The organism is Bremerella alba (assembly GCF_013618625.1).
GTDB classification, from domain to species: Bacteria; Planctomycetota; Planctomycetia; order Pirellulales; family Pirellulaceae; genus Bremerella; species Bremerella alba.
This window is the reverse complement of sequence record NZ_JABRWO010000008.1, coordinates 1-115,343: the sequence shown is the minus strand read 5'-3', so window position 1 is coordinate 115,343 and position 115,343 is coordinate 1. Positions and strand designations below refer to the sequence as shown.

89 protein-coding genes and 1 tRNA gene are annotated in these 115,343 nt (G+C 55.5%); 45 read left to right on the top strand and 45 right to left on the bottom strand.

What is annotated here, in order from left to right; translation table 11 throughout:
- Positions 1-140: 140 nt before the first annotated feature.
- From HOV93_RS14695 to HOV93_RS14685, 3 genes are all read left to right on the top strand, one after another.
- Positions 141-1,346: a hypothetical protein gene (locus HOV93_RS14695; RefSeq protein ID WP_235990397.1), complete on the top strand. Its 1,206-nt coding sequence runs from the start codon at positions 141-143 to the stop codon at positions 1,344-1,346.
- A 184-nt stretch (positions 1,347-1,530) separates the two neighbouring features.
- Positions 1,531-2,412 carry a hypothetical protein gene (locus tag HOV93_RS14690; protein ID WP_207397270.1) on the top strand — a complete coding sequence of 294 codons (882 nt, stop codon included), beginning with the start codon at positions 1,531-1,533 and terminating at the stop codon, positions 2,410-2,412.
- Positions 2,413-2,431: 19 nt separating this feature from the next.
- A complete protein-coding gene (locus tag HOV93_RS14685; RefSeq protein WP_207397269.1) occupies positions 2,432-3,877 on the top strand; it encodes a DUF11 domain-containing protein in 1,446 nt (481 codons plus the stop codon).
- A gap of 223 nt (positions 3,878-4,100) precedes the next feature.
- Here the strand turns inward: HOV93_RS14685 and HOV93_RS14680 are convergent, their stop codons facing one another.
- Positions 4,101-6,377 carry an ABC transporter permease gene (locus tag HOV93_RS14680; RefSeq protein ID WP_207397268.1) on the bottom strand — a complete coding sequence of 759 codons (2,277 nt, stop codon included), beginning with the start codon at positions 6,375-6,377 and terminating at the stop codon, positions 4,101-4,103.
- Positions 6,378-6,419: 42 nt separating this feature from the next.
- Positions 6,420-7,373, bottom strand: coding sequence for an ABC transporter ATP-binding protein (locus HOV93_RS14675; protein WP_207397267.1), 954 nt, complete (start codon positions 7,371-7,373; stop codon positions 6,420-6,422).
- Between the two features lie 153 nt (positions 7,374-7,526).
- Between HOV93_RS14675 and HOV93_RS14670 the strand changes: the two genes are divergently transcribed.
- Positions 7,527-7,877 carry a hypothetical protein gene (locus HOV93_RS14670; protein WP_207397266.1) on the top strand — a complete coding sequence of 117 codons (351 nt, stop codon included), beginning with the start codon at positions 7,527-7,529 and terminating at the stop codon, positions 7,875-7,877.
- 200 nt (positions 7,878-8,077) lie between these two features.
- Here the strand turns inward: HOV93_RS14670 and HOV93_RS14665 are convergent, their stop codons facing one another.
- On the bottom strand, positions 8,078-10,687 hold the full coding sequence (locus HOV93_RS14665; RefSeq protein ID WP_207397265.1) for a patatin-like phospholipase family protein: 2,610 nt from the start codon (positions 10,685-10,687) through the stop codon (positions 8,078-8,080).
- 754 nt (positions 10,688-11,441) lie between these two features.
- On the opposite strand from HOV93_RS14665, the gene HOV93_RS14660 reads away from it, so the two are divergent.
- Positions 11,442-12,404, top strand: coding sequence for a DUF2231 domain-containing protein (locus tag HOV93_RS14660; protein WP_207397264.1), 963 nt, complete (start codon positions 11,442-11,444; stop codon positions 12,402-12,404).
- Between the two features lie 24 nt (positions 12,405-12,428).
- Here the strand turns inward: HOV93_RS14660 and HOV93_RS14655 are convergent, their stop codons facing one another.
- The 7 genes from HOV93_RS14655 to HOV93_RS14625 all read right to left on the bottom strand — a co-directional run bounded on the left by HOV93_RS14655 (position 12,429) and on the right by HOV93_RS14625 (position 19,975).
- Entirely contained in the window at positions 12,429-13,064 is a 636-nt protein-coding gene (locus HOV93_RS14655; RefSeq protein ID WP_207397263.1) for a hypothetical protein, read from the bottom strand.
- A gap of 187 nt (positions 13,065-13,251) precedes the next feature.
- The gene (locus HOV93_RS14650; RefSeq protein WP_207397262.1) at positions 13,252-14,523 is read right to left on the bottom strand and encodes a polysaccharide pyruvyl transferase family protein; all 1,272 of its coding nucleotides are present in this window, start codon (positions 14,521-14,523) and stop codon (positions 13,252-13,254) included.
- A gap of 440 nt (positions 14,524-14,963) precedes the next feature.
- Positions 14,964-15,557: a hypothetical protein gene (locus HOV93_RS14645; protein WP_207397261.1), complete on the bottom strand. Its 594-nt coding sequence runs from the start codon at positions 15,555-15,557 to the stop codon at positions 14,964-14,966.
- 239 nt (positions 15,558-15,796) lie between these two features.
- The gene (locus HOV93_RS14640) at positions 15,797-16,198 is read right to left on the bottom strand and encodes a hypothetical protein (RefSeq protein WP_207397260.1); all 402 of its coding nucleotides are present in this window, start codon (positions 16,196-16,198) and stop codon (positions 15,797-15,799) included.
- Positions 16,199-16,301: 103 nt separating this feature from the next.
- Positions 16,302-17,306 (bottom strand): DUF1559 domain-containing protein, encoded by a 1,005-nt coding sequence (locus HOV93_RS14635; protein WP_207397259.1) that lies wholly within the window; start codon positions 17,304-17,306, stop codon positions 16,302-16,304.
- A 418-nt stretch (positions 17,307-17,724) separates the two neighbouring features.
- Positions 17,725-18,957, bottom strand: coding sequence for a cytochrome-c peroxidase (locus tag HOV93_RS14630; RefSeq protein ID WP_207397258.1), 1,233 nt, complete (start codon positions 18,955-18,957; stop codon positions 17,725-17,727).
- Between the two features lie 424 nt (positions 18,958-19,381).
- Positions 19,382-19,975, bottom strand: coding sequence for a peroxiredoxin (locus HOV93_RS14625; RefSeq protein ID WP_207397257.1), 594 nt, complete (start codon positions 19,973-19,975; stop codon positions 19,382-19,384).
- Between the two features lie 235 nt (positions 19,976-20,210).
- On the opposite strand from HOV93_RS14625, the gene HOV93_RS14620 reads away from it, so the two are divergent.
- A complete protein-coding gene (locus tag HOV93_RS14620) occupies positions 20,211-20,678 on the top strand; it encodes a hypothetical protein (protein WP_207397256.1) in 468 nt (155 codons plus the stop codon).
- A 7-nt stretch (positions 20,679-20,685) separates the two neighbouring features.
- Here the strand turns inward: HOV93_RS14620 and HOV93_RS14615 are convergent, their stop codons facing one another.
- The gene (locus HOV93_RS14615; protein ID WP_207397255.1) at positions 20,686-21,804 is read right to left on the bottom strand and encodes an ADP-ribosylation factor-directed GTPase activating protein isoform b; all 1,119 of its coding nucleotides are present in this window, start codon (positions 21,802-21,804) and stop codon (positions 20,686-20,688) included.
- 287 nt (positions 21,805-22,091) lie between these two features.
- On the opposite strand from HOV93_RS14615, the gene HOV93_RS14610 reads away from it, so the two are divergent.
- From HOV93_RS14610 to HOV93_RS14595, 4 genes are all read left to right on the top strand, one after another.
- Positions 22,092-22,784 (top strand): zinc metallopeptidase, encoded by a 693-nt coding sequence (locus HOV93_RS14610; RefSeq protein ID WP_207397254.1) that lies wholly within the window; start codon positions 22,092-22,094, stop codon positions 22,782-22,784.
- Positions 22,785-23,138: 354 nt separating this feature from the next.
- Positions 23,139-24,257 carry a leucine-rich repeat domain-containing protein gene (locus HOV93_RS14605; RefSeq protein ID WP_207397253.1) on the top strand — a complete coding sequence of 373 codons (1,119 nt, stop codon included), beginning with the start codon at positions 23,139-23,141 and terminating at the stop codon, positions 24,255-24,257.
- 98 nt (positions 24,258-24,355) lie between these two features.
- Positions 24,356-25,471 (top strand): leucine-rich repeat domain-containing protein, encoded by a 1,116-nt coding sequence (locus HOV93_RS14600; RefSeq protein WP_207397252.1) that lies wholly within the window; start codon positions 24,356-24,358, stop codon positions 25,469-25,471.
- Positions 25,472-25,481: 10 nt separating this feature from the next.
- Positions 25,482-25,967 (top strand): MEKHLA domain-containing protein, encoded by a 486-nt coding sequence (locus tag HOV93_RS14595; RefSeq protein WP_235990395.1) that lies wholly within the window; start codon positions 25,482-25,484, stop codon positions 25,965-25,967.
- A gap of 128 nt (positions 25,968-26,095) precedes the next feature.
- Here the strand turns inward: HOV93_RS14595 and HOV93_RS14590 are convergent, their stop codons facing one another.
- Together HOV93_RS14590 and HOV93_RS14585 are read right to left on the bottom strand one after the other, a co-directional pair.
- Positions 26,096-27,412 (bottom strand): hypothetical protein, encoded by a 1,317-nt coding sequence (locus HOV93_RS14590; protein ID WP_207397251.1) that lies wholly within the window; start codon positions 27,410-27,412, stop codon positions 26,096-26,098.
- 123 nt (positions 27,413-27,535) lie between these two features.
- Positions 27,536-29,092 (bottom strand): UxaA family hydrolase, encoded by a 1,557-nt coding sequence (locus tag HOV93_RS14585; RefSeq protein WP_207397250.1) that lies wholly within the window; start codon positions 29,090-29,092, stop codon positions 27,536-27,538.
- 147 nt (positions 29,093-29,239) lie between these two features.
- On the opposite strand from HOV93_RS14585, the gene HOV93_RS14580 reads away from it, so the two are divergent.
- The 10 genes from HOV93_RS14580 (at position 29,240) to larE (ending at position 45,924) form a co-directional block, all read left to right on the top strand.
- Entirely contained in the window at positions 29,240-30,325 is a 1,086-nt protein-coding gene (locus HOV93_RS14580; RefSeq protein WP_207397249.1) for a hypothetical protein, read from the top strand.
- 218 nt (positions 30,326-30,543) lie between these two features.
- A complete protein-coding gene (locus HOV93_RS14575; protein WP_207397248.1) occupies positions 30,544-31,953 on the top strand; it encodes a leucine-rich repeat domain-containing protein in 1,410 nt (469 codons plus the stop codon).
- A 215-nt stretch (positions 31,954-32,168) separates the two neighbouring features.
- Positions 32,169-36,050: a hypothetical protein gene (locus HOV93_RS14570; protein ID WP_207397247.1), complete on the top strand. Its 3,882-nt coding sequence runs from the start codon at positions 32,169-32,171 to the stop codon at positions 36,048-36,050.
- 108 nt (positions 36,051-36,158) lie between these two features.
- Entirely contained in the window at positions 36,159-37,796 is a 1,638-nt protein-coding gene (gene nadB / locus HOV93_RS14565) for an L-aspartate oxidase (RefSeq protein ID WP_235990393.1), read from the top strand.
- Positions 37,797-37,977: 181 nt separating this feature from the next.
- On the top strand, positions 37,978-38,760 hold the full coding sequence (locus HOV93_RS14560) for an ABC transporter ATP-binding protein (RefSeq protein ID WP_235990391.1): 783 nt from the start codon (positions 37,978-37,980) through the stop codon (positions 38,758-38,760).
- A gap of 71 nt (positions 38,761-38,831) precedes the next feature.
- Positions 38,832-41,822: a Gldg family protein gene (locus HOV93_RS14555; RefSeq protein ID WP_207397246.1), complete on the top strand. Its 2,991-nt coding sequence runs from the start codon at positions 38,832-38,834 to the stop codon at positions 41,820-41,822.
- Positions 41,823-41,882: 60 nt separating this feature from the next.
- Entirely contained in the window at positions 41,883-43,679 is a 1,797-nt protein-coding gene (locus tag HOV93_RS14550) for a DUF4340 domain-containing protein (protein WP_207397245.1), read from the top strand.
- Between the two features lie 190 nt (positions 43,680-43,869).
- A tRNA-Arg gene (locus HOV93_RS14545) sits at positions 43,870-43,943 on the top strand.
- Between the two features lie 120 nt (positions 43,944-44,063).
- Positions 44,064-44,996, top strand: coding sequence for an ADP-ribosylglycohydrolase family protein (locus HOV93_RS14540; RefSeq protein ID WP_235990389.1), 933 nt, complete (start codon positions 44,064-44,066; stop codon positions 44,994-44,996).
- A gap of 91 nt (positions 44,997-45,087) precedes the next feature.
- Positions 45,088-45,924, top strand: a complete 837-nt coding sequence (gene larE / locus HOV93_RS14535; protein ID WP_207397244.1) for an ATP-dependent sacrificial sulfur transferase LarE — start codon at positions 45,088-45,090, stop codon at positions 45,922-45,924.
- Positions 45,925-45,978: 54 nt separating this feature from the next.
- Here larE and HOV93_RS14530 read toward each other — a convergent pair whose 3' ends face one another.
- Both HOV93_RS14530 and HOV93_RS14525 read right to left on the bottom strand, forming a co-directional pair.
- Positions 45,979-46,872: a sugar phosphate isomerase/epimerase family protein gene (locus HOV93_RS14530; protein ID WP_207397243.1), complete on the bottom strand. Its 894-nt coding sequence runs from the start codon at positions 46,870-46,872 to the stop codon at positions 45,979-45,981.
- A gap of 148 nt (positions 46,873-47,020) precedes the next feature.
- Positions 47,021-48,235: a DUF4912 domain-containing protein gene (locus tag HOV93_RS14525; RefSeq protein ID WP_207397242.1), complete on the bottom strand. Its 1,215-nt coding sequence runs from the start codon at positions 48,233-48,235 to the stop codon at positions 47,021-47,023.
- Positions 48,236-49,025: 790 nt separating this feature from the next.
- On the opposite strand from HOV93_RS14525, the gene HOV93_RS14520 reads away from it, so the two are divergent.
- From HOV93_RS14520 to HOV93_RS14460, 13 genes are all read left to right on the top strand, one after another.
- Positions 49,026-49,319: an AtpZ/AtpI family protein gene (locus HOV93_RS14520; RefSeq protein WP_207397241.1), complete on the top strand. Its 294-nt coding sequence runs from the start codon at positions 49,026-49,028 to the stop codon at positions 49,317-49,319.
- A 20-nt stretch (positions 49,320-49,339) separates the two neighbouring features.
- Positions 49,340-49,786, top strand: a complete 447-nt coding sequence (locus tag HOV93_RS14515) for a hypothetical protein (RefSeq protein ID WP_207397240.1) — start codon at positions 49,340-49,342, stop codon at positions 49,784-49,786.
- A 3-nt stretch (positions 49,787-49,789) separates the two neighbouring features.
- Entirely contained in the window at positions 49,790-51,025 is a 1,236-nt protein-coding gene (gene atpB, locus HOV93_RS14510; RefSeq protein WP_207397239.1) for a F0F1 ATP synthase subunit A, read from the top strand.
- Positions 51,026-51,206: 181 nt separating this feature from the next.
- Positions 51,207-51,431, top strand: coding sequence for an ATP synthase F0 subunit C (atpE, locus tag HOV93_RS14505; protein ID WP_105355332.1), 225 nt, complete (start codon positions 51,207-51,209; stop codon positions 51,429-51,431).
- A gap of 61 nt (positions 51,432-51,492) precedes the next feature.
- Positions 51,493-52,257, top strand: coding sequence for a F0F1 ATP synthase subunit B family protein (locus HOV93_RS14500; protein ID WP_207397238.1), 765 nt, complete (start codon positions 51,493-51,495; stop codon positions 52,255-52,257).
- Between the two features lie 62 nt (positions 52,258-52,319).
- Positions 52,320-52,952 carry an ATP synthase F1 subunit delta gene (gene atpH / locus HOV93_RS14495; protein WP_207397237.1) on the top strand — a complete coding sequence of 211 codons (633 nt, stop codon included), beginning with the start codon at positions 52,320-52,322 and terminating at the stop codon, positions 52,950-52,952.
- A gap of 20 nt (positions 52,953-52,972) precedes the next feature.
- Positions 52,973-54,499: a F0F1 ATP synthase subunit alpha gene (gene atpA, locus HOV93_RS14490; RefSeq protein WP_207397236.1), complete on the top strand. Its 1,527-nt coding sequence runs from the start codon at positions 52,973-52,975 to the stop codon at positions 54,497-54,499.
- Between the two features lie 35 nt (positions 54,500-54,534).
- A complete protein-coding gene (gene atpG / locus HOV93_RS14485) occupies positions 54,535-55,419 on the top strand; it encodes an ATP synthase F1 subunit gamma (protein ID WP_207397235.1) in 885 nt (294 codons plus the stop codon).
- Between the two features lie 73 nt (positions 55,420-55,492).
- Positions 55,493-56,944 carry a F0F1 ATP synthase subunit beta gene (gene atpD / locus HOV93_RS14480; protein ID WP_207397234.1) on the top strand — a complete coding sequence of 484 codons (1,452 nt, stop codon included), beginning with the start codon at positions 55,493-55,495 and terminating at the stop codon, positions 56,942-56,944.
- 3 nt (positions 56,945-56,947) lie between these two features.
- Positions 56,948-57,349: an ATP synthase F1 subunit epsilon gene (gene atpC, locus HOV93_RS14475; RefSeq protein ID WP_207397233.1), complete on the top strand. Its 402-nt coding sequence runs from the start codon at positions 56,948-56,950 to the stop codon at positions 57,347-57,349.
- Between the two features lie 258 nt (positions 57,350-57,607).
- On the top strand, positions 57,608-58,138 hold the full coding sequence (locus HOV93_RS14470) for an FHA domain-containing protein (protein ID WP_207397232.1): 531 nt from the start codon (positions 57,608-57,610) through the stop codon (positions 58,136-58,138).
- Between the two features lie 36 nt (positions 58,139-58,174).
- The gene (locus HOV93_RS14465; RefSeq protein ID WP_207397231.1) at positions 58,175-58,372 is read left to right on the top strand and encodes a hypothetical protein; all 198 of its coding nucleotides are present in this window, start codon (positions 58,175-58,177) and stop codon (positions 58,370-58,372) included.
- A 53-nt stretch (positions 58,373-58,425) separates the two neighbouring features.
- Positions 58,426-61,065 carry a hypothetical protein gene (locus HOV93_RS14460; RefSeq protein ID WP_207397230.1) on the top strand — a complete coding sequence of 880 codons (2,640 nt, stop codon included), beginning with the start codon at positions 58,426-58,428 and terminating at the stop codon, positions 61,063-61,065.
- Positions 61,066-61,137: 72 nt separating this feature from the next.
- Here HOV93_RS14460 and HOV93_RS14455 read toward each other — a convergent pair whose 3' ends face one another.
- The 16 genes from HOV93_RS14455 to HOV93_RS14380 all read right to left on the bottom strand — a co-directional run bounded on the left by HOV93_RS14455 (position 61,138) and on the right by HOV93_RS14380 (position 82,327).
- On the bottom strand, positions 61,138-62,112 hold the full coding sequence (locus tag HOV93_RS14455) for a serine O-acetyltransferase (RefSeq protein ID WP_207397229.1): 975 nt from the start codon (positions 62,110-62,112) through the stop codon (positions 61,138-61,140).
- A 361-nt stretch (positions 62,113-62,473) separates the two neighbouring features.
- Positions 62,474-64,567 carry an elongation factor G gene (locus HOV93_RS14450; protein ID WP_207397228.1) on the bottom strand — a complete coding sequence of 698 codons (2,094 nt, stop codon included), beginning with the start codon at positions 64,565-64,567 and terminating at the stop codon, positions 62,474-62,476.
- 143 nt (positions 64,568-64,710) lie between these two features.
- Positions 64,711-65,445 carry a hypothetical protein gene (locus HOV93_RS14445; protein ID WP_207397227.1) on the bottom strand — a complete coding sequence of 245 codons (735 nt, stop codon included), beginning with the start codon at positions 65,443-65,445 and terminating at the stop codon, positions 64,711-64,713.
- A gap of 12 nt (positions 65,446-65,457) precedes the next feature.
- A complete protein-coding gene (gene hisA, locus HOV93_RS14440) occupies positions 65,458-66,180 on the bottom strand; it encodes a 1-(5-phosphoribosyl)-5-[(5-phosphoribosylamino)methylideneamino]imidazole-4-carboxamide isomerase (protein WP_207397226.1) in 723 nt (240 codons plus the stop codon).
- A gap of 117 nt (positions 66,181-66,297) precedes the next feature.
- Complete coding sequence (gene hisH / locus HOV93_RS14435; RefSeq protein ID WP_207397225.1) at positions 66,298-66,906, bottom strand: imidazole glycerol phosphate synthase subunit HisH; 609 nt, start codon at positions 66,904-66,906, stop codon at positions 66,298-66,300.
- 535 nt (positions 66,907-67,441) lie between these two features.
- The gene (locus tag HOV93_RS14430) at positions 67,442-68,242 is read right to left on the bottom strand and encodes an OmpA family protein (protein WP_207397224.1); all 801 of its coding nucleotides are present in this window, start codon (positions 68,240-68,242) and stop codon (positions 67,442-67,444) included.
- Between the two features lie 62 nt (positions 68,243-68,304).
- On the bottom strand, positions 68,305-68,898 hold the full coding sequence (locus tag HOV93_RS14425; protein WP_207397223.1) for a hypothetical protein: 594 nt from the start codon (positions 68,896-68,898) through the stop codon (positions 68,305-68,307).
- A 63-nt stretch (positions 68,899-68,961) separates the two neighbouring features.
- Positions 68,962-70,260, bottom strand: coding sequence for a prepilin peptidase (locus HOV93_RS26430; RefSeq protein WP_207397222.1), 1,299 nt, complete (start codon positions 70,258-70,260; stop codon positions 68,962-68,964).
- 1 nt (position 70,261) lies between these two features.
- Complete coding sequence (locus HOV93_RS14415) at positions 70,262-70,798, bottom strand: shikimate kinase (RefSeq protein ID WP_207397221.1); 537 nt, start codon at positions 70,796-70,798, stop codon at positions 70,262-70,264.
- Positions 70,799-70,812: 14 nt separating this feature from the next.
- Entirely contained in the window at positions 70,813-72,303 is a 1,491-nt protein-coding gene (aroE, locus tag HOV93_RS14410) for a shikimate dehydrogenase (RefSeq protein ID WP_207397220.1), read from the bottom strand.
- Between the two features lie 93 nt (positions 72,304-72,396).
- Complete coding sequence (mutL, locus tag HOV93_RS14405; RefSeq protein ID WP_207397219.1) at positions 72,397-74,316, bottom strand: DNA mismatch repair endonuclease MutL; 1,920 nt, start codon at positions 74,314-74,316, stop codon at positions 72,397-72,399.
- A 35-nt stretch (positions 74,317-74,351) separates the two neighbouring features.
- Positions 74,352-75,800, bottom strand: a complete 1,449-nt coding sequence (locus HOV93_RS14400) for a sigma-54-dependent transcriptional regulator (RefSeq protein WP_235990386.1) — start codon at positions 75,798-75,800, stop codon at positions 74,352-74,354.
- A 51-nt stretch (positions 75,801-75,851) separates the two neighbouring features.
- Positions 75,852-76,625: a two-component system sensor histidine kinase NtrB gene (locus HOV93_RS14395; RefSeq protein ID WP_207397217.1), complete on the bottom strand. Its 774-nt coding sequence runs from the start codon at positions 76,623-76,625 to the stop codon at positions 75,852-75,854.
- Between the two features lie 87 nt (positions 76,626-76,712).
- On the bottom strand, positions 76,713-78,983 hold the full coding sequence (locus HOV93_RS14390) for a polyribonucleotide nucleotidyltransferase (protein ID WP_315853417.1): 2,271 nt from the start codon (positions 78,981-78,983) through the stop codon (positions 76,713-76,715).
- Between the two features lie 323 nt (positions 78,984-79,306).
- Entirely contained in the window at positions 79,307-79,576 is a 270-nt protein-coding gene (rpsO, locus tag HOV93_RS14385) for a 30S ribosomal protein S15 (RefSeq protein WP_207397215.1), read from the bottom strand.
- Between the two features lie 261 nt (positions 79,577-79,837).
- Positions 79,838-82,327, bottom strand: coding sequence for a ComEC/Rec2 family competence protein (locus HOV93_RS14380; RefSeq protein ID WP_207397214.1), 2,490 nt, complete (start codon positions 82,325-82,327; stop codon positions 79,838-79,840).
- Positions 82,328-82,491: 164 nt separating this feature from the next.
- Here HOV93_RS14380 and HOV93_RS14375 point away from each other — a divergent pair, with 164 nt between their 5' ends.
- Together HOV93_RS14375 and HOV93_RS14370 are read left to right on the top strand one after the other, a co-directional pair.
- Positions 82,492-83,856, top strand: a complete 1,365-nt coding sequence (locus tag HOV93_RS14375) for a sulfatase family protein (protein ID WP_207397213.1) — start codon at positions 82,492-82,494, stop codon at positions 83,854-83,856.
- 159 nt (positions 83,857-84,015) lie between these two features.
- Complete coding sequence (locus HOV93_RS14370; RefSeq protein ID WP_207397212.1) at positions 84,016-84,504, top strand: hypothetical protein; 489 nt, start codon at positions 84,016-84,018, stop codon at positions 84,502-84,504.
- 209 nt (positions 84,505-84,713) lie between these two features.
- Here the strand turns inward: HOV93_RS14370 and pyk are convergent, their stop codons facing one another.
- A complete protein-coding gene (gene pyk, locus HOV93_RS14365; RefSeq protein WP_207397211.1) occupies positions 84,714-86,174 on the bottom strand; it encodes a pyruvate kinase in 1,461 nt (486 codons plus the stop codon).
- A 477-nt stretch (positions 86,175-86,651) separates the two neighbouring features.
- Here pyk and HOV93_RS14360 point away from each other — a divergent pair, with 477 nt between their 5' ends.
- From HOV93_RS14360 to HOV93_RS14340, 5 genes are all read left to right on the top strand, one after another.
- A complete protein-coding gene (locus HOV93_RS14360) occupies positions 86,652-88,064 on the top strand; it encodes a Gfo/Idh/MocA family protein (protein ID WP_207397210.1) in 1,413 nt (470 codons plus the stop codon).
- Between the two features lie 120 nt (positions 88,065-88,184).
- Entirely contained in the window at positions 88,185-88,994 is an 810-nt protein-coding gene (locus HOV93_RS14355; RefSeq protein ID WP_207397209.1) for an SDR family NAD(P)-dependent oxidoreductase, read from the top strand.
- Between the two features lie 135 nt (positions 88,995-89,129).
- Positions 89,130-90,542 (top strand): sulfatase family protein, encoded by a 1,413-nt coding sequence (locus HOV93_RS14350; protein ID WP_207397208.1) that lies wholly within the window; start codon positions 89,130-89,132, stop codon positions 90,540-90,542.
- A 35-nt stretch (positions 90,543-90,577) separates the two neighbouring features.
- Positions 90,578-91,888, top strand: a complete 1,311-nt coding sequence (xylA, locus tag HOV93_RS14345; protein WP_207397207.1) for a xylose isomerase — start codon at positions 90,578-90,580, stop codon at positions 91,886-91,888.
- Positions 91,889-92,017: 129 nt separating this feature from the next.
- Entirely contained in the window at positions 92,018-93,523 is a 1,506-nt protein-coding gene (locus HOV93_RS14340) for a PAS domain-containing sensor histidine kinase (protein WP_207397206.1), read from the top strand.
- Here HOV93_RS14340 and HOV93_RS14335 read toward each other — a convergent pair.
- From HOV93_RS14335 to HOV93_RS14320, 4 genes are all read right to left on the bottom strand, one after another.
- Positions 93,520-95,709, bottom strand: a complete 2,190-nt coding sequence (locus tag HOV93_RS14335; RefSeq protein WP_207397205.1) for a chemotaxis protein CheA — start codon at positions 95,707-95,709, stop codon at positions 93,520-93,522. The two genes, HOV93_RS14340 and HOV93_RS14335, sit on opposite strands and share 4 nt — an antisense overlap.
- 40 nt (positions 95,710-95,749) lie before the next feature.
- On the bottom strand, positions 95,750-96,220 hold the full coding sequence (locus tag HOV93_RS14330) for a response regulator (RefSeq protein ID WP_207397204.1): 471 nt from the start codon (positions 96,218-96,220) through the stop codon (positions 95,750-95,752).
- Positions 96,221-96,343: 123 nt separating this feature from the next.
- The gene (locus tag HOV93_RS14325; RefSeq protein ID WP_207397203.1) at positions 96,344-96,973 is read right to left on the bottom strand and encodes an HAD family hydrolase; all 630 of its coding nucleotides are present in this window, start codon (positions 96,971-96,973) and stop codon (positions 96,344-96,346) included.
- A 3-nt stretch (positions 96,974-96,976) separates the two neighbouring features.
- On the bottom strand, positions 96,977-97,627 hold the full coding sequence (locus HOV93_RS14320) for a 3-keto-disaccharide hydrolase (protein ID WP_207397202.1): 651 nt from the start codon (positions 97,625-97,627) through the stop codon (positions 96,977-96,979).
- Between the two features lie 235 nt (positions 97,628-97,862).
- On the opposite strand from HOV93_RS14320, the gene ilvD reads away from it, so the two are divergent.
- The 3 genes from ilvD (at position 97,863) to HOV93_RS14305 (ending at position 100,497) form a co-directional block, all read left to right on the top strand.
- Positions 97,863-99,542: a dihydroxy-acid dehydratase gene (gene ilvD, locus HOV93_RS14315; protein WP_315853416.1), complete on the top strand. Its 1,680-nt coding sequence runs from the start codon at positions 97,863-97,865 to the stop codon at positions 99,540-99,542.
- 96 nt (positions 99,543-99,638) lie between these two features.
- Complete coding sequence (locus tag HOV93_RS14310) at positions 99,639-99,890, top strand: hypothetical protein (protein WP_207397200.1); 252 nt, start codon at positions 99,639-99,641, stop codon at positions 99,888-99,890.
- Positions 99,891-99,894: 4 nt separating this feature from the next.
- Positions 99,895-100,497: a hypothetical protein gene (locus HOV93_RS14305; protein WP_207397199.1), complete on the top strand. Its 603-nt coding sequence runs from the start codon at positions 99,895-99,897 to the stop codon at positions 100,495-100,497.
- On the opposite strand, the gene HOV93_RS14300 is transcribed toward HOV93_RS14305, so the two are convergent.
- From HOV93_RS14300 to HOV93_RS14265, 8 genes are all read right to left on the bottom strand, one after another.
- Positions 100,498-102,852 (bottom strand): carboxylesterase family protein, encoded by a 2,355-nt coding sequence (locus HOV93_RS14300; RefSeq protein ID WP_207397198.1) that lies wholly within the window; start codon positions 102,850-102,852, stop codon positions 100,498-100,500. It lies immediately after the preceding gene.
- 259 nt (positions 102,853-103,111) lie between these two features.
- The gene (locus HOV93_RS14295) at positions 103,112-104,020 is read right to left on the bottom strand and encodes a DUF1559 domain-containing protein (protein ID WP_207397197.1); all 909 of its coding nucleotides are present in this window, start codon (positions 104,018-104,020) and stop codon (positions 103,112-103,114) included.
- Positions 104,021-104,101: 81 nt separating this feature from the next.
- Positions 104,102-104,548: a hypothetical protein gene (locus HOV93_RS14290; RefSeq protein WP_207397196.1), complete on the bottom strand. Its 447-nt coding sequence runs from the start codon at positions 104,546-104,548 to the stop codon at positions 104,102-104,104.
- A 405-nt stretch (positions 104,549-104,953) separates the two neighbouring features.
- Positions 104,954-105,595 carry an HAD-IA family hydrolase gene (locus HOV93_RS14285; RefSeq protein WP_207397195.1) on the bottom strand — a complete coding sequence of 214 codons (642 nt, stop codon included), beginning with the start codon at positions 105,593-105,595 and terminating at the stop codon, positions 104,954-104,956.
- Between the two features lie 57 nt (positions 105,596-105,652).
- Positions 105,653-106,246 (bottom strand): hypothetical protein, encoded by a 594-nt coding sequence (locus tag HOV93_RS14280; RefSeq protein WP_207397194.1) that lies wholly within the window; start codon positions 106,244-106,246, stop codon positions 105,653-105,655.
- 373 nt (positions 106,247-106,619) lie between these two features.
- Complete coding sequence (locus HOV93_RS14275) at positions 106,620-106,820, bottom strand: YjfB family protein (RefSeq protein ID WP_207397193.1); 201 nt, start codon at positions 106,818-106,820, stop codon at positions 106,620-106,622.
- Positions 106,821-107,141: 321 nt separating this feature from the next.
- Complete coding sequence (locus HOV93_RS14270) at positions 107,142-108,851, bottom strand: VWA domain-containing protein (protein WP_207397192.1); 1,710 nt, start codon at positions 108,849-108,851, stop codon at positions 107,142-107,144.
- A 108-nt stretch (positions 108,852-108,959) separates the two neighbouring features.
- Positions 108,960-110,399: a magnesium chelatase gene (locus HOV93_RS14265; protein WP_207397191.1), complete on the bottom strand. Its 1,440-nt coding sequence runs from the start codon at positions 110,397-110,399 to the stop codon at positions 108,960-108,962.
- Between the two features lie 284 nt (positions 110,400-110,683).
- Between HOV93_RS14265 and HOV93_RS14260 the strand changes: the two genes are divergently transcribed.
- Positions 110,684-111,391 carry a hypothetical protein gene (locus tag HOV93_RS14260; protein ID WP_207397190.1) on the top strand — a complete coding sequence of 236 codons (708 nt, stop codon included), beginning with the start codon at positions 110,684-110,686 and terminating at the stop codon, positions 111,389-111,391.
- A gap of 41 nt (positions 111,392-111,432) precedes the next feature.
- Here the strand turns inward: HOV93_RS14260 and HOV93_RS14255 are convergent, their stop codons facing one another.
- Positions 111,433-113,361, bottom strand: coding sequence for a hypothetical protein (locus tag HOV93_RS14255; protein WP_207397189.1), 1,929 nt, complete (start codon positions 113,359-113,361; stop codon positions 111,433-111,435).
- Between the two features lie 277 nt (positions 113,362-113,638).
- On the opposite strand from HOV93_RS14255, the gene HOV93_RS14250 reads away from it, so the two are divergent.
- Positions 113,639-115,042 carry an HD domain-containing protein gene (locus HOV93_RS14250; RefSeq protein WP_315853415.1) on the top strand — a complete coding sequence of 468 codons (1,404 nt, stop codon included), beginning with the start codon at positions 113,639-113,641 and terminating at the stop codon, positions 115,040-115,042.
- The last annotated feature ends 301 nt before the right edge of the window (positions 115,043-115,343 follow it).

Below are 115,343 nucleotides of genomic sequence, written 5' to 3'. Positions count from 1 at the left end.
AGGTTCTTTGGAACCGTTGGCGGCGTAGCCCTTAACCGCTCGCAACCATTGGTCACTTACGAATACCTGAGAGGATCTCCGCTCTTGCCATGGAGAATGCCGCGATGGCGCGACAGCAAGGGTTTAGTGAGGGGGAAATCATGAAACAAACTTTATGGATGTGGACCTTGATGCTTCTAACTGCTGTTGCCGGCACCGGCTGTCAGCACGTTGGGCAACAAGCTGCCGGTGGCTATAACTTGCCTCCGGCTCAGCAACTACGTCATCCTGGCCCAGGCGTCGATGGCCCTGGCCCAGGTGTTTTGGCACCTCCGCCGATTCAGCCTGTCTCGGCAATGATGCCGATGGGCGGTCCCGGTGGAATCCCGCCAATGCCGGCTCCAAGCTGGACCAGCCAAGTGCTGTTCGTCTCGCCCGACGGCATGCAGGTTAGCTGGGACATCGGTGCGATCGGCATGTACGATTCCGAACCACGGATCGTGCCGTTCTCTAAGAACTTCCCACAAGGCGGAATCTTCCGTCTGAAGGTCACCAACATCGAAGGCCAACCAGGCGTCGAGTTGTACCCGACCTTGGAAATCGGATTCGCCACACCGCGAACCGAAGCCTTCCTGGCTCACAACGCCATTCCTGTGCAGTTCACCGAAGGCGACTTCGCTCAAGTTCGTAGCGGCACTTATGTGACCAAGGTCATCTACCTGCCCGATCCGAACTACCAAGAGCTGGCCCTGGCCAATGTCGAAACGCTTGTCTCGACTCGCTTGGATCCAGGCGTCGACCCGATTGTTGAAGCGGACCGCCGCGGTTCGATCATGGCAATCGTTCGCCTTGGTAACAAAGACCTCGAAGTTCCCGGCGAAGATTTCGGCGGCATGATGGCTGGCGGAATGCCAATCGGTGTGCCTGCCGGCGGAGCTTACTGTGGTCCTGGTCCTGGCATGGGCCCTGGTATGGGTGCCGCAGCCGGTGCCGGTCCTGGTGCTGGTCCTGGTCCATACGTTGCCGGAATGACGGCTCCGATGTGGGGCATGCCAACCACGGGTACGCCAATCGGCTTGCCTGGCCCGCCACACATTCCGCTGGGTGGACCTGCTGGATTGCAGAAGCATGTGATCAAGAATCACACGCACATGAATATCCCAGGCCCAACGCCCAAGGTTGCTGTTCACGTCAAACAGCGTCCTGGCATCAGCTACCCGCAGCCGCCAAACCGTGCTTGGATTACCGAAGAGAACATTCATCCTTCGCCTAATCTGAAGCAACCGTTTGCCGACATGCATCAGCAAGTCCCGCCCGCAGGCGGTGGCTACTACGACGCCAACGGTCAGTGGTGCCCGGCTAACTAGCCCTGCCCAACGACCAATTCTCCATGGCAATGGAACAGGGTCGCGGACATGATTCCGCGACCCTACTTCCATGCCGGAGAACAAGCTAAATCAGGCCCGGAAGGCACTTCGACAACTTCACTTCCAAGGCCCAAACCTGGTAGTCCCCCCGACCTCACGCAGACCTTCAGGGAAGAAGATCGCCGTGAAACGAATTCAACTGCAAAACATCTTGCTCGTCGCTGCCTTCCTGGTGTTGGCCGCCGCGGACATTGCCAAGGCCCAATCCGGCCTGGTGCCTCTTTACACCGAACGTCTGAACCCTGGCACGATTGGCCAGTTTCAGAACATCAAGGGACGTGGCATCCCCGGATATTCGCAGCCCATTCAAATGGTCTTGCCTGAAGGTGCCAAGGTCGCGGCCGTGATTCACGACGCGTTCACCGACGATCAACCGGCTCCGCAAACTTACGGATGCCTGATCGGGGCCGTGTATCGCTTCCGCGTGACACAGATCCCCTTCCGTCCCGGTGCCGAGCTGTATCCGTCGGTCGAAGTGATCGACCGCACCTATCCGCCGGCCGGCATGGAACTGCAATTCCCGATTCCCATTCACATCACGCAAGAAGAATTGCAATACGCACTCAGCGGCAAGTTCGTCACGCGGGTGATCTATCTGGAAAACCCACGCACGGCCATCCCCAATGCCTACGAGCCTGGCTTCCAGCCGTGGTTTGAAGTTGAACCGGGTACCGACCCTGTCGTGACGGCCGATTCGCTCGGACGACCGGTAGCCATCTTGCGACTTGGTTCGAGACGACCAACCGCTGAAGACATGCCTGGCGAGTTCACTTACCAATCACCGCCGATCCAACTGTTCGGCAATCCCCCCCCTGCCCCGGCAGGCGGCGTCGAAATTCCGATGGGACCAGGTCCGATGCCTGGCGTGCCTATGCAGGCCCTGGCTCCTAAAGCTCGACCTCGCACCGAATTTCATCAGCGGGAAGAAAACGTTCGCCGCAACACGGCACCCTGGCCGACGCATCCTCAGTACATGGCGCAGCCCGGATATCCTACGCAGCGATAGCCCGACGGAATCACGATCGATGAAAAACAACATTGCCCTTCGACAACTCGTCACGCTGACCTTGCTGGTCGCTTGTGGTTCTGCGTTTTCGGCTTGCTCGCTCAATCGACAAGCCAAGCAGAAAGAAGAGGCCCCGGTCAAACCGGACGCTGGCGTCACGTTCGTCAAGCCGCACGTGCCTGAGTACGACTACACCTCGGCCCCCTCCCCTGCCCCAGTTCAGTCCGCTGAAGACACCGGGCTCAACGGCGTGCCGCAGTATCAATCTCGCTATCAAGGCCAACCGTTCCAGGCCCCAGCCAATACGGCGACCGCGCCACAGTACAACAGCCCGCACGCCATCCAGCGTACCTCGGCTGAAGTGCCGATCGAAGGGCAACCGACCGCCGCACAGGTTCCCACACAGCCGATTAACTACGCCTTTCCGCGCGGGCAGATGATGCCTCCGTGTGGGCCTGGCTGCCAGCATCCGAATTCCATCTGCCACCATGGCGCGACGGCTGGCACCTGTCAGACCTGCCGGGCCGCCGGTGTTCCGTTTCAGGCGGCTCCTTGCTATCCCGAAGACGAATACCTGTACGACGGTGGCGACCGCAACCTCCGCGCCGCGATTGACGGCGAGTTCGGCGTGCACGGCCTGGACATTGAAGACACCATCGGCCATTACGATACACTCGACGGCAAACGCATCGTGACTCCCAGTAATCGCGTCTGCGTTTACTCGCCTCGCTTTGCTGCCGTTCGCAAGGTCGCCGGGCTGAACCAGGAAGTCCTCGGCCGGCAGATCGCTGGCATCGATGCCGACCTGCAGCTGATCAACCAACAGCAAAACGGAACGCCGGTTGGCATGGTTCAACCGTTGGCACTTCGTGGAGAGATCGGCGGCAAGAATGCCAATGCTCTGACCGAAGACCTGCCGCCGCTGATCGCCCACAACTGGCAGAAGCCGCATCAATTCATCGAAGAGTTCAAAGCCTACGAGAACCTCAGCCTCGTTCGTTACGGCATCTTAGAACAAGGCGAAAAGCCGCGTCTCTCGCAGAGCCTGCAAAATGCCGTCACCTGGACCGACAACCAGCAAGTTCAGGTCGTTCTGGAAGGACGCAAAGCTTCCGAAGTTGCCGACGGCGACACGCCGCACGAATTCGTGTGGTCGGAAGTCCCCGGCGAACCACGTCTGCGAGTGATCAAGCTCGCCGACAAAGGTGCTGCTGAGATCGGCGACATCGTCGAGTTCACTCTGCGATTCGATAACGTCGGCACCCAGGTCATGGGCAACGTGACGATCATCGACAACCTGACCCCGCGTCTGGAATACGTCGAAGGTTCGGCTCAGTGCAACCTCGACGCCAAGTTCCTGAAGCAAGCCAACGAAGCCGGCAGCGAAGTTCTCCGCTGGGAAATCCAAGATCCGCTGGCCGTTCAGGCGGGGGGAATCATCCGGTTTAAGTGTCGGGTGAGGTGATAAAGCAGTTTGAAGTTTTCAGTGTTCAGTTTTCAGTAAGAGTGTTTGCTGGGAGCTGATGATGTGTTTGCCACAGAGGGCACTAAGAGCACTGAGGAAGAGATGAAGAGTGCCTGCGAATTTCGTGGATAAGACGTGGGCTGCCGATCGTTTTCTCAATCTGTGGGTGGTTCGGACTCGTCACACCGTGCACTTCTTCTCTGTGGCTACTAATCCTCTTCTGCTACAAATCCAATCGACTCACATAGAAGCAGGTAATTCCCAGCATCACGCAGATGAAGATCAGATTGTGCACCACCGGCATGACGATATTGTCGGCCATGCGTACTTCGCGGAGGTCGCCGGTTGACTGTGGGCCTTGGAACGAGCTGGTCGATTCGTCGGTCACAAGGTACTTCAGCAGGTTGTTCAACTCACCTGGTTTGGGGAAGACGTAGTAGATCGGCTGAATCGCCCAGTCATACGTGAAACGCCACCAGTCCGATACCGGCCAATAGGTCTCCAGCGTTTCTCCACTGGCCAGCGATTGGACGCGGACACGTGTTTTGTTGTCGGCGAAGATGAGATTATCTTCGTCGAAAGCCATCGCCGAGGCATCGCTATCGATGCGACTCCCCTGCCCTGCCCCGACGTCGTACAGCCATAAAGCTCCGTCATGAAATAAGACCGCGATGTACTTTCCGTCGCGGCTTGTTTCGAGCGCACTGGGGGGCGAATCGCCTGCAGGCCGAAACGTCTCTTGAACCTCCAGCGTCTGGGCATCACGAAGTTCGATATGGCCGTTCTTGTCGGCCACCACGGCCAGCTTATCGGTCAGGCCCACGACGGCTTCCCCTTCGCTATCTCGCTTGGCCTCGGTGGTGACCACGTAACCTTTTTGTTTTTCACGCTCGAGCAAATAAAGTGATCCCTGATTTTCAATCAGTAGCCGATCAGACGACGGATCAATCGCGGCAGCAAAGGGTGGAAAATATGGCACACCTTCCTTAGGGCCAAGTCGCTTGAACGCGTTGTTGCCGCCCAAAGGAATATCGAAGCCGAGGAATTTGGCCTTCTTTTGGGTTCCGTCCCCTTCATACAGAAAGACACCGGCGGAACTGACAACGAAGACGTTGTCTTCCGCGTCCTGCAAGATCCACGAAGCGCCTGTTGGCGGCGTGGGACCTTCCTCGGCGATCCAGTTGCCAGACCACTTGGCCGTCATCAGCGAAGCGCCATTCATGCCCATGCGGCGACGCGATCCGCCCCCGGTAGGCTGCTGCAGGTACAGCATCGACTCGGATGGCGCGTGGTAGATCGGTCCGATCAAGATCGATTGCATGGCGAAGTTCTCAGGCCCGCGACGTTCGCTTTGCAGCACAACCTCCCATGCTTTCAGTCCTTCGTTCCACTGCACGAACTGCCCTACCTGAGTCACGCCGACCAGGCCTTCTTCGGTATCGACCAATCGCACCAGGCGTGACGGATTGATAATGAACGGTTCGAAGACCGACGTCTTCAAGAAACCAATCCCGAAGCAGGCATAAAAGAAGAGCACCGTCACCACAATTGAGACGATCGAGTTTCTCCACATCACTCCGGATAAAACCGACACGCAGTAATAGATGGCAAACTGAAACAAGAACACCGGAATGCACAGCAGCAGCGAATTGCTCCACACGTCGAATCGCCACCCCACAATCAGCCACAGTCCGATCAGGAAGTAAGTCACACTTAAAAGCACAAAGGCGCAGCCCCCCAAGTACTTGGCCAAGACCAACAGCGAACGAGAGATCGGCTTACTCAGCAAAAGATCGATCGCCCCTGGCTCGAATGTCCGCGGCATGATCGGCGCGGTCACTAAAATCGCCACGAAGATAGCGAACATCCCGACGAACACATCGATGAACGCGGTGAGCATGTACTTAACCGTGGCGGCAAACATGTCTTGCGTAATCGGCAGCGGCAACGGCTCCCATAGCGCTGGATAGGTTAAGTAAAGCTGTTCGGCCGGCACATTGCCCAGATGAACCGGGAACGCATCGCGCATGAGCAAACGATTGAAGTACGAGAGATCATCTCCGGTCAACTTCTCCGGCGTCTGCTTGAGCAGCACCTTGGTCTCTTGCCCGAGCCTGATATCCTTCCAGGCCGCTTCGCTGTAGAAGTCCTGCTTGGCGAGAACGTCGTTCAAGCCATCGACCACATCGCTGACCTGACTGCCGGTGAATTTTTTGTCTTCCTTCGCGTTGACTAACTCTTTGAGCGGCCCACCTGCCAAGGCGACGATTCGCTTGCCGGGGTTCTCGCCTTCAGCGTTATTTTGCTGGCGCAGTTCAACGACGAAGGAAGGTACGTCGCGCACGCTCATGCGGTGCAGCGTCACCATGCGTTTGGTTTCGTAGCCCAGCGGAGCGATCGCCAGCAGTACGAGCGTCAGCGCGAGTAGCAGAATGTAGAGCACGCGCGAGACAAACGCTTCGTGAAAGGAATCGTAGATAACCGTCAGATAGGGTCGCATCAGGGATGTCAGCTCAACGTTTGAGTTTAGTGCGAAGCGTGATTACTCGACCGTTTCGGCAGAGACAATATTCAGGAAGGCATCTTCCAGCGACGTGCGTAGTCGTCGCATCTCGAGAATGTCGATGCTCTTGGCTCGCAGGGCATCGACGCAGCGATTAAGCTCGGATTGATCTTCGGCCGAAATGATCACGCGGGCCAGATGCTCGCCATCGGTTTGCCAAGGCTCGGTCTCGGCAAAGCTCAACGCGTACTGCATTTCATCGAGCGAGCCTTGCAGGACGAATTCAATTCTAGCGTTGGGGTGCTTGGTGATCTCATCAATCGTACCCAGCTTCTGCACGCGACCGGCGGCGAGAATGGCGGCTTGATCGCAGACCAATTCGATCTCTTGCAGTTGGTGACTGTTGAGAAAGATGGTCGTTCCCTCTTGCTGCAAATCTTTGAGCAGCCTTCGCACTTCAGCACGGCCCACCGGATCGACGCCGTCGGTCGGTTCGTCCAGGATTAGCAGTTCCGGTTTATGCAGAAGTGCCTGAGCAATCCCCAACCGCTGCTGCATCCCTTTCGAATACTTATGAACCGGAGTCTGTCCCCACTTTGCCAAGCCCACACGTTCGAGCAGCGCAGGCCTCTTTTGCAGCACCTCGCGGCGGCTTAAACCACTGAGCCCGCCGTAATACACCATCGCCGTGTTGCCGGTCAGATGACGCGGAAAGCGGTGATGCTCGGGCAGGTAACCGACCTTCATTCGGCCCACGCGATCACCCAGAGGACGGCCCAACAGGCTGCCCCCACCGGAGGATCGATTCACGAGCCCTAGCAGCACTTTGATCAGGGTTGTCTTGCCGGCCCCGTTGGGACCCAGCAACCCGAAGATGCAACCGCGCGGCACTTCGAGCGTCACGCCACGCAGCGCGTTGACCTGATTGCGGACGAAAAGCCCCTCACGATACGTCTTGTGAAGATCGTGGACTTCGATGATGGAGTCTGGCATGGAGTGAAACGCCGGCCGGAAGACGACCTAAGAGAGGGGAACGAAAGACATCGATGGTAACCGTTATGTAAGGGTATACCAATTCGATTTCACATTAGCTTCACGCGAACCGCATGAATTGCGATAGTTTCTCAGAAATAACGCTTCGCTGAAATGGCACGCCAATTGCAACTGCCTGATTCGGCAAATTGTGGTAAGGCTTCCCGGGCAGTGGATCGCAGAATTCCACTCGATCCACTGCCCCGCGAAGTTGGAACAGCATTCGAGGTAATCACCATGGCTCTTTGGATCATACTTTTGATTGTCATCATGTTCGTTGCCCTCAGCGGTGCGAGCTACGGATACGCATCGCGGCCGGCTCAGGGTTCCTATCCAATTTACACGGCACCTTTAGGAGGCCTGGCGAGTCTCATCCTGTTGGGATTGGTTGCCTTATTGGTGCTGGGCATGATGAATGGTTTTGAAGGATTCCCGATCGAACTGTCTAAGTTTACGGTCGACTAAGAACAAGAGAAATCAACCGTCCACCCTTCCCGGTGTGCGATCGCGATAGTGAACGAATCGAGCGAGAAGCTCAAATTCTTTTCACAAAAAAAGGCCTGCACGAGTTACCCCTTGTGCAGGCCTTTTTTGTTATCCATCGACAGGGTTCGATTGGTCGAAGATCGATCAACCGAATTGGCATCGATCCAAGACCGTTGCCCCTATCTCGTTTGCGACGAGTCCCGACGCCCGGCCAGGGTCCAGTGGGTGGCCTTCTCGCCTGGCGAGCCCAACCACTGTTCGATTTCTTTCAGCGGCGGCACGTTACCTAGCTCGTCCCAATCCTGGTCATTGCTCACGGTCCACTCTCGCGCTTCGTGATCGAGTTGCTGCCAGGCTTCGCTATAAGTTCGCATCTGGTCGCTGCTCAGCTTCCATGAAAGGGGCGGATCGCTTTTGCCCCGGAAGGGAATCGAAACGACCTTGAACTGAATTGGGTAAAGGCCTGGACCGTTGCTGCGTTGATGGTTGAACGAATCGCGATGGGTAGAAACCACTTCGGTCGCAGATTCAGAGTCCTCGTCACCGTCTGGCATATTGACCGGCGATTCGCTGAACCGCGACATCCGGTGCCAGGCGTTGCGTTGGGCTCTCATGCTGATTTGCGAATTATTGACAAACTCAGGTTGGTCCTCATCACGGGATCCACCCATCTCTCCTTTTCGCTTCAGCTGACGGATAACCCACATCACTTCCTGCTCGGTCAGTGTACGATCTTGAAGCAAGCCGACTTCCAAACGACCACGCTCGGCCTGCGAGGCACCGCGTACGTTGCTCAACCCCAACAAAGGTCCGATCGTGGCGTAGCTCAACGCTTCGATTTGCCCGCCAGACTCCTTAAATTCAGGATGACCGACACTCGTTCCGTAGTTGTCGATGTTGATCAATAAGATCCGATCAAAAGGGCGTTCACTCGGCGGACGCTTACTGAAGTGATCAATCAATTGGCTGACCGATTCAAGCGCCGTCATGATGCCGTCGTTGTCGGCATAGGCTCCATCTCCTAAGCGTACCGACGGCATAATTTCTTCGCCGTCTTCACCGCGCACAGGCCGACTGATCGGGGTGACATACGGAAACGAAGCCGACAGGCGAACCGCCGTGGCGACGTTCATGTCTAAATCGTTCTGCCGCAGATCGAACGCGCACGTATGGTCGTTCGTGATCGAACCATGTGAATGCGTTTCGTGCGAATCGTCTCGAATCGCAGTCGAGGCCAACAGCACACGCCGGCCCGATTTGACGTCGGTCGCGTTGAACACCATAACCGGCATTTTGCCGCTGCGAGCCTGGACTCCCCAGTCGCTCAGCTTAGGCGATTTCCGCTCGTGCATTCGCAATGTGAAGTCCCAGAAGTGTTCGGCGGCCGTTCCCCGATCGTACTGCGTCAGCGGTAGTAGATCGTGAAAGGTGGCCGCGAAGAAGATCGGTTCTAAGCACGAAAGCTTGGCCCGCTCGCGTACTTCATCCATCGAGACTTTGCCCTCGGGCACGCTAATCGCATCCATGTAATACATCGATCCGACGCTTCCGCCAGAGACCGAGCTGATCATCCCCAGCGATTGCCGAAACGTTTCTGGCCAGCGTTCGTCTAACCGCGTAAGGACTTCCGCCGACCAGGCCGCCGCATGAATACCACCCCCAGGCGCCGTGACGACAATCAGCGTACGCTGGTCGCGCTGACCTGGTTCGCGCGAACGACTGGCAGGAATCGTTTTCGACTCCATCGCTTCGACCAGCGTCGGGCTTTTCCAGGGGGACGTTTCCACTCGAAATTCGTAGTCGCGCGAGAGGAACAGCACCAACGCAAACGCGGACGCTGCCATCAAGGTCGAAACACGAAAACGATCGAGCCAGAAAGCCATCCCTGAAGCAAACGTCGAAAGTATCGCCACCACCAATGCGAAGTGCCCCAACGTCGGTATCACCTTGGCCAGGTTGCTGCCAGGGAACACCACGTGCTCGAAAATCCCCAGCACGAAGGTCATCGCCAACAATAGGCACAGCAACAAAGCGAGTTCCAAGTGACCGGCCAACGGACGCTCGACGCCTTTGGGATCTTGAATCGAATAACCAGGGCCACGAACCATCCCGATACGGGCGAGGAACACGGCAATCCCCTTGGGCAGGTCGGCGACTTCGTTGGGGTCGTTTAATGAGTCGTCGTGCAGGTGATGCAGACATTCAAACGGAAAGATCCCCTTCAGCGGCACCACGCCGGGCAAAATATACTTCCGCAGAAAGCTCAACAGCAGCAGCACAACCGTGGCCATCAGCCCACCGACGATAAACCCGCCGTACAACTCTTCGGCGGTAATCAGGGCTGTATTCACGCGTAAGTTTAAATCGGCAACCATCGTTAGCGCCGGCATGGGCAGCAAGACCCACAACAGCCACAGCCAGCCGGGCCAGCCAGCCCCACGACGGCTTGAAGCCTTCATTAAATCGATCAACTCGCGTTGCTCGCGATCGGAAGGTTCGCCAGAGATTTCATTCCACCACGTGAAGCGTTCAGGCCCATGAGCCAAAGCGATACGGATCTGCAAGATCAGCATCGCCGAAGTAACGTACCACGCAAACGAGCCGATGATTGCCTGCGAGAAGCTATCGATCAGCAGGCCATTTTCCATCAACAGCGGCAGCGCAAATCGCGATACCGGAACGATGGTCAACAACAAGATCAATGCCGCAATGGAAAAACGGCAACCGCTCGATATATTGAAAAAGTCTGCAATTTGCTGCCGCAAAGAATCGTTCCGCTCTTCGGACATTCTGACTACTCCTCTTCCTTGAATATCCAACAAGGCCCCTGCCCTGCTGCTAGCTCGCCAATGCTGACGAGAAATAGATTGTGATGCTTTCCTTATCGGCAATCTGGTGAAAGATTGACGATTTTGCGTGTGCGTCAGGTCAGAGATTTTGGAGAATTTATGCCGCTGACGCCCCATTGTCACCGCTAGCTATGCCAGTGGTGGCCGAAACAACCTGCGGACAACCAATGTAGCGCAAGCATTGGGACGGCTTGGAACAACGCTTCACGGCATGGCTTCCCTGAATTTTCACCCTCTCACCAAAACCTTTCGCCGTGGGCAGGTGTTTTAAGATAGGGCCTCAGAGGGGGCACAAAAGTGTGATTTCGCGGGTTGAATGCGAAGGTTAGCAAATTGATTGAGTCGTTTTGGCTGACGAGGTCAACTTTCGACGTTCCTAGCCAAATCGCGCTTGCCATGAGCCGCTTTCGATGAAAAAATAGAGCTATGGCAATCTGGCCACGCCTGATTTGCCATCCCCCGCCTTTTCGCCTACCCGCCTAAAACTTAAGTCTTCGTTTCTCTCGCTCGCGATCCGCAGCGGAGAGAGCAAGCGATGAAAAGCGATTTGGACGCATGATTACGGCAGTAGTCTCCCAACGTGATGCCTACTTGGTAAGTTATTTCCCTTGCGTAAAATCGCTTGACGTCCGCACTGTTGCCAGCCCGCCCGCCTTTCCAAGCATGGCAGCAAACCCTCCATCAGGAAGCATCGATGTACGTTCGCATAATACTAGGAATTACGCTTAGCCTGACGGTCCTCAGCATCGTCAAGGCCGACAAACTCGTCGACTTTCGCCGCGACGTCCAGCCGGTACTTCTGGCCCGGTGCATCGAGTGCCATGGTCCTGAGAAGGCCAAAAACGATTTCCGAGTCGACGATGCCGAAACGATGAGCTACTACGTCGAGCCGGGCGATCTGGAATCGAGTTCTCTGTGGAACGACTATCTCATCACCGACGATCCTTCGCTGAAAATGCCGCCGGCCGATTCGCCCCATTCCGCAGGCATGACCGCCGCCGAGTTGGCCACGATCAAGCTTTGGATTGAAGAAGGAGCCGACTTCGACTGGTCGACTCCTACCACTGAAACCGAGAAGGAAGAAGTTGTCACCGTCACGCCCGTTTCGGAGCTAAGCGTGCCGTACAAGGTGTGGCTCTTTCAGGGGCTATTCCACCCAGCGATGACGCACTTGCCGGTCGGCTTGCTTTCCATCTCGTTCGTCTTTCTCATTCTCTCCAAGTTCGGTGGCACCTCGTTCCAATCTGCTGCGTTTCATTGCCTATGGGTCGGAGCGTTGGGAGCGTGCATCGCCTGTGTGTCAGGCTGGTCGTATGCCATCCATGAAGGCTATGGCCTAAGCTTTTCGCTAAACAACGACATCGACCGCCATCGCTGGCTGGGTGTCATTCTGGCGATAGGTTCACTGGCCCTGGTCCCGGTCGCCTACAAAGCGGTCAATAGCGAAGAAGGCAACCGGAAGATGAAGTTGGGCTGGTTCCTGGGGGCCTGCGTGGTTGCGATTTGCGTTTCGATTGTCGGCTTTCAAGGGGGCGAACTCGTCTACGGCGAGGGTCACTACGAAGAGGAATTCGACCACCTCTTTCTTTCCGACGACGCCGAAGAGGTGACGGAAACCGAAGTAACAGAAACGCCCGAGACCGAAGCATCGGAGTAAGTGCGATCAGCAAGAGCTTGCTGGTTAAATGGCTCCTGCATCTAGTTCCGTTTCGAATAGTCCCAGCAATCGGCCTAGCGTCAGATACAACACGATTTTGAAACGCGTGCTCCAACCGACTTCACTCGGTTCGAGGCCCAGTTCGGCCACGATCTCGTCATAATCGGTTACGAACTGCTGCGTTTCCTCTTCGTCTAAACGCAATACCGTTTCGGCAAAAAGTGCGACCATCGATTCCGATTCAGTGGTTGTATCCGACTCAATCACTCTGGCGTTGGCTTGTTCATCCTCGACGGGTACCGATTGCAAAAATTGCGGTTCGTCCTCTGAGATGCTCTCGGCTTCTAAGGTCGTGCTGCTTAGTGGACTGGTTGGCAATAAATCGTCGTCCAAGTCACCCAGGTCGCCCACATCTGGCAAGTCATCCGGAATGGTGGGGACCGTGACGTCGGTATCAGGGACCGTATCGGCCTGGGGAAGATACTCTGGCGGTGTGGTCGTGTACTCAGACGGGGTCGTCGTGTACTGGGCTGGCGTGGTGGTATACTCCGACGGCGTGGTCGTGTAGCGCGGATCTTGCGTCGTAAAGTCTTGGGCCGCTGCCGATAAGGCAACCGACGACAGCGCAAGAAATACGAAACCGGGGGCAAGGCGAATCATCGCTAAGATCTCCTCGTGGGCTCAGGATACAATCGGAGAAGCAAGCATTAACATAACTGGCCAGCACCGCTCCGGCGAATCCTTAGTGCAAATCGCGTGCGGAAAGGGGCTTAATTCCTTGCGGGAGCTTCTTGCCCTTTATCCCGTCTCACCTTCCGCGAGACGCTGCAAAGTTGCCCGCTAGGCTTCACCCAAGCACGCCCCGCAGCGTTTTCATGGTTTCTAATTGCCGCTTCTCGACAAATGCTTTGGCCTTGGCGGCTTTAAGCTGGGCAGCAGCAGGATTCTGGGCAATATCGAGCACCGTGGAAGCGATCCGCTGTTGGTCTTCCTGGGAGTCATGATCGAATAGCCACTCGCCCAGACCGATGTCTTCCCACATGAACCCTTTGGTCGTTTGCTCTTCAAAACGGCAGACCACCGCCGGCACGCCATGGCCGATACACATGATGGGCGAGTGCATCTCGTTGCCGAATAGCCCGGCACTGCGAACATAAACACTGACCGCCTCGCCGGTGAGCCAATAGTTGGGCCGCCAGACGACACGTTTCAGGACATCGGCCGGCAGCTTGTCGATGATCATCTCTTTACCAACGGCCATCTGCGTGCGATCTTCCGGGCAGACCAGCACCTTCAAGTCGGTGTTCTTCACCACCTCGACGATCGCCTCGCGCAGCGGAGCGTGGTCGTGCTCTTTCATCGCTTCGTTACGAGCATGTTTTTTCTCGTCGAACGCGCGGCCTTTTTTGATCGTCCAATAGGGCGTGTAACGCAGCCGCGGAATGCAGCACAGGAACCTCCCTTCTTCAAGATCGTTTTCGGCCAGAAACGCCTTGGCGAGATCTGCATCACGCAGATCACAGGCAAACGCCCCGTCCGGCCCGAACTCCATCACCGGCGACTTGGCACCCAAGCTCTTGGCCAACTGCAGCGACTTGCTATCGCGAAAGTAAACGAAGCTGGCGTTATTCAAAACTTCGACTGCCCGCTGCATGGCCGCATCGCTTTGGGCAGAGGTCGAAGCCGACTTCTTTCGCGGGAAGGTGATCCCATAGATTCCGTACGGTTTGCCGGTCTTTTTATGCCAGGCAATCAGGTCGTTCTGAGCGACAATCGAGGCCCCGGAACCATGCAGCAAAAAGTCGCACTCTTCGAAGGCTTGATCGAGTTCAGGGCTTCCCTTTTTAGCAATCTTGAGACCAGGGAATTCACGCACCAGTAGCTCGTCAACACCGTTGTCGACACTCGATGGCCATAGCGTGACCTCCGCTTCAGGCAGATGCTGCTTCAAGATTCGCAGCACGCCCGGCGTGTGGGCGATGTCTCCAATGTTAACCGTCTGCCACGACGAGCGCAGCAAGATTCGCGGAGGCCGTTTTCCTTCGGCACCCAGGGCCGAGCGAAGCGCAACACCAAGAGCCGAAATACCAGAAGCCTGAAGAAAGGTGCGTCGTTGCATGAGAGTTAGATGCCTATGGGTGGGGCGTTGTTGATAGGGGGCTGGCGGTCTGTGGCCGTTCGTTTGATTATAACTGCTTGCTCAGGGGGCTGCACGTTTGTGAGTTGGGCGCATGCGCAAGCGTCGACCCCACCCTAATCGCCGTCGGGTGCCGCACCGCGCAGCCAGTTGCACCATGAACAACATTTTCGCGTTGCCATGGGATGGAGACCGTATTCGGTGCGATACGTTCCGCCTTGCGTTACTGCTCGCACCCTACGCAGAAATTGAAAGCTGAGAGTGAATAAATCGCGCCCTTTTCGGGTGGGTTTGAAGAGCGATAGCGCATCGCACCACCAACCCAAGGAACGCTTGGCCAGATGTTAAACACCCCCTTGGGTACGATGTATTCCGTTTTGCGTCGCTGTTGGCACCCTACTCGGGCAATGCTTGTCAGGACATCACGGTGGCCCGCGTTCTTTGGCTGGGGATGCGTGTTGTGGGGAAGCATTTTCAAGGGGCATGCTCACGACTTCGTGGGCGTAGATTCGCCTTGCATGTTTCACACGAGCGACCCGCTTTGGCACGGGGCGTTTCTTCGCCTTGGATTGAGGACTGGGGCTTGGCACCTGCTGGGGCGAGCGCTGCTTGAGCAACTTCCGCAGCCGTGTGAATTCGGTGCCTTGCCGGTCGAGCAGCTTCAGGTGAAACGAAACCCACGCCAGCGCGCGTTCCATTTCGCCGGCCGCCGGCACAATAAGCCCATCGATTCGTCTACGGCCTCTAGAGACCTGCGAAGGTTGTGGCGGACGTTTAGGACGCGGCGGTCTGGCCGTGATCGGTTTCAGCGGCGGCGCAGGTTCTTCGTTCACAACCTCTTTTGGTGAGGATTGATCGTGAACAACCATCATCCGCCCTACGGCCTTGGCCGGTACTTCCACCATCACCCCGCAGGCCGAGCACACGAAGGTCTTCCCCGCGCGCACGATAAGCTGCGGAGGGCTCTCGTTTGAGAACGCTCCGCTTTGATCTGGCTGCTGAGGGGTTGATGACATGGCGATGCTCGTTACCGAGGTACTCGGTTCCGGGGATGCGCAGGGGGCGCGTAGATAAATGGATAGCAAGTCCACAAAGACGTGCTTTGGGCCCGCTCAGATCAAACATGACCTGAGAGGCTTTCTAGTATTATAGTGAACATGCGTTCACTTGTCTAGTGCGCGCCGAGATTTTTTTTCTAGCCGAGGGCCCGGGACACAAGCAAGACGCCCTGCCCCGAGCCGCATGCTCGACTTGCCTACTTCGATGTGAGCTCGAAGTTGAACTGGTTATCTTGGTCGGAATTGATGGTTGCCGTCAGATCGCTGTCTTTGTTGTATCGTTTCGGGATATACATCTCGCCCATCGGCTCTGGCGTTCCGTTACTCATATCGAACTTGCCAGGGATAATCCGCGAGGCACGGATCTCGACACGCGTATTGCCTTGAAGCGATTGGAGCTGATACGTGCCGTTGACGATATCAGTGGCAAACGCGCGTTGGTCTCCATCGACTTGTCGAAACAAAATCTTGCCTTCTTCGATTGGGGCGCCATCCAAGGTGACGACGCCGTCGACGTCAATCATGCCGGGGGCGTTTGAGCTGCCACAGCCCAGCGAAGTCATACCGGCGCACACGAGAAACAACGTAAGAAATTTCATCTAAGATACCCAGGTAGAAAGAATGCTTTTTGAGAAACGACCTCCAGCACGCGTCCTCGGTGAGGGATCGTACTGGAAGTCTTCTGAGGTAAGGACCCTGCGACTAAAATTCGCCGATCACCAGGCTGTCGGACTTGAGTCCTAACTTCATCCACAATTGACGGTCGACGGTATCTGGCACAAACCGCACCGAGCCGTCGAGCAGCACGGTATTCACGCCGCCGGTATGGTAGCTGCGAGCGTAGTTCCAGCGTTCGTCGTAACCGCCGGACTGGCCATTTTCGCACGGTGCCCCATTGGGTGCCCCTGGCTGTTCTAACACTTTGCAGCTGTAAGGACGGTCGGCGATGGAGGTGTTGGGGGGTTCTGAGACCGAGAACGCATACCCGCCGTGCTGCCCTGCTCCCCAGTAAGCGCCAATGCTGCCCCAGGTGCCAGAAGAGACGTTCGTGCGAACAATTCCTTCGGAAGCAAGCAGCGTGTTCGATGTGCCGTCGGTACAGTCGCGAAAACGCGAACGCGATTTGTAAAAGAACATCCCGCCTGAGTCGCCCACGACGACCGACCCGCGATCGACCATGCTGTTGTCGATGATCGAAATTCGCGGAGGGTTGACCGACGTGTCGGTGGTCCAGTTGCCCACGCCGCAAGAGACGGCATAGTTCCCTTGAAAGTTGGTCGAGCTACCACCACCGCCGAAGCCTGGCGAGTTCGGGTCGGAAGGACAGGTCAGCGATTCTACCACGACACCCCGAATCTCGATCGGCATTTGATGGACGTAGGTCTCGGTGGTCTCGGCCTGATAGGCCTCGTACAGGGCCGACTGTTCCAGAAACGGCAGCGTCCCGAAGAACCAGCAATCGCGTTTGTGCGTGGAAGAGTCGTTGTCGGAAAGATAGCCGTGCGGAAAGACGGTGTAGGTGCTTTCGTAGTTATGAAGAGCCAGCCCCAACTGCTTTTGATGGTTCACGCACTGAGCACGTCGAGCCGCTTCCCGTGCTTGTTGCACGGCCGGCAGCAGCAAGGCAATCAACACACCAATAATGGCAATCACCACCAGAAGTTCCACAAGCGTAAAACCCATTCGAACGCGAGTCACTCGATCCATAGCAAACGGTATCCTTCGATAAAGGGAATGAATGCGGGGCAGGCGGGCAAAATGTGGGGAGGAGGCCCCAAGGAGGGAAGGAAACAGCCTCAATAAAGATGAGAAAGCAACCGCCATACCATTCCCACGATCAGCAGCCACGGCATGTCGCAAGAAAGGGTAAAGGAAAAACAGTTTCCCAAAAAGAAGATTTACGCTGGGTTAAAGCCACGTAATATCACTTAATTTCTGCAAACTACTAATTACCCCCAATCCGAATGAGTTTAAAAGGCTCAGGCGTTGGAGAGCGTGCGAGATTAGTCAGCAGCGATGCATATAGAATGGCGAAGGTTGAGGCGATGCCGCACAGGTTCATAAAAAAAGCCTCGAACGCAAACGCGTTCGAGGCTTTCTATTTCTCTACTTGAAATCAATAACCTTACTCAGGCAACCGCCCTGGCTCGATCTTGGGGAAGTCCCCGGTGCAGGCCTTCATGAAGTTGACCAGGTCCTTCTTGTCTTGCTGGGTTAGGTTCAGCTTCTTCATTTTGTCGCTGAGGTGCGGATTGGGGTGGCCTCCTTTGGCGTACCATTCGACCACTTCTTCCAGCGTTGCCTGGCTGCCGTCGTGCATGTACGGGGCCGTTTGGGTGATGTTGCGGATGGTGGGCGTTTTGAAGGCGCCTCGGTCTTTGTCCTGCTTCGTCACGGCATGGCGGCCTAGGTCGGGTTCTTCTGCGTCCATGCCGACGCCCAGGTTGTGGTAAAGCTCGTCGGTGAAGTTGGCTCCGGCGTGACAGGCGGTGCAGTTGCCTTTTTCGCTGAAGAAGATCTCGCGACCGCGACGGGCACTTTCCGACATGCCGGCAGCGTTCTTTTGGGCTTCAGCGTATTTGGCGAACAGCTCGGGATCGTCTTCTTCGAGGTACTCGAGTTCATCGGCGGGGAACTGCTTCTCGAAGCTGCGAACCACTTCGTAGTAGTCGTACGGGGCCGGACCGGTGACGATGGCTCGCTCGAAGGTGGCCAGGGCCTGACCGACGTTGTCGATGTTCACACCGTCGTCGAAGATCTTGTCAAACTGAACTTTGTAGCCGGGGATCTTCTTCAAGCGGTCGACGGCCAGCTCGTGCGTGTTGGCCATTTCGATCGGGTTGGCAATCGGGCCGACGGCTTGCTCTTCTAAAGTGGCAGCACGGCCATCCCAGAACTGCGGGCCGCTGAGAATGCGATTGAACGAAACGGGCGAGTTGCGGTTGCCCTCTTGCCCATCGACACCAATCCCGAACTGCGACTCAAACGCCCAGCCGAAATCGGGGTGATGACAGCTGGCACAGCTGATCGAGTCGTCGGACGACAGACGTGGGTCGAAGTAAAGCTGACGACCGAGTTCGATCTTGGCCCGGGTCATGGGGTTAACATCGAGGCCGGTGATCTGGCCGGCGGCGGCATTCAAGCCGAAGGGAAGTTCGACCCCCAGCGGCTGGTGGTTCTTCGGCTCGGCCAGCCACTGATTGATCTCTTCCAGCTTAAGCGGGCCCTCGCCGGGGATGCCGGCCGTCAGGGCCGAATCGCCCAAGATGACGGTTTCCGATTTTTCGGCGGCGAACAAACTACTGGCCAAGGTGAGCGAAGCGGCGGCGATCGCCACGACAAAACGCGTCGATTTCATGATGTTTTTAACTCCGTTGATACTTCGGCCACGCCAAGAGACTTGGTGACTTTGCTGGGTATTTCCTGGCGAGACGGAATTGACCCCGCTGAGATTCCTGGCGGGGTTTTTAGTAGGTGGGTAGGTTGTTGTGGGTTACTGATGCGTGGGAGGCGCGAACGCCTATCTCTATTATGGCAGACTGAGCCCCGGTCGTGAAATCGGTTCTCGGAATTCCAGATATTTTGGTGCGGGCAGCCACAAGCGTGGACTTTGCATTCTTAGCCCGCAGGGGCCGTTACACATCAGCAAAACTAGCCGCACCACAGAGGGGACAGGGAACGCGGGCGAGTACCAATTTCACACAAACCTCACATAGCGCGCATAAAAAAAGGCCCCAAGCGGTTGCCTGGGGCCTTCGGCGAGTGAATCGCAGTCCAACGTGTTAGTTGGAGTATTCTGCTTCGAAGAATTCCTTCGAGGCATCTGGCGAGGCTTTGATACTGCGGGAGCCTTCTTTCCAGTTGGCTGGGCAGACTTCGCCGTTGACTTCAAAGAACTGCAGGGCCTGAACCATGCGGAGGGCTTCCTCAACGCTACGGCCCAGTGGCAGATCGTTGACGACCTGGTGACGGACGGTGCCTTCCTTGTCGATCAAAAACAGCCCACGCAGAGCGATCCCGCCAGGCAGCAGGACGTCGTAGTTTTTGGCCACGTTCTTATCCAGGTCAGCGACCAGCGGATACTTGATTTCACCGATACCGCCTTCGCTTCGAGGCAGGTTGCGCCAGGCCAGGTGCGAGAAGTGGCTATCGATCGAGCAGCCGAGAACCTGGACGTTCAGTTGCTTGAAGCTTTCAATGGCTTCCGAGAACGCGATGATTTCGGTTGGGCAAACGAAGGTGAAGTCGAGCGGGTAAAAGAACAGCAGGACGTACTGGCCGCGGTAGTCCGACAGGTTGATCTTCTTGAACGAGCCATCTTCCATCACTGCTTCGGCGGAAAAATCCGGAGCTGGCTGTTGAACTAAAACACTCATCAAACTCTCCCTGGTGTTGGGGTATTGCAGAAATTATGGTGTAGCTGGAGAACCGGATTTAATCGGGACCATGGTCCATGGTGCCAATTTCCTTACTGCCTCGCAAGGGGCGGTAAGCGATCCGATCTCGTAGGTCACGGTGTGGGAGATAAAGCCAACTGCCGCAGAACTTTCCGCAGCGGCTTTGGGTGACGTGGAAATTATTATTCATACTTTCAAGCAATAGGCAATAGCCATGACTAAATTATTTTCCATAGGCATCTTGATTGCCTGTATCGCCCCTTTAACGGGCTGTTTCTCGGCAGACAGTCCGCTCCAAGGCACTTGGCAGGGAACGATTCAGGTTTCTGGTCCTGTGAATCATGCTTCGGTAGCGCCCCAGGTCATAAACGACAGCGATACCTCGCAGGAACTTCCGCATACGGATGTCGCCCAGCTGACGATGCAGTTTGTGGGCGAGAACCAGCTGCAAATTCAGACCGAACCGATCGATGCCCAAAGCATTCTGCCGCCAGAGAATAAGCAGCTCACGTATGAAATTACCGAAGCGTTACCAGATCAGATTCGGTTGAAGGTGCAAGATACAGAGGGCGAGCGCAGCTTGCAGCTGAGATTCTCGGACTCGGTCACAATGACCATCAGCGAAACAGGCGCCGACGTGCGGCTGCTGCCAGTTAAGATGACCCGAGTAGATGAACTTTAACGGCTGACTATTCGGCGACGTACTCGCGCGGTCCGTAAACCCGATCGCGATAAAGGGCCAGCCCATGAGCGGCGTGGTACAGCGCACCGCACTCCAGCGAAACCTGCTCGGTCCGTTCAAACACTTCGCATAGGTACGAAGCCGCACGACGGACCCACGCTTCTTTCAACTGCTCTTCGTCAAGAGAAAGGGAGAGGAATTCGAGCGTGTGCCCCGTAGTACCGAGGTTCTCGGCCAGGTCTGGGGAGCTGCCCGGGCGCTGAAAATAGTTGACGCTGAGTGCTCCGTTAGGGTTTTGATACTTTCGAGCGTCGGCAATGCTCTCTTGAATCAGCTGATCGGCCGCGGCCCAGGTTCCTTCAATCGGCAGGCCGGCTTTCTTACGGCGATTGAGGGCCATTGTCAGGCCAATCAAGCGATGCGTTCCACCACAGGCACCATCGTCGAGGCCCTGATCGATTTCAATTTGAGCGAGATCGGCGATGCTCCACTGTTTGCCGGTGGCATCGGTCCACGTGTGATCGGTCGGGAAGTACTTGGTTAGGCCGATCAAGGTCCAGCTGAATTCACGGAGGTGATTGCGGGACGTATCGAGCTGAACCTGCTGCACGAAGTTGGTCATCGTGTAGGTATCGGGGCCCACAACAAAGGTCGCATCCGGAGGGACATCGCACTGCGAGAGAACGGCCAACCATTGATCGTAGTGCCCCTGCCCTGCCCTGGTGCCTGGCTCGGTGACGGCGCGCATGCCGAAGTTGTCTTTTCCATCTTCTTTTGACGCGAGCTTGTTGCCCCGCTCGATCGTCCACCCATTCATCTGGCCCCCTTCGGCCAGGTAGTCGACGACCGGAATTGGTTCCCCTTCATGGATGACAGGAAACGCACGACCAAAGGCCAGGCTGCCGTGCAGGATCTGCCAGGCGGCATGATCCTTGGTGTTCAGATGGCGATGTTGCAGCGTGAAGTCGAGAACCTGATCGATCCTCTGAAGCAGCTTTTCCGGCTCAATCTTCTCGTCCGCGGAAATCGGCAGGGCCCCTTGCGAGATCTCCGGCGGCATCGGCCGACAGCTGGCAAGCGAGAGAATGCAAAGAAGTCCCAAAAAACGCTGACAAACGGGTGGCATAGATTCGACTTAGGAAATACTAGGCGGGATATATCGAATAACGATCAAATACGGGAAAGTCTCTCTATTTTAACTCAGAACAGGCCCCGACGGATGGGTATTCACGTCATTTGAGCAACTTCTGACTTAGGATTTCAAAAGAAATAGCCCCCGACAGGCGAAGCTCTATAATTAGAAGTTGGTCCGATGTTTGCTTAATAAGGTTCTTGTCGTATACGACTGCCAAAATTGCAGGCATTTCGCCCCTAAAAGCTTGAGAAACAGTCCATTTTTTGGAGTGATACACCGTGTTCTTCTTCGACTTCCGTTATTTGCTGTTCATTGCCCCGGCGATCATCTTAGGCCTGATTGCTCAGGTTTGGTTGAAGTCCGCCTATGCCAAGGCGATGAAACAGGCCGCGCCCCTGTCTGGCGCTGCAGCGGCACGTCATATTTTAGACGCCGCCGGCCTACAGAACGTCGCCATCGAGCGCGTCAGTGGACACTTGTCCGACCATTACGACCCCAGCGCCAAGGTCTTGCGTTTGAGCCCTGAGGTCTACAGCGAACGAACCGCGGCGTCGGTAGGGATTGCCGCTCACGAAGCCGGCCACGCCATTCAGGATGCCCGGAACTACTTCCCGCTAATCATCCGGAATATGGCGGTGCCAGCGGCTCAATTCGGCGGAAATTTCAGCTTTATTCTTCTGTTTATTGGTATGATCATCGCGAGTTCGATCCCGGTGCTCGGTCAAGGGATGATCTGGGCTGGGATTGCATTGTTCAGCTGCGTGGTCTTTTTCCAGCTGATTAACTTGCCGGTGGAATTCGATGCGAGTAGCCGTGCTCGGGGGATTCTGATCGACATGAACATCGTTCCCCGCGACGAAATGCCCGCCGTACGAGGCGTGTTGAACGCAGCCGCATTGACCTACGTTGCCGGCACGCTGCAATCGGTCATGACCTTGATGTACTATTTAATGTTGGCTCGCCGCGACTAAGGCATTAAGAATGATGCTGGGAAGGGGGCACCGAAGCCGAATCCCCTTCCCTTCCCCAAATCGCGTCTTGAGCGAACCTGCTGATTGGTCCACACTGGGGGGCATGCCGGACGCGAACTACAACTCGGGAGACCCTCCACCCCTATGGATGTATGTGGGGGGATTTATCTTGTTTATTGGGTTGATCTTCGCACTTCGCGGCTGCTAGTTCCGCGAATCAGGTAAAGCGAGTCCACCGCTGGCTCGTGATCTTCGCAGTTCTGCTTTTTGAAAATATCGCATCTTCCGGCGAAATTGCGTACGATAAAAACAGCCGCTTACTGCCCGATTCCTAGCTGCCTGCAAGGCCTCGCGATGAAACAGCCAATCTCCGTGCTTCGCCGCTGGACGTTCCGCCTAAGTCTGCTGGTCTTGATGCTCTCTTCGCAACTAGCTCAGGCGGACGATCGACGCTATGAATCGCCTGAGATCCGGGAGGCGATCTTACATCTGCAAGACAGCGGCGCACGTGTCCACTTCAACATCCCCCGCAATGGCGTCCGTGGCACGACTCCAGATACCGCGCGGCCGATACCGTACACGGTGAATCTGTTCGCCATGAAAGCGACCGAAGAGAACCTGGCCGCTTTGTTGGTATTACCTCAGGTCGAACGCTTGTATCTGGCCAGTGAATTCGAACGAAGCGAGAAGTCGTGGAAGACCATCTCGCAGTTCGGTGAGCTCGAGCACTTGTACATTATGGACAACCTCAAAAACGAGGACATGCAGTACATTGCCGAGTTCTCGAATCTCGAGTCGCTGGAGGTTCGCCTAGGCGATGTCGATACCGATTACTTGTGGTACTTAGAGGCACTAGTCAATCTCAATCGACTGTCGATCCACATCGATGGAGACGACGAGACATCGTTCAAGGCATTGCCTAACATGCCCCATCTCTCGCAACTGGTGCTCAACCTGCGAGGTGAAAAGGAAGTCAAACTCGACGGCATCGAGAATCTGACCGAATTAAAGACGCTGAACATCAATGCCCGGGCGATTAAGGGCAAAGAGCTGCAAGGGATTGCCAATCTTCCGAACTTAGAGATGCTGACCATCTCGAACGTCACATTCGACGCTGGCGAACTCGAAATGTTTCGGCAGATGAAGAGCCTGAAGTCGCTCAACCTGACCAATAGCAAGTTGGCCACCGACGATCTCTCGCCCCTTGCCGACTTGAAAGGGCTTCAGCGGCTGCAGATTTACAACACCGAAATTACCGACGATTCGTTGGCCCCGTTGGCCGATCTGCCAGAGCTTAGCTATCTCTACATACGCGGAGCCGAGATCACCGACGAAGGCCTGAAGCATCTGGCCAAGATTCCCAAGCTTCAACGGGTCTATCTTTATACCACCGATATCACGGCCGACGGGGTAAGCTGGCTCACGACCGAACGTCCGGATATGCGGATCTCGGCGCCGATCAAAAAGAACTAAATCCTCGTAGAATTCTCGCTCTCGCTCGCCGAATCACGTACGATAAGTGCTACTCTTCTGCTCTCGGACTGAGCGTTAATTCGCACGAGGATCCGGCGATGAAATCTAATGATCGAATATCGACTCTGCTACTTGGCCTGGTAAGCATTACGTTCGTCGTGCTTTCCCCCCCTCGCGTGCAAGCGGTCGACAAGAAATATGAGTCACGCGAGATTGGCGAGGCGATCGAATATCTTCAGCAACACGGGGCGTCGGTCCGGTTCTATTCGTCGCAGTTCTTTCAACTGGCCAACCCCCATGCCAAGCGTGGACCGATTTCCTACAACATCAACATTCACACGCTGAAGCCCACGCCAGAAAACCTGGCTCCCCTGTTGGTGATTCCCCGGGTTGATCGGCTGACTCTCAGCCCTAGTTTTCAGCGCGACCAGTTGGCCTGGAATACGTTGATTCAAATGAGCGAGCTAGAGCAACTGACGATTTCGGGAAGCCTCCAAAAGTACGACCTGCAAAATCTGGCTCAGTTCACGAATCTCCGAAACCTGACACTCCAGGCCAAGAATCTAAAACCAGAAGACCTTTGGTACCTGGAAGAACTTACCGAGCTGAAACACCTCACGCTCATGATTTCCGGGAACTGCCAACCCTATTTCGACTATCTCACGCGACTTCCCAAGCTCGACAACTTGACGATACGCGTCGATACGGAAGCCCCTTTTTCGCTTGATGGAATCGAACAGCTGGCCGGGCTCACCACGCTCAGCGTCGATTGCCAAGAGATTCAAGGAAGCAACTTGCAAGCGATCGGCAGGCTAACCGAGCTTCAATCGCTGAGCATCCTACGAACCACCTTCCGTAAGGAAGAGATGGAGCTGTTTCGCGAACTCGATCAGGTGACTTACTTACATCTATACCGATGCCACTTTAAGAAACTACCCGTCGATGCGATCTCGGCCATGACTTCGCTGCAGCGTGTGCAGTTATCGAGCAACGAGATGGACGACGACATTTTGCAGCCACTGGGCAAGTTGCCGAGACTCAATTACTTGTACGTCCGTAGTTCACCTGTCACCGACGAGGGGTTAAAACATCTGTACAAAGCGCCTGTCCTGAGAACGCTACAGCTCAGCGCGACCAACATCACCGAAGATGGCGTAAAGGCCCTGCAAAAAGAGCGTCCCACGACGCATGTGATTGCCCCCATTAGGAAGTGAGCGAATCAAGTTGCCCCAGGACTCCCCTGCCCTGCCGCCATGGCAAGAACATGGCTGGCCAGACCATCTGCAAGTTTTGCTCGATTCGTACCATCAGCTTCTCGGCAAGCAGCTCGTGCCTCGTAGCGGATCAGCAGAACAGGACGCTCGGTCGGTCTTCGAGGCACCGTTTGTCGTCGTTTCGCATACCGCTGCCAGCGATCCGATTCTCAACTTCGGTAACCAGACGGCACTCAAGCTGTGGGAAATCGATATCGAGACCCTGCTGCTAACTCCGTCGCGCATGACGGCCGAGCCCATGCATCGCGACGAACGTGCCCAGCTCTTAGAACGCACCACGCGCGATGGGTATGTCGACGACTACCAAGGCATCCGCATCGCCACCACCGGCCGGCGATTTCGGATCGAGCAAGCGATCGTCTGGAACCTACACAATGCCGCCGGCACCCACATTGGCCAGGCCGCCACGTTCGATCAATGGACGTTTCTGGATTAGCCGATCATTAAGGGAGAAACGCGTTCCCCCGCATGGCCCATCGCCATCTTCTTCCGCGCTCACTCACAAGCCGCTTGTCGGCTACACCGATCCAGGGTTTCTATCCACAAAACACCGGGTGCAAAGCACTAGCTAACCTTCGTAGCAGGGGCCTGCTTTTCAGACTGAGAAACAAACAGCCCGACCATCATCCAAACGAACAGTCCCCCGAACGCGAAGAGGATCGCTGCGACAAACACCCCCACACGCAGATACGGAACGCACGTCAGCACGACGTAAAAGACCAGCCCGAACGCCAACGACAGCATCAACCGACCGCGCGAAACAATCGGGTGATCGGAGAAGACAATTCGGCCCAGCGTGATGCTCGTGACGGCTGCGGCACCGAAGATGAAAAAGTAGGCCAGGCTGCCCACGTACAGTACCGTTCCAAACGCTGCAATAAACGCCCCGGCAACCGCCAGTCCATCTAGCGTCAGCCAGCCGAACGCCATGGGAATCGCCAGGATTAAGCCTGCGACAACCCCCAGGGCAATGATCGAAAGAGGCACCGCCAAGATACCGGCGAGCAAGCTGAGGATGGGACGCTGCACGATTTGATCGACCGTGCCTCCGCAAGTGGTCGGACAACACACGACCATCAAGATGCCCATCGCCAGCAGCGTGGCATAGCGTTTCAGCTGACCCCAGAAATAGGCGATCTTATCCTGAGGATCTTGCTGGACCGGCTTCTCAGGCTGGATCCACTCGATGGGGCCGGTCACCTTGGCTCCGTCGTCGATCGTGACCTCGCTAGAAGACTGATAGGTAAGCTTGCCACCGATGGTTGCGTCCTGGTGAATAGTCAACCCAGGCGATACCGTCGGGATATCGACCAACTGCATGTCCTGCCAATATTGACTGGGGGGCGGTCCTTGTTGGTTTTTGCTGTCGGTAGTGATGCTCAGCTCGCGACCAACTTTCCCAAAAACTTCTGCGCGATTCACGGCGGCCCACACATCGTCTTCGATGGTTCCTTTGAGCATTGCCTGAAAGCCTGCGTAGATCAGATCGCCGTCGATCGCCGCCCCTTTGTCGACTTCCAGCGAGTAACTGGCCGCCACCAGGTCTCGCTTCATTCGCGTGCTGGCCTCAACCCTGGCGGCCTGACAGGCAATGCGGCACGACCGACCGTATGTCCCCTCAAGCAAGATCTCTTGTCCAGCCGCAATCACGCCCCCTTCGATTGTCCCCGACACATGCAGACGCTGAGCGTAAACGACCAGGTCGCCGTTGATCGTCCCTTCGACCTTCACCGATTGAGCGAAAATGTAGACGTCCCCTTCCCAGGTTTCGTCAGCGGCAATGGTCACCGTTTGGCCGCTGAGAAACTCGGCAGCAGGCACCCGATCGACCAGGGCCAAGGATACGAGCCAACCAACCATCAGGACGAGAATGCTGCGCACGGTGTGGCTCTCCGAAGATCTAAGAGGAAGCAAAGCAAGAAGACAATAGGAGCAGAATCTTCTTCGCATAGTAAATGAGGCCGACCCGGAATGCAAAAGCTGCCGCACTTGGCGACGACGGCGTTACAGGGTTGGCCCTACCAACCAGGGGACGAATTCTTCGTCGCCAATGCCCTGCTGCTCGCTCTTGGTTTTCTTGCCGCTGGCCACCTCCAGGATTTCGTCGAAGATCCGCTCGCCGGCGGAAACAATCGACTCTCCTTCCAGGACGGTCCCGGCGTTCACGTCCATATCAGCGCTCATGCGCTCGTACATCGGGGTGTTGGTGGCGATCTTGATCGAAGGCGTCGGTTTGCAGCCGAAACAACTTCCCCGCCCTGTGGTGAAGCAAATGATGTTCGCCCCGCCAGCAACCATGCCGGTAACACTGGCCGGGTCGTAGCCAGGCGTGTCCATAAAGACCAACCCTTGGGCAGCGACCGGCTCGGCATATTGATAGACATCAACCAGCGCCGTACTTCCGGCCTTGGCCACGGCACCGAGTGACTTCTCGGCAATGGTGGTCAAACCGCCCGCTTTGTTTCCCGGAGAAGGATTGTTATCGAGCTGCGCACCGAACATGGCAACGTAGTTCTTCCACCACTCGATCCGCTCGATCAGTTTCGCAGCGACATCCGGCGAGACGGCCCGCCGTGTGAGAAGATGCTCGGCGCCATACACCTCGGATGTCTCGCTTAAGATCGCCGTCCCACCACAAGCAACGATACGGTCGCTGGCGATACCTAGTGCAGGATTGGCCGTCACGCCCGAGTTGCCGTCGCTGCCGCCGCACTCGAGACCAACCGAAAGATGCCTCGCCGAAACGGTTTGCCGCTCGATGGCGTTCACCTTCGGTAGCATCTTAGATACCTGAGCGATGCCCGCTTCAACGGTCCGCAGGGTGCCCCCTTCGTCTTGCATTGAAAGCACCAAGGGGCCTGGGCCATCGGTCCCAATCACGCCTTCAATTTGAATCAAATTTTGCTGCTTCAACAGATACCCCATCGCGCCTGTCTCGCAGCCCAGTCCCACCAGCAGAAAGCCACCGACATTGGGGTGATTGGCAATGCCGGCCATCAAGCGGTTGAGCGTATGATGTGCGTCGCCGCCGAACTGCATACCACAGCCCGCCTCGTGCTTCATGGCAATCACGCCGTCTACGTTGGGGTACTTGGCAAGTTCTTCCGCCGGAAACCTCTGGGCAATGAACTTGGCAACGCTCGCCGAACAATTCACTGTGCTAATAACGGCCAGGTAATTTCGCGTTCCCACTTTGTCGTTGCCGCGAACATACCCCTGGAACGTCTTATCTTCGATGGCCGTCGGAGGCTCCGGTATCTGAGAACAAGGAGCATAGTCGGCATGCACATCGACCATGGCCAAATTGTGGCTGTGGACGTGCTGGCCTGGAGAAATATCGGCGATGGCCTGACCGATGATCTGACCGTATTTAAAAACCGACGCCCCTTGGGCAATGTGGGCCACAGCAACCTTATGGCCGGCTGGTATCGAATCTACGGATAAGAACTCGCCATCCGTGCATTTCAGAGCGGCCCCTGGCGAAATGGATGTTCTGGCGACGGCTACATTGTCGAATGAGTCCAGCATGACCAAGGAGCGGGAAATTTTCTCGTCAAGCATGCCAGGTACCCTATAATTAGCTTTCATGATCAATGCGTTTCGAGCCAGCAGGTTTAAAGCTTTTCACCACCGCTCGAATCGTATCGAATTCGCCGTCAGGTGAAAATCCTCCGCCACCGAGCCTACCATCTCGTCAAGGAACCCTCGATGAACCTTTGGTCGATCACTTCTCGTAAGTTCATCCTGGTGTTTTCCCTGGTTGCGATAACCATCGGCCTTCCGGCTGCTTTTGCGGACGACCGGGACTACGAATCGCCAGAGATCCGCCGAGCGATTCAATTGCTCGAGAAAAACGGCGCGCATGTCCAATTCTATCAGAACTACGACGATCAAACCTCTTACTACGTCAATCTTTACGCGACCAAGGCAAATCCCGAGAACCTGCAAACGTTGTTGGTTCTGCCTAAGATCGAGCGTTTATGGCTGGGAGCCAACTTCGACCTGAGCCCCCTCACCTGGAATACGATCACGCAGTTGGGCGAACTTCAGCATTTGCACGTGTTTGGTAGTCCCACCGATGACGACCTGATGCAGATCGCCCAACTGTCGAACCTCGTTTCCTTGCAGCTGGGGGGCAACAACTTTTCGCCGGCAGGCCTGTGGTACCTGGAAGAGCTCACACGGCTCGAACAATTGACCTTAAAACTTGACGGAAACTGTGAACCTTACTTCGCTTACCTCGCCCGGCTGCCGAATCTGAATCAGCTTTCTGTCTACGATCCCAACTCGAAAGATGTCTCGCTCAAGGGAATCGAAAACTTCCCTGCGTTACGGACCCTCTCGATCAATTTCAAGCACATCTCAGGGCATGCGTTAGAGACGATACCGCAGATAGCCGGCCTGAAAGCCCTTACGCTGACGAATGTTTCGTTCAACGGAAAAGACATGGAGATCTTCCGTAAGCTTAAGCAGCTAGAGCACTTGAACCTCCACCACTGCGAATTCCCATCCGACAACTTCACGGCGTTGGCAGGGCTCGAAGGTGTCCAGCACATGACCATTTCGCATTCCAATTTGATCGACGACGCCATGACGACCCTCGGTGGCCTACCGTCGCTCAACTATCTTTACCTCAACCTCACGCCGATTACCGATACAGGATTGAAGAACCTGAAAGACGCCAAGGGATTAGAGACGCTGCATTTACGCAGCACCGATGTTACTCAAGAGGGAGTCGATTGGCTCTCCGCCGAACTTCCCAATCTTCGCGTTATTGCCCCACTCAACAATTGAGCGAATGATTGCGCAGTGGACATGACTTTAACGGTTGCGGAATTTGCGTTACGACAGATTCGTTTACGCAGGTTCTGCAAATTCTGCCGATTAGGCGCCTTCCGATATTGAAACTTCCCCGCTTCTGGCGTTCAATGATTAATACGTCGGGGGTAAGCATGGACGGATCGATTCGGGAATCGCTACGGCGGATTTCCCGACCATCAGGAGGGTAATCAATGCGGCGCGGGGCTTTCTCAACTATATCCGGCTCAATTGTTGCAGTCGCAGCCATTCTCACAACCTTTGGCAGTTTATCTGCCCAGGCTCCCGTTGCTTTCCCACCGGTCCCCATCGATGTTGGCGGCCCAACGGATCCTGAAATCGAACGCATCGTCGCCACGCTAGAAAAAAGCGGCTGCTTGTTCGGCTATGGTGCTTCGCTTTCCGATGAAATCGTTAATTGGCCCGAGTACGGCTGCATCCGCGTGGATGGAGCAAAAATGAAAGACGATCATTGGGATCTGCTCTTGCAGCTTCCCCCGGTGAAGCTGCTGTCCCTTCACAACACCCCACCGGCAGGCAGCGTACGCGATTGCCTGCGACAAATGTCGCAACTGTCCGAGCTTCAACTGCACAACAGTCTCGACGATGGGGGCATGTCGACCATTGCCGAGCTGCCTGGTCTTCAAGCGATTCGAATCGCCGAAACGAAGATCTCTGACCATGGCATCTGGTATCTCGAAGAACTGCAAAACCTAAAGCATGTCGAACTCGAAGAATTGCCGGTTACCAACCAAAGCTTCCATTACCTGAAGCAACTTCCTCGACTGAGCACCCTTTCGGTAACCGCTGCCGACCTGAGTGGACCATGGTATTTAAAGAACGGAGACTTCCCATGTCTCGGCAAGTTGACCCTCGAGGGTGAGAAGGTTACTGATGAGGTCGCCGAGCAGGTTTCACAGCTTAAAAGCCTGGTAGAAGTCCGATTCGAGCGCACCAACCTAACGATGGCAGGCCTCGCTCAACTAGCTGGCATGCCGAATATCGAGCAGCTTTCCGCCACCCAGTCGACCTTAGAAGACGCCCCTTGCACGATGGCGCTGCCTGCGGCAAAGCTTCACTCGCTCGATTTAAGCGGCACGAGTGCCGGCGACCAATTCCTCGGCTCGATGGCTAATTTCCCATCCCTGGCCGAGTTGAACTTGTCTGATGCCAAAGTCACGGATGTCGGCGTGGCGAAACTTCAATGCCTGAAATCGCTGGAAACCTTGCGACTCAACAACACACAAGTCACCAACATCGGGCTAGAGTCGATTGACAGCCTTCCCAGCCTACGCGAAATCCATCTGCATGGCACGAAATTGAACGGGGATGTCCTCGACCACCTGACCGCCGTGAAGACGCTGGAGTGGATCGACTTGAGCAACACCAATGTCAGCGGCGAGAAGCTCTCGAAGCTGGCAGAACTACCAAATTTGCGAGGCGTGGCCCTTTTCAATACGCCGATCAGCGCCAGCGACCTTCCCTATCTGCGAAAGCTTTCGCACGTGGACGAAGTATATGTCGACGGAAGCCAGCTGACCGTCGCCGAGCAACAAAAGCTGCGAGAGTACTACGCAACCGCCAAATTGCGACTTTCGCGATAGTCGTCCTCGGTATTTCGGGGTCACGTAGCCCATCTCTAGGTAGGCTGGTCAATCATCACACCCCCACTAAGACTGGGGGCATGGCAATTCGTTTTTGACCGAAATCTGTAACGGATCGTTAATCGTCTCCTATAATAGGAAAGGTCCTACTTTTCAGCATTTGCGCGCATGCCCCATCCCGGGCAAACTCATAACAGGCAATCGCCAATTATCCCATGTCGACTGACGCTCCATCCAGCATAACCACGGCCCAAGCAGTCCCAACCCAATCGGTTGGCACGGACTCGATCCGTCGGAAAATCAATCGCACTCGGCGCAGCGTCAAACTGGCCGAGCTAGTCGCCGGCCTGCTTATGTTTGTTGCTGGTTCGCTGCTGTTTCTATTAACGCTGGCCGTTGTCGATCATTGGATCGTCGGGCTCAACTTCGCTGCCCGTTTGCTGGCGTTCCTGGTGTACGTGGTCGCAGCGGTTGGTTTTCTGTGGGTCTATGTGGCGCCGCTGCTTTTCCAGTCGATCAATCCGCTTTATGCAGCCAAGATGATCGAGCAAGGCCAACCGACGTTAAAAAACAGCTTGCTCAATTTCCTGTTCCTCAATCAGAACAATCAGGGAACCCACAAGGCGATCCTCGACGCGGTCGAGACCCAGGCAGCTTCCGACATATCTTCGCTTTCGCTAGAACACCTGGTCGATTACTCGAAGGCGATCCGCATCGGTTATATCTTGGCGGCACTGGCCGTGCTGTTCGGACTGTATACGGTTCTCTCGCCGAAGAATCCGCTGCAAACGGCTGCCAGAATTGCGATGCCTTGGAACGATATCGCCCGGCCTTCGCGGGTCAAGATTGTCGATGTGCAACCAGGCGATACGAGCATCTACCAGGGACAAGAGATTGACGTTGTCGTCAAACTGCATGATGTCGCCGATGGAGATCGCCTGGAAGTCATTTACTCGACCAAAGATGGGCAACTAGTCGATCAGGCAATTCCCCTCCAGGCAAGCGACGACGGGTTCGATTACCAAGCCAAACTAAGCACGTCGGAATCCGGCATTCAGCAAGACCTGATCTATCGTATCGAAGCAGGCGACGCGGCGACGCGTGATTTTGAGATCACCACGATCGAAGCGCCATCGATCGACGTAGAGTCACTGCGGTACGATCCCCCTGCTTACACGAAGGAATCACCGTGGGAGCAGCAAGGAGATGGTCATATCCGGGCCCTTGAAGGAACGATGGTGACCATCCGCACGATCAGTAATCGACCGATCAAGAAGGCCTACATCGAGTTTGATCCGGTAGCCGATTCCCCCATCGTTTCGCTCAATACAACTCCGCTGCAAGTCAGCTCCGAAGAGCCGACCAAAGCATCCGTCCGCTTCCCCTTGGAAATGAACGACGCAGGCACCGCCGGCAAATTCCGCTCGTACCAGATCCGCTTTCGTACGGAAGATGGGGTGCTGAATCCTCACCCGGTGCTATATCACATCGACGTCGTGCGCGACCTGCCTCCAGAGATCGAATACTTGGAGCCGACCGCCTCGGAAGTTGAACTACCTGCCAACCGCAGCCTCGATGTTCGCTTGCGAGCGATCGATCCCGACTTCGGTATTCGACAACTGCGTGTCACCGGCACCATCAGTCAGGCAGGCGGTCCGCGGCTTGAAAAAACGATCGATGCTTCGATCCTCGACCAACCCAAGTCTGGCCAGGTGATCGAGTCATGGAAGCTGGTCCCCAAAGAACACAAGCTAGAAGTCGGCGACATCGTCAAGCTGATCGGTGTGGCTGAAGATACACGGACCGATTTCACCGGCAAACTTAAACCCAATATCGCTCGCACCAACCCACGGACGATCCGCATCGTAGAGCCTGTCGCCGGCGAGCAGCAAGGCGACAAATCGCAGGACGAAGGTTCGACCAGTGACCAGGGCGAGCAGTCGGACGAGCAGAGCGAATCCAACGATTCCGGCGAGCAAGGCGAACAAGAGGGTGACGGTTCCGAGTCGGGCGAATCAGGCGATATGTCGGAAGGCGAGAAAGGTAACCAAGAGAGCCAAAGCGAAGGCAACTCTGGCGAAGACTCTAATCAAGAGGGGATGAAGGGTCAGTCCGACAAACCCCAAGAAGGCGAGAACGACGGTGAGTCGGAAGACCAGCAGTCCGGCCAAGGCAGCGGAAGCTCGTCCAAGAAAGAACCAGGCGACGAGAACCAAGACCCGCAACAAGGTAAAGGTTCTGAGCCCCAAGAAGGCGAGCAGCAGTCAGGCGAACCTCAAGAAGGGGATCCGCAATCGGGCGAAGGGGGAATGGGCCAGTCGCAAGAGGAAGGCGGAGACCAAGAGTCGCAGTCAAAATCCAATGGCGGCCAAGGGGGTGAAGCGTCCCAGTCTTCGGACGATCAACAGCGCGAGCAGAATCAATCTGAACAAACGGGCCAACCTAACGGCAGTGGCACCGGCAAAGCAGGCGATCCCAACAAAGGTGGCGAGCTTCAACAAGGGGACGCTTCGACGCAGCCCAACGAAAACTCCACCGTTGAGAAGCGACAAGACCCCGTAGCGCCAGATGGCTCGCAAGATGGCGATGCGTTCGAGCGGATTCAGGATTACTTGAAAGAGAAACAGGAGCAACAAGGCCAGCAACCCTCGCCCGAAAACAGCGATCAGCCCAACCCGCAGCAACAAGGTCAAGGCGAAGGTTCCGGCACCGGTCAAAAGCCGGAAGAAGGGATGCAAGACGGCGCCAGTGGCAACAGCCAACAAGACCCGTCCGACTCGCAAGGACAAAACAGCGAAGGACAAAACAACCAGGGCCAGAAAAACCAAGGCCAAGGCAGCAAGCAAGGTTCCAACGAGCAATCGACCGGCGAGCTAGAGAGATCGCAACCAAACGAAAATGGCGTCGACAACGGGATGAAGCCTGAGAATTCGGCAGGGGGCGAGAACGCATCCGGCGAGCAAGAAAAAGAAGGCGAGCCAGGCACTACCGACAACAACCAAGGCCAGTCGTCGGAGCGGGATACGCAGAACGACGAACAAGGCGCCGGCGAAAACAAAGGGGGCGCGGTTCAAGAGGAACAAGAGGCCAACCCGTCGGACGACTCGGAACGTTCTGGCGATACCGGCAAAGGAGACAACACCGACTCCGGAGCAGGGTCGAAATCGAACGAAGGAGATAAAGGAAGCCCCGAGTCGAGCGAGAAGGCCAACAAGCAGAGCGAAAACAACATGAAGCCCGACGATCGCAGCAGCGACGAGCAAGGCGATCAACCGAAGTCCCCTTCCAATAGCGACAAGCAGTCCGACAGTAAGGGAGAAACCCGCGGCGATCAAAGTGGTGGCGGCGGATCAGGCGGCGGACAATCCGCCAAGCAGGCCGGCAACGACAGCGCCGGTAGCACCAGCGCTGCCGACCAAGGTGCTGGTGCCGCCAACCAACAAGGCGAAGGAGAAACGGGTCAAGAAGGAGGCGACGGCCCCCAAGCCGACGAGCAGACAGGTTCCAGCGGCGATGAAAAGGGAGATGGTTCGAGCAAGACGAACTCACCTGCCGGACAAGAGGCCGGCATGGAAGGTGCCGATTCGGAACGCGGCCCCAACGATTCTCAGCAATCGAACGATCCGCAGCAAAGCGGGCGAGGCCCAGGCAATTCGACGGTTCCTCAAGGGGGCGGCTTGGAAGGAAACAACACGCCACAAGACAACGACGGTCCCCGTGTTGAGCCGGGCGAAGATGCAGCCAACTTGGATTACGCCAAGCAGGCGACTGACATGGTGCTTGACCAGCTGCAGCACCAAGAGTCGCCCGATCAGGAAATGCTCGATGAACTGGGCTGGTCGAAAGATGACTTTGCTCGCTTCGTGCAGCGTTGGAAACAAATGAAACAGGCCGCCGGCTCGGAAGACGCTCAGGCCAAGCAAGATCTCAACGACGCGCTGCGAAGCCTGGGGCTCTCACGCGGCGAAGATACAACCCGGCGAGTCGAATCGCGCGATGCAGCCGCCTCCGGCGGTTCAAGCGATACGCAGCGCAGCAGCCCGCCTCCTTCGTTCATGGAACAATATCGGGCTTATCTCAAGGGGGCTTCTCAATAAAGCCTTCGTTAGGGCAAAATAGAGAATTCCTTAATTTTCAACCTCGCCGAGCATATTTCGCAGGGATTCGGCTTCCGGCTTGCCCAAGCAGGCTGCGTCCTCCCTGCCATGCACGATACAAACATCGTCAGCCGCATGGCACCTCATGTCCCTCGCTATCTCGCTCCTTTTCATCCCAAGAGCGTCTCGCATTACTTTACGGATGTTCTGATTATCGGTGGCGGTATCGCAGGCCTGCGAGCAGCTTTAGAAATCGATCCACAGCTTTCAGCGCTGATCCTATCGAAAGAGCAGATTCAGGAATCGAACAGTAACTACGCCCAAGGGGGTATCGCTGGCGTCCTGGACAACGAAGACCGCTTTGAAGATCACGCGGCCGATACGATCACCGCCGGGGGCAGTCTGTGCGACAAGAACGTCGTCGATCTGGTTGTGCAAGAAGGGCCGGAATGCATCCGCGAGCTGATTCGCTGGGGAACCGAGTTCGATCGCATTGATGGCCGCCTGGCACTCACGCGCGAAGGGGGCCATGGCCGCGACCGTATTGTTCATGCTCTTGGCGATGCCACCGGCAAGGAAGTGATTCGCTCGATCGTCGAGATGGTTCGCTCGCGCCGCAACATTCAGATCTGGCAAAACGAGTTCACTCAAGATCTGATCGTCCACGATGGTATCTGCCGTGGCGCGCTCGCTTCCGACGAAAAGCATGGCCGCACGTTGATCTGGGCCAAGCATACGATTTTGGCATCCGGCGGCGTGGGACAAATCTATCGCGAATCAACCAACCCGGGCGTCGCCACCGGCGACGGTATTGCCATGGCACTTAGGGCCGGGGCTGAAATGCGGGACATGGAGTTCATGCAGTTTCATCCGACGGTCCTTTATATCGCCGGTAGTAGCCGCAGCTTGATCACCGAAGCGGTTCGCGGTGAAGGTGGGCACTTGGTCGATCGCAGCGGCTATCGATTCATGAAAGACTACGACCCGCGCGGCGAGTTGGCTCCCCGCGATGTCGTGTCGCAGGCGATCGTTTCCCAGATGGAACTGACCAAGCATCCCAACGTGTATCTCAAGCTCGATCACCTGAATGCCGAGTTTGTGCGAAACCGCTTTCCGAGTATCTACGCCGGCTGTAAAAAGTTTGGAATCGATATCACTTCCGACCGAGTCCCCGTTCGTCCTGGCGCCCATTACATGATCGGCGGCATTGCGGTCGACACCAACGGCGCGACCTCGATCCCCAATCTATGGGCGGCTGGCGAGGTCACCAGCAGCGGCCTGCATGGGGCCAACCGTCTGGCATCGAACAGTTTGCTGGAAGGTCTCGTATACGGTAAGAGGGCCGGTCGCAATGCGTCCGAAGGGGCGTTTACGATGCCAGACCGCTTCGAGGCGATCAATTTACAACATCCCATAGCCGAGTCCGGCGAGCCGTTGGATCTGAGCGATATTCGCAACTCGCTCAAAAGCCTGATGTGGCGAAACGTGGGCGTACGTCGAGATGCTCGCGGACTGCAGGATGCCATAGAAACGATCGAGGCCTGGTGCCGATATGTCCTGCCCCAACAGTTTGACCACCCCAGCGGTTGGGAGCTGCAAAACATGCTGATCGTGGCCCAAGTTATGGCCCGGGCAGCTTTCTTGCGAGAGGAATCGCGAGGCGTTCACCTAAGAATGGACTTCCCCCAGACCGACAACACCCACTGGAACCATCATCTTCCGCTCCGGTTGTCCGACCTTCCGTAGCTACTTTTCCGGTTTCCTACCGGGCTGAAAGCGAATTTCGGCAAGTCTTAACTAGACCGGAGTTTATGCGTTGCATGGGTTGCGTTACACTACGTGTTTTAAACTTGGTTAACGAGGCGGGCCATCTTCACTGCGGCCCCCTCCCCTGCCTTTTCGGATAGCCTGAGAAAAACGAACTGCTATGGTTGATCAAAATTCCGATCTGCCGATGATCGAGGCCGACCGGCTTTCCAAATTCTACGGCATCTTTGCCGCTTCGCGAGAAATCAGTTTCAAGGTTCGTCGCGGCGAAGTGGTTGCCTTTCTGGGCCCCAATGGTGCCGGCAAAAGCACGACGATGAAACTGCTTACGGGGTATTTAGCACCCAGCGAAGGGGTTGCCCGCATCGCCGGCTACAACATGGCCACCCAGCGATTGCAAGGGTCGTCGGTGTTGGGCTACCTGCCGGAGAATGGCCCCCTATATCCGGACGCGACGCCGCACAGCTTGCTCTGGTTCATTGGCGAGGCCCGCGGCATGAGCCCGGCCAAACGTACCGAGCGAATCGAGGCGGTCGTCGATCTCTGCAACCTGGACACCGTGCTACACAAGCCGATCTCGAAGCTATCCAAAGGCTATAAACAGCGTGTCGGCATGGCGCAAGCAATTTTGCACGAGCCGGAAGTGCTGATCCTGGACGAACCAACGTCGGGACTCGACCCGAATCAAATCCGCGGTGTGCGTGACATGATTCGTCGTTTAGGGGAAGAGAAAACGATCCTGCTTTCGACGCATATTTTCCAGGAAGTCGATGCGTTGGCGACCCGGGCCATCGTAATCAACGAAGGTCGACTCATTTACGATGGTGGCATCGACGCGATGAAGCAGCCTGGCGAAAGCCTGGACGACGCTTTCTATCGGATGACCAAAGGGGTGAACGCATTGACCACCCCGGACGGCGAAGAGCCTGCCCCAGCCAACTAAACCGGACTGGCCCCTACGGCCTGCTTGAACGAAACATTATTCCTTCTGAAATAACAACACGGTAACAAGACATGTCCGCCGAGTTTTACGCCAAGTTAGCAACGCTTGTTCTCTTCGATCTTTTGGCTGCGCTGGCGTTCTTCATTTTGCTGATTCCGCTCTCAATGGTCAAAAAGGCTTCTTATGCCGTGATGAAGCGGAACTTCAAGTCGTACTTCAGCAACCCAACCGGGTACGTCTTTCTTGCACTTTTCGTTTTGCTGACCTCGATGGCCGCATTTTGGCCGCACGAGTTCTTCAATGCGAACCTGGCGAATCTCAACGAATTGAATTCCCAGATCACGCTTATCATGCTGATCTTTATCCCCACCATTACCATGGGTTTGTGGGCCGACGAAAAGCGGCTGGGGACAGACGAACTGCTGCTGACCCTGCCAGCTACCGACTTTGATATCGTGATCGGAAAGTACCTGGCCGCCGTGTCGGTGTTCAGTGTCTCCTTGATTTTCTCGCAGCTTTGTAACTTCCTCGTGCTCGATGCCCTGTCGCTCGGCTCGCTCGACGCAGGCCTCTTTATCACGACCTATATCGGATACTGGTTCATCGGCCTGACGATGATTGCTTTGGGGATGGTGGCTTCGTTCATGACGAACAACCTGACCCTGGGCTTTGTGCTGGGGATTTTGGTCAACGCACCTTTCGTGCTGCTTCAATACTCGGATGCGTTCGTGACGCAAAACGAATGGGTCGGATTTCTCAGCGAAGCGAGTATGGGAAAACAGTTCGCCGACTTTGGGCGTGGAGTGATCTCGATCAGTTCGCTGGCTTACTTCCTCATGATGTCGGTCGTTGGTATTTACTTGGCGATGGTCCTCATCGGCCGCCGACATTGGCTGGGGGGCAAAGATGGCGAGTCCCTGCTGGGGCATTACATGGTTCGTGCGACCTGCCTGCTGGTGATCGCGTTCGCGAGCACGCTGTTCTTCGTGATTAATGACATTCGTTGGGACTATACCGAGAACGGCACCAGCAGCCTGCTGCCTCAGACTAAGCAGCTCGTTCGCAATCTTACGACGGACCAACCGGTTCGTATCGAAGCGTTTGTCAGCGGCAGCGTTCCTAAGAACTATGCCCAGACGAAACTCGACTTGATCAACTACCTGAACGAGTTCCGCGCCCTCAGCGGCTCGAAGATCAACGTGGTGATTCACGACGGCCTAGAGCCATTCAGCGAAACGGCCGATATCGCTCGCGAGACCTACGGCATCGAGCCACGCGAGCTGATCTCGCAGCAGCGTGGGGCACTTGCCCAGGAAGAAGTGATCCTCGGGGCCGCCGTGCAGCGAGGTCTGGAAAAGGTCGTGATTCCCTTCTTCGATAACGGCGTGCCGGTCGAGTACGAGCTGGTTCGTTCGATCGGAACGGTTTCCGAGAAAAAACGCAAACGCCTGGGTGTTCTGCAAAGCGATGCTCAGTTGTTCGGTGGTATTCAACAAAACGCCATGGGTGGTTATCAGAACATTCCACCGCAGCAAATCATTACCGAACTAGAAAAGCAATACGACGTGATTGAAGTCGACCCTACGTCGGCGATCGATCCCAATTCGTACGATGTGCTTCTCGCCGTGCAGCCGTCGAGTTTGACGCCACCGGCAATGAAGAACTTCCTCGACGCCGTCAAGGCCGGCATTCCTACGGCGATCTTCGACGACCCGGCCCCGACCCTCATGGGACAAGCCACGCCGATCGGTCAAGACAAACGAAACCCTTTCCCTGGCCGACGTCCGCCGGAACAAAAAGGAGACATTCGTCAACTGTGGGACCTGCTGCATGTTTCGATGCCCGGCAAGCAGCTGCCTACCGATCGTTACTATCAACCGTCGATCGTATGGCAAGATTACAACCCGGAAGTCCGCTTAAGAAACCTGGGTGCGATTACTAAGGAATATGTTTTCGCCGATCGCTTCACGCCGGGTGCCCCGGAATACGAAACCCTGAATAACACGGTCGACGTCACGCAAGATCTGCGTCAGATGCTCTTCCTTTTCGCTGGGGCAATTAAGAAACAGCCAGGCTACCCGAAGTCGATGACCTTCACCCCACTGGTCACCACCGGGACCAAGATCGGCACAATCACGCTGCAAGATCTAACCAGCGCTCGTCAGGATCAACGACGCATGGAAGCCAAGCGGCAACCGGCGTACGGCCCCAATGGCGGCGCCCCCAGCCCGTTTGTTTTGGCAGCGCTCATCCAAGGAACGCCACCCTCGGTCGCCGAGAATGCCGCCAAGGCCGAAACATCAGCGGATGCTGAAGCGAAGGACGCCGAAAAGAAGGATGGCGAAGAAGCGAACGATGCCGAGACCGACGCCAACAAGCCTGCGAAAACGGATGGCGCGATCAACGTGGCATTGGTGAGCGATATCGACCTGCTGCATTCGGTCTTTGTGCAGCTGCGTGCTCAAAGTGCCGACAGCTCTGAAATGCAGATCGACAACACGAACTTCCTGTTGAACCTGATCGACAAGCTGGCCGGTGATGACGAGTACATCCCCATCCGCAGCCGCAGTGAACCGATCGCGCGGTTGGGCTTGATGGAACGCTTGACCGATTCAGCCAAAACCCAAAGCGATCGGGCTCTACGCGATGCGGCGTTGAGCGCCGAGGCACAGCAAGAGCAACTGGACAAAGAACTGCAGAAGCCGCTGGAAGACCTGACCAGGAAGATCAACACGCTTCAAGCTCGTGCCAACCAAGGAGGCGAAATCAGTCTCCGTGAACGACAAGAGATCCAATCGTTGCAGTTGGAATATGCCCAACGCGAGGCAGACGTCGAAAACAAGAAGCGTGCCGCCTTGCAAAAGATCCAGGCCAATGCTCAACGCGAACAAGAGCGTATCACGCGCGAGTTGAATCGTGAGATTCTGTCCTATCAAAATCAGGTCAAAACGTTGGCCGTGGCGCTTCCGCCTATCCCACCGATCATTATCGGTATCGTGGTCTTTGTACTACGGCGCTTGAAGGAACGCGAGGGATTGTCGAAAGACCGAATTGTCAAATAGTTCGCATAATTTCCTGATATCCGCGAAGATTTTTACGCACTAGTTGCAAAGCAAATCGTCATGAGTGAAGCCGTTAAAACGTTGATCTTTCTGGCCATGGCTGTCGTCATGGGAGGCTTGGCCTACGTCTCGCGCCCCGCACCTGCGACCAGCGCTCCGGAAGAAGAAGTCAATCAGCCACTGTTCCCTGAGTTTACCAATCCGCTCCAAGCCGAATCGATGCAGATTACCCGCTACGATTCCGAACGCGGTCAGATCCGCCGCTTTGAAGTCTCCAACACCAGCGATGGCTGGCAAATTAAGTCCAAGGGAGGCTACCCCGCCAATGCCACCGCGCACATGACCCAGGCCGCCAACAGCCTGGTGGACCTGAAGGTGCTACGCATCGTCAGCGACCTGCCTGGCCAGCAAGCCGAATACGGTGTGGTTGAACCGAATGCCAACGCCATTTCAGCCGCCGACGAAGGCGTTGGACAGATGGTGACCATCAACGATAAAAGCGACAAGACACTGGCCAACCTGATTGTCGGAGCAGCCGACAAGGCAGATCCTCAACTGCGTTACGTCCGCGTTCCAGGCCGAGACCGAATCTATCTGGTGCGACTGGACCCGACGGTTTTCTCGACCGAATTTTCCGACTGGATTAACAAGGATCTGCTGCAAATCAATCCCTTTGACGTGGCTTCGCTGCGTTTCCGCAACCACACCATGCAGGCATCCCCCGATAATCGCCTCACGGTTCTGCCACAACTGGACGCCAAGGTGGCCTTCAACGCAGAACGCAGCGACTGGCGTCTTATCAGCTTGAAAGAAGCCTCGCCTGGCAACCCCACCGAGCTAACGGATGCCGAGCTTCCCGCCGGCAATAAGCTCAACAGCGAGAAACTCGACGAAATTCGCAACTCGCTCGATGACTTAACGATCGCCGACGTATTTCGCAAGCCCGAGCAACTCGCCGAGGCGCTCAAGTCCGGAGACGGGCTCAAGGGAATTAAGCAAGAAGACCTTCCCACGCTCTACTCCAATGGATTCTTCCTCTATACGATGCCGGGCGAATCAGAAAAGCATTTGATTGGCTTGACCGGCGAACTGGTCATCGAGACTCAGGATGCGATTCGTTATCGACTGCTATTCGGGAAAGAAGTCCTTGGTGGCAACGACAAAAACCAGAAGCAGCAATTCCTATTTGTACAAACGGAACTGGTCGACGAGATGTTGCCTCCTCCGATGCTGCAAGAGGTTCCTGAGATCAAAGAAGGGGAAGATCAAGACATTGAAGCCCAAGCCAAGGCCCGCGAGAAGATTCTACAAGCCAACGATGTCGCAATGACCGCATACCGCGAAAAGAAGAACGTCGCCACGCAGAAGATATTCGAGCTCAATGCCCGCTTTGCCGACTGGTACTATGTCGTGAAAGCAGAAAACGTCGCCAAGATTTTGCTTTCCCGCGATCAACTCGGCGTTCCGACCAATCAACCCACCAACCAGCCCAGCGGAGCACCAGGCCGCGTCTTCCCAGGCGGCCCAGGCATGGGCATGATGCGACCACCAACGGCCCAGCCTCCGGCGGCCCAACCGATGCCGCAACCGGAAGCCACGGAAGAATCTGCCACCGAACAGCCAGCGAGCGAGAAACCAGCCGGCGAAGATAAGCCCAAGGAAGACGCAACTGCCAGTGAAGAACCTTCAGACACTCCGAGCGAGCCGATGAGCTCAGACGCTGAGAATGAAGAAGCGGCTGCTGAAGAGAAATCGGCCGAAAAGGAGGCAACGTCCACATCCGAGGAACAACCTGCTAACGACGGCGAACCATCCGACTCGGAAAATACCCCGCCAGCAGAAGACAAGCCAGAATAAGTTGTAAAACTTCGGCGAACTCCATTCCAGACGCGATCCTCCAAGATCCACTCGTGTCGTTCCTTTGAGACGAGCCGAGCATCCCAAAGAAGATCGCCCACTGCATTTCGCCAAATTCCACAAACAGTTCGACTTGGCGTTCGCGTCACATCAGCTAGAATCTAGGGAAGTTAGCTTCCCACAAGCTTTTGCGCCCATAGCTCAGCTGGATAGAGCAGCGGTCTTCTAAACCGCAGGTCGGAGGTTCGAGTCCTCCTGGGCGTGCTTTTCTTTCTTTCGGCGACAGTGCTCGGTTCTTCGCTGGGGCACTTTCTTGTTGCTATAGTGCGTCATTGCCGATTGCTGCTGGCAGTCTGAACGATCTATCTTTGAGGGCATCTGACTATGAGTAAATCGATAATGGATCGAAAACGGGGATGCCTGTTGGGGTTGGCGATCGGCGATGCGCTGGGGGCGGCTGTGGAATTCAAACCACCCGGCTCGTTCCCACTGGTGACCGAGTATCGCGGCGGCGGGCCCCATGGCCTCGGGCCGGGTGAGTGGACCGACGATACCAGTATGGCCCTGGCCTTAGCGGACAGCATCGGTCATGCAGGCTGGGATCTTAACGATCAAGCAAACCGTTACCTGGTGTGGATGCGAGCAGGGGAATACTCTGTTACCGGCACTTGCTTCGACATTGGCATCGCTACACGCTCTGCCCTGCTTCGCTTTGAAGCTTCGCGTGATGCCCAGACCTCTGGGGATACGTCGCCACACTCGAGTGGCAATGGATCGATCATGCGGCTGGCACCGGTGCCTATTCGCTATGCCGAATACTTTCCTAATCGAATCGATGAACTCGCCACCCGTGCCGAGCAGTCGAGCATCCCGACGCATGCTAGCGAGATTTGTCGGTCGGCGTGCCGTTACATGACACTGATTCTTACCGGTTTCATGCATGGACTGACGCGAGACATTGTCTTGGATGCGAAGTGGGATGCACTGGAGCAATTGAAATCTCTGGCCCCGCTTGCTCCTGAAATCGCCGAGATCGCCGATGGTAGCTTTCGTCGACGAGAGCCGCCTGAGATCCTCGGCAGCGGCTATGTGGTGAAAAGTCTCGAAGCGGCTTTGTGGGCGCTGGATCGCTCCGACAATTTTCGCGACGCGGTCTTAGCAGCCGTCAACCTTGGAGACGATGCCGACACAACGGGTGCGGTCTGCGGTCAGTTAGCTGGTGCCTACTGGGGAGAGAGCCACATCCCGGAAGTTTGGCAAAATGGGCTTGCCAAGCGGGACATGATCGAGAAGGCGTTGGCGAGTATTACTGGCTGAGCGTTTTCCGTTTGCCGAGAAGTTGTTTAAAATAGTAGATCGCCCCTGATTCACTTCGCAGCACCATCCACCTTCAGGCTTTCCTTTACCCATGACTTGCGACACTTCCACGCCAGCTAGTGAACGACTACTCAGCTGGTTTCACGATCTCGATTCCTGCCTGGTTGCGTTCTCAGGCGGTGTCGACAGCAGCGTCGTAGCCAAGGCCGCCGTGCTTGCGTTAGGAGAAAAGTCGTTTGCCGTCACGGCGAAAAGCCCCAGCGTTGCCCAGCGCGATCTGCAGATCGCTCAAGAAACAGCCGAGGCCATCGGCATTCGTCACGAGGTGATCGAAACGAGCGAACTGAACCGGCCAGGCTATGTGGCTAACGCACCTGATCGTTGCTTTCACTGTAAGTCTGAACTGTACGACCACCTGTCGGCGATTCGCGCACACTTTGCATCAGCCGTCATCGTGAATGGGGCCAATCTCGACGATCGAGGGGACCATCGCCCCGGGATGATCGCCGCCACCAACGCAGGCGTGCGTTCACCTCTTTTGGAGTGCGAGATCGACAAAAGCACGCTCCGCGAAATTGCCAAGCAGTGGGATATTCCGGTGTGGGACCGCCCTGCTTCACCCTGCCTGGCAAGTCGAATTGCGTATGGTGTGGAAGTCACGTCCGAGCGGCTGATGATGGTCGAGTTGGCCGAAGAAGCGTTACGGTCGCTGGGCCTTCGCGACCTTCGAGTCCGTTTTCACGACGGCGACTTGGCTCGCCTGGAAGTCCCGTTGGAATCGATCGAGTGGATCGCCAAGCCTGAAACTCGCGAGGTGCTAGAGCGACGTTTAACCGAAATCGGCTTCAAGTTCGTCACACTCGATTTGGGAGGCCTGACGTCTGGAAGCTTGAATCAACTGATTCAGGTATCGCTCGACAAGAATTAAAAAGGGCTCGCTTGCTGAAATGGCAAACGAGCCTCAAATCTTATCCTTCACCCACTAGCTGGCGAAGATACGATTCATTCGGTCCGCGATTTCCGTAAGACGCTCGCGTCCACCGCCTGAGATTTCCGCGGTCGCCCAGCCTTGGTAGTCGATCTCACGAAGTTCAGCCATGACTTTCGGCCAGTCGACATCCCCTTCCATTAGCTTGGCACCGAAGCCTTTTCCCTTGCCATAGTCTTTGATGTCAAGCTTCTTGATACGGGCCCCGAGAATTGGCACCCACTCGTGCGGTGGCGAATACTTAACGGTGTTTCCCACGTCGAAATACGCCCCCACCATGTCGCTATCTAGCTCGTCAATGAAGCGGGCCGTTTCTTTCGGATCGGTCAGGAAGTTGTTCCACACGTTTTCCATCAAGATCTGAATGTTATGCTCTTTCGCGATTGGAATTGCTTTTTTGATTTGCTCGATCGATCGATCCCAACACTGATCATAAGTGACGTCTTTGTTTACGACGCCGGGGACAAGTAGAACGCTTGTACCGCCGTAGGCTTTGCTGGCCTTGATGGCGGTAATCAAACCCTCGAGCCCCTCCTGACGACTCTCTTCGTCCGGGTCGGAAAGGCGCGTCTTCCAATGGATGGAATCGACCACACCATGCACGGGAATTCCAGAAACCTCGACCGCTTTGCGGACTTCTTCCGGTTCGGGACCGCCAGGCGAATTGAGTTCGAGCCCGTCAAATCCCAATTCCTTCAAGACGGTCATCTTCTCGGCCAGCGTCCCTGGCACACCCACCATGCCAATCTTGACCGACTTTTTGATACGTTTCTCACCGGAAGCCGTCGTATTATCTGCCGACAACAACGATGCCGGAGTTGTCAATGTAAGACCAACAGCCGCGGCTGCAGTGCAATTGGCCAGGAATTCACGACGGGACGTGGACATCGGCAGGACCTCGAACAAGAAACGAAAAAAGGTTGGTACGCTCTCTCAATCGTACCAACCCTTGCGCGAATTTGAATGCTCAGATGCCGAATAATTTAGAAGGAATTCTTTGCAAATTCCTTCTTTCGTTACGAGAGCGACGGCTTTCTTAGCTGCCGTTGGACTCGCGAGGATCGTGTGAAATCGGATCCATGGCCTTGGTGTTACGTTCCACGGCCAAGGCAATCGTCCGCTGCTCGAGGCCATCCTTCGAGCGAGCTACGATCGGGAAGATCTGACGCTTATCAGGGAAGTCCATTTTCACCATGAACGTCCCATCTTCACGCACCTTAACTGGCTCGCCAGATAGCGTGACATAGGACCCAGCTTTGGTCGAACCGCAAACGATCATCTCGACTTCAATATTAAGGTCGAAGTCATGATTCGGCTTACCATTGGAGAACTGATCTCCCACCAAGCCCAAGCGAGCAGCCATCGGCATGCCCACGGGGCGGCGGAAACGCTGCTCGAGCATTTCACGCAGTTCGCCATCGGAATGCTCTTCGTCGGCACCACCACTAAGAGCGTAGATTTTCTCGACGTTGTCGGCCACATCACCCCAATTCCCGTCAATCTCTTCACAGGAGCCAGGCCGTGGGGTGGTCACCATATTGCTGCGAGCAATCGCGTGGAACCTTCCATTGGCAGCTAAATAACCCAAATGGCAACGATAGCTTTTCGGAGGCTCAACGACGTCGATATACCAATTCTTGACACCACCATGGATTTCGATCTGCTTAACCAGTCGCTCGGAACCACTGGTCATAACTTCTCCATCGACTTCGGTCACGCGAAGTACCGGCGTCGAAGTATGCCAGTCTTGGGCCAAAGCTGCCTTGGCGCGATCGATGGCCTTACGGGAAACTTCCCAACAGGCATGCAGCCAGTAAGAATCGCGAACCATTAAAACGAGCCGGTCAGGGCCGTTCTGATCGGTTGGGTTCGTTCCCAGGTCTTTAGCGGCCTGACGCTGTTCGTACATCGAACGAATTGACTCAACCACTTTCGGGTCAGATGCCTTGGCTGGCTTAGGCTTCGCGGCACGCCGCTTGGCCGGTGCTGCCGGTTTGGCCTTGGCGGCCGGAGACTTCTTCGGTTTGTCCGCAACCGATGCCAACGCTTTCACAGGGGCTGGCTTGGTCTTTTTGGACGTCTTCGCGGTGGATTTGCTCTTGGCCGAAACAGCACTCGATTTGGCGGCTTTGATCAACGCCTTGACGAGTTCATCCTTACGCATCGCGTGCCAACCGGTCACACCACGACGCTTCGCCATTTGGGCTAAATCCTTTGCTGTATATTCCTTAAGTGAAGCAGCGGTGATCAAGGTTAGTCCTCCTGGCTCAAAGGATGTGTGGCCTACATCGACCGGGGGAGTAACAACGTCGCCCCGAGGCAATATAAATCTGAGGGTCGCCGTCCATGACTAGAGTCACTCGACACGCCCCGCTCGATCCCTGAGCAGAAGCTTCACCTGAAACGCAAGTGAAAAGGAAAGTGAAATGAACTTGCGAAAAGGCCAATTACGGGGATGCAATTGGCTAATGGATTGTTGGGTAGGTTGATCTCGTCGCTCGATAAGCAACATATGCCGCGAGGCTGAAGCCAAAATCCACCCCATTAAACCGCATATAGCGGACTTTATGGGCAGATGCCATGCACTGCTTCTGAGCGAACCAGAAACAGCCCTACAGGGTGGCTTTTCAAGGACAGCGACACGGTCCCATTGTAGCCAAACCGAGGTAGAAATGCAACGTACCACTGCCAGGTGATACGCCCGTAAAGTGATTCTGGTTTTGCATATTTCCAGAAGATATGCGTTCTGCGAAAGATTTCTTGCCAGATGCTAATCGCATCGGTTCGAAGGCCAAGCATCGATCGAAGCCAACAGCACCTAAGAGCCGCATTGAACACCCCACCGGCAGTGCCCACAGTTTGATTCTGAAAGGGCCGAGATGGACATTGTGAAAAATTCCACGAATTCCCTCGCTCCGGCGGTTTCACCTGATTGACCCTGCCCTTGGGATGAAATAGATTGACCGCCATGAGTTCGCGGCAAGCTCCAACCTGCCTATAGGAAAGTGAGCCGGAAGTCCCCTTTAGCAAAGGCAAACGCCTTGGCACCTCGCCTCCAAGCGGACATGTCTCCGATTGCGAGCGCCTACCTCTGGGTAGGACGGATTTTTTCAATCTGTGGCGAGATGGTTGTGCCAGGCTTGCTGGGTTATTGGCTCGACCAGACCCTGGGCTTTCAGTTTTCCATATTCGCACTCATTGGATTTTTTGTCGGACTTGTTTTTGGCATGACGCACTTGGTGCTGATGGCCACCACCGAACAGAAAAGCGGACGCGCAGAGGACGCCCCCGGCGAGCCGAGTCAAGACGACTCGCTTAAACCTCCGCAGCCCTGAATGCCCCGCAAGACGAAGTGATGAATACTCCTAAAGCTAACGCTTCTGAAAAGCAGAACGCCCATCTGGGATGGCATGACTTCCTGCCATGCCTGTGGATGCTGCTAGGAGTGCTCGGAGTGTTCCCGTTCTTCGCGGCCTATGGCTATACCCGATTCGAGATTCACGGTGTCTTCGCCGCCATCACCGCCGCAGCGGTGGTACTTTTCGCGATGGAAGCCGCTATTCTGACGGCCATTTTCCTAAGAAACACCGAACTCCGTGTTCAATCTGTTCTGCTCGGAATGTTTTTCCGCGCGGGAATTCCACTAGTTTTTGGAATGTTGATGCACAAAGCTGGTGGCCCGCTTGCTGAGGCCGGATTGTTTGGCATGATATTGGTCTATTACCTTTTGACCCTCGTGGTCGAAACCATATTGGCTGTCCAACTCGTATCGCAGACATCCACTATTAAGAAAGCCGTTTAGCCGATGGCCGCTGACGAGATCCTGCTCCACATCAAAGATAGTTACTACTTCGAGGTTCCGAAGTGGCTGTGGAAGCGTGATCACGAGTCTCATTCCGACTTCCCTGATGTTTGGGTCAAACTCGACTCAAACTTCCAAACGTGGCAAGCCCACGAGGTGTATCACCGCCTGGAAGAAGAAGGTGCTAAGGGGCTGCCCAGCGAAGGCGCTTTCCTGGAAGAGTACGAACATTGGTTGCACATGCCTGGTAACCACGGCAAACCAGTCAAGCGATTCCTCAACCACAAGGCAGCAGAAAACCTGACCTTGGGTGGCGACGAGTTGGAGTGGGCCATTCTGGGTGAAGAGATTGCCGACGACTACACCGTCGCGCAGTACAAGGAATTACCTGCCGATCACCAGCATGTTAGCTGGGCACCGACCAAGGTCGATGGCTACAACCACGCGCTTAGCGGCAAGATCTTGATTCCGCAGCCGTTTGGTGGCGAGCTTCGCAACCTTTACCAAAAGGAAGCAGGCTTCGCCATCTCGAAGTTCATGGTGATCGAATTGTTCGTGGCCGTGATCATCTCGGTTGTTTTCATTGCGTATGCAAAACGCGTTTCCAAGGGCCAACTGCCCAAAGGTTGGTTTTGGAACCTGATCGACGTCTTCATCGTGTTCCTACGCCAAGACGTCGCCAAAGCAAATATTCACCATGGTGCCGACAAGTTCGTTCCGATCTTGTGGACCCTGTTCTTCTTCATCCTGGGTTGTAACCTGTTTGGTTTGATTCCCTGGATGGGTTCCCCGACCGGTTCGATTAGTGTCACGGTCACCCTAGCCCTCGCGGTGCTATTTATAGGCATGGGGGCTGGTGCGAAAGAATTCGGCACACTCGGCGTCTGGCTCAATCTGGTTCCCAGCATGGAACTTCCCTTGGTCATCTCCATTGTCATCAAACCGATGATGTTCGTGATCGAGTTATTGGGCTTACTGATTAAACACGCGGTGCTTGGCATTCGTCTTTTAGCGAACATGGTCGCCGGGCACGTGGTGCTTTTAGCCATCATGGGATTAGCAGTACAAATACAAACAGCGGTTGGGGTGCCCAGTGCGGTAGCTTGGCCGATTGTTGGTGTGATTTTGGTTGGTAGTGTGCTTTTGAGTTGCCTCGAACTATTCGTGGCTTTCCTTCAGGCATACGTCTTCGCTTTGCTTACGGCGTTGTTCATCAACTCAGAGACACATAGTCACTAAGTGGATGAGGCTGACCGGCAAGGTCATCGCCCGCATCGCTTTCGTTTTGAATTTACTTTTTGTTTCACTGAAATACGCGTAAACGCCTTTTGTTACGGTTGAGGAGACCTGTTCCGTGATCAACTTTGTCAAATTGAGCATCATGAGTGTTTTTGCTTTGCTGGCACTTACTGCTCCCGCCATGGCCCAAAGCAATGTGGGTGACCTGAAACTGAACTACATCGGTATCGGTTTGGTGGTTATCGGTGCCGGTTACGGTATCGGTAAGCTGGCTGCCAGTGCCCTGGAAAGCATGGCTCGTCAACCGGAAGTTTCCGGTAACATCCAAACGGCCATGATTATCGCCGCGGCTCTGATTGAAGGTTTTACCTTCTTCGCGCTGGTTATTTGCTGGTTCGGCCCTTAATTATTTGCGTCGTCGACGCCGTTTGCTTTCGTTCCCCCAGCATTTCCGGAATAGATTAGATATGCGCAGCACCTATTTGAAACGCACGCATTGGAGTGGTCTCACGGTCCTCCTGCTATTGGGCATCTTCCTGGCTCCGGCTTGGTCCCAGGATGACGAAGCCCAGCCTGCGGAGTCAGATCCTGCGCCCATGGCCGCCGCTGAAGATGCACCTGCCAACCCGGCAGAGCACGCGGATGACGCGGAGCATGCCGAAGGCGAGCATGCCGATGAGGATCACGGCCATGGCAATCCTCATGACCTATCGCACAACGACGGGAGCGAAATGCTCTCAGCACCACACGAGCCGAGTCTCGATTTGGCGCTGTTTACGTTGATTGTGTTCCTCTTGCTGGTGGTTGTGTTGGGCATGTTTGCCTGGACGCCGATTCTCAATGGCCTCAAAGCCCGTGAGAATTCGATGGAGGGCAAGATGAAGAAGGCCGAAGAGATGTACGAACAAGCCAACGCCAAGTTAGCCGAGTACACTCGTCAGCTTTCCGAAGCCCAACAGGAAATCAAGCAGATGCGGGACGAAGCGATCAAACTGGCCGACGACAAGGCCAAGCAGATCGTAGCGGCTGCCCAGCAGTCGGCCTCGGCAGAGCGAGATCGTGCGATCCGCGAAATCGATGCTGCCAAGGGTTCCGCCATCAACGAACTAGCTCAAGCTTCGGTCAATATGGCCGTCGACCTGGCGGGACAAATTACCCGCAAGGAATTGACCCCAGAAGACCACGCAAATTTGATTCAGGATTCGATTTCCAAGCTGCCTAGTAACAACTAAGTCGCTCTGCGTTATCGAAATCCCATTACGACTTTACCTCCGCCAGGATATCCTTCAGCACCATGGCTGGAACATCTTCCGACAAACAGACGTTCGATCTCAGCCGGCAACGGATTGGCTCAGTATATGCCAAGGCATTGCTGGGAGCAGCCGATGATGCAGGCCAGACCGAGGTTGTCCTGGACGAATTCGGCTCGTTGATCCACGACGTAATCGCCCAACGCGACGATCTTCGCCATGTGATCTCTGGCAGTATTCTTTCGGAAGAGCAGCGTATCGCGGTGCTGGACAAAGCCTTCGGCGACAAGATGAATTCCGTCTTGCTCACCTTTTTGAAGGTGGTCACCCAGCACGATCGACAAAACTGCTTGCGGGAAATTTACGATGCCGCCGTGAAGCTCAACAACGAGCGTCTCGGCCTGGTCGAAGTCACCGCAAAAACGGCTACCGAACTTCCTCAGGAACTCTCGGACAGCTTAACGGCCAGTCTGAAAGCAAAGCTGGGGCGCGAAGTCGTTCTCAAGTCGGAAGTCGATCCTAGTGTCATCGGCGGACTGGTCCTGCATGTTGGGGACACCGTCTTTGATGGCAGTGTCGCCAACCGACTGAAGCAGCTTCGGCAAAAGGCTCTCGAAACCACGGCTCGGCAGGCGAAGGCGTCGCTCGAGCGATTCACCAATTCAACGCAGAGTTAAAGCAGTAGACGGTAAGTTCCATGAAATTCAACGCGGACGAAATCGCTTCTGTCATCAAGCAGGAAATCCAACAGTTCGACACGCAAATTGACGTGCGAGAAGTTGGACGTGTCCTGGAAGTGGGTGACGGTATCGCTCGGGTCTATGGCCTTTCCGGCATTATGGCCGGTGAAATGGTCGAGTTCCCCAACGGCACAATCGGCCTGGCCTTCAATCTCGAAGAAAACAGTGTCGGTGTGATTATTCTGGGTAACTACCTCACCATTAAAGAAGGTGACGAAGTCAAAGCCCTCGGGACGCTGCTTTCCGTTCCTGTTGGTGACGCAGTGCTCGGCCGCGTGGTCGATCCGCTGGGGAACCCACTCGACGGCATGGGGCCGATTCAATCGAGCGAAACTCGCCCGGTCGAATTCCTGGCACCCGGCGTGTCCGAGCGACAACCGGTTCACGAACCGATGCAAACCGGGATCAAAGCGGTCGACGCAATGACGCCGGTTGGTCGTGGTCAACGTCAGCTGATTATTGGTGACCGTAAGACCGGTAAAACCGCTATCGCGATCGATGCGATCCTCAATCAAAAGAACACCGGCGTTAAGTGCTTCTACGTCGCCGTGGGTCAGAAAGACTCGTCGGTTGCTGGTGTGGTGGAAGTCCTTCGCCGCAACGGCGCCATGGAATACACCACCGTCATCGTCTCTGGTGCGAGTACCCCTGCCCCGCTGCAGTACGTTGCTCCCTATGCTGGGACAGCGATGGCAGAGTACTTCATGTTCAACAAGCAAGCCGCTTTGATCGTCTACGACGACTTGTCGAAGCAAGCTGCCGCCTATCGTGAACTGTCGCTGCTGATGCGACGTCCACCAGGTCGCGAAGCCTACCCAGGTGACGTGTTCTACTGCCATAGCCGCCTGTTGGAACGCTCGTCGAAGCTCAACGATGCGTTGGGTGCTGGCTCGCTCACCTCGCTGCCGATCATCGAAACGCTTGAAGGTGAAGTTTCCGCTTACATTCCGACCAACGTGATTTCGATTACCGATGGTCAGATTTATCTGCAACCTGACTTGTTCTTCGCTGGTATTCGTCCGGCCATGAACGTCGGTATTTCCGTCTCTCGCGTGGGTGGTAACGCCCAGATCAAAGCGATGAAGAAGGTTGCCGGTGGTTTGCGTCTCGATCTGGCATCCTTCCGCGAATTGGAAGCGTTTGCTCAGTTGGGTACTGAACTCGACGAAGCAACCCAGCGACGACTCGATCGCGGTTACCGCATGGTTGAACTGCTGAAGCAGGGCCAGTACAAGCCTCTGGATGTCTACGATCAAATTCTCAGCATCTATGCCGGTACACGTGGTCACTTGGATGAAGTGCCAGTGGTCGACGTACTGCGTTGGGAAGCCGAATACCTCGAATTCGCGCAGGCCAAGTACTCACAAATTCGTGAGAAGCTGGAAGCAACCAACGACCTGACCGACGAAATTCGTGACCTGATGGAAACGGCGATTGCTGAGTTCCAGAAGACGTTCGTCGAATCGGAAACTGCCGAAGTTTAATCGCCCCACCGCGATCCTTATAGTTACCAGAAGCAATGGCCAATCCAAGAACCCTCGATAAACGCCGCAAGTCGGTTCGCAATATCAAGAAGATTACGCGAACGATGGAGCTCATCGCCACGGCTCGCTTTAAGCAAGCCATGGACCGAGCTTCCGCCGCCACGGCGTTCACGCAGCGGATCACGCAGTTAGTTAAAGACCTGACTGCGGCTGATTTGCAGTTCGAGCATCCCTTGCTGGAAAAGCGAGAATCGAAGAAGAAAGCCGTGCTGCTGGTACTGACTTCCAATCGAGGTCTGTGCGGTGGTTACAACGGAAACATTTGCCGTGCTGCGTTTCCTCGTTTGAAGCAGCTGCAGCAAGAATACGATGAGGTCGAACTGCGAATCTCCGGTAAGAAGGGGATCGCGATCTTTCGTGTCCAAAAGAAAATGACGCCTGACCAAAGCTATCTTCACTTCGAAGATAAGCCGAAGTATGAAGAGGTCGAGCCGATTGCCGTCGATTTACTCGACAGTTTTCAGGCCCACGAAATCGATCGCCTGGATGTTGCCTATATGAAGTTCGTGACCAGTGCTCGCCAAGTGCCGACACTGGAAACGCTGCTTCCGCTGGGCGCCCTCGAAGGTGCAGCGGAAGATGCAGGCGACGCGGCCCAAGGCTCCAATTACGAGTTCATTCCTTCCGCCGAAAGCATCTTGGAAGAAGTCGTACCGACCAGCTTCAAAGTAAAACTGTTCAAGTGTTTTCTGGACGCGGCCGTCTGCGAGCAAATTGCTCGTATGATTGCCATGAAAGCAGCCACCGAAAACGCAAACGATCTGATTAAGTACCTGTCTCGCGAGTTTAATCGCGCACGTCAGAGCCGAATTACTAACGAAATTATGGAAATCATCGGCGGCGTTGAAGCTCTTGGCTAGTTCCTAACGAGCATCAGCGTAGCCCCGATTCCCACAAAACCTATTGGTCTGAATTTCCATCGAGAAAAGAAATATGGCGACTGCGACCGACCAGAAAATCGGAAAGATCACCCAGGTCATCGGTTCGACCTTCGATGCCGAGTTCGGGGAAGGCAACCTTCCCCCGATCTATAACGCCGTCAAGATAAACGGCGATTACAAAGGCATCACCATCGACCTAACCGGGGAAGTCCAGCAGCACTTGGGCGGCAATCGCGTTCGCTGCGTTGCCCTGGGTAGCACCGACGGTTTGATCCGCGGCTTGGACTGCGTCGACCAAGGCAAGCCCATTACCGTTCCCGTCGGTAAGGCTACCCTCAGCCGCGTGTTCAATGTGACCGGCGACCCAATCGACGGTCGAGGTGCGGTGGAAGCCGACGCCTACATGCCGATTCACCGACAAGCTCCGCCCGTCGACGAACTTTCGACCAGCACGGAAGTCTTCGAGACCGGTATCAAAGTGGTCGACTTGCTAACGCCGTTTGTGCGTGGTGGTAAAGCAGGTTTGTTTGGTGGTGCTGGTCTGGGCAAGACCGTGATTCTCACCGAGCTGATTGCTCGTATCGCATCCTCGCACGGTGGTTACTCGGTGTTTGCCGGCGTGGGCGAACGTACCCGTGAAGGAACCGACCTCTGGTTGGAAATGCAAGAGACCAAGATCGGTGACACCGGTCGTTCGGTTATCGAACAAACCTGCATGGTGTTCGGTCAGATGAACGAACCGCCTGGTGCCCGTCTTCGCGTGGCCCTGTCGGCGTTGACCATGGCCGAATACTTCCGTGATTCGACCGGTACCGACACCCTGCTCTTCATCGACAATATTTTCCGCTTCTCGCAAGCAGGTTCCGAGGTTTCCGCCCTCTTGGGTCGTATGCCATCGGCGGTGGGTTATCAGCCTACCTTAGCGACAGAAATGGGTGCCCTACAGGAACGCATCGCTTCGACCAAGAAGGGTGCTATTACCTCGGTGCAAGCCGTTTACGTTCCGGCTGACGATCCGACCGACCCTGCCCCGGCAACGGCGTTTGGTCAGTTAGACGCGTTTATCTACCTGGAACGTTCGATTTCGGAAAAGGGGATTTACCCGGCGGTCGATCCGCTGGCATCGTCCAGCCGAATTCTCGATCCACAGTACGTCGGCGAACGTCACTATGCGATTGCCCGCCGCGTGCAAACCACGCTGCAGCGTTACCGCGAACTACAAGATATCATCGCGATTCTCGGTATCGACGAACTTGCCGAAACGGACAAAATCATCGTCCACCGTGCTCGTCGTATCGAACGCTTCCTGTCGCAACCGTTCCTCGTCGCGGAAGTCTTCACCGGCAAGCCGGGTGAAATCACGCCGCTGGCAGATACCATCCGCAGCTTTGAAGAAATCTGCGACGGTAAGTGGGACCACCTGCCCGAATCGGCGTTCATGTACGTCGGTTCTATCGAGCAGGCGGAAGAACAAGCCAAGAAGATGGCCAAAGAGAAGGGTTAATCTGTGCCTTCCATCCAATGCATCGTGGTCACGCCAGAAAAGACCGCACTCGAAACGACTGCTGACTTCATCGCCTTGCCTCTGGCAGATGGCGAAATGGGGATTGGTGAAAACCATGCCCCGGTCATCGGTCGCCTCGGCTACGGCGAAATGCGAATCGTTTCGGCAGGTCAAACCCAGCGTCTCTACGTAGACGGCGGTTTTGTCCAAATTGCCGATAACGTGGTCAATATTCTGACCGGCAAAGCGATTCCGTCCAGTGATATCGACATCGAGCAGGCGGAAACGCAGCTCGAGGAAGCTTCCAAGGCGGTTGCTCCGACCGACGAACTCGCTGCTATCAAGTCGCGAAATATCGAGCAGGCTCGCAACCAAATTCGAGCTGCAAAGCGATCCACCAGTTAGTTTGGCCAATCGACACGTTGTTCTGATAGCATCCATCCAAGATCTTGATGCTATCGGAATTACTGCGATTTGTCCGCAATCTTGTGCGCCAACAGATTGTCTATCTTACCGAAACGCCACCGCTGGTAACCTGCGCGGGAAAAGCCATCTTCTTGAAGAAGTTTCCCTGCGAAAAAGACGCCCCTTCTGGTCGATCATTTCAAAGAAGTAACGGCAATGCCGCTACGTGAATGCATCGAGGGTGAAGGTAGAGTCAGAATGCGTCAAGATTCACAGCTTGGAACGTCCACACCGAGTTCATCCGGCAAAGGCCACCGCTCCGGTGCGTCGCTGCGGATTGCCCGCGGTCAGGTCAATCAGCGCGAACGTGAAATCGAAGTCCCCGTGTTCACCCTGGGATCGGCCAGCGAGTGCGATCTCCCCCTAGGTGACCAGCAGTTCCCTGAACTTTATGCCTACATCCTCCGTACTCACGAGGGATACCGCCTGCGGTGCTTGACCGCCGATCCAATCCTGACGGTCAATGGCGAGGACACAGTTGCCACGCAATTGAAAAATGGCGATCGCATTCGCTGCGGTCCTTACGAGTTCCATTTTCAGAAATCAGCCAACTCGTTGGCTCAATCGCCAGAGATGCCACAATCGGAACCGCCAGCGGTTGCCATGCATTGGGTGGCCAACGATGGCCAAGGCCAGGACGGTATCGAGGCTGTCCACCGTTTGCTTCGCGACATTCGCACGCGAGTCGACGGCCAATCATCCACTGAAGCACTTCGCCGGTCAGCCTGACCCGGCATAACCCCGTGAACCGGAAGAGTAGGTTTGATGCAACCGATTGCTCCTATCTTAGGAAATGAGTCGATTTCGCTCATGCCATACGAAGACGACGTGCTCGAGTCGCTTCGCAAGAGCCGAACAGCGATTGCCACGAACGAAGATCCCAGCGTGGTGATCTCGGCTCGCTGCGATCTCTTAAAGGATGAACTTCAAGAACTGTACGAGCGTTTGCTGGCGACCAACTGAGTTCTTCTTAGAACGAGTTGCCAACGGGATGCCTGCCTATTAGCATCGGAGACGTGAACGAGAACTCCGCATCATCCCCGGTCCGCCCCGATTCGCTGCATCGCTTGCAGAGTTGTGTTGGCATTTGGTTGCCTTTTCTGTTCTTGGCAACGTTCTTTTTCGGAAACGCTTTTGCGAAAAACGAACAATTTCTCTTTCGCGACGCGGCGCACTTCTATTACCCGCTATTTCACGAAGTCACCCGGCAGTGGAAAGCAGGCGAGGTTCCGTTGTGGTCTCCGTTTGATGGCATCGGTATGCCGCTCGCGGCAGATGCGACTCCTAGTGTGTTTTATCCTGGCAAGTTGCTGCTGCTGACGCCGCTGGGATTCAACTTCGGCATGCGATTGGTCGTGGTGCTGCACTTTGCTTTGGCATACGGCGGCATGTTCTGGGCAGCGCGCATCTGGCGGTGCTCGGTCTTCGCTGCATTACTTGCAGCCATCACCTACGCATTTGGTGGCCCGGTGCTTTCGTATCATGCGAACATCATCTTTCTGGTCGGGGCCAGTTGGCTTCCTTTTGCATTGGCAAATGGCTGGCTAATAGCTCGCCGCCCTGCCCTGCTCCCTGGTCTTGGCCTGGCACTGTCTTTAACCATGATGATTCTGGGCGGCGATCCACAGTTGGCATTTCATACGATGATGATGCTGGCCCTGGCGGCCGTCCTGTTTGTTCAGCCCTGGCGACGTCCTCCCAGTTGGCGGCGATGGTTCACCTGGCGTACCTATCGCATGGGTGCACTGGTCGGTTGTGCCATGCTTGCGGCCGGCTTGTCGGCCATTCAGATTCTGCCGACCAGCGAGTGGGCTTCTCGCAGTTTACGAGCGACCGCCGATCAACCTCGCAACGTTTACGAACTAGCCCAAGGCGTGGGCCCGCAAGGGGACGACCGCTTAACCGCCCTGCTGGGAAACCCCAAACCAAACACGCATGCGCTGCATAGTTACGATTTCAGTATCGGTCCTTGGAACTGGCCCAACACATTCATTGCCAACTTTAGCGGGAAGATGTATCCCCTGAACGAACGTTGGGTGAGGGCCATTCCAGCGGAAGGACGAATTTGGTTTGTCTCGCTCTTCATAGGAACGCTGACCGTTTTCCTCGCCGGCTATGCTATTTGGAACCGTCCATCTCGCCGCGTCGATCGCTGGCTGGTGGCCATCGGTTTATTCGGCCTGATAGCCAGTCTGGGCTGGTACGGGTTGGGTTGGCTGATATTGGAAGTCGGTTACGGCTTTGGCTGGGAAGGCAAGAACCTGCCGGTCGGTTCCCCCTTTGGCGGATTGTATTGGCTGTTAAACGTCTTGGTGCCAAAGTATGCCCAGTTTCGTTATCCGGCGAAGTGGTGGATCTTCTTCGCGTTTGCCGTGTCGCTTCTGGCCGCCCGAGGTCTCGATCAACTCTGCATCTCCCAGCGACTGTTCGGTTGGACTGCGATGGTAGCTCTCGTGTTTCTCATCGCCGGTGGTAGCGTTTTGCTGAGCGCCTCTTGGCTGGGCTCGATGCTTCCCATCTCGCCCAACGACAACTTATTCGGCCCGCTCGATCCGTCCGCAGGCATCTCGCAGATGGCCCTCGGGCTGGTCTCGGCCGGGGTGGCCCTGGCCGTTGGTGTGCTGGGCCTGTATTTCTTACCGCGCCGATTGGCTTTCATGCTCGTGCTGCTCGTGGCGGCTACAGAACTGGCGATCGGCAACGGGTGGGTCGCCCCGACGGCATCGCAGGACCTTTGGCAATCGAACGGTTTCGATCTCACGTCGCAGCCGCTGCAGTCACTCGATTTCCGGCCCACGAACTACTTCGATCGTCGGGATAACCTTTATCCGCCTGAGTTCGCCGAGAAGGGCTCGGCAGATCGGATGATCGCGGGGCTGAAGATTGATCGCAAAAATAACTTCCCCCGGTTTCATCTCTTAGATACGGTTCGTTTTGTCCCGTCCGTGGTAAGTATTACTCCCAGAGATCACGAAACGATTTGGACCTTAGCCCGGTCGGATCAGCCGTTGATGAACTTCCTCCGTGACATGCACGGGGTCGGTTGGCAACCCACCAATGGCCCCTGGCCCGCGGCATGGTGGCAGGCAGATATCGACTGGCATTCCCCGATCGATCCATTGCCACCGAATGAACATTTGCAAGAAACCAAGCAACTTCTCGAGTCGCTTAAGAAATCCGATCGTCTACGGCTGCTGAAGAGTCCCGACTGGGGGCAATCGCCTCTCACTTACAAGTGGGACTCGACGAACCGGTTTCCGGTCATTCTGGAAGCAGCCCCAGCAGATCGCCCGTCGCTTCCGACCGCTCCGCCTGCGGCCATCGTAAGTACGAAACTTGACCGTACAAGGGCCGGCCAGATGACCCTGCATTTGTCCAGCAGTCAGCCTGGGTGGGCTATTTTCAGAGAGTACTTCGACCCCGGCTGGCAGTGCACCATTACCGATGGCCGAGGAAAAGTGCGAAGTGGCGTTTCGATCTTTCGTGCCAATCGCATTCTGATGGCCGTGCCGATTAAGGCGGGCGACACGAAGGTCACGCTAACTTATTGGCCGCAGTCGTTCGTCATCGGCGCGGTCTTGTCCGGCTTCAGTTGGTTGGCGGTCGTTGTCTTGCTAGTTGCCAAGCTTGGCTTTGCAATTAGCAAACGCCGCTAAGATCGACCGGTCCCCGGTTCGCACGGCTGGACGAACCAGCCCTGGCACCTGTTAGATTCGCAGAACAAAACATCAAATCTGGAAGTTGAGTTCCGGCTGCAAATCTTCGACCCCTTCGGAGCGTAATCGCAGCCGTGGTTTTTCTAGCAGGACGGTGGTGCTGGGGTCGACACTTCGCGTGAGCCACACGCTGGAGCCCACCACGCTGTGGTTTCCTACGACGGTTCGTCCGCCCAGTACGGTCGCGTTAGCATAGATCACCACGTAATCTTCAATCGTGGGATGGCGTTTCACACCGCGGACGATGTTTCCTTCATTGTCGGTATCAAACGATACCGCACCCAACGTTACGCCTTGGTACAGTTTGACGTGCTTGCCAATATCGCATGTCTGGCCAATTACCACACCGGTACCGTGATCGATGAAGAAGTAACTACCGATCGTCGCACCTGGGTGAATATCGATCCCGGTCTGCTTGTGCGCCCACTCGGTCATCATGCGTGGGATGAACGGCACGTTAAGTTTGTACAGGGCGTTGGCGACACGATAAACGGTGATCGCCTCAAGTCCGGGGTAGCAGAAGATCACTTCGTCCAGGTTTGTGCAGGCTGGGTCGCCGTCGTAGGCCGCTTGCACGTCGGTGACCAGGATTTCACGCAAGTTAGGAATCCGATTGAGAAACTCGATGGCCATTGCCTGGCCTTTGGCTTCATAGTCGGTCTCTTCCAGCGGATTGCATGAGTCGGGCGTGCCGTTGACGCGTTCGTCATGCCGCAACGCTCGGGCAATCTGCGTGGTTAGCTTGTCGTGCAGACCATCGATCAGGTCGCCCACATGGTAGGTGATGTTCCCCATGTGCAGACCTTCGCGGCGCTGGTAGCCGGGATATAAGATCTCTTTCATGTCTTCGATGATCGTGATCACCACGTCGTAGTTCGGCAGCGGGCAGTGCCCCAGGTGGTTGATCTTGCCGATCTGCTGGTATGTGCTGACGATGCGATCGGTCAGCGTGGGAAGATCTTCTTTCAGACGTGCATCGGAGGCCATGGCGATTATCCTTCTATGTTGAACCGAGAGGGAGAGAATTGTTACTGGGTGAACAGGTCTGTCGCGGCAGCAAGTGCCAGCATGTGTTGGGGTTAGCAACAACAGAGGCAGGTTCGACAGTAACAGGTTGCCAGCAGATGCATGGTTCGGTTCAAGTTTGCCGGTTGCATGGACTTTTCCACAGGGTTAATGGGTTTTTGGATGCCCGGCATGATAATTGGTCACCAATGTTTTCGACGTGATCGGCTGTTAAATTGACCCTTATGGGAACAATCGACAAAAACACCCTCGCTTTCGTATTTTCGCAAACTTGAAAGCGAGGGCAAGCACACCGATAGCGTTAAGCACGGAAACTTACGAGTTAGCCTTCGTCTTCCTCGTCGATGTAATGACGATGCTTATCTTGCAGGTGCGACGGCATCGGCGCGTAGTGTGCGAAGCTTAAACTGTAGCTCCCCTGCCCTGCCGTCAAACTGGAAAGAGACCTCGCGTACGAGGAAGTCTCGGCCAACGGAACGACACAAACGACCGTTTGCATGTTCGATCCGGCTTCCTGGGTGCCTGAGATCTGACCTCGCCGCGTCGCCATATCGCTGTAAACGTCGCCGACGTGGTCGACCGGGACGGTCACATGCATATCGACCATCGGTTCCAACAGTTGTGGTCCGGCCTGTTTGCAAACCTCGCGCAGCGCGGCCGAGGCGGCTATCCTAAACGCCGTCTCCGAGCTATCAACCGGATGATGTTTGCCATAGTGCACTTCCACACAGAGGTCTTGCAGCGGATAGCCGGCCAGGACGCCTTTATGGACCCGGTCCAACAGGCCCTTCTCGATCGCCGGCATGAAGTTGACGGGGATTGAAGCCCCTACAATTGAATCGATCCACAGGAAGTTCATCACCTCGAAGTAATGAACATGCTTCATGCTGGGGAAGTTGTCCTTTGTGGCAAACTCGGCGATATCGGTCCCCTGCGGCAGGGGCCGTACGCGAATGTGCACATCGCCGAACTGACCTCGTCCGCCGGACTGCTTTTTATGGCGATACGAACCACTGGCCGGGTAGGTAATCGACTCGCGAAAGGGAACCCGCGGCTCGTAGGTTTCAATTTCCAGGTGATCGCGGCGAGCCAGTTTCTCTTGGATCAGCGATAAGTGAAGATCGCTCATGCCACGCAAAACCAGCTCGTGTGTTTCCTGATCGTGCTCGATGCGGATTGTGGGGTCCTCTTCGACCAACTTATGCAGGGCCACACTCAGCTTGGCTTCATCGTTCCTATTCTTCGGACGAATCGCCACACCGACCATCGGTTGCGGGAAATCGATATGAGGCAGTTCCCACTCCCCTTCGTTGGTGCCGGTATGTAGCTGCTCCATCTTTGCCACGGCTACAATATCGCCGGGGCCCGCCCGATCGATCGGTTCCAGTTGATTGGCCTGCACGTCTAGCAGTTGCCCAATCCGCAGCCCCTTGCGGCCATTGCTGCCGGGGAGGGTCGTGTCTTTGCGAAGCGTTCCGTTGTAAACGCGGATGTAGCTGAGCTTCTGGACGAAGGGATCGATCCGCGTTTGAAACACCTGGGCCGCCAACGGACCGTCGGGATCGCCTGGAAGTTCAATTTCCAAGCCTTCGCCACTTTTGGCTTTACGGTGCACCATCGAAGGAGGCAACGAGCACAACGCCATCGCGTCGAGCAGTTCGGGAATACCAACCCGTTTCTTAATGCTGCAGCACACGACAGGAATCAGCGTTCCCTTGGCGACGGCTTGCGGGATGAGGGTCTTTAAATCGTCGTTGGTGGGCACCTCACCGGCAAAGTAGCGTTCCATCCACGCTTCGTCCGACTCGATGGCCGCTTCGACGAGCGACTCTTTATAAATAGCCGGATCGATCGGGGCATTGGAAGTGTCGGCCTTCTCATCAAGAATATCGACGACCCCGACAATGGCCCCGTTTTCAAGCCGAGGGAAGCTGATCGGAACGCAGGCCTGGCCGAACGTATCGCGGATCGATTGCATCAACGTTGGAAAGTCGAGGTGCTCGCTATCGATCTTGTTGACGACAATCATCCGACCGATGCCTGCCTTTTCGGCCTCTTGAAAAGCACGCCGCGTGTTGACAGCAATGCCGTCGTGCGCGTCGATGACGATCATCGCGGTGTCGGCACCGCGCATGGCCGCGATTGTGTGGCCAATGAAATCGGGGTAGCCGGGAGCATCGATTACGTTGAATCGAAGTCCCTGATGTTGAAAGTGGGCGAGAGTCGCCTCGATGGAAAGATGGTGAGCCTTTTCCTCCGGCTCGAAATCGCAGACACTCGTTCCGTCGTCCACACTGTGCGTTCCGTCCACCGCGTGTGTTATCTCGAGAAGGCGGTCGATCAGGCTCGTCTTTCCAGTCGAACCATGACCGCACAACACAATATCGCGGACGGTCTCTACTATGCAACTTGCCATAACATATCTCCTTCCGTGCTTGGAAAAGACACGAGAAAAGTTTTCCCTCGTGGAGACGCCACGGGGAACCTCTTCTCCGTGGGGTGATTTATCTATGGCTGAATATTGGATTTAAGTCGTCGTCGATCTCTTTGGGTGTGGAACTAGGTGCTCGTTGGATTCTCTGGGATAGTGGGAGGTAAAGGTTTTGTTCCCGGCTGATAAGTTGCTGGATCTGACTCACTCACTTCAGAAACTTCAACCAAGAGAATGTGATACTGGGTCTTATTGATGGGTGCTGCGAATACGAGATAATTCTTTGGCAACGCTCCCTCGTAGAAAAGCTTGCCTTGAACTTCGTCGTAGCGACCTGACCGTTGATCGTCGACCGTTTTTTCTGCCGGTTGCCGATGGGCGATCTGTGCTTCCGCACGAAACTTCATCTGACCGCCAGCGTTTTGCACGCCCCAGAAACCAGCGAACTCACCACTGGCCTGGGCGGGAGTAATCTCGTCGACGGAAACATGACGAATGTAGCTATATGAATCAGCCTGCCGAGGCCAATTGGCGACTGGATATTGCTTTTGATAGAAAGGTGGCTGGGGGGATTGCTGCTGTTTTAAAAGGTCGGCAATCGCTTGTTCGTCGTCGAGCACCCATTGATAAGGCGAGTCTTCCACGGCATGAAACTTGAGCCCTAGCCGATCAACCTCATCGATCGCTAAGGTAGCGACCTGGTAATGAACCTGGCACATCGCAGGACGGTAATAAGAAAGGTAACCGAACACCCCAGCCAATAGGGCGACGATCACCATCATCGCGCACAAGCTGAAACGAAGTCCCCAGGTTTTGCCCGAGGTGGGGACGACTGATTCAGAAGTCAAATCACGCTCAGGCATAGGACCTGTTGGTTACCTCACACCGCCCGCGGCCTCGACCGCCTGACGAACTGTTAGTCGGCCTTCATATAACGATCGCCCCACAATCGCGCCATCGAGTCCGGCGGCCGTCAGGTTGGACACATCCTCGACCGAGGTCACCCCGCCTGAGGCAACCACCGGCACTTTGACGGCCTGTTTCATGGCCTGCATTGCCTGGACATTCGGCCCGGCCAGCATGCCGTCGGTGGCGATGTCGGTGTAGATAATGGCTGCCATCGGCAGATGCTCGAATGTTTTGGCCAGATCGATGGCCGAGGTGGTGCTTACTTCCAGCCAGCCATCGGTGGCGACCATGCCTTCTTTGGCATCGATGCCGACCACCAGCTTTTCCGGAAATTTCTCGCACATCGCAGCAAACCAGTCTGGCTCACGCAGGGCCTTGGTACCGATCACCAGGCGGGCCAGCCCGAGATCGAGAAGCTCTTGGATCGTCTTCTCATCGCGGATTCCGCCTCCCACTTCACAAGGGATATCAACCGCCGCTACGATCGCAGCGATCGCGTCGCGGTTTTTCAGGCTACCGTCCTTGGCCCCATCCAGGTCGACCAGATGAAGACAATCGGCACCTTCCGCGACCCAGCGCTTCGCCATTTCGGCCGGGTCGTCCCCGTAGACCGTTTCGCGGTTGTAGTCTCCTTGCTGGAGTCGCACGCATTTACCACCGAGAAGATCAATGGCCGGCCAAATTTGCATTGTGGGTCCCTTTCTGCGCCGAACGGCCGAACCCTTCGGCGTCCTGGCAATATCTCATAAGAGTTAAGAATCAGCAAGGAATTTCTTGCCGTTAGATCAAGTTAACGCGGGGGATATCTACGCCAACTGGGCAAAGTTCTTCAGCACGCTCAGCCCTGCCTGTTGGCTCTTTTCGGGGTGAAACTGCGTCGCGTAGAGATTGTCTTTCCAGACGGCCGCACAAAACGGTCCACCATAATCGGCCGTGATCGCCACGACATCTTCGTTTTCCGGAACGACATAGTACGAGTGAACGAAGTAGAAGTTCGTCCCCTCGTCGATTCCCTCGAAAATGGGTGGCCGATGGATGAAGTTGGCCTGATTCCAGCCCATATGGGGGACTTTATAGCCGTGTGGCAACTCGAATTTCACGACCTTGCCCGGCAAGATCCCCAGGCCTTCGTGTTCGCCCCCTTCGTAGCTGACGTCGAACAGCATCTGCAGGCCCAGGCAAATCCCGAGAAACGGCGTTCCGGAAGCAATCTGATCGCGAATCGGCCCTTCCAGGTCGCGGCGGCGGATCTCGTCGACCGCGTCGCCACACGCCCCCACGCCTGGCAAAACAAGCTTGGTCGCCGCGGCGATCTCTTTCGGATCGCTGGTGATATGTGCAGCGTGCCCTGTCTTTTCAAAGGCTTTTTGCACACTCCGCAGGTTACCCATCTGGTAGTCGACAATCGTGATCATCAGGCGAGCAAGTTCACTATTCGAGGCAATTCAACGACCGACACGTCGTGAGAAATAAAACACACCCACGGCGGACACAACCCAAAGACGAAAGTTCGCCCAGGGGCACTTATTGTAATTCGTTTCCGCTCGATTCGTTAGGCGGCAGGAAGTTGAAAAAGATTGCGAGCGCACTATCTCATGGGATCGCTTCCTGACTAAGTTGCGTTTATGAGCCTCGGATGGATCTAAATTCCGGGATACCAGTAACTATTCGCTTCCGTGTGCCTCTGGCCAGTCCGTTTGAAGCTCAAAACATGAACAAACGAGTACCCGCTTCCCACTCGCAAAAAGCCTGGAAACTCCAAGCAAATCGAAACGACGCGGGCCCCCGGAACATTGCCGGAGACATCATCTCCGAAGAGTGCGAGCAGTGGCGAGAAGCGGAACGTACCGCATCGAAATGCGATCTCCATTAGATAGCATGCCGCGAACATGGTTCGTGGTGCGATGCGTTTCTCATCGCCCTACGCGATGTTGCACCGGTGCGTCGGTATTAGTTGTCTGACTGGGGATAGATTACCAGGTCGACACGTCGATTCTTTTGCTGCCCTGCTGGGGTGGCGTTTGAAACGACCGGATGGTTCGTTCCGTGTCCCACAACAACCAGTCGCGACGGGTTCATGCGGTAACGCGAGGTCAGCTGATCGAAAACGGTTTGGGCCATGCTGGCCGAGAGCTGATGATTGGACGTGTAAGGGGGCTTCACCGGTTGATTGTCGGTGTGTCCTTCAATCCCAACCTTGTTTTGCGGGAAGTTTTGCTGAAGCGTGCTGGTAAGTTGCGAGAGGATGTTGTCGGAACTAGGAATCAACGAGTTGGTGCCTGGCTGAAATAACGCATCGGCCGGGATTTCGATGCGAATCACATCGCCATCTTGCTTGGCCGTCACGCCGGGAATCTGAATTTTGTTGAGTTCGGAAGTCAGGCTGTTGTTCGGCCGAATCACCGCACCACCGCGGTACTGGGTCGAAGCCATCATGGTCTGAACTTTTTGCTGCTGCTCTTTGGCCATTTCCTGCGATTGGGCCAGTTGGTTGGTCGTGTCGCTCAGTTGGCGACGAACCAATGCCAGTTCGTCCTGCACGATCTTCGTTTGCTGCTGGGCCTGGGCTAGTTGCGAGTGCAGATCCTGGTTCGAGGCGTCCATGCCGGTAGCACGGCGTTCGAACTCAGCGATTTGGGCTTGGGTTTGCTGCTGCGCAACGACTTGCTGTTGTCGCCAGGCTGCGTTTTGATTGCAGCCCAAGCCAGCAAGTGCTAGCGAGACAAAGGTGAAACAGCAAAAACGAAACATGGTAGGCCGTGTCGACTAAGGGCCGCATAAACTTGAGACAAAACTAGGAATTGCGGCGGATATTAACAACCCACCCTATCGTCGACAAGATCGATTTCATGCTCGGCATCTACGGAAGTCGCGGCCATATCAAGAGATTCGATCGCGCGGCGAAAGTTACCCAACCGCGTTTCCGGTTTCGGAAGCCCACGATGCTGCGGATATTCGCCGTAAAAACGTTTGATAAAGTGCCGGCTGGAAAGATGCTCGCAGTGGGGCTGCCACCCCTGTCGCTGCATGGCCCGCGTCGAGACCTTGTTGTTCGAGAGTTCACAGACGCTGGCATCGGTCTGACGAAGTTCCGCAATCCAGTCCAGAACTTCCGAACCTCGTCGGAGGGTTTTCCACGTGGTTTGCCGCGACGACTCGACATACGCCAGCGATAGAAAGCCCGGAGAACTGATCGGAAAGTTGTAATAAATCCGGCAGCTATCACCACCGCGATTATGCTTCCAGCGACCGAGCGTTTCGATTTCCACTCGGGAAATCAGCTTCGGCCAAGGGCGAAACGTTAGCGAGTGGAATGTGCCCGATTCCACTCGAATAACGCCGTACCGCCGCCGCCGAACCAAATCGGCGGCTTCGTCCAAGTTATGTGTTGTTTCAAACCAAAGCATGGGTGAGCTCCTCGCAGCAAGGATAGCTCACCGTTTGCGGTCCGCTTGTAACGATTGTGCTGCTTACGCTTCGTCCGGATAGATGAACGTGAACTTGATCCAGACCCAGGCCATTAACATGCCCCCCAGCACCACCGGCAGCGCTAGAAACAACGCCGGCAGCCAAGGGCCCAAGCTCAAGAGGGGGCCATATTGCTGCCACAGTCGTGCCCAAAAGATCATCGTGACCAGCGTTCCGATGCACAGGTAAGGGCCGTAGGCCAAGTACGCATCGCCGGTGAGCAGGTAGTTCACGATCGCAAACACACATGCAATGAACGGCGCCATGAAGAAGATCACCATCACCGGTTGCCATCCAATGTAGGCCCCGATCATGCACATGAGTGTCACGTCGCCAAAGCCCATCGCTTCTTGCCCCATGGCCAGGCTCGCAAAGAAGCGGACCAGCCAGATCAACATGCCTGCGAAGGCCATCCCTAGAAGTGCCGTGAAAACGGACTGCCATACGGCCTCGCCACCCCATAGCCAAGCCGCCGAGACGAATGCGATGAGCAGCACCAACATGCCCACGTAAAACCAGTTCAACGAGTAACGCACAAAGCTGGCGACCAGGTAACGGAAGAACTTGGTCATGCCGCCCCGCAGCCAAATCAGCTTCGGGCAAAGAGCAAACCACCAGCCGACCACCAGCACCAAGCCCACCGCCAACGCGGGGCTTCCATTCCAAGACGCAGGCCACTTACTTAAAGCGGCAGCATGCAGTGGTATCGCATCGACTTGGGAGCCAGGCTGCGACAATCCAAAAAACGGAGGACCATCCGGCATGGGCAATCCCACGAAGGGAAGCAACCAACAGAAAATCAACGCGACCAGAAAGCCCGGCACCGTGACGTAGTCGGGGATTGTTCGCGAATCGAAGTCGACAAACGTGGCAATCACCATGAACGAAATCAACACCATATGTTGCACGTAAAGTGCGTGCAGCGCCGCTTCACCCAGCGAAATGTTTACCGTTACCGGAACCAATTCACCCGAGATTACCCAATGATAATACCAAGCAAAAAAGAAGCCGCAGCCCAGTTCGATTAAAAGTGGCTGCACCCAATGCGCAGTCCCATGAACCTTACTTTCACGTGCCAGGCCGAGCCAACCAAAAATAGGGAGCTTGTCGAACAGGCTCCGTGGTGGGACGTCAGGATGGGGCTTGCTCCAGGGATCGTAGCTCTTGGGTACCCATGTCCAACGATAGATGCCCCGATTCAATTGCCCGGCAATGATCGCGCCGAGGATAAAAAGCAAAATCAGGCGCACGTTCAACGGCAGCCCAACCCACAGCGCGACGATATTCTCCCACCAAGCCACGTTACTGTTCTTTCTTCACTAAAGATGAAGGGAGTTGGGCCAAGATTGCTTGCATCACCTCTTTGGGTGACTTTGCCTGCGTATCGATGGTTAGATCAGCACATTGCTCGTAAAGCGGAAGACGCTGGGCGAGAACCTCCGCCACTTCCTCGAGGATCGACCGACCAGTCAAACTGGGACGACTGGCCTGGGTTGCTCCTTCGCGGGACAGCCGCCGAGTGATTTCCTCAGGCGAAGCTGTCAGCCAAATCGTAAAGCAGTGCTTGGCAATTTGGCTTCGATTTTCTTCCCGCAGAATGACGCCACCACCGAGGGACAACACATGACCAGACCGCTGCGTCAGTTCGTTCAACGCGTTTGATTCGAGGTCGCGGAAGCCTGGCTCTCCGGAGTCGGCAAAGATCTCGGCAATCGACTTGCCGGCTTGCTTTTCGACATAGATATCCGCATCGACCAGCGGCCACGCAAGCTTATGAGCGAGCAGTCTGGCGACGTGCGATTTGCCGGTTCCACGATATCCGATGAGTGCCAGATTCATTTCCGTAGGATCGCTCAACCTGTTCGGACCGCACCGGTCAGCCGTTTGAGGGTGCTTCGCATCAGATCGCGCGAAGTCTCGACGCCGGTAAAGTGCTTGAACTGCAGGGCGGCCTGGCGGACGAACATTTCGACCCCAGTCACGACCCGAGCCCCAGCGGCTTTAGCTTCCTTAATTAGGAGCGTCTGTTCCGGATTGTAGACGGTATCGAAAACCACCATATTCGGTTTGATCCAACGCTTCTCGAACGGAGTTTCGTTGACGTTGGGATGCATGCCGACTGGCGTACCATTGATGAGAACGTCGGGCTGAACCGATCCGCGATCTTCCCAGTGAATGTGCCGACAGTTGAACTGCTGGGCAAGTTCCTCGGAATTTTCCAGCGTGCGGCTAGAGATGGTGACGTTGGCCTTCCGCTGAATTAAAGACCAGACGACCCCGCGGGCCACGCCGCCACTGCCGAGCATTAGCACTTTGAGCCCTTCGAGTGATCCGCCTTGTTGTTCCGGCAGAAGCATCGTGTCCAGGCTTTCCATAGCCGAGTCGCAATCGGTGTTGAAGCCAGACGGTCCCTCGGTATCGAAGATAATTGTATTGGTTGCCCCGACTCCCTTGACGGCGTCATCGGGTCGTTTGACAAATAGGACCGCAGATTCCTTGTGAGGAATCGTGATGCTCAGACCTTTGACGCCCAGTTGAGGGCACACCTCGTTAAAGAACACGCCTAGGTGTTCTCTGGGCACGCGGAAGGGAAGATATCGGCGATTCATTCCCTGCTCGCTAAAGGCCGCGTTGTGCAAATGAGGACTCAGGCTATGCCCGATCGGGTCAGCCACGACACCAAACAATTCGGTTTCGTCGGTGATCTCTTCATACCGGTAAAGATCGATCATCTGACGAAAACCGATTTGCCCAGGGGCCAGGGTCCGTTCATTGGAACTAGTCGCGAAGGTAAACGGACAACCGAAACGTCCGCCAAGAATTCGCGAAGGCATTCCCATATCGCCCATGCAAAGACCGATTGTGGGGATCTCGCTACGGCGAACCAGTTCCAGGATTCGGACGTTGTCTTGCGGCGAGTTCGCCATCGTGGCAATCTTGATGATGTCCGGATCTTGCTGCTGCATCCGTTTGTGCAGACCATCGAGATCGGCTGGCGTCTCGCGGAAATTATGGTAGCTGATGATCCGCTTTGTATTGCCGTAACGAGGAATCGATGCCGCGATGTCCTCTTCCAAATCGACATAATCGACTTGCTCGGCAATGGCCGTGCGTAGGACCATTTGCCGTTCTTGCTCGTCGCCTGAATATCGCCCCCCATCGCGCTCGCGGCGATAAGTAATCACCACCGGACTGGGGCGATTGTCCAACAGCCGTTTGAGCTTGATCGTCCCATTGATATAGTCGAGACGCAATTCGCACAATTGAGCCCCCTGCTCTACGAGGTGCTTGTGCTCGGCAACGATATGTTTATGTCGGCCGCGGCCGATACTAACGCAGATCATGAATTCATCTCGAAGCCGTAAGACCTCGATGGGGGACGATGGGGATAAGCATGACGAGAGCACGACGCCCCCAGCCAGGGTAAACTCACTATTTTACGTGCGTTGGAATCTCCGGTCGAGTTCCTCTTTCGTAAAGACTAATGCCGTAGGACGGCCATGCGGGCAATGATGGGCGTCCTGGCACAAATGCCGCAATTCAAGCAAAGCGTCGATTTCCTCGCTGGAAAGCCGGTCTCCGGCCTTGATAGCGGCCTTGCACGACATCATATGTAGCAGCTCGTCCAAAAGATCTCTTTTTTCGAGATTCTTCCCTTCAGTCAGCAGTTGATCGACCACTTCCCGCACGATTTCCGCCGGTTTGCGGCGTCCGAGAATGGCCGGATAGCTGCGAATGAGGATCGTATCGCCGCCAAAGGCCTCGACTTCAATGCCAACCTGCAGCAAAGTTTCGGTGGCTCCATCGACCGCTGCGAACTCCTGGGCCGAGAGATTTAAGGTCTCGGGTACCAACAACCGCTGGACCTCAAGCCGCCGTGCCATGGCCTTTTCACGAAGCTCTTCGTAGAGAATACGTTCGTGAAGCGCATGCTGATCGATCACCGTCATCCCTTCGTCCGTTTCGGCGATGAGATAGCGGTTGTGCAGCTGAATGGCCCGTTGCTGCGAGCCTACCCCGCCCCCTTGCGGCGGCGATGGGATCGACCCCGTCGACTCGGCCGGCAAGTCTTCCTTGTCGCGCAGATGAGCCGGCGTGACCCCACTGGGAATCGGCGGCAACGGCAGACTGCCTGCCCCGACAGACGACCGGTCGATCGGAGTCAGCTGCAGCGGAGTATGCCTCGGCGAACGAAAATCGAGATCGAAGTCGGTCTGCCGTCGACCGGAGTCACCCTGCGAGGTACCGTCGGTATCGACCGCGCCCTTGGCCCACGCGACCAGTTCCTCACGCAGTGCTTCGGAGGATTGCGACTCGCCGTGGACCGTATTCGATTCATCCCCGGAGGGTCGATAGGTCGCATCCAGATTCGAGCTAAGAAACTTCGTCCGCAGCGTTCCCAGCAGTTGGCTATAGATTCGCCCGCTGTCCTGAAAACGAACTTCCAGTTTGGTTGGGTGGACGTTCACATCCACCATCTCCGGTGGCATCGACATCCGCAGGAAAGAGATCGGATAACGACCATGCAGCAGCAGCCCTCGATAGGCTTCGCCCAACGCATGCTGCAGCGCACGATCCTTGATAAAACGTCCGTTCAAAAACAGATACTGCATCCGGTTATTACTGCGACTGAAGCGTGGGTTTCCGACATAGCCACACAGTGTGACCTGGTCGTTTTCGCTTTCGACTTCAATCAGTTGGTCGGCGATCTCTTCCCCAAAGAAAACGCGAATCCGCTCGCGCAAGTCTTGGCACGGAGGCAAGTCGTGCACCAATCGTGTGCCATGCTTGAGCGAAAAATGGACGTGCGGAAAGGCCAACGCCATCCGTGTGAACGCTTCGCTGATATGCCCGAATTCGGTTTGGGTTGTCTTCAGGAACTTCTTGCGAACCGGCGTGTTGTAGAACAGATTGCGGATCTCGATGATCGTCCCCGGAGGGCAGCCACAAGGCTGGGCTTCCTGGACGCTTCCGCCATGCACGAGCATCTCGTTGCCGCAGTCCGAATCGTGGGTCCGGCTCCGCAGCAGAAAGTGGCTCACCTCTGAGATCGAAGCGAGCGCTTCTCCGCGAAAGCCGAGCGTGCGGACATGAAACAAATCGTCGGCGTTACCGATTTTGCTGGTAGCGTGCGAAGCGATGGTGAGCGCCATGTCTTCGGGCGCGATCCCGCAGCCGTCGTCGGCAATGCGAATCAGCTCGGCCCCGCCGTGCTCGATGGTGACGTCAATCCGCGTGGCCCCGGCGTCGAGCGAGTTCTCCATCAGCTCTTTGACGGCGCTCGCTGGGCGCTCGATCACTTCGCCTGCCGCGATCTTGTTGACGACACTTGTAGAAAGTTGTTGAATCTTCGGCATCCGCTGCCTACTCCCTTCGATTCTGCCAGACGAGATCAGTCGCCGCGTAATCCGTATTCTTTGATTTTGCGATAGAGGGTTCGTTCGCCAATGCCCAACATTTTCGATGCTTCCTCGCGATTGCCGCTGGTCGCTTTCAGCGTTTCGCCTATCAGCCACTTCTCGACTTCACTGATCGGCTGGCCCACCATGCTGGGCATTTCGCCATTGGCCGAGACGGCCGGATTGGGATCGACCGGAGCGACCAGGTCGTCCCCTTCCTGAATCAACTCAGGCGGAAGGTCATCGAGCCCGATCGTGCCATCCAAATCAAGCACGACCATGCTCTCAGCGAAGTTCCGCAGCTGCCGCACGTTGCCGGGCCAGTCGTAATCTAAACAGCGCTGAAACACGGTTCGATCGATCCCGCGAATCTTCTTGTCGTGCTTCTTAGAAAACGATTTCAGGAAGTGATCGAACAGCGGCAAAATGTCATCGGGGCGGTCCCGTAGCGGCGGCAACTGAACCGTCACAATCCGCAGACGATGATAAAGATCGGAACGAAACGTCCCGGCTGCAATCGCCGTTTCCAAGTTGGCATTGGTCGCTGAAAGCAGTCGCACGTTGATGCGAACCGGCTTGTTCTCGCCGACGCGGGTAATCTCGCCAGACTCCAGCACACGCAGCAGCTTCACCTGAGTGGCCAACGGCATGTCGCCGATTTCGTCCAGGAATAACGTGCCGCCATTGGCATATTCCAACCGGCCGATCCGTTCGCTGGCCGCATCGGTGTACGCCCCTTTGGCGTGGCCGAACAGTTCGCTCTCGAGCAGGTGCTCGCTTAGCTCGGCGCAGTTCAGCGGGACGAACGGCTTCTTCTTGCGAGGGCTGTTTTGGTGGATGGCCTGGGCGACGACTTCCTTGCCGGTGCCGGTTTCGCCGAGAATCAGCACGCTGGCGTCGGTCGGGGCGATACGCTGCAATCGCTGCACGACTTGTCGCATCTTGTTGCTGGAATAGATGAGCCCCTCGAAGCCGAACTTTTCGTCCAGCCGCCGCATCAATTCCGAGTTCTGTCGCTTCAGCTGGATCGTCTGAGCCGCTTTCAAGGTCGCCGCGCGAAGCTTGTCCGGTGTGAGCGGCTTTTCCAGGAAATTGAGCGCCTCGTTCTGCATGGCTTCGACAGCCGTCGAAACGGTCGCGTGGCCGGTGACGACGATCACTTCGCAATTGGGACGGTGCTCCTTAGTGAGCTGCAAGATGCCCATGCCGTCGATGTCGTTCATGACCAGATCGGTCACGACAATCTCGAATGGCTCGGCCATGATCTTCTCGGCCCCTTCCGGCCCGCTGGTCGCCACCGTGCAGACAAACCCGATCCGCTCCAGGCTCTCAGCCATGGTCATCGCATGGGCCTTGTCGTTATCGACGACCAGCACCCGGAACTGGTCCGGCTGGACATCGAGCGTATCGGCTTGGGTCTGGTTTTGTGGCGCACTTGTCATGCTGACCATCGTAACGAAGTTGCGGGGAATCCTCTAGAACCGATGCCACGTTTACGGCGAATCTTGCTTACGTCCAATTCGCTTCGGTAAGGGAAATTCCAGTGTAAATTGCGTCCCACGCCCCAGTTCACTTTGCACGTCGATAATCGAATGGTGGGCTTCGATGATCTTCTTGGCCAGTGGCAAGCCGAGGCCAGAGCCCCCTTCTTTGGTCGAATAGAACGGATCGAACATCCGGATGGCTGTCGTGTCGCTCATGCCGCAGCCGGTATCGACCAGTCGCAGCAACACTCCATTGCGAAACTCGCGGGTTTGCACCATCAGCGAGCCCCCGTCCGGCATTGCCTGAATGGCGTTGACCACCAGATTCAAGAGGGCCGAATACAACAGCTCGGCATCCAAGTCGATGCTGGGAAGTTCCGAATCAAGATACCGAATGATCTCGACCCCCTGCCGATCGGCCTGGGGCTCGACGAAGCTCAGTACCCGCTCGATCTGCTCGTTCAGGTTGCCTGGCAGCAGATTCAAATCCCGGATCCGTGCAAACCGCAAAAAGTCGTTCAGCAGCCCTTGCAGCCGCTCGCACTGCTCTTGCACGGTTTGAATCTTTTGCTTGGCCCGCCGCTGCTGAGGCGTCTGCGGATCGTCTAAATCCTCGGCCAGCAGTTCCATATTCATCCGAATGACCGACAGCGGCGTTTTGATCTCGTGCGCCAGTGACCCAGCCAGCCGGGCAATCTCGTTGTACTGGTCAACCAGGTACTGATCACGCGACTTTTCACGAGAAGGTTCGGACGAATTGTGGGGAGAAGAATGGTGATCCATCTTTGATCTCACGAAAAAGCCCGGAGCACTGCTGCACTCCGGGCGATCGATTATCTGCTGAACTTAGAGAACTGTCGCTCGAAGCTCTTAGTCTTCACGACGCGGACGTCGTCGTCCGCGGTCACCGCCTCGGTCTCCACCGCGATCGCCGCCACGGCCACCTCGGTCACCGCCGCGATCTCCACCACGGTCGCCACGGTCACGGCCTCGACCGCCGCCGTCACGTGAACCGGCCGCAGCCATTTCTTCGTCGCCGTCGCCGGCTGGGGCTTCGCCGCCTGGCAGGGTGGCTTTGTGGCTCAGCTTGACGCGGTCGTGTTCGTCGACCAACAAGACCTTCACGGCCAGGATGTCGCCGACCTTGACCACCGAGTTGACGTCCGAAACGTATTCGGTCGACAGTTCGCTGATGTGGCACAAGCCGTCGCGGCCTGGCAAGATTTCGACAAAGGCACCGAAGTCCTTCACGCTAGTGACGCGGCCTTCGTAGATCTTGCCGACTTCGACTTCACCGGTGATGGCCTGAACGCGAGCCATGGCGGCTTCGGCCCATTCCAAGTTACCACTGGCAACAATCACGGTACCGTCGTCTTCGACGTCGAGCGTCGCGCCCGTTTCTTCCTGGATGGCACGAATGGTCTTGCCGCCAGGGCCGATGAGCAAACCGATCTTCTCGGGGTTGATCTTGGTTCGCATCATGCGAGGAGCGAACTTCGAAGTCTCTTCCTTAGGTTGGCTGATGGTGGTCAGCATATTCCGCAGGATCTCGATACGGGCTTCGCGGGCCTGAACCAGCGTCTTGCGGATGATGTCCTCGTTGATCCCTTTGATCTTGAGGTCCAACTGGATGCCGGTGATCCCGTTCTGGGTACCAGCGATTTTGAAGTCCATGTCGCCATGGTGATCTTCTTCGCCCAAGATGTCGGTCAGCAGGACGTAGTCGTCGCCTTCCTTCACCAGGCCGATCGAGATCCCGGCAACTGGGTTGGTGATCGGCACGCCAGCAGCCATCAGAGCGAGGGTCGCACCGCAGACCGAAGCCATCGAGCTCGAACCATTGGATTCGAGAATGTCGGAGATCACACGTACCGTGTACGGGAAGTCTTCCGGCGACGGCAGTACGGGGTTCACGCTACGTTCGGCCAATGCACCATGACCGATTTCACGTCGGCCTGGGCCACGAATCGGACGACATTCACCCACCGAGAAGCTCGGGAAGTTGTAGTCGAGCATGAACTTCTTCGAGTACTCGTCGATCAAGCCGTCGACGCGTTGTTCGTCACGTGGGGTACCCAGGGTGACAGTGATCAGCGATTGGGTTTCCCCACGCTGAAAGACAGCCGAACCGTGAACGCGTGGCAGAACGTCGACCTTGCATTCGATCGCACGCAAGCTCTTGGCGTCGCGGCCGTCGGTACGGGTACCGCTGAGGATCAGGTCACGCACAACGCGTTCTTCCAGATCGTGCCAAGCCGTGCCGAACAGACTTTCGTCGAACGCACCTTCGGCTTGCGGATCAGGAATCAGTTCTTCCTTGACCTTGGTCTTCAGTTCGCGAACCTTGTCGGCGCGATCTTGCTTGCCGGTCGTCTGCTTAGCAGCTTTCAGGTCGGCGTAGCAAGTGTCGGTCAGCTTCTGATAGAGGCCGCCATCGTCTGGCTCGGGGTACTCCATCTTCGCTTTACCGACCTTCGCGGTCAGTTCGGCTTGCAGGTCGCAGATTTCCTTGACCACTTCGTGGGCCTTCATGATCGCATCGGCCATCTCGTCTTCGGGCATTTCCCGCGAGAAACCTTCGATCATCAAAACCGATTCTTTGTTGCCCGAGATGATCAGGTCGAGGTCGCTTTGCTCCAACTGTTCAAAGGTGGGGAAAGCAACGATTTCGCCATCGACGCGACCGACACGAACGGCAGCCAAAGGACCCTGGAACGGCAAGTGCGAGATGCACAAAGCGGCCGAGGCACCATTCATGGCGAGCACGTCACCGTCGTACATCCGATCGCTGGCCACAACACTGGCCTGAATCTGAACTTCGTCGTGGTATCCCTTAGGGAACATAGGACGAATCGGGCGATCCATCAGACGTGACGAAAGAATTTCCTTGGTCGTTGGGCGACCTTCTCGCTTGATGAAACCACCAGGGAACTTACCCGCAGCAGCGGTTCGTTCGCGGTAATCACAGGTCAAAGGAAAGAAGTCAGTCCCAGGCCGAGACGGGCCAGAGACGGTGGCGACGAAGACAACAGTTTCGCCATATTGTACGAGCACAGCCCCGTGGGCTTGCTTGGCTAGAAAGCCGGTTTCGAGGGATAAGGTTGCATTGCCAATCTGCTTCTCTACACGAATTACTTCCACTTTTTCCGTCCTACACAGCGCACCAGAAGCTTTCCTAGAGGGCTTTCGCCAAGAAGGTGCGGGCCTGGAGGAGAGAGAGGCCCGGCCAATTGGAACATCCAGTGCTTGGTTCAATATAAGGTTGAGGCCCACCGCACAATCATTAACAGAGCGGAACCTCGTAAGGGTGCCAAGCCAGCCAATCTTTTCCATCGCCGGCGAAGCGTGGTAAAGACGCGCAATAGCCCCTAGGGCGCGCGTCTTCAGGCTAATTCCATTGCCAGTTTATGAGGCTCGCCCATTCAGGTACGAACCTCCTTCGACCAGGCCGCAGCAGCAATTCGCTACTTACGAATACCAAGCCGTGCCAGCATATCGAGATATTTCTGGGGATCGTGCCGCTTCAGATAATCGAGCAAGCGGCGACGTCGGCTCACCATGGCAAGCAACCCGCGACGCGTCGCGTAGTCCTTGTGGTGCTTCTTCATGTGCTCCGTCAGGCTGTTGATGCGACTGGTTAAAATCGCAATCTGAACTTCCGGGGAACCCGTGTCCTCGCCACCACGTTTGAAATCTTGGATGGCATCGTTCTTCTTTTCTTTGGTAATCGACATGGGCGACTTGACTTACGTCCGCAAGTAGGGTGACTTCTTCTTAACCACAATAACAACAAGGACTTGTGAAACCGAAAGGATTCCCGCAACTACCAAAATCGCGGACACCAGCGCATCAAACTCATCCTCAATCTCTTGATAAGACCGTTAATTTAGCAGTGAAAGCTGATTTTGCAACGCCTAATACCCCAGTTGAGCCCAGAATGCTGGCTAGGTTTTCATTAAAACCACCCACGCCCCCTACTCTACCACCGCGAGAGGCTATTTTTTCCAGGTATTTACCTGAGGAGCTCCGCCTTCGGCGGTTAAGCGGATTTGGATCATTCCGCTGGCCGCCGTATTGAGCCACACTGGCTCGCCTGGCTGGGCGTTTTCTGGCCCGCCGATCTCACGCGAGCCGCTGCTGACTACTATCCACTCTGGCTGACACCACTGATAGAACGACTCGGCATGGCTGTGTCGGCTGCCATGATGCGGGGCCATGACGATGTCGCAATCGATTGGGCGTTCGACAATCACTCCTTCGGTGCCTGGCGACTCCAAATCCCCCGGCAGCAGAATACGGCGTCCGCGGTACTCGATCAGCAGCACAATACTGTTCGCGTTGTCTCGCCCGAGCACGCCTTTGCGGGTTGGATGGAGAATGGTCATTCCCACACTCGGATGTGCTTGCAGAGTTCTGCCTGCGGACAAGGTTCGTAGCGGAATACCTCGTCCGTTTATATCGGCCAGTAATGACGAGACAAGGTCGCTCGGGATCTTCTCCATCAAGTCCGAACAATAAACGGCCCCGACCGAGAAACGCTCGAGCACTTCCGGCAGGCCGTTGTAATGATCGGCATCGTCATGGGAAATGATGACCGCATCGAGGTGCTCGATCCCTTTGCTCCACAGCACGGCCGAGAGGGACTGACAGGCCCGCTTCGGCGAACCAAGCCGTCCACAGTCGTACAACAAGTGGCGTCCCTCAGGCAGTTCCACCAAGACGCAGGTTCCGTGCCCCACGCTGACAAACGTACACACCAAGTCGTCCCGGGTAGCGGACTCGATCGCTTGAAGGGTTCCCCACACAAACCCGACCATCAGCCAAAGGGCCACTACGGCGACGCTCCAACGGATCGGAAAGCGGCGAGTCAGCATCTGCCAGGCGACGATCGCCGCAACGGTATAAAACCCAATGACCCACCACGCCGGTGGCCCTGCAGACCAAAACGTGAGGCCAGCGTGCTGCTGAGTCCAGGAGACCGTTTCCTGCATCATCCACAGGGGCCATGAGACAAGCCACGACAAAATTGGCGTTGCTATGGGAACCGCAATCGACGCGGCCAGAAGCAATAACGTGCCACCCAATGCGAACCCCATCGGAATGATCAGGATCGGAGAAAGGACGATCGTCCAAGGTGAAGCCGCATGAAAGTGAAACAAGACCAGCGGCAACGTCACCAGCCAAACCACTAACGAAGCCACGAACATGCCGCCTAGCCAGCGTGCGGCAACACGTGTGCACTTCACCGGCCACGGACGCGACTCTTCAATCAGTTTTTGAAGCGGGTCGATCTTCTTCCTAGTCGCTAGAAAGCCGGAAAGCCATGCCAGCGAGGCGACTGCGACGAACGAAAGCTGCGTTCCCGCTTGAAAGATCTCGGTGGGATTCCAGCAGATAACAATAATCCAGGCTGCCGCCAAGCTGTTCCAAAACACTTGGCGACGAAACAAAATCATGGCTACGCAAAACGAAGCGACCAGTATCGATGCCCGCACAATCGGTGGCCGGGCATCCACCAAAATCACGTAGCCCAACGTCATCAGAAGCAGGCAGACCGCCGGAAGCCAACCAGGCCCCGGCAAAAAGCGAAGCAGCCAATAGGCAAATAGCGCCAGGATTCCCAAGTGCAATCCCGACAATGCCAACAGGTGAACTGTGCCGGTTTGCCGGAATGCCTCGTCGGTAGCGTCTGACAAACGTTCGCGACGCCCCAGGAAGATGGTTTCGGCCAGGCCATCGAGCCCCGGTGGTATGGCGGCGGCTAACTCACGGCTGACGTAATGCCGGGCTTCGCGAATCGGATTCCATCGCGACGGCTGCTCAGCAGTACCGATCGCTTGCAGGCACTCCGAAAAGCCACTACGCAGAAACGTCCGCCGACGCTTCCCCCGGGCCCAATTAGCGAAATCGAACTCTCCCGGATTGAGCGCTCCTTCCGAGCAACTTGCCTGGGCAAATACCAAGATGGATTCGCCCGGGTGAACATCGATCGTGTCTCCCGAGACATAGATCTCGGTATGACCTGACGCGGCTTCCCAGGTGGCCCCACTGCGAATCTGATGAATCCGAAAGGGAACCTTCCATTGGTTAGCAAGTTCAAATTCGAATGCCGAACTGGGCGGCTTAGCTGGCAAGAATCGCGGGTAATCGGTCACCGTTCCCTGCAATGCGACCGGTTGCTTATCAGGCGACAGACCGCAGCTTAATTCGGTCGAGCGGTAGAGATTCCAATGGGCATGGTGCAGCATGCCGCCGAATACCGCGACGACGAGAAGCAAGCAGACGCTGGCGTGGCGTTCCTGTCGTTTCCACCACAACAGCCCCCACAGTACCATCAAACTGGCAAACGCCCCCAGCCATAGGGTCATCGAAAAGTCGAGTGCCGCGTCGCCGATGACCCCCAGCGTCAACGCCGGCGCAAGCAAGACCAGCGGACGATAGATCGTACGCTGGTGATTTGCCTGAGAAGTTTGCTTAGGTACCAACTTGAATCGAATGATCCGAGGGATGATGCTAGAAGGAACGAACCTGTCAGTATCGCACTCGACGCACGGTCACTCAATTTTTTCGTGCCGACTTATAGAAAGTTTGGTAACTTAGTGCGTTCACCCCTAGTCTTGTAGCTTCCCTCACCTAGAGCTTGCCAATTATGCAAAAACAACTTGTTTTCGCCCTTTTTGTTGCGATCTCCTCTGTCTTTTCGGCGTGGCAAAACGCATCGGCGGCGGATCGACCGAATCTGATTTTCCTGCTGACCGACGACCAACGCTGGGACGCGCTGGGCTGCATGGGCAATCCGATGATCAAGACACCCCACATCGATCGCCTGGCCAAGGAAGGTGTCGTCTTCGAGAATGCCTTCGCGACGACGGCCATCTGCGCGATCAGCCGGACCTCGTTTATTACCGGGCAATATGCTCGTCGCCACGGCATCGTCGACTTCCGCGCTACGCTTAGCCCCGAGGCGTTCAGCCAGACGTTCCCTGCTTTGCTTCGCGCAGACGGATACCAAACGGCTTTCATCGGCAAATGGGGCATTGGCAATAAGCTGCCTGCCGATCAGTACGACTACTGGAAAGGTTTCCCCGGCCAAGGCAAGTACTTCGTCGACGGTCGCCCTCACATGACCAAGCACTTGGAAGATCAGACGCTCGAGTTCCTCGACACGTGTTCGCCAGAAAAGCCCTTCTGCCTGCAGGTCAGCTTCAAAGCGGCTCATTGCCAAGATGGCCCTGGCTGGCAGTTTCAACACGCCCCTAAGTACACCGACTATTATGCGGACGAAGCAGTTGTGCCAGCGGAAACCGCCGACAACGAGCACTACCAGAAACTTCCGCAGCAGCTGCAAGGAGGCGAATCACGCGTTCGCTGGGAACGTCGCTTCGATGGAGATGAGATGCTCCAGAAGAACGTCAAGGACTATTACCGATTGCTGACCGGTGTCGACGATTTCGTCGGGGCAATGGTCGCCAAGTTGGAAGAGAAGAAGCTCGCCGACAACACCGTGATCTTGTTCACTTCCGATCATGGGTTCTTCCTGGGCGAGCACGGCTTGGCCGGCAAGTGGCTGATGTATGAAGAGTCGATTCGGATCCCCATAATCATCTTCGACCCGCGACTTCCTAAAGACCAACGCGGGCAACGCCGCGAAGAAATGGCCCTGAGCATCGACGTCGCTCCGACCCTGCTAGAGCTGGCCGGCATTAAGCCACCTGCCGTCATGCAGGGACAAAGTCTGAAGGGGCTCGTCGAAGGCAATCAGTCCAGCCCCTGGCGGACCGCGTTCCATTACGAGCACCTCTTTCCGCACGCTACGATTCCGCAAAGCGAAGGAGTGCGTGAGGATGGCTGGAAGTACGTCTTCTACCCGAAGACCAAACCGCAACTCGAGCAACTGTTCGATCTGCAACAAGACCCGCACGAGGTCAACAACCTGGCCGATGACCCTCAGCATGCCCAAAAGCTGAAGGCAATGCAGGGTCAACTTGAAGAGATGCGAACGTCGCTCAAGTAGGCATTACGCTTAAGCTTGTCATCGCTTGCTTCCTGCCCAATCTGACGGCAGGAAGCCCCCGTCTGTGGGCCAACTTCTCGCTTTCCGTTGGCGAGATGCAATCCCTTCGGTACGATGAACCAAACGCAAACGTTAGGCGTTCGGTATCGGGAGTCGCCGATGGCTCGAAGTTCTGATTCTGTTTCTGAATTGCCACCCAGGTTTTCGCTCTGGGCACTGGCCATCGTGATGGCATTATGCGGCGTGGTCTTTGCCATCCTGCGTCTGGTCGGCCCCTTCGGCGCTTACATGACGGTTCTCTTTTTGATCGTTTCGCTGGTGCACCTGGGAGCTTCATATCTCAGTCATCGCCTCGGATCGCAGAGAAAGAAGCGTCGCCAGCAGCAAGAGCCATCCCCATGCCAACCCCCTGCCCTCGCTCGCCAATGGAAGCCACCCAACTTGGCCGAGCGCACAGGGCTTTCGTCTTGGCAGATCCAATTGCTCAGCCAAGCCACGCTAGCCGGAGCTTTAATTGGCGCCTTAGGCAGCACCTGGGTGCCATCTCAGCAGTTCAACTACGCCGTGATGGGAGTCTGCGTAGTTAGCTGCGCAGCACTGACCGGCATGGGATGCTTTGTGCTGAGCAACTTGATCGAGCATGCCTGACGATGCCTAATATCGGCTCGGTAAGACGAATACCCACAAGCGAGTGAATAGCAAGATAGAGGCCCAGTCCACAAGCGGCGAATGCTCTCGGCACATGCCCAAGCGGCACACGCAATTCTTTAACAAGCCCATCTATAAGCCGCACGTCGGCAACGTCGGTCCAGGTTCAAAGGCCTAGACCATGCAGAGAGAGCTTGCGAACTGCTGCGTTAGTCCTGCGGCTTTTCAACGCGGTGAACGACCACGATATATTCGGCCGACTGCATGATGCCGCCGCCGGTGATGAAGACCACACGGTCACCTTCTTCCAGGTAGCCGTTGGAAAGGCCCCACTGGTCGATGAAGCGGCGTAGCTGAATGCCGTTATGCACGGGGGCATTGGCAATCGGTGTGACACCCCAGTACAAGCACATGCGACGCAGTGCGGCGTCGGAGTCGCTCACGCTGATGGTGGGAATGGCGTCTCGCAGTTTGGCCTTGGTCAAAGCCGTACCGCCGGTTCGCGTCGCGGTGACCAGTAGTTTGGCGTTCAGATGTTCTGCGGTGATCGATGCACCAGACACGACGGCCTGAGTGATTGGGTGCACCTGAGCGACGCGGTTGTCAATCTTGCGAGCTGGTCCGCGTTCGGCCATCCACATCTTTTCGGTGGCCAGCATGATGCGGTTCATCATCTTCACCACGGCCACTGGATGCACACCCACGGCCGTTTCGCCGGAAAGCATGCACGCATCGGCACCATCCAAAATGGCGTTGGCCACGTCGGTTGCTTCGGCACGGGTAGGACGATTAGAAGTCGTCATGCTATCGAGCATCTGCGTCGCGACGATCACCGGGCGACCGATTCGCGAACAGGTCGACACAATCAGTTTCTGCGAAGCGGCCACTTCGGCAACGTCGATCTCGACGCCCAGGTCACCACGGGCAACCATCACGCCGTTCGACTCGCGGACGATCTCTTCGAGGTTGTCGAGTGCTTCGCGCTTTTCAATTTTGGCAATGATGAACGCACGTGACTCGTGCTGCATCAACAGGTCGCGCAGTTGACGAAGATCGTCTGCTGATCGGACAAAGCTCAGACTCACATAGTCGAGATCGTTCTCGGCGGCCCACTTCACGTGTTCGATGTCTTGCGGGGTCAGCGCTTCAACGCTGAGCTTGGTGCCAGGCAGGTTAATCCCCTGCCGGCTACGGATGGGACCCGCTTGGACGACCTTACAAGTTGCTGTGTCGGCCGTTTTTTCGATCACCGTCATCATGACCGTACCATCGGCCAGCATGACATCGTTGCCAACTTCCAACTCGTCGACCAACGGCGTGTAGTTACACGTCAGGGTCTTCTCTTCGGAGCAGTCTTCGCCCCGAATGAATGTGTAGATCTCGTCTTCGTGGCAATGCACGATATCGTCGGGCAATATCCCCAGTCGAATCTTTGGACCGGAAAGGTCAGCCAGGGCCGCGATTGGACGACCGACCTTGGCACTGATCTCGCGGATATTCCGCACGACTTCGGAATGATCCTTCAAGTCGCCGTGGGCAAGGTTCACGCGGAATACGTCCACGCCAGCGATGACCAGTTCTTCCAACATTTCCGGAGTGCGGCAAGCCGGACCCACGGTGGCGACGATTTTCGTGCGAGCACGGTTCGGAAAGATTCGAGCGGCAGACATAGCTTCGTAGCCAGTTTAATGGTGGATGCGGAAAGTCAAGAGAACGACACGCATAACTCTAGCCCATCGCTTAGCGCATGACGATGGGGTTTTCCGAATCCTTAACCATTGTGTTTGCCCAAACAGCGTGGTTCTTTCTCACTTTGAGGCTTATTCCATTTGAAAAACTTATGGCCACTACATACTAGGGAGACCGTTACGACCTAGATCCCGCCTTACGGGGATCGTTTTACCTCACTGAAAGACCGTCCTCGATCTGCGGCGAAACATGAAGACTGCCGATTTTTTGAATTTGACGGTACCCCAACCTTCTCAAGACGATTATAAACTAACATGCCCCATTACCTTGCCGATTAGTCAGGACCTCGTCCCCTTGCATAGTAGACTGGGCTGATTCCAGCCAAACCAATACTGCGGATTCACTTAATTCGTCCCGTCTAATCAACTAGTCGTTCATTCAACCAGGGAGCTTTCACCTTGAGTTCACGTTCTACCGATCGACGATCCTTTCTGAAAACTTCCGCCGCAACTGCCGCAGCGGTCTCCGTTCCCTACTTCTATACCAGCCAAACGGCCCAGGCAGATGAGCAAAAATCGAGTGAGTCGAACGATCGACCGCTGGTTGGCTGCATTGGTACCGGTAGCCGTTGGAATGCCGTAGGCCCTAACGCCATGCAACTGGGCGACGTGGTCGCGGTTTGCGATGTCGATGCCAACCACGCCAACGGGGCGAAAAAGAAAGTTACCGATATCCAGTCGAAAAAGGGTGTCGAGCGGAAGGTCGACGTCTACGAGGATTACCAGAAGGTCCTAGATCGCGACGACATCGAAATTGTCACGATCGTAACCACCGATCACTGGCACTCCAAAATTGCCATCGACGCGATGAAAGCAGGCAAGGATGTCTACTGCGAAAAGCCACTCACGCTGACCATCGACGAAGGCAAGAAGATCTGCCAAGTCGCCAAAGAGACTGGTCGCGTCTTTCAGGTCGGTACGCAGCAGCGCAGTGAAATGGGCTTGAAGTTCCTTAAGGCGATCGCCTTGATTCGAGACGGACGGATTGGCGATATCGAGCACATTGCTGTCGCAATCGGCGGTTCACCTACCAGCAATTCGATTCCCGTGGCCGAGGTTCCTAACGGATTGAACTGGGAGAAGTGGCTCGGTCAGGCTCCCCTGGTCGACTATCGCTGGGGCAAAGAAGGCAAGAACGCCAAGACCCGCTGCCACTACGAGTTCCGCTGGTGGTACGAATACTCTGGCGGCAAGCTGACCGACTGGGGTGCTCACCACGTCGATATTGCTCAATGGGGACTCGATCAGACCGGCGAAGGTCAGGGGCCTAGCTCGATCGAACCGATCTACGCCAAGCATCCGGTCGAATTCAAAGACGGCATGCCGGTTCAAGACGACCGCTATAACTGTGCGACAAACTTCCACGTCAAAGCAGCATTCGACAACGGCGTGGTCATGGATATCAAGGACTCGCACGAGGATGACCTGGGATTTGGCAACGGGATCATGTTTACCGGTACCAAAGGCCGCTTCCTGGTCAACCGCGGCAAGCTCGTGGGTGCCCCGGTCGACGAGCTTAAAGAGAATCCATTGCCGGAAGATGCGATCGCCCAGGTCTACGGCGGTAAGGCACCTGCTTCACGTAACGCCCACATGGCGAACTTCTTCGAATGCGTGAAGACGCGAAAACTGCCGATTTCCGACGTGTTTACGCATCATCGCGCCCTGACCACTTGCCACCTCTCGAATATCGCTATTCGCCTGAACCGCTCGTTGAAGTGGGATCCGAAGAGCGAGCAGATCGTGGGCGACGACCAAGCCAACGCGATGTTATCAAGGGAAGCTCGCCAAGGTTACGAAGTGACCGTATAATCGCAACACCCATCATGCACTCCCACGCAACCCCTGGTTCGTCCTGATCGGATCAGGGGTTTTTGTTTGCAGCGCCGACTCGATATCCATTCAACTTATTAAAGACGTAGAACGACAACGGTGACATACTGGAAGGATAAAGTCGCGGTGGTAACCGGGGCCTCGCAAGGTTTTGGTAGGGCCCTCGCCCAGCAGCTCATTCAGCAAGGATGCCACGTTGTACTGGCTGCCCGGGACGAGCAAAAACTGCACGCGACAATGACGGAACTGGACGCCGACGGAAAGCTCACCCACGCGGTACCCACCGACGTAACCAACGACGATGACGTGGTGAACCTCTTCGAGGAAATCCAACAGAAATACGGCAAACTCGACGCGTTGTTCAACGTCGCCGGGACCAGTGCCCGTGGCCTGGTCTGCGAGACGTCGATTGACGAGTTTCTGTGCTCGTACGATTTGAACGTCCTGTCGGCAGTTCGCTGCGTTCAAGGGGCCAGGCCCCTGCTGGAAGCTTCGCGAGGGCACATCGTCAACATGGGTTCGTTGGCCAGCAAAAGTGCGTCGAAGTTCATCGGTCCCTATGCCGCATCCAAGTTTGCATTGGCAGGGCTAAATCATCAACTGCGGCTGGAAATGGCCGAGGCCGGCATCCATGTGATGCTGGTCTGCCCCGGTCCCATTGCCCGCGAAGATGCCGGAACGCGGTACGCCCAGCAAACCACCGACCTGCCTGATTCGGCTTCCCAACCAGGCGCCGGGGTGAAGGTTAAAGCGATCGATCCCCAAACGCTTGCCGAGCGGGTCCTTGCTGGCTGTGAAAAACGTCAAACTGAAATCGTTGTTCCCGGTAAGGCTCGGCTGTTGTTTGCCATCTCTCAGCTTTCTGGAGCCTGGGGAGATTGGGTTTTACGACGATTTACGTCTTCGTGAAACACGTTGCCACGCGTTGGGAAATTTCTCAGATGCCTGAGAGTTCGGTTGGTTGAATCGCCCCTGGCCAAGGCTTATGATGCACAGCACCTACCTTGCCTCAAACGCTTTTCATCCATCCTCTAGAGTTGCCCCATGACTTATCACCTTTCTAATCTGAGTCTGCGCTTACTGCTGTTGGCGATCGTCACGACTTGCTCTGCCAAGTTGTCGTGGGCTCAAGAGGGTTCAGAGCCTAAGCAACCAAACTTCGTCGTGATCTTCTGCGACGACCTGGGCTACGGTGATTTAGGTTGCTTTGGCAATCCTACGATACGGACAAAACATCTCGACCGGATGGCCGGCGAGGGGATGAAGTTCACCCAGTTTTATGTTGCGGCCCCGGTTTGCACGCCCAGCCGTGCGGCTTTAATGACCGGCCGGTTGCCGTGCCGTAACGGCATGTGCAGCAATCGGCGACGCGTCTTGTTCCCGAACTCGAAAGGGGGACTCCCGACCGAAGAAGTCACGATTGCAGAAGCCTTGCAAGAGGGTGGCTACGCAACGGCGTGTATCGGCAAATGGCATCTGGGGCATCACAAGCAGTTTCTGCCCACCAACCATGGATTCGACTACTACTTCGGAATCCCTTATTCCAACGACATGGATCGCAGCAGTTCGGCCCCTAAAGGGCATCCATCTTTTTGGGATCCGAAGATCGAATACTTTCAGGTTCCCTTGATGCGGAACGAAGAAATTATCGAGCGTCCGGCCGATCAAACGACGATTACCCGGCGTTATACCGAAGAGGCCATCCAGTTCATTGACGCCAACCAAGACAAGCCATTTTTTGTTTACTTGGCGCACTCGATGCCGCACGTGCCGCTGTTTCGTTCGCCGGAATTTGAAGGGGTCAGCCGACGCGGATACTACGGCGACGTGATCGAAGAAATCGATTGGAGCGTGGGGCAGGTTCTGCAAAAGCTTCGTGACACAGGCCTCGACGAAAATACGCTCGTCGTTTTTACGAGCGACAACGGACCCTGGCTAACCTACAAGGATCATGGTGGCTCGGCGGGTCCGCTACGTGATGGCAAAGGAAGCACTTTCGACGGCGGCATGCGTGAACCGACCATCTTCTGGTGGCCGAAGACCATCCCGGCTGCGGAAGTCGCCGCAGATGTGGGCAGCACTATGGACCTGCTGGCAACGTTTACGTCGCTGGCCGGCTTGCCGCTTCCTTCCGATCGCAAGCTCGACAGCTACGACCTGACCCCGGTCCTTAAGCAAACCGGCAAGAGCCAACGCGAGGCACTCTTCTATTATCGTGGGTACGACTTGATGGCCGTACGTGTTGGCCCTTGGAAGATGCATTTAAAGACACGAACAGGATATGGCCAAGCAAAAGCGGAAGTCCACAAAACGCCGCTGCTATATCACTTGGAAGAAGACCCCGGCGAATCGCGTAATCTGGCCAAGGACAACCCCGAGGTCATTCAGTCGATTCAAGAATTGATTCAAGAACACCAGAAGGAAATGGTGTTTGCCGATTCCCAGCTCGAACTCTAAGAGCGAACACTTCACACCCCTAATTGGAAAGAACCATGACAGCGTTTCCTGAAGTTGGAAAGATCGAATACGAAGGTCCCGAGTCGCGTAATCCGCTGGCCTTCCGTTGGTACAACCCAGACGAAGTGGTCGAAGGAAAGACCATGAAGGAGCACTTCCGCTTCAGCGTGGTTTACTGGCACACGTTCCGCGGCACCGGGTCCGATCCGTTCGGTCCCGGCACGGCTGTGCGTCCCTGGGACGATGGCACCGAATCGGTCGAGAACGCCGTCAATCGCGTAAAGGTCGCTTTCGAGTTTATCGAAAAACTCGGCGCCCCTTACTATGCGTTTCACGATCGCGATGTCGCTCCGGAAGGTGCCAACCTGAAGGAAACCTATAAGAACTTCGACACCGTCGTCGACGCGTTAGAAGCCGAACAGCAGCGCACCGGGATCAAGCTGTTGTGGGGCACGGCCAACATGTTCAGCAATCCTCGCTTCATGCATGGTGCGGCCACCAGTTGCAATGCCGACGCGTTCGCGTATGCGGCGTGCAGCGTCAAGAAGGCTTTGGAAGTTACCAAACGCCTGGGCGGCGAGAGCTATGTGTTTTGGGGCGGCCGCGAAGGCTATCAGAACCTGCTCAACACCGATATGAAGCGCGAGCTCGATCACCTCGGCAAGTTCTTCCACCTGGCGGTCGATTACGCCAAGGAAATCGGTTTCGACGGTCAGTTTTTGATCGAACCTAAGCCCAAAGAGCCTACCAAGCACCAATACGACTTCGATTCGGCCCACTGCCTGGCGTTTCTTAAGTCGTACGACTTGGATAAGCATTTCAAGATGAACCTCGAGACCAACCACGCCACCCTGGCTGGTCATACCATGCAGCACGAACTGGAGTACTGCGGGACCAACGGCATCTTGGGCTCGATCGACGCCAACACCGGCGACCTGCTCTTGGGTTGGGATACGGACCAGTTCCCGACGAACTATTACCTGACCACCGAATGCATGCTTTCGATTCTGAAGTTCGGTGGTTTGGGGACCGGTGGCGTCAACTTCGATGCCAAGGTTCGCCGAGAAAGCTTCGAGCCGCTCGACCTGTTCTACGCCCATATCGGCGGTATGGATGCTTTCGCAAAGGGGCTGAAGATTGCGGCCGCCATTCGGGCCGATGGCAAGCTCGACCAGTTCGTCAAAGAACGCTACGCGAGTTGGGATTCCGGCGTTGGTGCCGAGATTGAAGCCGACAAGCACGACTTCAAGACGCTCGAAGCTTACATGCTCGAAAAGGGAGATGTCAGCCCGAACAGCAGTGGTCGGCAGGAACTGTTGGAACACATCTTCAACATGTATATGTAATCACCGCAAACACGGGATAGTGGCCTATGGGTGGCCGTTTGAACGACTAAAATGGATTGCCAACCACCAGGGGCGGCAATCCATTTTTTTATTGTGGCCCACCATTAACATTGGCAGAGGGCCCTTGACGTGCAACCAGAGAAAGACAGCTGCTACCGAGGAGAAACGGCGGAAACCCGGGCCTGGAAGGCTGCCGACGTGGAACAGGAAAACAAACAGCTGAAACAGCGTGTCGCGGAACTGGAAAACATTCTTTGCTCGGTTCCAGTGCACATCGTCACCATCAATCCGGATGGTGAACTGACCTATGTCAACTACTTCTCACAAGAGCTCTATGACAAAATCGTGGGCCACAACATCCGCGATTTCGTTTCCCCGGAAGATGGCAAGATCTTAGAGGAAACGCTCCATCGTGTCCTGACCGAAGGTAAAATACAAAAAGCCAGGGTTCGCAGCTTAGCCTCGAATACGATTCAGCAAGCTCGCTACGCGCCGCTAACGACGAGTGATGGAAAGCAAGTCATTGTTGGGGCCACGTTCGATGCAACCGACGAACAAGAAGAAGTCCATGCACTCCAGGAAAGCAAGGAGAAGATCGAGGCCCAACTGAGCGAGAGTGACAAACGATTCCGCACGATGGTCGAGACGACACCCATCCCGGTGGTGATCTCCGACATGGAGACAGGACGCGTGTTGACTGGAAACCGCGCACTCGCCGATGCATTTGCCACCTCCTACGAAACCCTGCAAGAGCAGATGACCGGGGAGTTTTATGCAGACCCTGCCCAACGTCAGGCACTTCTCGATCGCGTTGTTAGTGGTGGCTCGATTCGGGGTAGGACTATGAAACTGAAAACAGCCGAAGGCAACATCTGGTGGGCTGCGGTTTACTTGGATCGGATCAACTTCGCCGGCCGCACTGCCCTTTTGGCATGTTTTTTGGATATTAGTGTTCGCAAGCAACGTGAGGAAGAGATCTTACGTGATCGCCGTGCACTTCGACGTTTGCTCGATACCAACGAACGCGATCGACGGTTAATTGCCTATGAGATCCACGATGGCGTTGTCCAAGATATGACCGGTGCGTTGATGTTTCTGCAAACAGGGCTCAGCCTGATTCCCTCAGATACCGACGGACACCAGGAGCTAAGTCGCGGAACCCAGTTGCTATCCAACGGGATCGGCGAAATTCGCCGACTTCTCAATGGCCTCCGACCGCTGAGCTTAGAACAAGGAGGGGTCATCGCGGCCCTCGACGATCTGGTAACTCGCCTGACCGAAGAGGGATTCATGGTCGACTTTTACCACGACGTTCAATTCGAACGCCTTGCCCCTTCACTAGAGATGGCCATCTACCGCACGATTCAAGAGGGAGTGAACAATGCCCGCAAGCATAGTGACACCCATCATGCTCGGGTAACGATCCAGCAAGAGGACAAAACGATCTTGCTGCGTATCGCGGATCAAGGATGCGGCTTCGATCCAAGTCAGGTCGACCCTAGTCGCTGCGGACTCTCGGGGATTCACGAGCGAGCAAGTTTGCTGGGGGGAACAGCCCAGATCGAGACTTCTCTCGGTAAGGGAACGACCATTTCGGTCACGCTCCCGTTGAGTGACTTTATCGACGGTGACTAACTGACGGTACTGGGCACCAACGACTTAACAATTTCCGGAACGCTTATCACCAACGACAAGTGTCCGCCACCTAACTGGGCGACGCCACTGATCCGGTTGCAATTCTCCAGCACGTTCTGCAGATCGTTGACAACCACTTTACGTTTGCCGATCACGCGATCGACCAGAAAGCATGCTGCCCCTTGCTTGCTGGCGACCAAAACGGCGGCATGCTTGGACTTGTCTTCCCAATTCTCGGACGAATAGAGTTCCATCTGCTGGGCCAACGACACCACCGAAACTGTCTGCCCTCGCACAATCGTCATAGGAAGACCATGGCAGGTCTTTATCTCGTCAGATTCGATTTCCATCACTTCGCGAATATTCTCGAAGGGAATGATGAACTGCTCTTGAGCAACATTCACCAGCAGACCTTCAATCACTAACACGGCCTGACGAATTGGTATTTCAATCGTAAACGTCGTCCCCTCGTTGACCACCGACTCGACATGGACATCGCCGTCGTGATCGCGAATCGTGGTCCGGACAACATCCATTCCCACGCCCCGCCCAGAGACATCGGTGATTTCTTCTGCGGTTGAAAAGCCCGGATGGAAAATTAAGTCGATGACCTCCGTATCAGGCATCATTTGGAGCTGTTCCACCGGCATAATCTTCTTGTCGATGGCCTTCTGGCGAATACGACTGGCATCGATACCACGCCCATCGTCCCGGATCGTGATAACGACATGGGTGCGCGTCGTTTCGGCCCTGATCCACAAGTTTCCGGTTTCGCAAACGCCACGCTGTTGTCGCTGCTGGGGCGTTTCGATGGCATGGTCGGCCACGTTGCGAATCATGTGCGTCAATGGTGAATCAAGGTCCTCGATCAACGACTTGTCGACCTCGACTTCTTCTCCTTCGATGTGGACATCGATTTGCTTGCCCAGGTCACTTGCCAACTTGCGAGCCATCGGAGGAAACTTAGATAACAAAGCCCGCACCGGCACTTTTCGGAGCGAAACGACACTCTTTTGCAGTTCATTGGCCTGTGTCGAAAAGGTGACATTGACTTGACGCAGTTCTTCTACCAATTCGCCAATCGTTTCCGACACGGCCATCCGAGCTTGGACATCTTTCAGACGCTCACAGGTAATAAACAGCGCCGAAACGTCATCGAGGAAGCGATCGAGGTGATTCTCGTTGACACGAATCGAGCGCGACCGTTTCGCATGCTGACCGGCCGGAGTCTCCGGCGCAGCGACGTCCGGATTCGGCTCCTTCAGCTTCAGCGAGGTTGTCTCTTCGACCGGCTCTTCTTCTGGGTGGAATCGTTCAATGACCGCGGCCACGTTCTCCCACACCATCGAAAGCAATCCGTCGTCGATGCCGATCGGACTTTCGTAAATGGCTTTGAAATCTCTGGCAGCGGCTTCGATCTTCTCTTGATCGCTCTTGCTGCCGCGCAGACGACAAACCATCGAAAAGTCGGCCAAGCGATCGAGAACCTGGGCAGATCGTTCATCGTTCCACGCTCCATCTTCCGGCCAGACAAATGCCTGAGCTACGCCGTGAACCAAAGCCGAAACGTCTTCGCCGCTGATTTCAAAATACCCGCTTAGAACATCCTTAGGTTCAATTGCCGAACCTTCTTCCGACTCGGCTCCTTCCTCGGTATTGCCGATGAGTTCCGACAGTTTATCGGACCATCGCAACGATTCGGGAAAGCCAGCAGCGTTCATCTCTTCTGCCAGCGTTTGCAATTCGCGGATCATCGCTTCTTCGCCGGTACCACCCCCTTCCGAGTCGAGTGACAATTCGGCGATACGTTCCAGCAGGGCGACTTCCTCAGGCGACAGTTCGTCGCGAATGTCATTCTGCTCGACTTGCTGGAGAAGTCCATTGATTCGATCGAACGAATCGATCAGCGATCGGTTCAGATCTTCTGTCAACGCAAGCTTCTGATTTCGGATGTCATCCAGTGTGTTTTCGACCGAATGAGCGAACTTCTTAATAGCCGATAGGCCAAAGAAACCAGCATTACCTTTGATCGAATGGACCGTACGAAAGACACCATTGATCGAATCCGAATTGGCCGGATTGTTCAAATAGGCCGTCATCTGATCAGCGAGTCCATGAATCGAGTGAAGCGATTCATCGATAAACGCCAAGAGAAGTTCGTCGTTGGGATCTACGGTAGTATTCATGATGATTCTCTGAATGGCTGATTAAGCGCGTAACCAAGTCTCAGATACACTGAGAGGCTCTGGCGCCGCTCAACTCGCTGTCTCGGCGATTCTTCAATTCATGCAGACATTGCCACCATCGCTCTACTTTGACGAAGGTTGCATCTAACGATTCCAATAACGGTGTGAAGTCTGGCATCGGCTTGAAAAAACAGGCCTCTGCGCCGCCACGCAGCGATTCCAGGACGGTCATCTGCGAAACCAGGCCCGTCATCATGATGACCTGAATACCGCCATCGTAGGCCTTGATCTCTTGCAGTAACTGCAAACCAGTGACGCGGGGCATATCGATATCGAGGATGCAAACGCGGCAGTTCGTGTCCAGTAAGTGTTTCAAAGCATGTTCCGGATTGCCTAAGGACGTGACCTGGTAGCCAGCCTTGGTTAGCCGATGCTTTGTGATCTTCAGGAAGTCGTCGTCGTCGTCGACATGAAGAACTTGCTTCTCATGATTGAGTGAAATGGATGCCATCACCTGTCCCATTTTTTTACAAAACGCAGAACTATTCCTGGCAAGAGTAGGCCGTAATTCGCGCCCAGCAAGCAGACAACTAGAAAGCCGACGATCGGCTATCGGCATCTTGCGGGTAACCGCTTAGAAACGGACGCCGCGAACCTTCAATGCTTCACGCAAGTCGGCAGGCTCGGTGAACAATACAGCGTCATAACCCGCATTGGCAGCACCAGCCACATTTTCCGGACGATCGTCCACAAAGAAGATATTTTCCGGTGCGACCTCACATAGTGCAGCTGCTTTCCGGTAGATCTCGGGATCTGGCTTCATCGTGCCCAGTCGAAAGCTCAGCGCGTGAACGGGGAAGTACTCATTGAGAAAGGGAAACGGTTTCCCCAGGCAATACTCCCAGTGGGCATCGCATGTATTAGAAAGGATCCCCATTCGCTTTCCGGTCGCATGCAGCGCCGCCGCGATTTCAATCGTCCCGGGAATCGGATGGAAGATATGCGAGGCCGCATGGCAAACGTCTTCCAGATTGGGGCTAACATCGTAGCGATCGCACAGCCAGCGATGCAGTTCAAGCGTGGTGATCTGGCCCCGTTCGTACTTCCACTGCTCGCCTGAGTGAAAGACATCGTTACGGATGACTTCAGCGGTAGTTCCCAAGACGTCTGCCAATTGGCGACAAGCGATCTCGTGATCGAAGTCGAGCAGCACCTTCCCCAGATCGAAGTAAAAGAACTCGATGGTAGAACTCGTTTCCGCCACGACTCACAACTTCTTCAAACGAATGTTGCGATACCAAGCTTCGCACTTCGGTCCGGAATGAATCTGCAGACCGAGAATGCCTGACTGGGGGATATTGTCGTCCGGTTCGTGATAATCGACCGTTTTGACATCACCGACCCAAATCTGAATGTGCTTGCCTTGGGCTCGAATCTTAAGAGGAACGAATTCTTTGTCGGCAATCGCCTTCCTGATCTTTTCCGAGTCTCCCTCGGCCAGGAATTCTCGCCGACGCGACTCATCGTAGAGCGCACCCCAAATGGGCTTGTTCCCAACCCAGCCCATATCGCACTGATAGCCAATCACTTCGTGGTGATCGGGGATGCGTTTGCTGCGAAATTGAACCCCGGCGTTCTTGCCATCGCCCACCAGCTTTGCCTCGAGAGTCAGTTCAAAGTCGGCGAACTCTTGTTCAGTGCAAAGGAATTCATTGCGTGGGATATCTTGGTCTAAACGCCCGGCGACAACGGCCCCGTTCTCGATGCGGAACCAGTCGAGATTTCCTTCCCAGCCGGCGAAGGAATCTTGATTGAAAAGCAAGTCTTCGTCGGTCTCGGCGAACACGATCGAGGCTCTGCCTAGTGTTAACACGCAGAGTGTGAACAAGCAGGTAAGTAGCAGAAAATTAGTTTTCATACTCGCGGTGGGCTCCCGAGGTGGGTCGCACGGGTGAGTGGGAAGGGGTTGGCCTATCCCTTAATTTTACCTCAAGGTCCCACCCCAAGTCAGAGCAGAAATGCCGGTATTTGCATGGTTAAGGGAGTTTTTCCGCAATTCCTGCCGATCCTGGCAGCAATTCGCTTGTCTGGCTAGAATAACGGATTCCTTATTGATGACTCTCGCCCCTCTAGTAAGTAGCAGGTACCTTCGCGTGTCCCAGCCCCTGAACAAGTACAGCTCGCGTATCACCCAACCCAAAAGCCAAGGTGCATCCCAGGCCATGTTGTATGGAACCGGGATGACCGAAGACGACATGCAAAAGGCGCAAGTCGGCATTTGCAGCGTCTGGTATGAAGGTAATACCTGCAATATGCACCTCAACGAGCTTGGCGAAGAGGTGAAAAAAGGGGTCGTCGGTGCCGACATGGTCGGCATGCGGTTCAACACCATCGGCGTGAGCGATGGTATTTCGATGGGTACCGAAGGGATGAGCTTTTCGCTACAGTCCCGCGACCTGATCGCCGATTCGATCGAAACGATCATGGGTGGTCAGTGGTACGACGGGTTGGTGGCCATTCCTGGCTGCGACAAAAACATGCCTGGCTGTTTGATCGCCATGGGTCGGCTCAACCGCCCTGCCCTGATGGTTTACGGTGGCACGATCAAGCCTGGCCATCGCAACGGAGACAAGCTGGATGTCGTCTCGGCCTTTCAATGTTACGGCCAATTTCTTGCCGGAACGATTTCGGAAGACGAACGTAAAGAGATCGTTCGTAAGTCGTGCCCCGGTGCAGGTGCTTGTGGCGGAATGTACACGGCCAACACCATGGCCTCGGCCATTGAAGCCTTGGGCATGTCGTTGCCCTTCTCGGCCAGCATTCCGGCCGAAGACCCCGGCAAGATCGAAGAGTGTCACCAAGCCGGTGCCGCGATTCGTAACCTACTTGAAAAAGACATCAAGCCGCGAGATATCATGACTCGCGAAGCTTTCGAGAACGCCATGGTCATTGTCATGGCCCTAGGTGGCTCGACCAATGCTGTGCTGCACTTGATTGCCATGGCCCGTAGCGTGGACATCGACCTGGGCTTGGAAGACTGGCAGGCTGTCAGCGATCGTGTACCAATGCTGGCCGACTTCAAGCCAAGCGGTAAGTACGTGCAAGAAGACCTGCACAAGATCGGCGGCACCCCGGGCGTGATGAAGTACCTCTTGAAGGAAGGCCTGTTAACTGGTGATTGCCTGACGGTAACCGGCAAGACACTCGCCGAGAACTGCGCCGAAACGCCTGACCTGACCGAAGGTCAGGATATCGTGCGTCCGTTGTCTAATCCGATCAAAAAGACGGGCCACTTGCAGATGCTCTTCGGAAGCCTGGCCCCAGAGGGCGCGGTGGCTAAGATCACCGGCAAAGAAGGGCTTCAATTCAGCGGCCCGGCCAAGGTGTTCGATTCCGAAGAAGACATGCTTCACGCACTGGAAGATAAGAAAATCGTCAAAGGTGACGTGGTTGTCATTCGCTACGAAGGCCCCAAGGGCGGCCCCGGCATGCCGGAAATGCTCACCCCTACCTCGGCCATCATGGGTGCCGGATTGGGTTCGGATGTGGCACTACTGACCGACGGACGCTTCTCTGGCGGTTCTCACGGTTTTATCGTGGGTCACATCACTCCCGAGGCCCAAGTAGGCGGCCCAATCGCATTGGCCCAGGACGGCGACCTCATCACGATCGACGCCGACCAACGCCTGATCGACCTGGACGTATCAGAAGAAGAACTGGCCAAACGTAAAGCGGCCTGGACCGCTCCGGCCTACAAGGTCAAACGAGGCACGCTCTACAAGTACATCAAAAACGTGAAGAGCGCCTCGGAGGGTTGTGTGACCGACGAGTAAGGTCGCTTGGTTCACGCACCCGCGCCAAAACTTGTTGTCATCTGGCGTTATCGGTAGAATTCGTTCATTCAGCAAATGCTCTTTTGGGAGTAGCCGATGACGCCTTACACGGTTGACACACACCCTGAGGCACTCGAGGTTCAATTGAACCTACTTCGTAACATGACTGGTCCGCAGCGTGTCGCAAAGGCGATTACGCTTAGTGGTCAGGTAATCGCCATGTCTAAAGCTGCGATTCGACGCCAATATCCGGAGTTCACCGAGCGGCAGGTCGTGCTGACCTTTGTCGAGCAGAACTATGGCGCCGACTCAGCTCGGTCCGTCGAATTGTTTTTGAAGTCGAAGTGACCGCGTGAGCACATCAAACGACCTCATCGTAGCGGCACGCTCTGTCATTGAGGTGTTAGATCTGTTGCAAATCCCCTTCTTCGTAGGAGGAAGCGTAGCAAGTTCTTATCATGGGGTCCCGCGTAGTACAATCGATGTCGATCTAATTGCCGATATTCAAGAGCGGCATGTACTGCCATTTTTCTCTCAAATCGTAGACGAATTTTACGCCGATGAAGCCACGATTCGAAACGCCATCTTCAATCGATCCTGTTTTAACCTGATTCATCTTGAAACCGGTTTTAAAGTAGACATCTTTATTAATCAGAATCGCGAGTTCGATCGATCAGCATTCGCCCGAGCCAAAGCGGCCCCATTAGACGCAGAACAACAACTGTGTGTACCAATCGCATCGCTAGAAGACATCGTTCTCGCGAAGCTACTATGGTATCGTGAGGGGGACGAAGTTTCAGAAAGACAATGGAACGATGTCTCGATGTTAGCCAGGAATAATCGGGGACAGCTCGACCAGGCGTACCTTCGAGAGCTGGCGGATCAACTAGCGATCATCGACTTACTCCATCGCCTCTTCGTAGAAGTGAAACTTGATGGAAAACCAGCCCCTTAGCTACCGGTCGTTCGTATCGACCTTTGCCCAGAACGGATGCAAGCGATCGGCTCGGGTACGAGCATCTTCCAGCATTACCTCGGTCGACGGCTTGACCCCGTTGCCGTAGTTCCGACCGTCGTAGGTGATCGTCATCCGCTCGTCGAAGTTCACGATATCTGGCGTCAGATAAATGTTCGCTTTGCCGGTGCCGCTATTCACGAGAACACCATTGGTTGCCAGGACTTTGGCGGTGATCTTCACCGGAGATTTCCTTGCTTCCGGATAGTTGGCCGGTAAAACCAGGCTGCGTTCGGGGAAGTCGCTCACTTCCAACCAGTAGAAGAAATTGTCCCACGGCCGCATCGCGACGACGTCATATTCCTTGGGGAAGAAGACACGTTTGTGGTAATCCATCCAGCGAAAGATATCCTGAATATCGTCCTGGAAATGTTCGTGCCCACGTCCTCGATATTCGACAATGGTAGTATCGAAATTCGTTTTCGTCAGATAGCGGTCGAAGTCGCGGGAATTGACCTCACGTTTATTTCCATCGAGTTCCCCGCAGACGAAGTACAGCGAAACGTTCCGGGCATTCTCCCAGTACCGTGCCACGTACTTATCGGCCTTGGCAACAATCGGAATGACACCGGCCCACAGGTCAGGATGTGCTAGGCCGATATCCCAGGCCGCATCGCCCCCCATCGAATGCCCGCTGAGGAAGACTCGATCGGTGTCGATCGAGAAATGACGCAGCGCGTGACGCAAACTGAACAGGACCGACGCATGCTCGTAGGCCGAATAGTTGTATTCAAACTGATGCTCTTCCGCCCAAATCGGAGCGATCACAATATACCCATTGCGGGCTGCCTGACCGGTACGGATCTTGGCTTTTTCGCTATGAGAACCTGACCACCAATCGATCTGCTGTTCGGCGGTGGTTCCTGCCCCGTGCAAGGTCACGATGGTGGGATATTTTCGGTAAGGGTCGTATCCTTGTGGCAACTGAACGTAATAGAAGAAATCGGAACGCCCAGGCACGCCTGGCACGCGCATCAGGAAGTAGCCGGGAATCTCTGAGGACGTCTCAGGCTCGGCATTGGACAGTGGCGGCTTCATGAACCACAAGATCTTAGAGACATACGCCGGCGAGCCGCCTTCCATGCCCTTTAGCTTTTCCAGAATGCTTCTTCGGTCGACGTCTTTTCGGTTGCTGACATAATTGCTGACGAGGTCACGAGCCTGAAACACGCTCAGGGCTACGGCCAGGTTTTCCTGAGAATCGTTAGGACCAAGTATCCAGCCGCTAATACCCAAGGCTAACTTCTCGTCGATCTTCAGCGATGGGTCATCGGAAAGTCGCATGTAGGGGCCCAGCCGATCCATATTATTGATATTCAGCTCGGCTTCTATTTCGGCAATCGCCTCTTCGACGATCGGCTTCTGAGCAGGATCGGTAAACTCTGCGAGATGTTCCCTCAGCAAGTTAAACATCTTGTCGCGGCGTTCGTAGGCGGTCTGGTACTCGGTCAGCATCGACTTGACCTTGAGCAGCGTCGAACTGGCAACCTTATCGCCGGGGAACTTATTCAACATGCCATAGGCCAGGTTGTGCTGCCCCGTCTCTTTGCGAAGTTCGACCTCATCGATCAGCGTGGTGGCGCTCAGTTGAATCAATTCTTCGTACTGTTTGCCGAACTGCTTTTTCAAATCCTCGAAGTCATTCATTAGCGCTGAAAGTTCAGCGGCCGCATCTCGGTAGCGTTCGGCTTGAAGGTAGAGCCGCACAATCTGTAGGCGCTGAGCAGCATCTTTTGGGTCGATGCGACGCATTAGAATCTGACTCAGCTTATCGCGGGGGATGCTGCTGGTGCGGATTCGCATATCCCAAACATGAGGACTGTCGGCCATCAGGCCTTCGACACGCGTCCACTGTGGTGTGATCTCGGTGATGCCTTGGATGACATCGACGGGTCCGCGTGCGGTTTGCATAGAATAGATTCGTCGACCGAACTCGTCCCAGGGTGTTACGCGAATCCCTTCTCCGACCGCGTGTACGCTGCGTCCAGAAACGGCCACGCGTTGATCAATCTTCACGCGTTCGACCGGGGTGGGGGCCGCCTCTTGAACGTCTTGTACCTGGTAGGTCGAAACAAACGTTCGCTTTAGGTCGTTGTCGACCAGGACAATCAACTGGTTGTCGACGGCACCGGCGGTCGGTGTTTTGAGTGGGTCGTCGCTCATGCTGGCGATCTTGCCGACCGAGCCTTCCAGACGCATCCCGTTCTTGAGTTCCACGATCGTGCCCCAGGCCGTCGCCGGAGCGGCGAACCAGAGGATACCCAATGCGATGAGATAACTCGTTTGACGTTTCATGCAAACCACGGAAGAGAGAAGGACGCGAAATCGTTTCCAGCATTATAGATTAGGTCAAATGCCGCTTCGTCCAATGGTTCGTGCAGCACTCTCCCCCTACCATTATCGAGGAACCTGCCAGAGGGGCAATAAAATCGTTACAGATCGACCCATTGTTTCCCTCCTCTGGCAAAAAAAAGGGGCAAAACGCGGTTAGTACCGGTTTTGCCCCCTAGCCTCGATCGGAAGAGAGTCGTGAAAAGCCGCTATCAAGGGGTTCCTAAAATTCGCCCAGCACTTGGCCATCGCGCGATGACATCAGATTTCGCCAAGTGTCGACTTGAATGGTTTCGGTGATAAAGCGACTCGAACCATCGCAAAGCACTACCTGCACTCCGCCGGGATGCCGACTTCGCGCCGCAAACATCGACGGTGCACTCGACGTCGAGGCAGCACACGGCAGGTTCTTCAGTGGCAAGTTGTTGCAGTAGCTGGCAGAGTAAATACGATCTGCGTCAGAAGTATTTGGCGTCAAGTAACCAGACACCGAGCTCCCGTCACCCCACCATGAATAGGCCCTGAGGTCTTTCCCTTCGCCCTGCAGTTTCTCGGCAAACAGAACCGTATTGGCAGTACCATCGGTAATATCACGGAACCCTTGATAGCCCTTCGAGCCCTCATCGTTGTTGACGTACTTAAACGGAGCTCCATGGAACTCCACTCCATTGACGGTGCCCTGGTCGTAATCGGTGTTACCGTAGTTCGCGCCGTAGCTGTGCGAGGTGATCGACCCAAGCGGCTTGTTGGGGGTATCACTCGGGCACGTTAGTGCGCTGAGTTCGACCGTCGTTACGTCAATATTGTCATCGCCGCTGTAGCGAGAGTCGCTGGTGACGTACTTGTCGGTGATGTTGTAGTTGTCGTACAGATTTTTCTGCTCGATGAACGGCAGAATCGAGACCTGCCAGGTTCCCCAACAGCAGGCGTAAGTGCCGCCTGGGAAGTTCTGAAACGTGTCGTGATAGTTGTGAATTGCCAGTCCCAATTGCTTTAAATTATTAGAACATTGCATTCTTCGAGCAGCTTCTCGGGCCTGTTGCACGGCTGGCAGAAGCAAGGCAATCAACACGCCAATAATGGCAATCACGACAAGAAGTTCTACGAGGGTGAATCCTCGAGAAGCGCGCATTCGAACCACGGTATAGCTCCAAAATAGGAAAAGGAATTAGTGTGCATGGGAGCAGATGAGGTGTGAGTTTATTAAGGTCGCCTAGGGGATGGCGAATTGAAACGAGTTATCCTCCCCGTCAACGACTGTGATGGTTTGATCGCTTTTACTATTCCATTGGGTAGGAATACGTTCTTTCGCCAGGCGGCGGGACTCGCCAGGTTCACCGGCCGCTTCGGCAGTGGCATCGGCACTATTAATACGAACCGTATAGGTACCCGGCGGTAATCCTCGTTCGCTTTCGACTGAAAACTTTCCATCGAGAATGGTCGCACCACCAGGCCGGCCTTGGTCGCGATCTTGCGGGTCGAAAGAGATCGAACCGGTATCGAGGGGCTGATCATTCAGGGTGACTTCACCACTTATCGCCTGACGATTGAGCGGGTCGACCGCCCCTCCGCAACCGGAGAGAAACAATGTACTGACGCTCACACAAAGCATGAGCACCACGGACTCAATTTTAAGGGTCCTGTCTTTCGACACTGGCATACTGAAACTCGATCTGTAAGAGAAGAGAAGAAAACCGAGAGCGATTTGCCGTCTAATGTTTGAACTAACGTCTTATCGACAACCGCTCAAACGATGAAATCTATGCTACCGTGATGTCACGAAATATCAAGACCAAGACTTTATTAATTCAGTATTGGATTTTGATCGCAGAGACGACGCGGCATCGTCGGTTCAAAGACCTTTGGCGTAACATCTCTTGAAGCTTAGGGTTAGTGTTGACCCACCATCAATGACTGATGTTTGCACGTCTACCAGCGCCCAGCTAAGAAGATGGGGTGATGAACAAAGATTGATCGGGCCTGTAAGTGCCCTTTCCCGTCAATCGCGCAACCCCATTGGCGGGTGATTCCTGTGAACTTGCGCTACGGTAAAGCTCTCTACGGATTAGCGCGAATCATTAATCGATACGATCAGTCCCAGCAATTGGTCCATGTGGGCAAAGCTCTGCACGCTGTCGGAAGAAGAATAGCTTCCGACAGGATCATAGCGCAGAACGCGCATCCCTGCGGCCGTGGCGGCGGAGACCCCCACGTCACTGTCTTCGACAACAACACAATGCTCGGCCGTCACGTTCATCGCTTGTGCGGCATGGCGAAAGATGGCCGGATCTGGTTTCCAAGCGCCGATCTCGTAGCAACTGAAGACATCGCTACCAAAGAACGATGCGAGCCCGCACACGTTGAGCGCGAGCTGAATCTTCGCCTTGGGTGCACTTGAAGCCACGCATCGCGTCAGATGCAATTGATTGAGCATGGCCACCACGCCTGGCATCGGTCGCAGTTCGGCTTCAATCTTAGATGCAGCGTATTCGCGGTACTCGTCCTCGAAGTTGTCTGGCAGCTTTTTGCCGAGGCGAGTTTCGATATCCGCAACGATGTTGGCCATCCGCTGGCCGCGGTAACGTTCGGAAATAATGGGGAGTGGTTCGCCCAGTTCCGGCAGCAGATCGAGCAAGGCCTGTGAACCGAGCGTCTCGCTATCGACGAGCGTCCCGTCTAAATCGAAAATAACACACGAGCTAGACATAGACGGAAAAGCACTGGCTAAAAAGATGACCGCGGCACGTTTGCCGATGGAGAACGGTTACCAAATACGACGTGGCGAACACGCGGCCAGACGCTTCGAGGCCAGGCGGGGGTGGGCGACGCTCAGGCGAAGATTCGGGCGGTCTTTCAACTGCGAGGAAGCGGCCAAGTCACCCAGCAGGAAGCACAGGTCGTCTCCGGTGGTCGTCGTGACGACGTCCATCATGCCGGACGGAGACCGGACCAATCGCTGCTTTTCCACATCTAAGCTGAAATAGGCCAGCAAATCTTGGCGATCCGACAGAAAGGTAATGCGGTAAGGGGCGTCAGCCGAGCCGTCGCCCGTTTCCAGCAAGCCCTGCAAGATCGATTCGGTGATAAAACGCTCGAGTTCGGCGTCGTCGTCGCATCCCATTTGCTGGGCAGCGATCGACGCATAAAGATGTGCCGACGGAGAAGCGACCCAGGCAAACGGCATTAATTCGGTCTGCTCGAACATTTGTTCATAGCAGCCGCGCTGGCATAATTCGGCCAGTTGGTTTACGAAGCTTCCGACCGAACAAAAGTCGGCTTCCGTTTTCACTTCGTCTTGAAGTTTCAGGAAGCCTTGTCGGCTTGGTGCTTCGAGAAATGCCTGATAGTAATCGATCATTCAAAGCCTTCAGAACGTGTTCGCTGGGGAGCAAACTTGCAATTGAATTTTGATTTGCAAGGTTTGCCGTAGCGACTTGGGTGACGTGCAAGCATGTCACTCTTCTTTAGACTAACGACGACGTTTTAAAAACGCAATAACTTACGCGTTGTTTGTCGCATGATTTTGTCATGCCGATTGTCATGTTCGCACAAGCAATCGTCGCGCGCGGTATGCATTACGAACCATAGCTCTTCCCTCCGTAAAGGCAACTCACTAGTGCGCGTGAATGTAGCGTGCAGAGCAAACGTGCTTGTTGCCTTCAAGAAACAAAACACGCCGTCGTTACTAAAAAAGTAACGCGGCGTGATGTGTTTTGATTCGCGAACGTGGCTTAGCCAGACGTGTTGATCAAGTTACCGCTACCGGGCGACTTGCTAATACGTGCCGCCGACTCAATCAGCTGAACCGCAGCATCGCCTTGCAGCTTTTGAGCGTCTAACGATTTCTTCGCAACCGCAATATCTGCCTGATTTTGAACTTGAGACTGTTGAATCGCCGTCGCTTGCGAAGCGATACCATCCACGCTTGCCATTTTTCTGCTCCCGAGAGTGATGCTGAGTCTTACGATAGACCGATTCCCCAAAAGAAAACGACCAAGCCGTGTCTCTTTCATCGGCAAACATGGGCGAAAGACTTGGCCAAAACGTGCCCAAGGGAAAGTTGTGCTCGTTTTTCCGATTAGATGAGGTAAACCGCAGGCCGAAGCGATGCAACGATAGGTGCGGACGGCACAGATACTTAACGGTATCGATCCCCAAAACACCGAAGATGCTCTTAAGACCAAGGTTGGCCCAGAGATTCATCTCTGGGTCAACCTGCGGGATGGTGCCTTTATGAACCGCAGTTTCGTCACTTATCCTAAGACTTCGCGTTTGCGGTTGATGTAATCCCACACCACGTAGCGATCCAGGTCGTTTCCGGCCGTAAAAAAGACGCGGCCCTTGGTCGATTCGGCCAGCCGATAGGCGAAGCGGATGTCTTCTTCACTCTGCGACCAGCTAGGCACCAAAAACATATTGATCGTGATTCCTTGTTGCTGGCACAACTTTCCTTCACGCATCGTCGCCTCTTCGGTGCGCAGGTCCGGCGGATAGAGCAAAAAGAGCTCGTGCCCTTCAAAGTGAGCCGTCGGCAGACCATCGGTTATCAAAATGATCTGCCGATTGGGTGTATCTTGGCTGCTAAGGAACAAGCGAGCTTGCTGAAGTGCGTGCTGAATATTGGTGAAGTGGGGCGGAATCCGGTATTCGCTAATTTCCGGCTTGCTCATATCGGCCCGCAGCCGCACCACCGGGTCGTGAATCGTGACCGGTTTGGGCAACAAACCAATCACATCTCCCGGGGCCACCGGCTTGGCGAACGAATACATCTCGATCATTTGCAAAAAGTCGCCGGGATATTCGCTGCGTATGAGTCCCTGCATCGCCAAGGCCATCCGTTTGACGTTCGCATACTGGGCGTCGTACCGCATGCTCCCGCTCATATCCATGATCACGCAGGTCGCACACTTGGGATTGTTCTTCGTCTTGTGAATGACAATGTCTTCACTACGCATTTGCAGCGGACGCTCGTCCCCCTGACGCAGCATCGCGTTGATCAGCGTCTGAGGGATGTCCATATTGGTCAACGAATCGCCGAATTCGTAGTCTTTGGTCGACTGCAGCTCGACAGCCCCCTCCCCCACGATCGGTCCTTGATGCCGACCGGTGCGCGATGCCTGCAGATTGCCGAAGATCCGCTCAAGCAGTTTCCCTTGGAAGATCTTGTACGCTTGCGGCGTTAAATGGACGTTACCTGACTGATTGGTCAGCCCCTGCTGCTCGGCTTGCTCGCGCAAATACTGTTCGACCTGCCGCTGAAGCTGCATCAGCTGTTCCATCTCGCCTGGGTCGGCGTATTCGGAAAGCTGCTCCATGTCGATGATGCCGATCTGGGCGTTCTCTTTGGCCTGTTTCAGCTGTTCGAGCAGTTCGTCGATCTTCTCCAGCTCTTCCTTGACCTCAATCGCCTTGTCGACAGTCATCGCCTGAAGACCGGTGAAGGTATACTTGGCCACCAGCTGGTCGACTTCGTACTTCCGGCTGAGATGCTCGATCAGCATAACCAGGTCGCGGGCAAACGGCGAGCGTTCGTCATCCAAGCCATACCAGACACGTTCTAAGTCGTACAGTTGCTCTTGCTCGAAGCCGAGTTGAAACCTCTCTCGCTGCCGTTTGGGTGGCTGCATCGGCTCGCCATGGTCGCGGTAGGCCTTCTTGGCCCCTTTTTGGGCGGCATCAGTTTCGTACGTTTCGAGGATCTTTCGCTTGCGCTCCTCAAGCATCTTGATCAACGATTCAATACTTGGCCCCAGGCCGGCAATCTGGCTCGGGTCGATCTTCACCGCATTGGCCAACTGCTCCGGCGTCAGCTCCATCCGATCGCCATACATCAACCAATGCTCCATCGCCGGCGAGACAAGATCAGGCGGAGGAGTCTTAGGGCTCGGGAACTTCATCGGGTCATACTTCTGATAGGTATGAACAATTCCGCCCGGTTTGTGTTTGCGTGGTGATTTTGTCATTGGCTCTTAAGCCCTACAAAGGGCAGTCGAATGGTACATTGTCAGGTCCCCTCGCCCCTGTAATCGGGGGAGAGAGCTAGGGGACTAGTGCGGTCGCTCGCTGTGTGCCTATTCAAACTCGTAGGTTATCTTGCCGTGGTGTTGGGCTCGGCTGATGCGATCCAACGCGTACAAGCCTGCCAGCACGAACTCGACGCACGAGGCCCGCATGGCTGGGTTTTCCGACGCGTTGACTTCAAACGCGCGATCCCAGACCGGTGGAACCCGCTTGAGCCGGTCGCCGTAATGATCTGAGGGAAGCAAATCGCCCACCTCGATCTTGATCCCTTTCTGGAAGATCTCGGCGATCTCTTCGAGCCCGTGCTCTTGAATGTATTCCTGAAAGACCGTTCCGACCGCTTCGGCAATCAACGCATCGAGAACCTGTCGCTCGGACATCTGATGGCTCCCCATCATGTCGAGTTCCAGCTTGCCCAGGCTCGACGTATAGATGTGCCCGAAATCGCTCAGGCGGACCACCGCTGGCTTCTCGTTGAGTAAAATCCCACGGTGCCGGGCCGAGGCGATCACGGTGCTGTAGTTGGCGATACTAAACCGGGCACTGACGCCTGACTGCTGATCGACAAACTTACTACGCCGGGCCGCTTCGGTAACCTGTTCAAGCACTTCCTTCATGAAGTACGGCATCACCACCGGGTACTCGCCCTCTAAGCTTACGTCGGCCTCTTGCTCGATGATCTGAATCCCCAGGTCACGCTGCCGTGGGTAGTGCGTATGAATGACTGAACCGATGCGGTCCTTCAACTGTGGGATCACCTTGCCGCTGCGGTTGAACGTGGAAGGGTTGGCCGAGAAGAGCAGCACCAGGTCGATATCGAAGTTCACGGGGTATCCGCGGATCTGCACGTCGCGTTCTTCGAGCATGTTGAACAGCCCCACCTGGACCAGCTCGTCCAGCTCTGGCAGTTCGTTCATGGCGAAGATCCCCCGGTGCATCCGTGGGATTAGGCCAAAGTGCAACGCTTCTTCGGTGCTCATGCTCACGCCGCCGGCCAGCTTGGCCGGGTCGATTTCGCCGATCACGTCGGCAAACTTGGTCCCAGGTGCCAGACGCTCGGCGTAGCGTTCTGCACGCGGCCACCAGGCAATGGGGATCTCTTCGTCCCCGTGCGCAGCCACGAAGTTTTTGGCGATCGAGGTGATCGGATGATAAGGGTCTTCATGGACTGGGCAGCCAGGAATGTTCAGGTACGGCAAGGCTTCATCCAGGAAGCGAACCATCATCCGCATCATGCGGCTCTTCCCCTGCCCTTTCTCGCCCATGAACAGCATGTCGTGTCCGGCGATCAGCGCCAGGTGAATCTCCGGCAAGACGGTGTCTTCGTAGCCGACCATCCCGGGAAACGTTTCCTGCTCGGCAGCGAGCATGCGAATGAAGTTCTCTTGAATTTCCTCTTTCACAGAGCGCGACTGCCAACCGCTCTCCTTCAATTCTTTCAAGTTCACTGGGCGCGAGGCGGTGTCGGTCACGTCGTTCGAGCTTGTCACTATTCCAAACTTCCCCGTGGATGGTCGATTTTCTGGAAACTCCTCGAATTATAGCGCGACCGGCCTAAACGCCAAGCTTTCGCCATATTAGGGGAGTCGAATCCTCCGATAGGTCTTCAACATAACCGCAAAAGCTGGGCGTTATCATCCACCCTGGCTTTAAAAAGAGCCAAGTGTCGACATCGCAGTAGAGCCAATCGAGCAGAGCTTGCGAATGTGTACTTGCGATGTTGGGTAAGGTAATCTAACCGCATTGACGAAGCTGGCCACCTTTTACGAATGCCATGGACACCGAACCAGAACTGGAACTCGTTGACGAACGCCCTCGGCAGTTCGGCCTGATTCATTTGCTGGTGCTGATAGCCGTGTTGGCATTGGCCTCTGCCCTGCTTGCGCCCCTATTTCGCACGATGACTGCTCGTCAGGCCGTCTTTGCCCTGATGATTCTTCTTGTTGACATGACCGTCGTCGCCGCGACGTTTATCTTTTGCTCGATGCTGCGCGAGAAAGTTTTGTCGGTCGCCGGTCGGCGTGTAGGGCAAACCAACGTCGGCATGGCCAGATCACGAGCCCTCGGGCGAACCGCAACGGCCTGCAACTTCTTCTTCATGGCCATCGTGTATCTCGCGAACCTGATCTTGGCCATTCTATTTGCGAAACAAGACTTCCCCTGGATCGTAATCATCTCCCAGGTTCAAGTCGGCATATTCACAACGATTTTGTTTTTGCAGTTGTGGTGGGATCGAGACTTCGGAGCGATCGAGTTCTTCGAGAACGGCATGGCGGCCGTGTCGTTTAAGTACACCCCGTGGGACCAGATCATCGTGCGTCCCTGCAAACTTTACGAGAACGGCGTGAACCTGCATATCCAGTCAGGCACCAAACACAGCGGCGCTACGATGATGACCGTGTTTGTTTCCCAGCCGCTGAAGCAGTATCTTTTGAAGCATCATGGCGAAGAAAGCCAGTTCCATAAAAAAAGCCCCGGCTAGGCCGAGGCTTCTTTCTTATTTCAATCGTGCCCGCAGGCAATCTACTTCTTCAGCATCGCACCGGAAACGTACCAGCCATCATCTTCAGTGCGGCCGTACGAACCGGTCGGGCCGAGGTAGCCTTCGACCTGGGCGAACGGCGGCAGCTTGCTGGCGTCGATCTCCTGCTCGCGGGTGATCGTTTCGTCGTCTTGGCCCATGCTCCATAGTTCGTTGATGACCTTGCCCAAGGCCGATTCCGATTCCGGCATCTTGCCTTGCTGCATCAGTTCGTACGTGACGCGGGCAGCCTGATCGGTGCGGGCAAAGTGGCGGAAGCTGTCTTCGCCGCTTCCTAAAGCTGCCAGGGCTTTGTCCATTCGTGCGTAGTCGGCCGCTTGGCTTAGCAGTTTGGCGTCGGCCCCAGCCTGCTTGGTCAAGATGACCTTCTTGATCAGCTCTTTGTTGTTGGCGAAGTAAACCCAATCACCCACCACCGCGACGGCTGCGTTGGGGATCTTGGGCTTGTTGCCACCTTGGGTGAACTGATTGTTGGCGGCAAACGCGTCCGGGAAGCCAGGACCGCTGATGACCAGCGTGGGGATTTCTTCTTCCTCTTCGTGAATCTCCCAAATTTCTTCCTCACCCACTGGGTGCTTCTCGGCGTTGGGGTCTTGCTCCATGATCTGCGTGATGGCCGCTTTCACCGGGGCTGCGTCCAACAAGTGCACAGCAACCAGGCGTTGTTCCGATTGCGGCGTGATCGGCGTCTTCACGTCGACCAGCATGCAGACCTTGTCGTCGAGATGCTTGACGATTTGATTGACGACATCGACCTTTGGACCGGCAGGATCTTTTTCCAGACTTTCGATCAGCTCGTCGAAGATCTCGTCGTCGGCGTATTCGTTGACGATTGTTTCGCTGAATTTGAACGCGTCTTGCACGTTCCAGCGGAAGTTAAGGAACGTGGCGATCTCGCCAGGAACCCAATCGTACGGCTGGTAGTTCTTGTCGTTCGGGAAGTTCAAGATGCGGGCACCCAATTTGAAGCGCTCGCCAGCTTCGGCCTGGGGGTCTTGCGGAGCGTACACAAACGAGCTGTGGACCATTTCCAGCTGGTCGTCATCGTCAGACACCATGAAGTTGACGTAACCACCCAGGCCCTTCACGGCGTCGAAACCTTGATTCCGCAGCAGCTGCAGCATGTCGGTACCGCGTTTTTTGCGGCCACCCTGCTGCGAGCGGATCACTTCGGCGTAGCCAAACGGCTCGACGAACCATTCGAAGTCGTACGTTTCCGGTCCGCGGCCTTCTTCAGCCCGAGCCAGCACGGCCTTGAACGCTTCCAGCGAGGCCAGGTTGTCTTGCTTGGCGGCAGCGATTGCTTCCAAGATGTAGGTTAGGGTCGCTTTCGAGTCGGTAGCGATCAGCAGATCTTGCTGAATGGCGTAGTAAGCTTCGCTCGGGCCTGGCTTCTCGGCGTTAGGCGGAAGGTCGAACTTGGTAGCCTGAACGCCAGCAATGGTGACCTTCGACTCGGTGGCCCCTTTTTGCTTTTGATTCTGCGAGATCTTGGCCAGCAACGCATCGACCTGGGCTTTCTTGCCGGTCACATCGATCGTTACCACCACGCCGTCCGACTTCGCGCCGTTGGGCTGATCGTTGGCGAAGCAGATTTCGCCGGCGTAGACGCCTTGCAGGTCGTCGAGCGTAATGCCCAGCTTCACGCCACCGGCGATCAGCTTTTGCTTGATCTGCTCTTTCAGGTCGTCGGTAAACGGCTTCATGACCGGGTCGGCCATCATTTTACCGATCTGCGTTTCGTCGAAGTTCGACGATGCCTGATCGTAATCAGGGATCGAAACGTAGCTCTTGATGGTCTGGGGGAGCACCGTCGCTGCTTTCGGAGCAGCTTGTAGCTGATGCTGAGCGAATGAGAAAATACCTACGCAAAGTAGGGCGAACCGCGCCCAGCGATATGCCTGCATCACAATCAAAACTCCTCCGCCTGAGTGAAACGGATTTCCCCAAAAGGCTGCCTGTCGTACATTCGGGAAAATCCGAGGTGCTATTTCTATCGGCAAATGCGTTTAAAATTCCAACTCGGAACTGCCTTAGTTCCATACATCTGCCGGTAAAACGACAACCGATATCCATAAGATATAACGATTACAACAATTAACGAATCTCCCTGATTCTGCGAAACTAGCGAATCTGGTGCAAGCTCTGCTAGCCACGCTTGCCCCAATTAACCCCAAAGGAGTAAGGGTGAATCTCGATAAAATCGCCGCCGAGTCCCTCTGCTACGACCCCATTCATGGTTATGTTCCCTTCGTCTCGGAAGGAAATTCCCCTGATGAAGTCACCGAACGCACCATCATCGACCATCCCTGGCTACAGCGGATGCGTCAGATTCATCAGCTGCAAACGGCCTGGTGGGTCTACCCCACCGCCGAGCATACTCGTTTCCAGCACATACTGGGGGTGATGCACCTGGCCAGCCGGCTGATCGATCAGCTGTATCCGAGCCTGAAGGAGGTCTGCCCCGACACCCCTTCGCGCGGCCACGTCGAAACTCTCCTGCGAATGGCGGGCCTATTGCACGATGTAGGGCACGGTCCGTTCGGACATTTCTTCGATAGCCACTTCCTGCAGCACTTCAACCTGACGCACGAATCGCTCGGTGCCCATATCATTCAGCACCAGTTGGGGGATCTACTCGCCCAGCTTCGGCGTAATCCCTATTCGCAGTTGGAAGACCACGAACGCATCGATCCCGAGCAACTTGCCTGGATGATTCAGCGGCCCAAGCCCGGCGATCAGGCCGAGCGGCCCCAGTGGCTCAGCTTTCTGCGTAGCCTGCTCAGCGGCATCTACACCATCGACAACATGGACTTCGTCCTCCGCGATGCCTACATGACCGGCTACAGCCAACAGTCGTACGATTTAGAGCGACTAATCCGCTACAGTTTTTTCACTGAAAAAGGGCTTACCATTCACGAACGCGGCATGGCGGCCCTTATCCGGTTCATGAACGTTCGGGCTGAGCTCTTTCAAACCGTGTACTTCCACCGCGAAGTGATGGCGATCGACAAGACGCTGGAAGACTTGTTCGCCGAAAGCCGCCCTTGGATGTTCCCCGGCAACCCCATCGAGAACTTAGCCGCCTACCAAGGCTTCACCGAATTCAGCCTCCTGGTCGATGCGGCTCGCTGGCACCAGTCTGACGACCCCCATCAGGCCGAAGTAGGCCGGAAGTGGAAAGACCTCCTCAATCGCAACATCCCTTGGCGTTTTATCTGCGAACGTTCGCTCCGCTTCGACGAAGGGGAAAGCCAAGAGATGACCATCTTCCGCAACGAAAGCTTCGCCCTGACGGCCCTGCGCGAGGTGCTGCCGACCGAGCTAAAAGAAACCCCGCTGAAGATCGCCCTGAACCGAACCGTCTTCCGCCCCAACACCCGCGGCCCCAGCGACCACCAGAACTTCATGTACGACGCCGCCCAAAAGAAGATCAAAGAGCTGACCACCGACAAGATCTTCCGTTCCTTACCGGTCAGCCGCGTGGTCTGCCGGATCTACGCCCAAGACGCTTCCCTGGCACCCCAACTGGCCGCGGCACTCGACCGGCTGGTAGGAAACCATGCGGTGGACGATTTGACCAATATGTAGCGGACGAAGAATCGTCCTCCTCACGCCGCATTTCAATTTCCCGCAGGCGATTGGCTCTTCTGCGGAAGAGAAGTAAGGCCCCACGCGGGCGCGGGCCGGACGCCTGAAATCTGCTTAAAAACCCACGCCCGCGCGAATCTTAAAAAATTTTCATTTGAGCACTATACATATGCTCACGGCTAACGCATACTAAGTCGTTGGCAGGCCTATGATTTCCGCTAGGAAGTTCACGTTCCAGCCTGCCATACGCCGCCGCATCACGATGCTTTCCTTGCTTTTCTGCTGTTTGATCAAGCTGATC

Excerpts from the sequence above, each read along its gene's own strand:
- HOV93_RS14695 (WP_235990397.1), top strand. The coding sequence starts at position 141 with ATGAAACAAACTTTATGGATGTGGACCTTGATGCTTCTAACTGCTGTT.
- HOV93_RS14685 (WP_207397269.1), top strand. The coding sequence starts at position 2,432 with ATGAAAAACAACATTGCCCTTCGACAACTCGTCACGCTGACCTTGCTG.
- HOV93_RS14680 (WP_207397268.1), bottom strand. The coding sequence starts at position 6,377 with ATGCGACCCTATCTGACGGTTATCTACGATTCCTTTCACGAAGCGTTT.
- HOV93_RS14675 (WP_207397267.1), bottom strand. The coding sequence starts at position 7,373 with ATGCCAGACTCCATCATCGAAGTCCACGATCTTCACAAGACGTATCGT.
- HOV93_RS14670 (WP_207397266.1), top strand. The coding sequence starts at position 7,527 with ATGGCACGCCAATTGCAACTGCCTGATTCGGCAAATTGTGGTAAGGCT.
- HOV93_RS14665 (WP_207397265.1), bottom strand. The coding sequence starts at position 10,687 with ATGTCCGAAGAGCGGAACGATTCTTTGCGGCAGCAAATTGCAGACTTT.
- HOV93_RS14660 (WP_207397264.1), top strand. The coding sequence starts at position 11,442 with ATGTACGTTCGCATAATACTAGGAATTACGCTTAGCCTGACGGTCCTC.
- HOV93_RS14655 (WP_207397263.1), bottom strand. The coding sequence starts at position 13,064 with ATGATTCGCCTTGCCCCCGGTTTCGTATTTCTTGCGCTGTCGTCGGTT.
- HOV93_RS14650 (WP_207397262.1), bottom strand. The coding sequence starts at position 14,523 with ATGCAACGACGCACCTTTCTTCAGGCTTCTGGTATTTCGGCTCTTGGT.
- HOV93_RS14645 (WP_207397261.1), bottom strand. The coding sequence starts at position 15,557 with ATGTCATCAACCCCTCAGCAGCCAGATCAAAGCGGAGCGTTCTCAAAC.
- HOV93_RS14640 (WP_207397260.1), bottom strand. The coding sequence starts at position 16,198 with ATGAAATTTCTTACGTTGTTTCTCGTGTGCGCCGGTATGACTTCGCTG.
- HOV93_RS14635 (WP_207397259.1), bottom strand. The coding sequence starts at position 17,306 with ATGGATCGAGTGACTCGCGTTCGAATGGGTTTTACGCTTGTGGAACTT.
- HOV93_RS14630 (WP_207397258.1), bottom strand. The coding sequence starts at position 18,957 with ATGAAATCGACGCGTTTTGTCGTGGCGATCGCCGCCGCTTCGCTCACC.
- HOV93_RS14625 (WP_207397257.1), bottom strand. The coding sequence starts at position 19,975 with ATGAGTGTTTTAGTTCAACAGCCAGCTCCGGATTTTTCCGCCGAAGCA.
- HOV93_RS14620 (WP_207397256.1), top strand. The coding sequence starts at position 20,211 with ATGACTAAATTATTTTCCATAGGCATCTTGATTGCCTGTATCGCCCCT.
- HOV93_RS14615 (WP_207397255.1), bottom strand. The coding sequence starts at position 21,804 with ATGCCACCCGTTTGTCAGCGTTTTTTGGGACTTCTTTGCATTCTCTCG.
- HOV93_RS14605 (WP_207397253.1), top strand. The coding sequence starts at position 23,139 with ATGAAACAGCCAATCTCCGTGCTTCGCCGCTGGACGTTCCGCCTAAGT.
- HOV93_RS14600 (WP_207397252.1), top strand. The coding sequence starts at position 24,356 with ATGAAATCTAATGATCGAATATCGACTCTGCTACTTGGCCTGGTAAGC.
- HOV93_RS14585 (WP_207397250.1), bottom strand. The coding sequence starts at position 29,092 with ATGCTTGACGAGAAAATTTCCCGCTCCTTGGTCATGCTGGACTCATTC.
- HOV93_RS14580 (WP_207397249.1), top strand. The coding sequence starts at position 29,240 with ATGAACCTTTGGTCGATCACTTCTCGTAAGTTCATCCTGGTGTTTTCC.
- HOV93_RS14575 (WP_207397248.1), top strand. The coding sequence starts at position 30,544 with ATGCGGCGCGGGGCTTTCTCAACTATATCCGGCTCAATTGTTGCAGTC.
- HOV93_RS14570 (WP_207397247.1), top strand. The coding sequence starts at position 32,169 with ATGTCGACTGACGCTCCATCCAGCATAACCACGGCCCAAGCAGTCCCA.
- nadB (WP_235990393.1), top strand. The coding sequence starts at position 36,159 with ATGCACGATACAAACATCGTCAGCCGCATGGCACCTCATGTCCCTCGC.
- HOV93_RS14560 (WP_235990391.1), top strand. The coding sequence starts at position 37,978 with ATGGTTGATCAAAATTCCGATCTGCCGATGATCGAGGCCGACCGGCTT.
- HOV93_RS14555 (WP_207397246.1), top strand. The coding sequence starts at position 38,832 with ATGTCCGCCGAGTTTTACGCCAAGTTAGCAACGCTTGTTCTCTTCGAT.
- HOV93_RS14550 (WP_207397245.1), top strand. The coding sequence starts at position 41,883 with ATGAGTGAAGCCGTTAAAACGTTGATCTTTCTGGCCATGGCTGTCGTC.
- HOV93_RS14540 (WP_235990389.1), top strand. The coding sequence starts at position 44,064 with ATGAGTAAATCGATAATGGATCGAAAACGGGGATGCCTGTTGGGGTTG.
- larE (WP_207397244.1), top strand. The coding sequence starts at position 45,088 with ATGACTTGCGACACTTCCACGCCAGCTAGTGAACGACTACTCAGCTGG.
- HOV93_RS14530 (WP_207397243.1), bottom strand. The coding sequence starts at position 46,872 with ATGTCCACGTCCCGTCGTGAATTCCTGGCCAATTGCACTGCAGCCGCG.
- HOV93_RS14515 (WP_207397240.1), top strand. The coding sequence starts at position 49,340 with ATGAATACTCCTAAAGCTAACGCTTCTGAAAAGCAGAACGCCCATCTG.
- atpB (WP_207397239.1), top strand. The coding sequence starts at position 49,790 with ATGGCCGCTGACGAGATCCTGCTCCACATCAAAGATAGTTACTACTTC.
- atpE (WP_105355332.1), top strand. The coding sequence starts at position 51,207 with ATGGCCCAAAGCAATGTGGGTGACCTGAAACTGAACTACATCGGTATC.
- HOV93_RS14500 (WP_207397238.1), top strand. The coding sequence starts at position 51,493 with ATGCGCAGCACCTATTTGAAACGCACGCATTGGAGTGGTCTCACGGTC.
- atpH (WP_207397237.1), top strand. The coding sequence starts at position 52,320 with ATGGCTGGAACATCTTCCGACAAACAGACGTTCGATCTCAGCCGGCAA.
- atpA (WP_207397236.1), top strand. The coding sequence starts at position 52,973 with ATGAAATTCAACGCGGACGAAATCGCTTCTGTCATCAAGCAGGAAATC.
- atpG (WP_207397235.1), top strand. The coding sequence starts at position 54,535 with ATGGCCAATCCAAGAACCCTCGATAAACGCCGCAAGTCGGTTCGCAAT.
- atpD (WP_207397234.1), top strand. The coding sequence starts at position 55,493 with ATGGCGACTGCGACCGACCAGAAAATCGGAAAGATCACCCAGGTCATC.
- HOV93_RS14470 (WP_207397232.1), top strand. The coding sequence starts at position 57,608 with ATGCGTCAAGATTCACAGCTTGGAACGTCCACACCGAGTTCATCCGGC.
- HOV93_RS14465 (WP_207397231.1), top strand. The coding sequence starts at position 58,175 with ATGCAACCGATTGCTCCTATCTTAGGAAATGAGTCGATTTCGCTCATG.
- HOV93_RS14455 (WP_207397229.1), bottom strand. The coding sequence starts at position 62,112 with ATGGCCTCCGATGCACGTCTGAAAGAAGATCTTCCCACGCTGACCGAT.
- HOV93_RS14450 (WP_207397228.1), bottom strand. The coding sequence starts at position 64,567 with ATGGCAAGTTGCATAGTAGAGACCGTCCGCGATATTGTGTTGTGCGGT.
- HOV93_RS14445 (WP_207397227.1), bottom strand. The coding sequence starts at position 65,445 with ATGCCTGAGCGTGATTTGACTTCTGAATCAGTCGTCCCCACCTCGGGC.
- hisA (WP_207397226.1), bottom strand. The coding sequence starts at position 66,180 with ATGCAAATTTGGCCGGCCATTGATCTTCTCGGTGGTAAATGCGTGCGA.
- hisH (WP_207397225.1), bottom strand. The coding sequence starts at position 66,906 with ATGATCACGATTGTCGACTACCAGATGGGTAACCTGCGGAGTGTGCAA.
- HOV93_RS14430 (WP_207397224.1), bottom strand. The coding sequence starts at position 68,242 with ATGTTTCGTTTTTGCTGTTTCACCTTTGTCTCGCTAGCACTTGCTGGC.
- HOV93_RS14425 (WP_207397223.1), bottom strand. The coding sequence starts at position 68,898 with ATGCTTTGGTTTGAAACAACACATAACTTGGACGAAGCCGCCGATTTG.
- HOV93_RS14415 (WP_207397221.1), bottom strand. The coding sequence starts at position 70,798 with ATGAATCTGGCACTCATCGGATATCGTGGAACCGGCAAATCGCACGTC.
- aroE (WP_207397220.1), bottom strand. The coding sequence starts at position 72,303 with ATGATCTGCGTTAGTATCGGCCGCGGCCGACATAAACATATCGTTGCC.
- mutL (WP_207397219.1), bottom strand. The coding sequence starts at position 74,316 with ATGCCGAAGATTCAACAACTTTCTACAAGTGTCGTCAACAAGATCGCG.
- HOV93_RS14400 (WP_235990386.1), bottom strand. The coding sequence starts at position 75,800 with ATGACAAGTGCGCCACAAAACCAGACCCAAGCCGATACGCTCGATGTC.
- HOV93_RS14395 (WP_207397217.1), bottom strand. The coding sequence starts at position 76,625 with ATGGATCACCATTCTTCTCCCCACAATTCGTCCGAACCTTCTCGTGAA.
- rpsO (WP_207397215.1), bottom strand. The coding sequence starts at position 79,576 with ATGTCGATTACCAAAGAAAAGAAGAACGATGCCATCCAAGATTTCAAA.
- HOV93_RS14375 (WP_207397213.1), top strand. The coding sequence starts at position 82,492 with ATGCAAAAACAACTTGTTTTCGCCCTTTTTGTTGCGATCTCCTCTGTC.
- HOV93_RS14370 (WP_207397212.1), top strand. The coding sequence starts at position 84,016 with ATGGCTCGAAGTTCTGATTCTGTTTCTGAATTGCCACCCAGGTTTTCG.
- pyk (WP_207397211.1), bottom strand. The coding sequence starts at position 86,174 with ATGTCTGCCGCTCGAATCTTTCCGAACCGTGCTCGCACGAAAATCGTC.
- HOV93_RS14350 (WP_207397208.1), top strand. The coding sequence starts at position 89,130 with ATGACTTATCACCTTTCTAATCTGAGTCTGCGCTTACTGCTGTTGGCG.
- xylA (WP_207397207.1), top strand. The coding sequence starts at position 90,578 with ATGACAGCGTTTCCTGAAGTTGGAAAGATCGAATACGAAGGTCCCGAG.
- HOV93_RS14335 (WP_207397205.1), bottom strand. The coding sequence starts at position 95,709 with ATGAATACTACCGTAGATCCCAACGACGAACTTCTCTTGGCGTTTATC.
- HOV93_RS14330 (WP_207397204.1), bottom strand. The coding sequence starts at position 96,220 with ATGGCATCCATTTCACTCAATCATGAGAAGCAAGTTCTTCATGTCGAC.
- HOV93_RS14320 (WP_207397202.1), bottom strand. The coding sequence starts at position 97,627 with ATGAAAACTAATTTTCTGCTACTTACCTGCTTGTTCACACTCTGCGTG.
- HOV93_RS14310 (WP_207397200.1), top strand. The coding sequence starts at position 99,639 with ATGACGCCTTACACGGTTGACACACACCCTGAGGCACTCGAGGTTCAA.
- HOV93_RS14300 (WP_207397198.1), bottom strand. The coding sequence starts at position 102,852 with ATGAAACGTCAAACGAGTTATCTCATCGCATTGGGTATCCTCTGGTTC.
- HOV93_RS14295 (WP_207397197.1), bottom strand. The coding sequence starts at position 104,020 with ATGCGCGCTTCTCGAGGATTCACCCTCGTAGAACTTCTTGTCGTGATT.
- HOV93_RS14290 (WP_207397196.1), bottom strand. The coding sequence starts at position 104,548 with ATGCCAGTGTCGAAAGACAGGACCCTTAAAATTGAGTCCGTGGTGCTC.
- HOV93_RS14285 (WP_207397195.1), bottom strand. The coding sequence starts at position 105,595 with ATGTCTAGCTCGTGTGTTATTTTCGATTTAGACGGGACGCTCGTCGAT.
- HOV93_RS14280 (WP_207397194.1), bottom strand. The coding sequence starts at position 106,246 with ATGATCGATTACTATCAGGCATTTCTCGAAGCACCAAGCCGACAAGGC.
- HOV93_RS14275 (WP_207397193.1), bottom strand. The coding sequence starts at position 106,820 with ATGGCAAGCGTGGATGGTATCGCTTCGCAAGCGACGGCGATTCAACAG.
- HOV93_RS14270 (WP_207397192.1), bottom strand. The coding sequence starts at position 108,851 with ATGACAAAATCACCACGCAAACACAAACCGGGCGGAATTGTTCATACC.
- HOV93_RS14260 (WP_207397190.1), top strand. The coding sequence starts at position 110,684 with ATGGACACCGAACCAGAACTGGAACTCGTTGACGAACGCCCTCGGCAG.